This is a genomic window from Thermostichus sp. OS-CIW-30, from assembly GCF_054060215.1.
Genome location: NZ_JBSSCZ010000010.1, coordinates 1 through 107,770, shown reverse-complemented (window position 1 = coordinate 107,770; position 107,770 = coordinate 1). Strand labels below are relative to the sequence as shown.

Below are 107,770 nucleotides of genomic sequence, written 5' to 3'. Positions count from 1 at the left end.
CCAGCAAAGCGGCGCATCTGCCGTTCCTGCTGGCTGTTGGGCAGCAATTCGTACTTGAAGGCTTGAAGTCGTTGCACCGCTCAATCGTATTCTTGACCTATGCGTGATGACAACGATATTCACATGGCCGGCACTGCGTTTTTAAAGGGCGTCGGCTATGGTCGGCGCTATCCTTCCCTGCCCTGAAGGACGGGGCTTGCCGCGCCTTTTGGTCAACTCAAGACAATTGGGCAGCAACGGCTTTCAGCAGGCGTTTCTGGTCAACGGGCTTCGTCAGATAGGCATCGGAGCCAAAACATAGCCCCTGTTCAATCTCTTCGGGAGAGATTTTCGAGGAGAGAAAGACGAAGGGGATGTGAGCTGTAGACTGATCCCATCTCAGGGCATCCAGCACCCCATAGCCGTTCAGCTTGGGCATCACCACATCGCACAACACCAAGTCGGGCATCAGGGTGCGCACCATCTGCAAGCCCTCTTCTCCATCGGTGGCCGCCACCGTGTCGTACCCCGCTCTTTGCAACACCTTCTGCAGGTAGGTACGGATGGAGGGTTCGTCTTCAATCACCAGGATGCGTTTGGACATAACTTTGTAAAAAATTAAACAAAGACCTGGCCCAACCTGTCGGGCCTACTGTCCGCCTTCCCGGAGCCAGAGAGATCCGAGTTGATGCAAGAACAAGTCGAAGAACTACAGCTGCAGCATAGGGAAACTCTGGAAAAAAAAACTCCGCCAAATCGCTCATTCTGGGATCTCCCTGCTCTGCAAAAATCCTGATAGAGTGCGGAACAACTTTCCTCATCCGCAGATTTGCGGTTATGCCAGAAACCCCCCTCCTCCTTTGGGAGAAGTGAAGGCAGCCTATTCCGAAGTCAGTTGACGTTCCATCAGGCGGGTGAGGGCGGCGGTGGGGGTGGTCTGCCCTTGCAACAACAGATGCACTTCCTGGGTGATGGGCACCTGAATGCCGTGCTGGGCAGCGATCTCGACCACGACGGGAGCGGTGTAAACCCCTTCGGCGGTGCCCTCGATCTCCGCCAAAATCTGCGACAAGGGTTGGCCCTGGCCTAGCCCGTAGCCCACTCGGTAGTTGCGGCTCAAGCGGCTGTGGCAGGTGGCCAGCAGATCCCCCAACCCCGACAGGCCGTTGAAGGTTTCTGCCCGTGCCCCCAGCTTGGATCCCACCCGGATCATCTCTGCCAGGCCGCGGGTAACCAGAGCCGCACGGGCATTGGCCCCCAGTTGCAAGCCATCACACACGCCAACAGCGATGGCGATAACATTTTTCAGGGTGCCGCCTAGCTCCACTCCCAGCGGATCGCTGCTGGTATAGAGGCGGAACCGCTCCGAGGAAAGGGCATACTGCACCTGCACAGCGGCCCAGGGATCCCGGCTGGCCACCACTGCCGCTGCCGGCAAGCCTTGGCGGATCTCCGCCGAAAGATTAGGCCCCGAAAGCACTACCAGAGGCTGCTCCGGGAAAGTGGCCCCCCAGATTTGGGTAGGGGTCAGAAGCTGCAGTGGATCCAACCCTTTGGTGGCCGAGACCAAAATTGCCTGCGGTGGGATCCCCACCTGGCGCACCGCTTCCACCACAGGGCGTACCCCCGCCATAGAGACGGCTGAGATGAGGATTTGGGATCCCTGGAGCACTTCTGCCAAATCCAGGCCCTTGCGGCGATTCCAAACCCGCACCCGGTGCCCTTGCCCCTGAGCCAGCATCGCCAGGGTACTTCCCCAAGCCCCGGCTCCCAAAATGGCAACGCTTTGCGGGGATGTTGGGCTTTGGCCTTCTGCGCTAGTGTTCATCTAATCTGTTCACCCGCAGACTTTCTCTTAAGCTTTCTTCGTAGGATGCCTCTCAAAAAGCCTGCGCCGGCAAAGGGAAGACCGGCGACAAAGGTTAGTATGGGTGGATACCAAATCATGGGTTAGCTCGAGAGCAGACGACATGGCAGAAGCAGGGATCCCCCGCCTTCCTCCTGAGGTAGCCGCCAAGATGGGAACCTGGCAGCACGGGTATGCCCTTACCAATGGCATTCAACTGCACTACGTCACCCAAGGGGAAGGGGAGCTGGCGATCTTGTTGCACGGTTTCCCGGAGTTTTGGTACTCCTGGCGGCATCAGATTCCGGTGTTGGCGCAGCGGTTTCGCGTGGTGGCACCCGATATGCGCGGCTACAACGATTCCGACAAACCGGATCACGGCTATGACCTGGATACCCTTACCGAGGATATTCGCGGCTTGCTGAGCCACTTTGGGGCCCGAAGAGCGGTGGTCGTAGCCCACGATTGGGGGGGAGCCATTGCCTGGCACTGGGCGCAATTTTTTCCTGAGGAGATTCGCAAGCTGGCCGTCCTCAATTCTCCCCATCCGGCCTGCTTTCGCCGTGAATTCTTGAGCAACTTGGATCAACTGCGCCGCAGTTGGTACCTGTTCTTTTTTCAATTGCCTTGGCTGCCAGAGTGGGTGCTGCAGTGGGATTTGGGAGATTGGGTGCGCCGCATTTTCCAGGAAACCTCGGTGCGCAAAAGCGCCTTCACCCGCCACGACCTCAAGCTCTACCAAGAGGCCCTCTCCAAACCCAAGGTTCTCACCTCTGCCCTCAACTACTACCGCCAGCTGTTTAACCTGCCCACCTTGCAGAACCTGTTTTTGCAGCCCATGCGGCAGATCCTCGCCCCCACCCTGCTGATTTGGGGAGAAGAAGACTTTGCCCTCAGCCGCGAGCTAACCGAGGGGATGGATCCCTTTTTCCCCAACGGCCTGCGCAAGGAGTACATCCCCGAATGCGGCCATTGGGCGCAGCAGGAAGCTCCGCAAACGGTCAATCGGCTGCTGATGGAGTTTCTCTAGCGGGCCGGGCTTGGGATCCGCTCTTTACCATCTTCAAGGGTTGACCCTAGAATAATCCACTGAGTTTATGGGAGAACCGGCATGGCCCTGGAGTATCCATCCCATCTGCGCTACGTGGACACCCACGAGTACATCCATGTTGAGGATGATATTGCGGTGATTGGGATCACGGCTTATGCCGTCGATCAACTGGGGGATATCGTTTTCGTGGGCTTGCCCGAAGAAGGGACAGAGATTGAAAAAGGGGAAAGCTTTGGCTCGGTGGAATCGGTCAAAGCCGTCGAAGATCTCTATGCCCCTCTTTCTGGAGAGGTGGTGGCCGTGAATACAGCGGTGGTGGAGAGCCCCGAAAGCCTTGCCGACGATCCCTATGGCGATGGCTGGCTGATCAAGGTGCGCATTGCCAACCCCGAAGACTTGGAAGACACCATGAGTGCCGAAGCCTATGCCAGCTTGGTAGAGGGATCCTAAACTCCAGCAGTTGGCCCTGAACTACAGCAAAGTCTCTCGGTTACCCCCCTCAGCTTTGGCTTGGTAGAGGGCCTTGTCGGCAGCAGCCAGCAGACTTTGTGGGTCAGTTCCCTCTCCCAGCTCCAGCAGAGAGGCGATGCCCACACTGCAGCTTAGGGAGATGGTCTCCGTCCCCGCCTGCACCAACAGGGTCTGGACAGCCTGCCGCAAGCGTTCTGCCAGCCCTAGGATCTGCGAGTTCGGGATCCCGCGCACCAGCAGGGCAAACTCATCGCCCCCCAAGCGGGCCACCAGATCGTCTTGGCGAACGTGAGCTTGCAATCGCCGCGCCACCTGGATTAAGGTTTGATCCCCAGCCCAGTGCCCCCAGCGGTCGTTGATTTGCTTAAACCCATCCAAATCCAGATAGAGCACGTGGAGGGGAATGCGATGGCGAAGGGCAAAGGGGATCTCCAGCTCCAGTTGCTTCAGGAAAAAACGTCGGTTATACAGACCGGTTAGCGGGTCATAGAGGGCAGCAGTGGCCATTTGCAAAAAGAAGGCTTCTTCTGCCGCGTCGTAGTAGGCAAACTTGAGGGTGCTGGCCCCCACTTGAATGCGATCTCCATCCTTCAGGAGAACGCGGCTGACGCGCTCGCCGTTAACATATGTGCCGTTGAGGCTCTCCAGGTCGGTGAGGACATAACCCTCACTTTCTCTTTCCAGCCGACAGTGCTGCCGGGAGACGGCGTGATCCAAGAGCTGAATGTCCGCGCGGTGGCTGCGCCCCAAAACTCCACCCCTCGCCAAGGGAAACGTCATGCCCACATTGGCGCCGCTGAGCACCGTTAGAAAGGCCGCAGTTGCCTCAGGCTGGGGTCTGCGCTCGTAAAACTCCAAGGGGATCTGAGTGGTTGGCTCCTCTGGCAACTGAGAGAGAGGGTCGAGAGGCATGGAGAGGCCCAACGAATTGTGCGGGTTAGCAGTAAGCACTCGTTATATCCGTATTATGTCGGTTTTCCCCAGGCCGTGTTTGGGTGAGCGAGGGATGTCTCGCCGGTTCTGATCTGTAAACTTGCGGAACTCTGGAGTTTATCGTATACCATCGCACGCGGTGAGGCCCTCAGTTGAGAGCTACGCGAGGATTCCATCCCGCCTGCGCGGTTGTATCGGCCAGCTGTGGGAAGAAGCTCAATGGCAAACCCCAATTTCCCCAGGATCCCAAGTATTTTTCGGGATAACTCAAAAAACGGGTTCGGTTTGCCCCTCGTTCCCTGATTTCGAGAAGAGGCTCTCTCCTCTATGTCCTACAGATCCTCTGACTTCTGAAGAGTTGCCGAGGCGGCCTAGAATGGGTCTGGGATCCCTGAGAGGAGGAGTGGGGCATGATCAGGCCCAATTCTGCCCATCTATTGACTCCGGATTTTCGCCTCAGCCTGTCGGTGTTGGCTTTGGCGGTGCCGCTGTTCTGGCTTTCGTTTTGGGCGGGGCTAGGGGTGGGCCTGTTTGGCCTGTTTTTGATGGTGCAGACCTCTCTGATCGGTCTGGCCTTTACCAGGACGGCGCTGCAGGTCTACAGCGGCTCCAAGCGCATCCGCGAGTTTCCCTACAGCGAGTGGCAGGATTGGCAAATTTTCTGGCCGCCGCTGCCGGTGTTGTTCTTTTTCCGAGAAACCAAAAGCATTCATTTTTTGCCGATGCTGTTTAACCCTGCCGAGCTAAAGATGTGTTTGGAAGAGCGGGTGGGTCATCTCCACGCCCAACATCGGTCTCAAGGATCCCCGCCGATTGCTGGTCCGGGTAGCTCCCGCCGATGAGTGGCTCCGCCTTGTGGGTTTGGCAGCAGGCAGAGAGATGGCGCTGGCTGGAGTGTCAGCTTTTGGCGGAGTGGCCTCACGCTTTTGGCTCTCGCCAAGGTCATCCCCATCCCCCGTCTCAGTTGGCCGCCCGGCTGCAACTGCCCCCTGAACAGGCCGCGTGGGGCCATCAGGTGCATGGCTGCAACTGGGTTTGGGCAGATGGGATCACCGAAACCTTTGGACACAAACGAGAGCAGGACTGCTCTGTTGGTCAAGAGATCTCTACCCGTTCTCAGGCAGATGCGGTCATTGCCCGCCGCCAAGGAGATTCTGCCTGGGTCTGCACCGCTGACTGTGTGCCGATTTTGGTGGCCAGTCGAGAATGGGTGGCGGCCATTCACGCCGGGTGGAGAGGCACTGCTGCGGGGATCTTGTCCAAGGTGCTGCAGGAGTTTTTACAGGCGGGGATCCCTGCTGCTGGGATCCGCGTGGCCATCGGGCCTTCCATTTCGGGGTCGGTCTATCAGGTGTCAGAAGCGGTGGCGGAGCTGGTGCTGAACAGTTTACCCCCGGGGCTGGATGCCCGCGCCGCCCTGTTGCCCGATCCTCTGCCTGGCAAGGTTCGCCTGGATCTGCGCTGGGTCAACGGTGCCCAAGCCCAAGCCAAAGGGATCCCCCCTGAACACATTGCCGTCAGCCCCCATTGCACCCTCAGCCAACCCCAAGATTTCTTTTCCTACCGCCGCGATGGATCCCTGAAGGATGAGCAGGGCCGTCATTGCGTGCAGTGGTCGGGAATCGGCCTGCGGTCGTAGGCAGACTTGACCCAGTTCTGCCCGGAGGAACGGGAAGTAGTGGCTATAATTGCGCTCAAGACAGGGCTGATACATTTACGCTGAACACTGCTGAACATCACCGTTCAACTATGCAGCGATAGCATTCTGTTTGTTTCCAAACAGAATGGCGGTATCCCGCAAAGCTTTGAGTAGAACACCCAAAGCGCAGTTTCCGTGTCATCTTACTACCAATTTTCTGCTTTGCTTTGGCTACCATGTTGGCAGACTCGAAAGTAAACAGAAAGATCAACTGGTAGTAATCCGTACTGAACATATTATACATTATTTTCAGTATAGTTGAGCTTATTATTGACTAGAGTCATGCTCTATCTAACTACTGGAGATCCCATGGTTTACCGCGCTGTTTTCTGGGGATTAGCTGGGATGGCTTTGGCTTTCTCTCTCGCTTTCCTTGAGGAGGCTAACGCTCAAACCTCGCTGACTGGCATCAACCGTGACAGCGTACTGCAACTGAACCTTGGGTCGGGACGCAGCCTCCCTCGGGTACCTGTGGGCGGTTCAGGTTCTGAGGAGGGCCGGGATCCTGCTGCTCCTTCGGCGCAAATGTGGGCAGAGTGGCATATTCGCGCCAATGTCTGCACCGGAAACCTCTCCACAGAAGAACTGGCGGAGCTGTTTCCATTGGTGAATCAAGCTCTAGTGGATGCCGTTTGCCGGGGAGGAAGTTAAAGGTTGCCCAGGCTGGCGGTAAGGTGAAGAAGGAGCCTCTAGGTCGCTGCTGCATGGATTTTGAGAAACTTTTGGAGGAATGGGTTGCAGCCTTTGCCCAAGTGGCCGAAGAAAGTTTGGCCTCTTTGGAGACTGCCCTGATGGAGCTGGCAGAGCACTTGGCTGTGCCTTTACAGGAAACCCTTAGGCAGTGGGAAGCCCTCTGGAATCTGGAGGAGGAAGTGGAGCTGGAGCCTGAGCCAGAACCCTTTGAGGAAACCCTCAACCCTTCTGGCGAATCTTTCACCACCAGTCGTTTCTTCGTCAGCCCGATAGGATTTGGGGGTGTGGTTGTTTACACTTACGTGGCTTCGCCGCCAGAATACATCGGGGATCCCACCTGCCGCTACAATGCCCATTCTCCAGAGTTGCGCTGCGCCGTCAACCCCTGCGGCCCCTGTGAGGGCTGTCCCCACTACGAGCCTCGGAATGAGCCCCGATGAAGGGTGACCGCCTGATTGTTGCGCTGGATACTCCTTCTCAAGAGCAGGCTTTGGAGTGGGTGGACTCCTTGCCGCAGGTGCTGTGGTGGAAGGTGGGTCTGGAGTTGTTCACTGCTGCGGGTTCTTCCATCCTGCAGGCTCTCAAGGAAAGGGGCAAGCGCATTTTCCTGGATTTGAAGCTGCACGACATTCCCCACACGGTGGGGAGGGCTACGGAGGTGGCCGTCGGCTATGGAGTGGATCTGCTCACCGTCCATGCCGCCGGTGGCAGTGCTATGTTGCGCTCAGCCGTGGCAGCCGCCCAGGGCAGTTCTTGTCGGCTGTTGGCGGTTACCCTCTTAACCAGCATCAGCCCCCCGCAGGTGCGACAGGAACTGGGCATCGAGATGGATCCCGCCGACTATGTGTTGCATTTGGCCCGGCTGGCTCAAGCTCAAGGCTTTACTGGACTGGTTTGCTCTCCTCAGGAGGTCTCGCGGTTGCGCCAAGCTTTGGGGCCGGAGGTTTTGCTGGTTACTCCCGGGATCCGTCTGGGCCAAGCCAAGGCGGGGGATGGAGACGAGGATCAACAGCGCATCTGCACGCCCGACGAAGCTCTGCGGGCAGGAGCCGATTATCTGGTGGTGGGCCGCCCCATCACCGCTTCTCCCGATCCCGTGGCCGCCTTGCGGCGCTTCCAAGCCTTGTGGGATGCTGCTAGCTGAGAGGGTGGGGAGATGGTTTGGCCTGATGTTGTCCTGGTGGTTCTGTGATGCAACGATACCATAGGCTTGTCCGGTGGATCCCTGAAAAAAGGCCGGCTGGATCCGGCAGGAGGCGTTGGCTAGGAGTCGGTTTGTCGGTGGTTTTGGGCCTGGTCAGCACTCCTGGGCGCGTTAGGGGTGCGGAGCATTTCGTTCCGGCAAGAGGGGAAACTTGCCTGGCTGCTCCTCAGGTTTGGGCTGAGGCTCTAACGGAGCAGTTGCCTTTGTTTCTCAATCTGGCCTTGAGCCGCTCCCGCTCTGAGTTTCAGGTTGTGCTGGTGGGGAAGCCGGAGGTTGAAATGCTCTCTCCAGGGTCTCCGGCCCGCTTACGCCAACAGGAGCTGGCTCCGGTTTTGCCGGACACCGCAACTGCTTCTCCAGAAGCTTTTCGGCTGTATTTCACCACGTTGGAGCGCCGCTTGGTCTTGGCAACCCCTGCGGAAAGCAGCGCCAACCCCTTGGCCGGTCGGCGTAGCGAAACTCTGCAACTGGCCTACGAGGCTTATGTCCTGCGGGCTAACCCTGGGGATCCCTGGCGGTTGGTGCGTCTGCAGGTAACCGGATCGGGGATCCCCATTCGCGATGTCACGAATGGACTCACTGCCCAGGCCATCCGCCGCTGGCAACAGTCGGGTTGCCCCTTGACGGGCGATCTAGAGTTGACTAGACCTTCTCTCTAGCGGCGCGGAGCGCTTTGCGTCAGCATGAGTGCGGGAGTATGTCACGCGGGGAGATTCTCTTTTGGAAGTAACGAAGGGGCACTTTTTCTCCCCAACCGGCCAAGAGTAGAGGGCGTCGGATGTTCTGCTGCCGGTCGAGGGCCCACCCCGTGTAGGGATAGTGCTCTGCACTGCTCATGCGAACAGGCTAGGGTGTACCCATGAAGTTTCCCCCCGCCACACCCCGCCCGGGCAGGCGGCTGCCCCGCGGCTCATTTCCCCACCTGGGGTCGTCCAACAGGGACAACCATCGCCGTCGGCGTTTGGTTGGTTTTGGTTTCATGGGCCACTGGCTGCTATGGGGAGGGATGGGCCTTCTTTTGGGGCAGCGACTCCGCTCTTGGGGGCAACCGGCTCCTCTGCAGTGGTGGCGCGTTTTGCCGGTGAGCAGTTCTGAGGGATCCCTGACTTTTGTCCAACCGGAACTGCCTCTCTACCACTCGTTCGCGTCAGTGGTGCGGAGCACTTTTGCAGACGGGCTACTGCCCTGGTTGGCTCAGGGAACCGGGATCTCGGCTGAAGGGATCCTGCACATCTTCTCAGCTATGGCCTGCTTGGCCATTCTGCTGTTGTGCTGGAGCTGGGGCAACTTCTGGAGTGCCGGTCTATGGGGACTCAGCCCCTGGGTGTTGACCCAAGGGTTGGAGCCAGGCAGCGAGATTTTGGGCAGCCTGGTTTTGCTTTGCAGTTGTGGTGTTGGGCCGGGATCCACCTTGCGCTGGTGGGGTCTGGCCTTAGCTTGTGCCCTGTCTTATAAGGTTTGGCCCTTGGCTCTGCTCTGGGCGGGGCTGTGGACGAGCCAGCAGTGGCCACGGCAACCGTTGCGTTCGCGTCAGCGGCTCGGAATATCAGGACTGCTTTTGCTGCTGCTGGTGATGGGGCTTTCCTGGCTGGGACGGTTTAATTTGCCGGCTACCTCTGCTGAGGTGATTCCCCATCCTCTCAGCTCCCAAGGTGGCTTGGCCGTTTTGGCTACTTTGATGCTGCCCTTGGGGTTGAGCTTGGTGCGGCTGGGCTGGCCTTGGGCGGAACGGCAACAAGCCCTGCTCAGCTTGGCCGGCTTGGGCCATGTCCTCTGGGTGGGAGTGCTGGCAGCAGTGTTTTGGGATCCCCAAGTGAACACCCTGCAGCAAAGTGCTCGCTGGGGTTTGGTGGTGCTCCCCTTCCTATGCCTGAGCGCCGGCGGCGTCTTGGCTGAGATCCCCTACCGGAGCTGGCGGCGGGTTTTGGGATCCCTACTCCTGGGCAGTTCTTTCTTGTTATCGTGGCAGGCATTGGCCTAAGGTATTCTTTCTCTTGCTTGCCATGACCCAGACCTCGTCCGCATCGGCACCGCGTAGCACTTCGCGGCCCTTGTTGCAAACCCTTTTTGCCCAACGGGCTCAGGCTGTGATCCCTTCTCCTTTCGGGGCGGAGATCCCAGGGGCGGTGCCAGTGGTTACCAGTTTTACCTTTGGGCTGGCGGATCCGCGCCTGTTTCCCAAGGCCGACTTGGCGCGGGCCACGGCGGAGGTGTTGGCAGAGGATGGGGACAATGCCCTCAATTACGGCGGCACGTTTGCCGGGCTGATCGACGTGGTGCTGCAGTTGATGCGGGATAGAGGGGTAGAGGCCCAGCCGGAAAACCTACTGATCGGCTATGGCTCTGGGCAGATCCTCGGCCTGTTGCCTCAGGTCTTCGTGGAGCCGGGGGATGTAGTCATTGTGGAAGGGCCCACCTTCATGGGGGCTGTCAGCCGTTTTGCGGCGGCAGGAGCGCGTCTGATCTCGATTCCGGTAGATGGGGAAGGCATGGTGGTGGATCGCCTGGAAGAGGTGCTGCGCGATCTGGCTCGCCAAGGGATCCGCCCCCGATTTGTCTATACCATTCCCACCTTCCAAAACCCCAAAGGCTGCACCCTCTCTGGGCCACGGCGGCAGAAATTGGTGCAGTTGGCAGCTGAGTACGGTGTGGTGGTGGTGGAGGACGAGGCCTACTACGACCTGCGCTTTGCCGGGGATCCCTTGCCCAGTTTGGCTGCGCTGGATCGGGAAGGCTGGGTTCTGCACGTGGGCACCTTCTCCAAGATTGTGGTGCCGGGAGTACGGGTGGGCTGGGCCTGTGGTCACCCTGAGATCATCCGCCGCTTGGAGATGTTTCGCAGCGAGGGATCCCTGGGGCCCTTTCTGGGCCGGGTGGTGGCCCGCTATTGCGGGGAGGGCCGTCTGCAAAGCCACATTCAACTCCTCACCCGTCGCTACCGAGAAAAGTGCCAGGTGATGCTGGAGGCCATCGCTCAATATTTTCCGCCCGAAGTCAAGGTGGAGGCCCCTGGGGGTGGATTTTTCGTTTGGTGTGAGCTACCCCCTTTCCTAAGCGCCAGCACCTTGTTGCAGGCTACCCGTGCCCTGGGGGTCACCTTCCTGCCGGGCACCCACTGCTTTGCCGACGGCCAAGGAGACCATGCTCTGCGCCTGGCCTTCAGCTATCAACCCGAGGAGCGCATTGTCAGTGGGATCCAGACCATTGGGGAACAACTGTACAGACTGATACACTCTTGCGCCAGCGGTGCGGAGCAGCAAGGGAAGGAGCTCTCCAAAAGCATGGATCCTTGAAGCCCAGAGCGCAGATTTCCCGCTCACCTGCCCCCCACAGCCTTGGCCACGCGCCGGAAAAATTGCCCAACGCCCTTCACCAGGTTAGGTGCAGCTTCTGGACGAGCCGGGATCCCTGCCATGAGGGTGTAGTAGTCATCCAAGAGGGTGTGCTCTTCTGGAGAGACCGTGTTGTCGGCCATCATCAGGTTGCCGATTGCTCCCAAAAGTTGCATGCGCTCGGTTTCGCTGGCCTGGGCTAGATAATCGGCCATCCAGCGCTCGGTTTGCTCCATCGGGATGGGCTCTTGGATCAGCTAGAAATCGCAGGAGCCCCGCACTGTACCCGTAGGGTCGGTGTCGAGAGGAAAGTCCGCCTCCATGGTTATAATTGTACTGCGGACACCAGAAACGGTTGTTTAAGGCACTGGTAACGGTCGATTGGGGGTGCTGTAAACCACCCCAGAGGCTCGTGGTTGGCTTGCCAACTGCAGGGCTACCGAAAGCCCGCCCTGTACTGCGAAGGTCAGGGTCGGGTAGTTTACTTCTCGCAGCTCGGTATCGTGCTCCAAACCATAGCGGCGCAGCAGGGATCCCAAGTAGGCCAATTCCTGGGGTTCCAAATGCCCATCGGCCCAAGCAGAGCCGGCCACAATTTTGAGCATGAGCTGATGTTGAGTTGTGGGGTTCATGGTGGGATCCCTTGCTGAGAACTGTTGTCGCTACGCGACACTTCTGCGAACGTGTCAGGGGGCCAGAGACCTTAGAGGCTGCAGAGTTGAGGGGATGAACAGCTTAACTATAGCCAGACCTTGGGTGAGCCATCTGCGTTCGCGCCAGCGGTGCGCAGCCCTTTTTGCGGCTAGGATCGTTATCTGTATTCACGGACACTGAGCTACCGCGATAGCGGGACGGAGTCCTTTTTCTCGCCCATTCTTGCAATGCTAAGCGCCTCTCCTTGCCAATTGGATCTTGCCATTCCGGCCCCAGGTCGGCTGTACCGCGGCAGCGGCATTCTGGAAGCTGTGCCCCTTGCGGTACTGGGATCCCGTGTGCTGGTGATCGGGGGGGAACGCTCCTTGGCTGTGGTTGAGTCCCCTCTGCAGCGCAATTTCGCGCGGGATCCCGCCCTCCAAGTTCACTGGACTACCTACGGGGTAGATTGCAGCGAGTCGGAGCTGGCGCGTTTGCAGGCGCTAGCCATGGCGGAGTCCACAACCGGCATCTTGGGGGTAGGCGGGGGCAAGGCTCTGGATACGGCCAAGCTGGTGGCCCACCGGCTGCGGATCCCCGTGGTTACCGTGCCCACCTCTGCTGCCACCTGTGCCGCCTGGAGTGCCCTATCCAATATCTACTCCAACAGCGGCGCTTTTCAGCGGGATGTGGCCTTGGATCAGGCCCCAGCCGCCTTGATCTTGGACTACGACCTCATTCGTCAGGCTCCCCCTCGCACCTTGGTAGCCGGGATCGGAGATGCCTTGGCTAAGTGGTACGAGTCTTCCGTCAGCAGCGGCAGTTCAGAAGATGCCCTGGTGATTGGCGCTGTGCAGCAGGCCCGCGTCCTGCGGGATTTGCTCCTCCAGCAATCGGCGGCGGCCTTGAGGGAGCCGGGCGGAACCGCTTGGAAGCAGGTGGTGGATGCCTGCATCTGCCTGGCGGGGATCGTCGGCGGCATGGGTGGGGCTAAGTGTCGCACCGTGGCCGCCCACGCTGTCCACAACGGGCTAACCCACTTGTCGGGGCACCGGGCCACCCTGCACGGCGAGAAGGTGGCTTTCGGCATTTTGGCCCAGCTCCGCCTAGAAGAGATCCTGCAGGGAAGCCAGTTGGCGCTGGCAGCACGTACCCAGTTGCTGGAGTTCTACCGCCAGGTGGGGCTGCCCCTCAACTTGCGGGATCTCAAGCTAGGTCACTTGGGATCCGCCGACCTGCTGCATGCTGCCCAAGTGGCCTGCCAGCCAGGATCCGACATCCACCACCTGCCCTTCCCCGTCAGTCCAGAAGCCCTGTTGGTGGCCCTTACCACCACAGACCTGACCAGCTCCAGCCCTGTTCTCCCTCGGCTGTAAGTCCTGGCAGAGGATATCTGTCTGCTATCCAACTCCGCCGGTACGGGCCTGGGTCGGCATTGTGGGCAGGCGGGCTTCGCCGTAGGCTCCAGAGGTGGCGCCCACCAAGATCAAGGCTCCGCCCATCCAAGTCCACCCATCCGGGATCTCGGCAAACACCCAAAACCCGATTAGGCTGGCCCAGAGCAGACGGGAGAAATCCAGAGGCAGCAGCATCGTCACCTCAGCCAGCTTGTAGGCCTGGGCGAGGGCCACCTGGCCAATGCTGCCCAGTAGCCCCATGGCCACCATCCACAGCCACTGCTCAGGAGAAGGCCAGGTCCAAACCCAGACGGCAGCCAGAAAGGAAAGGGGGGTCTGCAGCAGGCCCATGTAGGCCGTAATCGTGAGGCTGGACTCGGTGCGGGAGAGGATCTTGAGCACGATGGTCACCCAGGCAAAGAGTGCTGCCGCCCCCAAGGCCAGCCCTGTTCCCAGAGAAAACTCTCGGAAGCCTGGCCTCAACATCACCAAAGCCCCGGCAAACCCCAGGCCCAATCCCAGCCAGCGGGACGAGCGCATCTGCTCGCCCAACACCCATACCGCCATCGTGCCGGCAAACAAAAGTTGAACAAAGCTCAGCGCCGTAGCTTCTGCCAGAGGCAACAGGCTGGCTGCCCAAAAGGAGAGCAACATCCCCACCGTGCTGATCGCCGAGCGCAGGAGGTAAAACTCCATCTTGGCGGTGTGCAGAGACTGGATCCCAGCCCGCAACACCAGCGGCGACAGGGCGAGAAACCCGAATAGGTTGCGCAAAAACACAATCTGAAAGGGGTGAAGGGCGGGAGTGTTGAGCCGGATGATCGCGCCTAAACAGGCAAAGCAAGCAGTGGCCAGCAGCTTCAGGGCAACTCCTTGCCAGAGCCTTATTTTTCCCCACTCTGCAAAGCGGCTCAGCTGGTGGCGATACCACATCTCCAAAGTCACAGCTCACACCCAAATGGTTTAGGCACTAAGTTTTCAGCCTTGAACTCTCAGCTTAAACGGACTTCCAGGGATCCGAACTGCGCCCCTGGGCACTCCTTGCTGCCCACCGGCCCCCCTGATTCCCAGGGGGAAAAAGATGGGGATCCCAAGACATGGCCATTTCAAGTAGCCATGAAACAACTCACCCCGTCGCTCCATAGCTCCCCTCTCTCTTTGGGAGAGGGGCTGGGGGTGAGGGCGTGGAACCTCTAGGTTTGCTTGAGAATCTCTTTCAAGTAGCCGATGACCGTTTCCGGCTTGAGATGGGCCATACAGGGATGACCCTCCACCAGGCAGGTTTCGTTTTTGAACTTGTTCTCTGCGCAGACCCGGCACTTGTAGGCGGTTTGGGTGAGATAGACGTGGGGCAGACGAGGAGCCCACAGTCGCACCGGGCTGGCCCCATCCCCATCGGCATCGTTGCCAAACAGGGCAATGGTGGGACAGCCCACTGCCGCCGCGATGTGCATCGGCCCCGCATCCACGGAGATACACACCCGCGCCCGCTTCAGGGCCCCCGCCAGCTCCATGAGGCTGGTTTTGCCCCGCAGGTCAACCATTCCCGTTTGGGCCAGCAGTTCGTCTTCGCTGCTGCCGCCGTGGTAGAGGGATCGCTGCAGCTCCGGCGCGCTGCCGATTAGCCCCACCTGCAGGCCCTGGCCTTGGCACCACTGGATCACCTGCCGCCAGTACTCCAGAGGCCACATCTTGGCGCGGCGGGTAGTGGTGATGTGCACCAAAACCTCTGGCACCGGAAAACCGGGATCCCGGCTGGGCAGCTCCAGGCGGAAAAAATCCGTCTCCACGTACGCCAGGCGACAGAAGATTTCGGCGATGTAGTTGCTGGTGAGGATCCCTTTGTAGCGCTGCAGAAACTCCAGGCCGTTCCAGTCGTCATCCTGGAGCATGCGCTGTACCGGGTCGGAGCCGGGGTCCAACTTGCGGCGAAAATCCAGAGTCAAGCCGGCCCCGGCAATGTACTGGGGGCGCAGGGCCGTTACCGCCACCAGGTTGAGCTCGCTAAACTCGTCGCAATTGATGGCCAAGTCGTAGGGGCCGGCCTGGGTCACCCGTTCTCGCACAGCAGCGGTCAGGGCCTCGAGGTAATCGGGACGACGGCTGTAGAGAGGAAAGCTGAAGTCGATGTAGGGGCAGTGGAGCTCAAAGTCGCGGGTAATCTCGCTGCCAAAAAAATCCAGCACACAGCCGGGGTATTTTTCCTTGAGGCCCCGCAACAGCGGGATGGTAACCACAAAATTGCCCACCTTGCTGGAGGAAAACACCGCCAGGTGGGGATGTTCCCGCAGAGGTTGGTTGGCAAACCGTTGCATAAGGCTGGGATCCCCAGGAAGATATCAACCCCGCTGGAGGTGGTGCGGGTGGTGCAGACAGAGCACTTTTGCTAGGCTAGCATTCCTCTGTCCTGTGCTTTGATGGCCATGCTGGGATCCCTGGGCCTCAGGGGAGACTGGCTTGGCTGCCATCCCAGATGACCACCACAGCAAAGCGATCCAGAAAGCCATCTGTCGCATTCATCTGGCGCAGACTAAAAGCATCTTCGGCGGAAATCACCAGGTCGTAGCCCAGGGTGCGGATGGCACGAATGCGGTGAGGCCGTTCCCCGATGCGGTTCACCAGTGAGCGGGCCTGCTCTTCCGAGGTGGCATAGGCAGCTGTGCCCTCGCTGCCCACAAAAGCCGCGTTGAGGTCTTGGCCAAGAGTAACGGGGGTATAGACTTGATTGCCATCGGGATCAAACAAGCGCATTGACTGGCTAGGCAAGAAATCCAAGCCTCGTGCATCCACAATCAACCCTGTCACTTGCGGTTCCCGCCGCTGGGATCCCGCCTCCAGACCCGTTCCGCCCCCTGGCCCTTGGCCTGTGCCCACCCCTGAGCCAGGACTGGCTCCGCGCACCCCACTCTGGCCGCTGCCCGGCCCGATCACTTCCCCCTGCCGGGATCCAGAGCCACTGCCGCCAGGGCTGGTGCCGAACTGCCGCAACAGATCCAGATCGAAAACCGGGCCTTCTGCCACTTCTCCATGGCCGGGTTGGGCCGGCTGGACTTTTGGATCGGCTTGATCTGTTTGTGGGAGCGGAACAGAATCCTGGGTTACTGGACGCCAGGGCGTTGCTTCAGAAGCGGGCAGGGTAGGGGATCCCCCTTGCAAGCGGTAAAGGGGAGGAAACAGCGTTTGGGCATCCACAGCTTCCACCGGCAAGACCGGCCCCGCCAGCAGGATCCCCAGTGCTGCCCAGCTCACTTGGATCCGTATGCCTTGAATCCTATACTTCCACCACCTCATGCCCACACCTCTTGGCCTCAAAACCTGCGGCCCGCTCGGCAACCGCTCATCCTCCCTCATGCTACCCAGGCAGGGCCGGTTCGGCAGGGGATCCCGCGCAGTCTTCCCCTTGGCTTGAGAGCAGCTGGGGCTCCTGGCCTCTCCCTAAAGGTGGGTCGGAGAACAAGAGATTGATCCCCAGCGATCCCCAGGGTCTTGACCGACAGGCAAAAATACGCAAACATGGGTTCATCATTCTTGATGATCCCCGTTGATCCCCACCTGTGGTCATCAGCGGCTGGAGAGCCCGAGGCAAGCCGATACATCAGCAGGTTCAAGTTGTCCTCAGAACCACAAGCTGGGATCGGCCCATAGGACAAAAGCTGGAGCATTGCACGAAGCCCGATTTGTCGAAGACAGGAGACCCCGACCATGCCACAAGAGCGGATCCCGTTGGAAGAAATGACCATCCGGCAGTTGCGGGAAGAAGCTGCCCGCTATCAGATCCCCAAGTACAGCCGCATGACCAAAGACCAGCTGATTGAGGCCATTCGAGAGGCCCAAGTCAAAGCTGGCCGCCCTGTCGATGCCATGCCGGAGCCCAAGGGGCAAGAATCGGTCACCCAAACGAAGTTTAGGGGTCAAGAGGTTGCCGGCAAGACGGATCTGGCCGATGTGGACAAAGGGCTGGGGGATCTGCCGGAGGGCTATGGGGAAAGCCGCATCGTTTTGCTGCCGCGGGATCCCCAGTGGGCCTACGCCTATTGGGATGTGCCCAACGAGGCTAAAGAAAGCAAGCGCCGCGAGGGCGGCCAACAGTTGGCGCTGCGCCTCTACGATGTGACGGATATCGATTTCAGCTACCAGCCGGCCCACAGCATGCAGGAGTACCCCTGTGACGAGTTGGCGCGGGAGTGGTATTTGCCGATCCCGGTGAGCGATCGTTCCTACATTGTGGAAATTGGCTACCGGACGGCAGATGGCCGCTGGCTGATGTTGGCCCGCTCGGCGGCGGTGATGGTGCCGCCAGTCTTTCCCTCCGACTGGTTTGAAGAGCACTTCCTGACAGTGCCCTTCGACATGGCTCTGCAGGGCCGCACCCTTTACCAGCTCAGCGAGCCCTACAAGCGCAGCGCCACCGGCATGGGCGTGGTGGACTACAAAGGCGATGAGCCGCAGCAGGGTGCCACGGTCGATCCCTTCCTGGAAATGGTGGGTGGCTTTGAGGCGATGCGGGTGGCGGGATCCCTGTTTGGCAGCCACCAGATGGGCAGCCGCCAATTGGTGCCCGAGCAGGCCATCAGCTCGTTTATCATCCCCTCGGGTGTGGGCATGATGGGGATGGCCATGGCGGAGGTGCCCGCTGCTCCCTGGATGGCTTCAGGATCCGGCCTGGGCCTGTTCTCGGGGGCTTCCGAAGTGCTGCCGCAGCGCTCTCGCAAGTTCTGGTTGGTGGCCGATGCCGAGCTGATTGTCTATGGGGCCACAGAGCCGGATGCCACCGTTACCATTGGCGGGCGCAAGATCCAGCTCAACCCCGATGGCACCTTCCGCTTCCACATGGCTTTCCCAGACGGCAACATCGACTTCCCCATCTTTGCGGTGGCTGCCGATGGCGAGCAAAACCGGGAGATCCACATGACCTTCGACCGCCGCACCCTCTCCCGCCGCACCAACACCAAAGAAGAGGCCATCGAAGAGTTGTTGCCCTGAAGGATCCAACCTTTCCCTTCTTGCCCCCTGGAGCTGGCCGGGGGGCTTTTTTCCCTGGGCTGGAGAGCTTGACTCCAGCCATCAAAACAGGGGATGCCAGTCCTAGGAGAGCATGACTCTAGTCAATAATAAGCTCAACTATACTGAAAATAATGTATAATATGTTCAGTACGGATTACTACCAGTTGATCTTTCTGTTTACTTTCGAGTCTGCCAACATGGTAGCCAAAGCAAAGCAGAAAATTGGTAGTAAGACGACACGGAAACTGCGCTTTGGGTATTCTACTCAAAGCTTTGCGGGATACCGCCATTCTGTTTGGAAACAAACAGAATGCTATCGCTGCATAGTTGAACAGTGATGTTCAGCAGTGTTCAGCGTAAATGTATCAGGTCGATCACCCGGATCAGTTGTTTCAGCTTCTCCATCACCCGTCCAGAGCGAAGCAGGTCTTCCGCCTGTTGGATCCCTTCTGGCAAGGATGGGGCGTGGCCGAGGAGCCACAGATAGCTACCCCCATTCCAGAGAACGGCTGGGGTGAGTTCACAGGGATCCCCGCTGAGCACCTGCTGCATCTGTTGGAGCAGCTCTTTCTCGCCGGAGAAGGGAATCTCCGGGCCTGCCAAGTGGCAATCTCTGGCCTTCAAGAGCAGCCGTTTCCCGCCCTGGTTGAGAATGGCCGCCCGTTCCCGCGGCAGGTCGCAACTGCCTTCCAAACCTTTGACGGTGGTAAATTGCCGGATCTCCCGCAGGGCAAACAGCTCCAGCATCGTGGCCTCGGTGGGAGGATGCACATAGCCGGCCACCAGGTGAAAGGGGCCTTGGTAGGGCGTCCAGACCAGTTCCAAGGTGGCCAAGGGGGGGCGCTTGCCGATTTGATCCCGGTAGTCCATCAGAGCCTGAGCCTGGGGAAAACAGGTGGGCAAATACAAAAATCCCAGCCCGGTTTGTTCCAGCAGTTGCCCCACCCGCTCCAGGGATAGCCCTCGCCAATCCACCCCCAAGCTCCGCCACACCGCTTCCAAGGGCAGCCCATACTTGGTGGGACAGAAGCCAGAGCCATGCAGCAAAACGGCTGACCCTGCCGCCGCCAGCAGCAAAGCCACCAGCACCCCCAGCGGCGCAGTCCGCGAGCGGCCATCGTAGGGATGGCCAAAGATGATCAAGGGATGGGGCAAATCCCGTTGGGGCAGAAGAGGGCCGTCTTCTGCGTAGGCATCCAACATACCGGCCAGCTCTTCGGCAGTGGGGCGCTTGATGCGGTGGGCAATTAAAAAAGCCCCGATCTGGGCGGGAGTGGCCTCCCCCCGCAGGAGCATTCGAGCAGCGCTGGCGGCCTCTGCCCGGCTGAGATCCTGGTGGGTGTGGGTGCCGCTGCCGATTTTTTTCAACAGCTCGCGAAACTCTTGGCTCATAGCATCGGCGGTCGGGAGCGCTGGGCTACCCAAGTAGGGGGAGATAACGGCGGAACACTTGCAACTACCGATACAGGTATTTGACAACTTACAGAAATTTCTACAAAAAATCCCTACAGAACTGACAACAGCCCGGCAGAGGGCTGAGGGAAATGGGGATCTGTACCGGAAGCAGGCTCAACCTCAGACTGCCTGATAAGCTGGGCGGCCAACTGCAAAAACCGGCGAATGGGAGGGATCCGATAGCGATCGCTGGTGGTAACCATAACCACCTGTCGCCTCAAGAGGGGGGGCTCGGTGGGTCGCACCTGCAAATCCGGATCGGCGCAGCAGTCCACCAGGGCCGACTCCGGCAGGAGGGCAATGAGCTGCCCCTGTCGCACCACCCCCCGAAAGGCATCCAAGGTGTTCAGTTCCAGGGCTGCTTTCAGGGGAAGCCCCTGCCGGGCCAGATGGGATCCCACCAAGGAGCGCATGGCATAGCCATCCTTGAACACAGCCTGGGGATACTCCGCCAGCACCTTCCAGGGGATCCGCTCGTAGCGGCTGAGGGGATGGGTGGCGGGCATCAATACTTGAATTGGCTCGGAGTACAGTGGCTCCACCACCAGCTCTGCCCCCCGCGTCATCAGGGGGTTCTCCATCACCAGGGCCACATCCACCAGCCCATCCCTGAGCACCTTTAAGGCGCGGTCGCTGCCCAGAGCGGTAACCCGCAACTGCACCTCTGGATACTCCCGGCAAAACTGTTGCAGCACCGGCGGCAGTTGATGGGCGATCAGAGAATGGATCCCAGCAATGCAGAGCTCGGTTTGCTGGCCCTGCAGCCATTCTCGAATGCTTTCCTGAGCCCGCTGCCATTCTTGACAGATGCGACGGGCATGGGGCAAAAGCCGTTCCCCAGCTACGGTTAGAGCCACCGGGCTTTTGCGATGCAACAGCGGAGCGCCCACCGCTTCTTCCAGGGCCTGGATCTGGCGGCTAATAGCCGATTGGGTCAGACCGCTGAGGCGAGCAGCGGCCAAAAAGCTGCCCGTTTCCACCACGTTCAAAAAGGCTTGCAACAACTCCAGCCGCACCTGGGATCCCTTGATGATGTAGCCTGCCGTGGTGGCATCCTAGCTGGGGAAGCGGTAGGCTTTTGTAAACACCGTTACAAGTTGTTTGTTGGACTGGGGATCCCCAAGCCAGGAGGAGAAGCAGATGGGTTGGGATCCAGCCTTGCTGGAGGGGCTGCTCAACTCCGCCATTCCCCACCTTTTCCCCGCTGCCCAGGTGGTCATCCGCCACAAGGGAAGGTGTATCTACTCAAGGGCGGCAGGCCATCTCGACCCTGAGACCCGGCGCCAACCGACAACCTCGGCCACCCGTTTTGACCTGGCCTCGCTGACCAAGCTGTACACCGCCACCGCCTGCATGGCCCTGGTGGAAGCCGGAGCGTTGCTGCTGGATCAACCGGTCAGTCTCCTGTTGCCGGAGTTTCAGGGATCCCGCCCCATTGCCCCCTATGAAGATCCTCTGCAGCCGGGGAAATGGATTGCTGTGGAACCGGAATCCTTAGGCCAGCTTGTTGCAACAGAACAGGTGACGGTGCGACAGTTGCTGGCCCACACCGCCGGTTTGCCCGCCTGGCGGCCCCTGTTTCGACAGCCCGATGCCGAATCGGCCCGGCACATGGCCCTGCACACCTTTTTGGCCTACAGGCCGGGATCCCGCAGAGTCTACAGCGATCTTGGATTGATCCTGCTGGGGCTGGCTTTGGAACGTCTGAGCGGAACCCCTCTGGATCAGATCTTGCATGCCCGGATCTTGCGGCCTCTGGGCCTGAGCCAAACTCAGTTTTATCCAGGGGATCCCTTTGACCCATCCTCTGTCTCTGGCTCTTGTGCCCCCACCGAGCTGTGTCCTTGGCGAAAGCGCCGCCTGCAGGGGCAGGTTCACGACGAAAATGCCGCCCGCCTGGGCGGGATCGCCGGCCATGCCGGACTGTTTGCCACGGCAGAGGAAGTAGCCGCTTTCGGAGAGAGTTTTTTGACGGGATCCCTGTTGCAGCCGCAGACGGTGAGGGAAATGACCCGCGAGCAGTTGCCTCAGCAAGGGGATGCCCACCGCTGTCACGAGCGCCGGGGTTTGGGGTTTGCCTTGCGCTCTCCGGATCCCTTGGCCAGCAGCTCCCCGTTCAGCCCCAGCGCCTTCGGCCACACCGGCTTCACCGGAACCTCTCTGTGGATCGATCCAGAGCGGGAGCTGGTGGTGACGCTGCTCACCAACGCCGTCTACCACGGTCGGCAGGAGAACGGGTTCCAGGCTTTCCGGGTTGCCTTCCATCAGGCCATCCTAGAGGGGCTTTCTTGATCATTGAGTCCCTGACCGTTCCCGCTAGGGTGCCGTAGGCATAACCGAGGCTGAGGTGGACGAGACCTTTTACCGACAGTTGGCAGACATGCTCTCCCGCGGGCCGCTGGTGGTGGCCACGGTGGTCCGCACCCAGGGATCTGTGCCTCACCAGGCGGGGGCAAAACTGGCCGTGGGATCTGATGGCACCCTGTTGGGCACCATTGGCGGTGGAGCTGCCGAAGCGGAAGTCATTGCCCGAGCGCAAACCCTTTTGCAGACCGCTGTTCCCGTTGGCGATGGCGATGGGGAGTCCTCGCCGGCTGGGATGCAAGTTTCCCTTGACCTCAACAGCCCTCCCCTGGGCGTTTGCGGGGGACGGATGCACATTTGGCTACAGCGATGGCAGGGATCCCTTGCCCAAACGTTGGTGGCCCAGATCCTCCAGGCTCTGACCCAAGGGCCAAGGGCTTGGCTGATCACCCCCCTCGATCCCCAGGGGTTCCCCTACCTCAGGCTTGGCGACAGCAATGTGGAGCACTTTGCCTCCCTGCCATCCCGCCCACAGCTCCTCGCGGGATCCTGGGTCGAGCCCCTCCTCCCTTCCCCCACCCTGCTGATCGTCGGAGCGGGCCACTGCGGCCTGTCCCTGGCCCAGATCGCCCATTTGGCCGGCTTTCGCATTTGGGTTCAGGACGATCGCCCGGACTGGGTAACCCCTCAGCGCTTTCCCGTTGCCGAGCGGCTGTGCTCAGAACCCTTTGCCCAACTTATCCCCCATCTGCACAGGATCCCGCAGCTCTACATCGCTCTTGTGACCCGCAGCTACAGCCTCGATTGCCAAATCCTGCGGGCCATCTACCACTCCGGCCTGACCCCCCACTACCTGGGGATGATCGGCAGCCGCAAGCGGGTGCAAACCGTACTGCGAACCCTGGCCCAGGAAGGGATCCCGGAGACCGCCGTCAGCTAGAAATCGCAGGAGCCCCGCACTGTACCCGTAGGGTCAGTGTCGGGAGGAATGCGGAAGTTATGATAGAACCATGACCCAAGTCCTGACCGTCTCCTGCAAGCTCAAGGTGTCCCCGTCGCAAGCCGCAAAGTTGGATGCGACAATGGATGCCTTTGTGCAGGCGTTGAACTGGGTCAACCAAAACACACCAGAAAAAGTAGTCAACGCAGTCAAACTCCAGTCCCTTTGCTATTACCAGATTCGCGCTCGGTTTGGCTTGTCCAGTAACTTGGCTCAGCAGGTCTGCAGACGGCTGGCCGGTGCCCGTAAAGTTGCCCGACAGAAAAACCGTCCGGTCAAAGCGTTCAAGAGAGGCTTTGCGACCTACGATGCCCGTATCTTTTCGTTTCGCGAGAAAGACTGGACGGTGTCGCTGACCACGGTTGGGGGTCGAGAGCGCTTTGAGCTGGCGATTGGCCGTTACCAGAGAGAACAGTTGGCAGGCTCCAATCCCAAATCTGCCACTCTGGTCAAGCGCAAAGATGGCTCCTACTCCATTCAAATCTGTGTGGAAACGGAGCCATCCCCACCGCAAGGCACGGATAGAGTGCTGGACGTGGATTTGGGAAGGACGGATATTGCTCATACATCGGAAGGAGATAACTGGAATGGACAGCAGTTGAACAAAGTCCGAGACCATCACTCGCGGTTGAGGGCGGCACTCCAACGCAAAGCCAGTAAGGGCACCCGCAGTTCGCGGCGCAGATGCAGAGAACTGTTGCAACGGCTGTCTGGCAAGGAGAGGCGCTTTCAGGCGTGGGTCAATCATCGCATCTCCAAAGCTATTGTCTCTAGGGCAAAGACCACAAACAGCGCTATTGCTCTGGAAGACTTGACAGGGATCCGGGAAAGGGTCAATCAACAGCCACGCAGCAAAGCTGAGCGCCGCAGAACCAATAACTGGGCATTCTACCAGCTTAGGATGTTCGTGGTCTACAAGGCTGCCATTGCCGGAGTACCTGTGGTGCTGGCTCCGCCTGCCTACACGTCGCAGACCTGCCACCGGTGTTTGCACATCCATCCCGATCCTACGCAATCCTATCGCAGTGGAAAGAAGTTTAAGTGTGGACACTGTGGATGGGAAGGGGATGCGGATTTGAATGGTGCGAATGTGATTGCGCTTTTGGGGGCTGCTGTAAAGCAGCCTAGAGGTTCGTGGTTGGCTTGCCAACTGCAGGGCTACCGAAAGCTCGCCCTGTACTGCGAAGCAGTCAGGGTCGGGTAGTTTACTCGGCTCTTTGCCCCCATTGGCCTGGAGATCCACGCCGAAACCCCCGCCGAGATTGCCATCAGCATCACCGCCCAGCTCATCCAGGTGCGACGGGGATCCCCGAAGAGAATGCCCGGCGAAACTCAAGGTGTAGGCTTGCCGGTTAGCCGGAGGACAAGCTAGGCTAGAAAAGCGCCGCGGGGTAGAGCAGCCTGGTAGCTCGTCGGGCTCATAACCCGAAGGTCACTGGTTCAAATCCAGTCCCCGCTATGCCTGAGAGACGGTTGGTTAAAGCAGTGTCCGCACATCCACCACCTTGCCGCTGACTGCCGCTGCTGCCACCATGGCCGGGCTCATGAGCAGAGTGCGCCCGCTGGGGGATCCCTGGCGGCCCTTGAAGTTGCGGTTGGAAGAAGAGGCGCTGATCTGGCGCCCCACCAGCCGATCCGGGTTCATCGCCAAACACATGGAGCAACCGGGATCCCGCCACTCAAACCCTGCCGCCTCGAAGATCTCCCGCAAGCCCTCCTGTTCTGCCTCCTGCTTTACCCGTTCTGAGCCGGGCACCACAAACGCCTTCACCCCTGGGGCCACCCGCCGCCCCTTGGCAATCTTGGCTGCCTCCCGCAGGTCGCTCAAGCGGCCATTGGTGCAACTGCCGATGAAGCAGACATCCACCGGTGTCCCTACAATGGGATCCCCCGGCTGCAAGTCCATGTAGGCATAGGCCTCTTTGGCCAGTTCCCGCTCGCTTTCCGGCAGATCTTCTGGGGCAGGGATCCGCTCATCCACCCCAATCCCTTGGCCGGGGGTGATCCCCCAAGTAACCGTCGGCGCAATGTCTGCGGCTTGGAATACCACCACGTCGTCGTAGCGGGCATTGCCGTCGCTGGCCAGACTTTTCCACCAGGCTACCGCCTCTTCCCAATCGGATCCCTGGGGGGCAAACTCTCGCCCCCGCAAATACTCAAAGGTCACCGCATCGGGGTTGACGTAGCCGCAGCGGGCCCCTCCCTCGATGGACATGTTGCAGAGGGTCATGCGCTCTTCCATGCTCATGGCTTCAATGGCGCTGCCCCCATACTCGTAGGCGTAGCCCACCCCGCCTTTGACCCCCAGCTTGCGGATGATGTGCAGAATTACATCCTTAGCGTAAACTCCCGGCCCCAACTTGCCGTGGATCTCAATGCGGCGCACCTTGAGCTTGGACAAAGCCAAAGTTTGGGTGGCCAATACGTCTCGCACCTGGCTGGTGCCGATCCCAAAAGCAATGGCCCCAAAGGCCCCGTGGGTAGAGGTGTGGCTGTCCCCACAGGCGATGGTCATCCCCGGCAGAGTTAACCCTTGCTCCGGGGCAATCACATGCACGATCCCCTGCCGACCGGAGCCGCTGTTGTAGAAGCGGATGCCGTATTGCCGGCAATTGCGCTCCAATTCCTGGATCATCTCCTCTGCCAAGGGATCCGCAAAAGGCCGTGCCCGGTTGTCGGTGGGAATGATGTGATCCACGGTGGCCACCGTCCGCTCGGGAAACAGAACCGGCAGATGACGCTCCCGCAGCATGGCAAAAGCCTGCGGGCTGGTCACCTCGTGAATTAGGTGCAGGCCGATGAACAACTGCGTCTGCCCAGAGGGCAAAATCCGCACCGTATGGGCATCCCACACCTTATCGAATAATGTCCTCTCGCTCATCTTCCTCGGCCCGCAGCCAAGTCCTGTAAACTTTCAATGTGCTACTTGGGGAAAAGCTTGTCAAGGCACAGGCCTCCGTTATCTCTGGGCAACGCTGCTGAGCTGAGCGAGATGCAGCCCTTCTTTGAACATCCCCAGCCGGCAAAGGCGGGTCGGAGTCCTCAAGCCAGAAAACCTGTTGCCAGCCCTTCAAACGGGATCCCTGATGGCCGGCCAGGGCAAAAAGCGATAGCCCGCCCCTTCAATGGCGGCGACGATATCCGGCAGGGCCTCTGCAGTGTGGGGCCAGCGATCGTGCAGCAGCAAAACCAGGGGCCGCTCGGAAGCTTGGATCGCCGGCAACTGGGCTCGAATGCGCTCCAAAAGTTGGGCTGCGCTTTGGCCGGCGTAGGCATCTTCTGCGCTCATGTTCCAGTAAAGAACGCGATACCCTGCCTGCTCTAAAGAATGGCGCAAAGCAGAGTCTAGGCGAAAACCTCCCGGTGGGCGAACAACCAGTTGGGGATCCAAGTTCAGCGTTTTGAGCAGTTGGGTTGTCTGATCCACCTCAGCATAAAACAGCTCGTTGCTTCCGTAGAGACGTTGATAATCGTGGGTAAAAGTGTGATTGGCTATGGTGTGGTGATGGGCCTGGATCAATTGAGCCAATTCAGGAAATCGGGAAACGTGGGTGCCGATAACAAAGAAAGTGGCCGGGATCTGAAGATCATCCAAAACCTGTAAAAGTCGGGGGGTAGACTGAGGCCAGGGGCCATCGTCAATGGTCAGAAAGGCAGAACGAGGCGGCACCTCCAGTAAAGGCCCCAGCATTTCTTCCAAGGGCAGTTGCAAAGGTTGAGTATTTTCTGCCGGATCGAGAAAGTCGGGATCCGGGATCCAGCTATGCTGCAGAAACACCTCCACACGAGGGGGAGCAGGGGTAATCAACAGTCGCCCCGTCTGCTCATTTTGGTTGCCCCAGCTCAGTCGATAGGGCAGATCCGAGGCAATCTCGACGGTTGTTGTACGGGTAATGACTCCGTAGGGGATGTCAATCAAATAGTGCCCGTTCACCTCTTCTTGATGGATCCAGGCTGCAGAAGGAGCTGATAGATAAATGAGCAAATCTTGGGGATTGGCGCCGCGCACCACCCGAATGCTTTCGATGGGGAGAATGAGGTTGTATTCCGAGGTGGCCGTCAGGTTCAGCTCAAAAAGAGGCTGGGCCTCTACCGTGCAGTAGTAGATCAGTCCAACCAGTAGGAAGGCTAGGCAAAATATCAACGCTTTCAACGCTTTCAGAGAGTGCATAGGAATGGCTTAAGCCTTCGCAACCAATTTTATAGGACAGAAGCTACCTGAGCTCGATAGAGCCCATCAATTTAACCGGAAGGCCCTGCTGGGCTTCTGGGTGCCGAGAGCAGCCGCTCTTCCCATTTACGTGCAGGCGAGGCCCGTCGGATGTCCCGCCAAATGGCTGTGGCAGCTAAGGTACCATCGGCAACCGCAATCGACACTTGGTTCAGGCCCTGCTTCAAATCGCCCAGCGCAAACAGCCGCGGATGATCAGTGCGACACCACTCGTCGGTTAGCAGGTTTTCCCCTTGCCATTTCAAGCCGGGGATCCCTTTCAAATAGGCATTGTGGTATCTGGCGCCCATCGCCACCAAGCCGGTAGTTGCTTCGATGTAAGTGCCATCTTCCAACTCCACACCCTGCAATTGATGGTTTTCTCCAAGAAAGCGGCGAATAGGAGATTCGTAGAGGGGGTAGCCATGATCCGCCAGTTTTTTGCGCATGTCGGGGCCGACCGAGCAGAGGCCGTGGGTCAACACCGAGATATAGGGTGTAAACCAGTTGAGGACAAAAGCTGTATTGATCCGATCTTCCGAATTGACGATCAACACTGACTTTTGATCCCGCATTTCATAGCCGTCGCAGATCATACAGACATGCAGTGAATAGCCCGCGTAGTCGTAAACATTCTGCATATCCGACAACTGAGGCAGCTCGTCCATAATGCCGGTTGCCGCGATCAAATATTTGCTCCGAAAAACGGGGTAGAGGCTGTTCATTTTTCCCACCTTGACTTTGACCGCAAAGAGGTCTCCCTCATCGGTGGCATCTTCCACAAAACCGCGCAGGTAATCTACCCCCAAGCTGAGGGCATGCTCTGTTCCCTGTCGCAACAGCTCTCGTCCGGGAGTGGTCGGAGGCAATCCCAGATAATTGCGCAAATCCTGCATCCAAAAAGAGCGGCCTCTGCCCTTCTCCACCACCAGGCAACTCAGTCCGTAACGGGCCAGATAGATTGCCGCCGACAACCCCCCTGCTCCCCCTCCGGCCACAATCACGTCATAGATTTTGTTCAAAGCAACTTCTAGATTCCTGCTGCTCAGTTTCATAGACGGGATCCCCTCACCAGACTTCTGCTGGGTGGCCTCAAGTTGTCGGTTGCGGCCCGAAAAATCTTAAGAAGCTCCAGACGTTCCGCAGAGCTGCAGATCATACTTGGTCCATCGCGTTTCTGTTGAGATGTGATCGAGCTAAGGGAGCAGTCCCAGCAACCGTCTAGAATGGGGACTGAACTCCCCCTTAGGAGAAAAGCCCTATGCCAGGTATCTTAGCGGCCATTGCCCTGATCTTTGTCGGCTACCTGTTCAACTCGGTCAAAATCATCAGCCAGGGGTATGAGGCATTGGTGGAGCGTTTGGGCAGGTTTCATCGCAAGCTGACCCCAGGATTGCACCTTATTCTTCCCCCTATCGATAGGATTGTGTTCCAGGAAACCATCCGCGAGAAGGTGTTGGACGTGCCTCCTCAGCAGTGCATCACCAGCGACAACGTCTCTTTGATGGCCGATGCGGTGGTCTATTGGCGCATCACCGACATGATCAAGGCCCGCTATGCGGTGGAGGACGTGCAGCGGGCTTTGGTTAACCTGGTGCTGACGGCTCTGCGGGCAGAAATTGGCCGCATGGATTTGGATCAAACCTTTTCCTCCCGCGCCGAGATCAACGCCCGCCTTTTGACAGAGCTGGACGAGGCCACAGATCCCTGGGGGATCAAGATCACCCGCGTGGAAGTCAGGGACATTCAACCCTCTAAGACTGTGCAAGACTCGATGGAAAAGCAGATGGCTGCCGAGCGGGAGAAGCGGGCCGCCATTCTGAAATCAGAAGGGGAGCAGCAGGCCAGCATCAACCAAGCGGCTGGGGCCGCCAAGGCGCAGCTATTGCGGGCAGAAGCGGAGAAACGGGAGCGGCTGCTGTTGGCTGAGGGCACGGCTGAAGCCATCAAGACCATCGCCGCCACTTTGCAAGAGAATCCAGAGGCAGCCAATGCGTTGCAATACCTGATGGCGCAAAACTATATCGACATGGGCTTCAAGGTAGGCAGCAGTCCCAGCGCCAAGGTAATCTTCATGGATCCCAATTCGATCCCTGGCACCCTGCAAGGGCTGCTCTCCATGGTGGACGTGGCCAAGGGTGGGGAAGGATCTCGCGCGGCGGCCTCTCAGAAGCTGCGTACCCCGGCTTCTTTCCCAACCGAAGTGGACTTTCCGCGGCTCGACTGAGTTTGACCGACCATGATGGCCCGGGATCCCGATTGGCTGCTGGTGGGACAGGTGGTGGCGGCCCACGGCTTGCGGGGCTGGCTGCGGGTTAGGTGCTGGTCGGATTTTCCAGAGCGCTTCACAGAGCCTGGACCACGCTGGTTGCAGCGGGATACGGATCCCGAGCCCCTGCTGCACCCCTTGATCGAGGGGCAGTTTTTCCCGGCTAAGGGTCTTTATTTGGTGCGACTGGAAGGGATCCCCAATCGAACGGTGGCTGAGACCTGGGTGGGGGCTAGGCTGCTGGTACCGGCTTCCCACCGCTTGCCCTTGCAGCCGGAAGAGTACCACTACCGCGATCTCATCGGCTTGGCCGTCTATCACCAAGGGGAGCTGCTGGGACATGTTTCGGGGATTTTGGCAGCCGGCCAGGATGTGCTGGAGATAACAACCCCTGATCACCGGCAGGTGTTGATCCCCTTTGTGAAAGCCCTGGTGCCCGTCGTGGATTTGGAAAAAGGCGCACTGCACGTGCAGCCGCCGCCGGGGCTGGTGGAGAGCTTTCTGGGTTAGAGTTCGGCAAGACGGCCTGACTTCCGTACCTGCATCCCATCCTGAACTTGGCCCTCAGAAGCGCCTGTGTGGCCGTTCTAGCCTTTTGTGCTATCATGGGGACAGTTTTTTGATGATAAGCTGATTCCTGGCCTTTAAGGTCAATTTTTCTGGGTTTCTGTTGATCTTGGCCGGGAGCCTTCCTCGGGATTGGAGTTGGGAATGACGGAAAACTACGGTGCAGAGCAGATCCAAGTTTTGGAAGGCTTGGAGGCTGTGCGCAAGCGGCCTGGCATGTATATTGGCTCCACTGGGCCGAAGGGGTTGCACCATTTGGTGTACGAGGTGGTGGACAACTCTGTGGATGAGGCCCTGGCCGGCTATTGCAATGATATTCAGATCAGCCTGCATCCCGACGGCTCGGTATCCGTTTTGGACAATGGCCGCGGCATTCCGGTGGACATCCACCCCAAAACCGGGCAGTCGGCTCTGGTTACGGTGCTGACGGTGCTGCACGCGGGGGGCAAGTTTGGCGGTGGCGGCTACAAAGTCTCCGGCGGGCTGCACGGGGTGGGCGTGTCGGTGGTGAATGCCCTCTCCGAATGGGTGGAGGTGACGGTTTGGCGAGAGGGCAAGGTTTACTTTCAACGTTTCGAGCGCGGGGCGGTGGTGGGATCCCTGAAATCTGAACCCCAACCCAAGGGATCCAATCGGCGGGGTACAGAGGTGCGCTTCAAGCCGGATGGGCTGATCTTTCCCGAGCGAGAGTTCGACTATGCCCTGCTGGCGGCCCGCTTTCGCGAATTGGCCTACCTCAATGCCGGCTTGAAAATTACCTTTAGCGATCTGCGGCGGGATCCGCCTCACTGCGAAACCTATCAATATGCAGGCGGCATCAAGGAATATGTGGCCTTTATCAACCACGAAAAAACGCCCATCCACTCCGACATCATCTACATCCAAGGGGAGCGGGATGGGGTGGAGGTGGAAGTGGCGCTGCAGTGGTGCTCGGATGTGTACACCGACACTTTGATTGGCTTTGCCAACAACATCCGCACCAACGAAGGGGGTACCCACCTGGAGGGCTTGAAAACCTCTCTTACCCTCACCATCAACAGTCAAGCCCGCAAGCTCAACAAGCTGAAAGATTCCGACAGCAACCTGGCTGGGGAAAATGTGCGCGAGGGGTTGACGGCCATCGTCTCGGTCAAGGTGCCCAACCCCGAGTTTGAGGGGCAAACCAAAACCAAGTTGGGCAACACCGAGGTGCGGGGCATTGTGCAAACCCTCGTCTCCGAGGCGCTCACGGAGTACTTGGAATTCAACCCCAACGTGGCCAGGGGGATCGTCGATAAGGCCATCCAGTCCTTCAATGCTGCCGAGGCAGCCCGGCGGGCCAGAGAATTGGTGCGGCGCAAATCTGCCCTGGAATCTTCCACGCTGCCGGGGAAGTTGGCCGATTGCAGTTGCCGCGACCCGGCGGAGTCTGAGGTGTATTTGGTGGAAGGCGACTCTGCAGGGGGCAGCGCCAAACAAGGTCGGGATCGGCAGTTTCAGGCGGTGTTGCCCTTGCGCGGCAAGATCCTCAACATTGAAAAGGCGGATCCCGCCAAGATCTACAAAAACGCCGAAATTCAGGCGATGATCACAGCGCTGGGTTTGGGAGTTAAAGGCGATGAATTTGATCCCAGCCAACTGCGCTACCACCGCATCATCCTCATGACCGATGCCGATGTGGACGGTAGCCACATTCGCACCCTGTTGCTGACCTTTTTCTACCGCTATCAAAAGGCGCTTCTGGAACAGGGCTATGTCTATATCGCCTGTCCGCCGCTCTACAAAATCGAGTGGGGCCGCAACAATGTTCGCTATTGCTACAGCGACGCCGAGAAAGACCAGATCCTGCGGGGGCTGCCTGCCAACGCCAAGTACACCATCCAACGGTTCAAGGGTCTGGGGGAAATGATGCCTGAACAACTTTGGGAGACCACCATGAACCCGGCAACGCGCACCCTCAAACAAATCACCATCGAAGATGCGGTGGAGGCGGATCGCATTTTCACCATCTTGATGGGAGATGCTGTTGGTCCCCGACGGGAGTTTATTGAGGCCCACAGTGCCCATTTGGATCTGGCGGCTCTCGATATTTAGCGACTCTCGATATTTAGCGACTCTCGATATTGGGTGGAGAGAACTCTGTCCCGCCTCTTCGGGGCCCACGGCAGGGGGAAAGTGCTCCGCACCGCTGGCGCGAACGTAACGGTGTTGCAGACGAGGCCGCGAGCAGCCAAAAGCTCCCGGACGGGGCAAGATCCCAGTTGCAGCCCAGACCCTGTGGCAAAGTGAGGGAAGAGCGTTCCAGATCCTGCTATGCCTGCATTGCTTACGGCTCTTCTTGCGGTGCTGGGGGGCTATCTCCTGGGATCCATCCCGACCGGCTATTGGGTAGGCCGTTGGTGGGGGGGGATCGATATTCGTCAACAGGGATCCGGCTCTACCGGAGCAACCAATGTGTTGCGGACGTTGGGCAAGGGGCCCGCCCTGCTGGTGTTGCTGGTGGATGCTGCCAAGGGGGCAGCAGCAGTGGCTCTGGGATCGGCCTTGGGATCCGCGTGGTGGGTGGTTTTGGCGGCATTGTTCGCAGTGATCGGCCATAGCCGTTCCTGCTGGCTGGGCTTCAGGGGGGGCAAATCGGTGGCCACCAGCCTGGGGATCTTGTTGGCTATGGCTTGGCCGGTAGCCCTGACAACTTTCGGCGTCTGGCTGCTGGGGCTCGCCCTCACCCGCATCGTTTCCTTCAGCTCCCTGCTGGCGGCAGTGGCGGCTCCGGTGGTGATGTGGGCAACAGCTCAACCTTTGCCGTATTTGTTGTTTGCGTTGGCGGGCGGGGTGTATGTGATCGGTGCTCATCGGCGCAACATCGAGCGCCTACTGGCCGGGTCGGAGCCGCGCATTGGCCAAAAATGGACGCAATCTCCCTAATTTTCAAGGCACTGTGAAGCAGCTGTATTACTCCGCAACGCTATGCAACCGACCACAGTGGTTTTTGTCTACGGATCCCTGCTGCGGGGCGGCCAATACCACAGCTTGCTGCAGGGGGCAGAATTTTTGGGGACAGACAGCCTCAACCACATTGATCTTTACAGTCTCGGCCCCTACCCGATGGCAGTTCGTGGCCGAAACCGGCTCTACGGCGAGTGCTACCGCATCCCCTTGAGTCTATTGCCCCGATTGGACGAGCTGGAAGACCACCCGCGGGTGTACGAACGGCAGTGGGTGCAACTGGATAGCGGCACCTTTGCTTGGGTTTATCTGGGTCGGCCTGAGCAGGTGCAAGGGTGCTCGCTCATCCCCAGTGGCCGCTGGCTGGCTAGAGATCAAAGTGGAGCTTGACGCCCTCAACATACTGGGGCAGCACCAAAGACTCTATCCCACTGTTGTGCTCCGCACCGCTGTCGCGAACGCGAACGGCTGCCGACGGATCCCATTCTTGGGAATCAGACTCTTTGGCGGAGAGAGCACCGGCATCCACAGGGCTGGAAACGCGCTCCAGGTAGTAGATGCGATCCCCGCGTCGCCAAATGTCTGGCTCAGGCAGGTAGAAGAGCCGACCCGGTCGAGATGAGCCGCTCCTCAGCCGCTGCGGGCGCACCAACAACAAGGGCAGGCATAGATCGGCTTTGATTCGATAGGCAAACTGATCCCGCAGCCGTTCAAGGGTAGGATCCTCCAGCCCCACCTGGGCAAAGAAGGGATTGGGCAGCGCTGTCGGGAGCGACTCTTGAGCTGCTAAGACAAAGGACTCCGTCCTGCTGTCGCGAACAGCCTTGTTGCTTGCCTCTGGCAGGGCCGAAGCCGAGAAGGGGAGGGGTAGGCCCAAGTCCGCCAACGTGGGTAGGGTGATCGAGCGCAGCTCGGCCCGATTGGCCTCCAGATAGCCGACCCAGCGCTGCAGTTGGGAGAAGGAAGGCTGCAAGGTGCGGATCCCTTCTGAGATAGGCATATCCGGCAGCAACACCGTCCAGATGGTGGCAGAAACCGAGAGCTTAACCATCAACTCGGCAATGGCCCAGTTCACCTGCGGATCCAGAGTGAGGATCAACAGGGTTTCCGCATGGTCGATATCAGCCTTCAACAGAGCAGACTCGTTCAGCACGGCCTCCTGCAGGGATCCGGGGGCAGCCTCTGGCTTCAGGTCAGGTTTGTGGGTGCCATTGCCATGTTGCTCTGCACCACTGTTGCTCCGCATCCCTGACGCGATGGCGGCACGACGCTTCTGCGAAACGGGGTCTTTGGCGTCCGCTGAATGGGAAGCTTCGTAGCTGCCATACCCATTTTTGGAAGCCCCAGAAAGCAGTGGGATCACCTCGACTGTCTGGTTCAGCGAGCGCATCAACTGGGCCAATTGGTTGGTGAGGGGATGATCGCCGATGATTACGGTGGAACTGCCCTGATCCAGACCCAGCCAGCGGGCCACCCAGGCTGCCGTCAACCCCTGTACCGTCACCGTCACCGAGATCGTCAAAAACACCAGCGCCTTGAGGGCATCTCCCCCGGTAATGCCGCGTTCTGTCAGCAAAATGGCAAACAAGGAGGCCACCGAAGCCGCCACAATGCCCCGAGGAGCCAGCCAAGCCACAAACAGCTTCTGCCGCCAATTCAGGTCGCTGCGCCAGGTACACAGCCACACGCTCAAGGGGCGGATGACCAGCATCAAGCACAGCACTGTGGCCAGGGATCCCCAGCCCAGGGCAAACACCGCCTTGAGGGAGAGCGTGGCAGTCAGCAGGATAAAGATCACAGAGATGGCCAACACCACCAACTGGCCGTGAAACTGCCGCACACCCCGCTCGGCAATGGCCGCCTTCTGCCGCACCACCAGGCCCGCCATCACCACCGCCATCAGCCCCGCCTCCGATCGCAGCGACTGGGCCAAGGCAAACACCCCCAGCGCCCCTGCCAGCACCACCGAGTTGCGCAACTCCTCGGTTAAAAACTGCCGCGACCAGAGCAGGAAGGATCCCATCAGCCAGCCCCCCAGCGCTCCCACCGCCGACCCGATGGCCAGACGGCTGGACAACTGTTCCAGGGCCATGAGAAAACTGGGATGGCCAGAGAGCACCACCTGCAGCACCACCACCGCCAAAATGGCCCCGATGGGATCGATCAGCACCCCTTCTCCCTCCAGGAGCGTGCTGACTGCCGGATCGACCCGTACCCGCTTCAAGATGGGGTTGATCACCGTCGGCCCTGTTACCACCACCAGGGATCCAAACAAAAAAGCCAGCCGCCAGGGAAACTCCCCCAGATAGTGAGCTGCTGCCGCTCCCCCCACCAAGGTCAGCAGGGATCCCAACAAAACCAAATTGCGCAGGCTATCGGATACCTGATTGAGACGTTGCAGCCGCAGGTTCAGTCCCCCCTCAAACAAGATCAGAGCCACCGCCAACGACACCAGCGCTTCCAGCCCGGATCCCATGACTTGGGGATGAACCCAGCCCAAACCATCTGGCCCCAGCAACAGGCCAAACAGCAGCAGGAATACAATGCTGGGCACTTTGACAAAATTGGCCAGCACCTGAGCAGCGATCCCAGCCACCAGGGCTAGCGTAAACAGGATCGTCAGCTCAAATGAATCTTGCATATTAAGGCTTAACCGAACGCAATAGCGGGACGGAGCCCTTACCTTTCCAGCTACTGAACGCCAACCCTCTCATTGTTTCCATCGTTTTGTTTCCATCGTTAACGTCGTTATTACTCCGCAACGCTAACGCCAATACAGACTGCTGGAAAGTCTCCAATCGTCAAGGTGGCTCTGCCCATCACGTCAGCAGTTCATGAGCTCGAACATGCAGAGTTAACCGAACATGCAGAGTTAACATTTAGTTAACCTCTGTGTGCTGGCTCCATAAAGTTGCAAAAGCTACACCCAGCTCCACTCTTTCTACAGTACACACGACTTACCTCAACGTATCACAGAGCGGGCTTGACGACCACTCTGGCGTTGGGCAGCTCTGTTGGGAATTGAAAGCAAATCGACATGCTGCCAAAAATCTCCCCTTCTAGGCTTTCTCGCCTTCCGGGTGGCTGAGACCCGTCTCTAAGGGCTTAACGCGACGGATGGGCAGATTGGCAATAAGAGCAGTCGTTCCCCCTTCCGTAGCCAAATGAAACTGCATTCCCTCTGAATCTAGCTCCACATAGCGGGACACCACCCCCAAAATCTCCAGGCGCATTGATTCCAGCGCCGCCGGGGTGAGGTCAGCGCGGTCATGGGCCAAGATCAGCTTCAACCGTTGCTTGGCTTGCTGGCGGCTGTTGCCGGAGTGCCGAGAAAAAAGCTGATCCAAAAAATCGAGGAGCATAGGTTTTGCCGGCCTTGTTACTCAGTTGTGAAAGTTGTGAACAGGTCAAAATTGCCATTCCAATCTGGATAAAGTGGGGAAAAACGACAAAACAGTTGTCAGAGCACCTTTTGGTTTAAAAACCGTTTGGCCCGCTCCCAAAAAGACTCGCTCAAGCTGGCCAGCTTGGGAAACTCCACCGCTTCCCCTTCTAGCCGTCTGGCAATGCGCTGGATGGCCTGAGCAGCCAGAGTTGGATTGGCGGAGAGAACCAGGGGCTCCCCTTTGTTGGTGGAGACGATCACCTCGCGGTCTTCTGGAATAATACCCACCAACGGGATGGCCAGCACCTCGACCACATCTTCCACCGACATCATCTGGCCGGCTGCCACCATGTCCGGGCGCAGGCGGTTGACAATCAGCTGAGTCGATGAAATCTGTGCAGCTTCCAGCAGGCCCACCACGCGATCTGCATCCCGCACCGCTGCCACTTCTGGGGTGGTGATGATGATGGCCTCGTTGGCCCCGGCAATGGCATTGCGAAACCCCTGCTCGATCCCAGCAGGACAATCGATCAGCACATAGTCATGGCTGCTGGCCAGCTTCTCGATTAACTGGCGCATCTGATCCGGATGCACCGACGTTTTGTTGCGGGTTTGGGCTGCCGGCAACAGCGAGAGATTGGGGGTGCGCTTGTCTTTCACCAAAGCTTGCTCGAGGCGACATTCCCCGGCGATCACCTCTAGGGCTGTGTACACCACCCGATTCTCCAGCCCCAGCAGCAAATCCAGGTTGCGCAGGCCAAAGTCTGCATCCACCACCACCACCGAGCGACCCAAGCGCGCCAAGGCAGTGCCCAGGTTGGCCGTCACGGTGGTTTTGCCGACTCCACCTTTACCAGAGGTTATGACAATGACTCGGCTCATACTCCTCTCCGCAGAAAATCCTGAAGGCTGGCGACGCAGATGACATCCTCCTGCAGGTAAACCACTTCAGGGGTGTTGGGCAGGGATCCACCTTCTGGCGGACGGGCCACTTGATCGGCAATGCGCAACTGAGTGGGCTCCAACTGCAAAGCCAAAATTACAGCTCCCTTGTCGCCGTCGGCCCCCGCGTGAACCAGGCCCCGCAAGCGTCCCCAAACCCAAATATCTCCTCCAGCAATGATCTCGCCGCCGGGGTTGAGATCCCCTAACAGGAATACCGAGCCCCTGTGACGCACGGACATGCCAGAGCGCACTGTCGAACGTAGGTACAGAGGTGTGGTGTCTGGGGGAGCAAGGGGAACTGCCTCCAAAAGGGAAGATTGCTCCACAGAATACCCCAACGTCGCTGCTGCAATCGCTGTCGAGCGGGATCGGGTTTGGACGCACCACAGTTGCAGTCCATGCTGGGACAATAGGGTAGCAAGAACTTGTAAGGTAGACACATCCAACTCTCGCTGTTGGCTCCAGAGGGTGAGGGGAGCGACTCCGGCCCAGTAGGGTTTGCGGCTGCGCAACTGCCAAACCAGGTTTTCCCAAAGCTCCTCCCAAGGCAAGGTGCTGGGCAAGTGCAGATGGATCCCCTGGGCATCCGACCGAAAGTAAACGCTGCCCGTGGCCCAGGAGTCTGGAGATGGGGAGATTTCAGGGTTCCATGTAGGGGATCCCGTCATGACCGCCCTTAAACGTCTGCCTGAATATAGAGCCCTATCCTATTCCATTCCCCCAAGCCAGGGGAAACTCTCTCGGCGGTTGCCCTTGATAGCAAAGCGGTTTCGCTTGGGTGGCAGGACAATCTTGCTTCGGGATCGCTAACTTGAGGGTACTTGATGGAGCCAATTCCTGATGTTGAAACCTCGCCACACCCTCAGGCTGCTCGCGCCAGCAGGACAGGATCCTCTCCTCTCCAAGGGGTGGAGTTCTCGCGCGGTGAGACCGGTCGCCATTGCCCTACTCAGCATTCTTGCGGCATCTGGGATGGGATCCCCTGCCCATGCCCAAGATCTGGGCCGTTTGCTGATTCATGGCCTTCAGTGGCTGCAGGTGAGCCAGTTGAACGATGCCCAAGAGGTGAGCTTAGGCCGCCAGATCGATCGACAAGTAAACTACCCGACTCTGACCGCTAAGCGGTACAGGGCGGGCTTTCAGTAGCCCTGCAGTTGGCAAGCCAACCACGGACCTCTAGGCTGGTTTACAGCAGCCCCAAAAAGCGCAATTACGCTTGCACCATTAAGGTCCATTATACTTCATCAAAGCGCATTCCTCCCAACACTGAACCTACGGGTACAGTGCGGGGCTCCTGCGATTTCTAGCTGAAAGCGCGGGGACAACTTCGCCTCAGTTCGGATCCCTACTGGGTCGAGCGGGTGAACCGCATTGGCCAACGGGTGGCCGCCCACAGCGAACGGCCCCATCTGCCCTACACCTTTCAAGTGGTGGAAGATCCCGACATCAACGCCTTTGCCACACTGGGAGGCTTTGTCTACATCACCACTGGTGCCCTTGCAGCCGCCGACAACGACGACCAGATTGCCGCCGTGCTGGCCCACGAGGTGGCCCACATCGGCGAACGCCACGGCCTGCAACAACTGCAGCAGGCTGCCACTGCCCAGTTTGGGGCTCAATTGTTGGGGCTCAACGACAGTACCCTGGCCGCTCTGGCCCTGGAATTGGGAGTACGGCGCCCGCAGAGCCGTGAAAACGAGTTTATCGCCGATGAAAAAGGTTTGGGGGCAGCCTATCGCGCCGGGTTTGACCCGCAGGGCATGCCGCAATTTTTGGCCAAGTTGCAATCCCGCGGATCTGTGCCAGAGTTCCTGCGCACCCATCCCCCTGTCTCGGAGCGCATTGCCCGCCTCAACCAGCTCATCACTCAGCACGGCATGGCCAGCCCAGCCGGTCAGACCGTTCCACTCCACGGCTCCGGCGGCTCCATTTGGCCCTCCGGATCCCCCGAACAAACCCAACGCACCGAGATTGAGATCCTGCCGCTACTCCCTGTCCTGCCCTAACTCGGCACAGAGGGATCCCTTCTGCCCAAGGCCGGCTGAAATGGCTCTCGCTCCCAATCTTTGGCCTTGATGACTTCCTGTGTTTCTTGGTCGGGGATGGCTACTGGTGGAGCTATGCTTCACAGCAAAGGCAGGCCACGCAGTCTCCGCAACTGGTTGAGGTGGGCCGGGCAATCACAGCCGAATAGGGCAATAGCTGCGTTGCTTTCTTCAAGGGTGAACTCCAGAAAGGGATGCTCTGTCACCTCGACCTCAACCCAGGACTCCGTCCCGCTAACGCGAGTGGCTGGGATGGGATCCTTCTGCTCGGGAACAAGGAGAGGATGTCTCCACGGCAAAGAACGGGAGCGGACGACACCCAAGTCAAATGGGGGCGCATCCGGGGCAGAAGCCCAAGCCGCAGGAGCAGACAAAAGCAGCAACGCCCACAGAGCCGGTGTAGCCCACCTTGCCCAGCGCCAATAGGAATAGGGGATCCCTGCCATAGACTTTGCTAACTCACTAGTGTACCGTCCGCTTTGGATTTTGCCAGGGAGTGGCTGAAGCGAAGAGGACGTCATAGCTGCGCAACGCTAACGCGACTGGCCGGCATCGTCTCAGGAACCGTTGGGTCACAGCCGGCGGATCCCATGCCAAACTTTGGTTTAGAATATTTTTAGATTCGAGATTCAGTCTCACTCATTTGAACTTGGGGAGGCCAACCTTTAGCCCTGCCAAGGATATCCCTCTTCTGCAGCGCTCCACTGGGATCTAGCTTCCTGCCCTTTCCCGTCCTGTTTTGTTCATTATCTCTACCAACTCAGGAGTTTCTTATGGCCGTTCCAAATGGTCATTCCGGCACGCTTCCAGAGCAAGAGGCTTCTTCTATGGGAAAGGACGCCCTCCCGCTAACGCAAACGGGTAACGCTCTAAACCTGGCTCCCCTGCCTGCTGATGGGGCCTCTGCGGCTGCTCAGATGCCGGTACTGCTGGGGGAGAAATCCGGCCCGCCCGTGTTTCCCAGCCCTGTCAAGTTCAGCGAAATTGAGATTGACCACCGTCCGGTTGGGGCTTCGACCCTGAAAGTGGTGGATTACTATGCCGACGGACGTCCAGTTGCTGCTGCAACTCTCAAAGTCGTGGACACTTGGGGGGAGGGACGCCCAACGGTTGCCTCTGGCGCCAAATTCATCCATGACCCCGCGCTCAATCGGCCGATAATGGCCGATGGCCTGAAAATTGCCAAAACCTTTATGGGCAACCGACCCATTGAGGCCAGCCCCCTCAAGGTGCTGCGCTAGCCCAGATCCCCAAGGGGGGCCAGGGATCCCCTTGCTAACCTAGGTTAGGGCACAGCAGGGCAGTGAGCATGGAGATCCTGGCGGTTCTCTTGGGGCTGTTGGCGGGCTTGGGAGGAGGAGCGGGCTATCTGGCGGATCAGACGGCGCGGCAGCTTCTGTTGGATCAGTTGGATCGGGCAGAGGTTTTGGAGGTGCGCATCCAAAGCCAGCCCAATTACCGGCTGCTGAATGGCCAAGCGGATCGCCTGCTGATCGCCGGTCGCGGGCTCTATCGAGCGCCCTTTCCCCGCATCGAGCTTCTGGAGCTGGAAACTGATCCGGTGGCAATTGACCCCTCTTTTTTCCAGGGGGCTCCCTTGCGCCTGGCGCGACCTCTGCAAGCGGCGGTACGGGTGTTGGTGCGGGAAGAGGACTTGAATGCTGCCCTCAACAAGCCGGAGGTGCTCCGCCAGTTTCAGGATATCCGCGCCGATCTGCCTTTTGGGGGAGCTGGAAGGGAAGCTCGCCGTTTTGATCTGCGTCAGCCCCGCGTCGAGTTTTTGGATCCCAGCCGCATTCAGCTCTCTGCCCTCTTGGTGGAGAAAGACGGCGGTACTGAGCAAAAGGACTCCGTCCCGCTAACGCGAGCGGTGGAGGTGGTGTTTAACACCGGGATCCGCGTGGAAGAAGGGCGCAGCCTAAAGCTGGAGAATCCGGAGTTTGTGATCGGTTCTGTGCGGGTTCCCGATGAGATCTCAGCAGCGTTTTTGGGCGGGCTCAATGAGGTGCTTGACCTGCAAGAGCTGGAAGAGATTGGGATCCTGATGCGGGTGCTCAGCCTAGAGATAGAGCCTGACCAGTTGCAGGTGATTGGGTTTGTGCGGGTGGAAGGGTTGGAAAGGACCTCGTCCCGCTAACGGGGATCCCCATTGAGCAGGGATGAGCTCCCCAGGGCTGCGCTCTAGCAGGAGAGCTGCTCTGTCAAACTGGATAAAGATCAGCCAGGCTGGAGATGGGATTATGGCCTTCGATTGGTTTCGCCGCCGCTATACCGACTCTACCGACTCTTCTGGTGAAGCAGAGCCTTCGCCACCGGCCCCGGAACCGGCGGAGATCTCCCCGGAAGACTATTTGGCCTTCGCCAAAGCCGCCTATGCCAACCTGAAGGCCCGTACCGCTGCCCAAGCCCCACCGGCAACCCAGGACTCTGTCCCACCTGCGCCAGCGGAAGGGATCCCTGCAGAATCCGTCCAGCCACAGCCACCGGCCTCGACTGAGGACTCCGGCCCACTTGCCCAAGCAGAACCCCGTGAACCCGTCCAGTCCTCCACTCCAACACAAGAACCAGCATCTCCAGAATCGCCCCCTGTGCAGCCGGCGGCAGCTCCCTCGTTTTTCGATCTGGCTCCCCGTGCTGCTGAGCGTCTCCAAGCCCTGCAAGCCAGCGCCGTGGATGAGCCCAAACCCGAGCCGGTGACTCCAGCCGTTGCTCCTTCTCCAGAGACTGGGCCGGAAGAGCTGGTCTTCGATGAGGGCTTCCGCTGGTCAGCCGAGATCCTGGCGGCCCAAGGGCGCAAACCGGAAGAGATTTCCGTTGAGGAAATCTCCTGGCTGCAAAAGCTGCGGCGAGGCTTGGGCAAAACTCGCCTTAACCTGATCAACCAGTTGAAAGCCCTGGTAGGCCGCGGCCCCCTGGATCAGAAGGCTGTGGAAGAAATTGAGGCCCTGTTGCTGCAGGCCGATGTGGGGATCGACGCCACCGAGCAGATCATCCAAGCCCTACAAAAGCGCATGCGAGAGGAGGTGGTGCCCCCAGAGGAGGCCGTCAAATACCTCAAGCAGCAGATGCGGCAGATGTTGACGGTGGGGAATCCCACCTTTGCCCCACAACGGGACACGCTCAACATTTGGCTGATTGTCGGGGTGAATGGGGCGGGCAAAACCACCACCATTGGCAAAATTGCCCATGTCGCCCGCAAGTCTGGATACCGCTGTCTGATTGCTGCTGCTGATACTTTCCGGGCTGCTGCTGTGGAGCAGCTCAAGGTTTGGGCAGAGCGAGCAGGGGTAGAGGTAATCGCCAATCCCTCTCCCAATGCCGATCCGGCAGCGGTGGTTTTTGACGCCATCACAGCCGCCAAGGCCAGGGGCACCGAGTTGCTGTTGGTGGACACGGCAGGCCGTCTGCAAAACAAGAAAAACCTGATGGACGAGCTAGCCAAGATCCGCCGCATCGTTGACAAAAAAGCTCCCGAAGCCAAAGTAGAAAGCCTTCTGGTGCTGGATGCCACCCAAGGGCAAAACGGGTTGCGCCAAGCCGAGGTGTTTGCCGAGGCTGCCAAGTTGAGCGGTGTGATCCTGACTAAGCTGGATAGCACCGCCAAGGGGGGGATTGCCCTGGCCATTACGCAGCAGATGAACCTGCCCATCCGCTTTATCGGCGCCGGCGAGGGGCTAGAAGATCTGCGGCCTTTTTCCAGCTACGAGTTTGTGGAAGCTCTTCTAAGCGAGTATTGAGGCACCCCCTCTCTGAGAAGGGCCATTGTGAAAGAGAGACACACAGATCCAGGCTTTGTTGGGCGTCGCCCCCGCTTTCTGCCCTGGAGTGCTGCAGTGGTGGGGGCAGGTTTGCTTTGGGCTTGGGGTGGGCACCGCTGGATCCAGAGCGGGTTGAACCTGGTTCGGGCGGGATCCACGCAGGATACAGAAGCTTTGCAGGAATTTGTAACCACCTTGGCTCAGGTGTTGTCGGGGGTGCTGGGCTTTACCCTCTCGGTGGTGGCCATTGTGGTGCAGTTGAGCGCGGATCGCTTCACGCCAAAGGTCACGGAGCTGTTTTTGCGCGAGAAAGTCAATTTCTACCTCTTCTTTTTCCTGATTCTGGCCAATGTGGTCAGTTTGTGGAGTTCGGCAGCCCTGAGCCTTTACGTTCGCGTCGGCGGTGTGGAGCAACAACGTCTGGGGCTGCTCATCGGTCTGAATTTGCTGCTGGGCACAGCCTCGTTTTTGGTGCTGATCCCCTACTTTCGCTTCGTGTTTCACTTCTTGCAACCGGCCTCGATTATCCATCGCATTGAGCAGCAGGTGCGGCAGGCCGTTTTGGGATCCCTTGCTTCCAGGAGATCAGGATCGGACTCCGGATCCAAGAGGGGCTATTTCTCCCGTTGTTCACTGCAACTGCGGCCTCGTCACGACAACGTTGTGCAGCAACAGCGATGCGCAGGAATACAGGGTGCCGTAGGCATAGCAACAGAGCAGCACTCTCCAATGGGCGAATGCTCGCCAGCTCATCAGCGCTGCCTCTCGGCTCTGGATGAAATCAAAAGCATCGCCACCAGTGCTCTCCGTCAGCAGGAGGGGAGCATTCTCCTGGAAGCCTTGGACAGCTTGAAGTCTCTGTGGGTCTTCTATGCTGCTCACAAAGCACAACTGCCCCCTGCCTGGTTTCTCTTTACCCCGGCTCTGCGGCGGGATCCGGACTTTGCTTCGGTGGATAGGGGCCTGCTGGGCCGGATCGAGGCAGAGGGATCCTGGCTGGAGCTGAAGATACTGCGGCAGTATCAAGCCTTGTTTGCCGAGGGGCTAAACGGCATGCGCCAGGCGAGCACCCTGGTGGCCATTCACAGCCGGGAGCTGGGGATCCGCGCCCTGGAAGCCCAACAACTCACGGTAGCGGGGTGGGTGATCAAGTTTTTCAACACCTATCTGCGGGCCGTCATCAACGCGCGAGACATCCGCAGCGGCTACAACCTGCTCAAGCAGTACCGCTTGTTGGCCGAGGCAGCCCTACAACACCGCCAGTCGGCTCTGGTCTTGCAGATTGTTGGCTACTTTCGCTACTACAGCTTAATTGCCTACAAAGCTGGCCTCTTTTTCCTATCTGAAACCTTTGGCTTTGATCTGGGAATGTTGGCCCAGTCGAGCTGTGCTCTGGGCTCTGAAACAACGGAAGCCATTGTGCAAGCCTTGTTACGTCTGGATCAGGATCCCGAAAGCGAGCAACAGGAAACCACCCTGCGTGGGATCCGCAAAACCCAAGTCCGCTTGGCAGCCTATTTCCTCAGTCGTGGCCGGGAGGACTGGGCCAGGCTGATCTATCAGGATATGCAGCACGAGCCCCTGGCGCGCCTGCAGAGCATCCACCAAGAGCTGCTCTCTACGGCTGCAGAGTTTTGGGAGTTTACCGACCGGGGGGAGAACTTCTACTACTTGGAGCCCGCTCTTTGGCCCTATGCCGATCGCGTAAGCGGGACGGAGTCCTTTCGCGTCAGCGGGACGGAGTCCTTGCAGTTTTTTAGCTGGTTTCAGGGCTTAACCTTGCCGGCAGATAAGCTGAAGAGCATGACTCTAGTCAATAATAAGCTCAACTATACTGAAAATAATGTATAATATGTTCAGTACGGATTACTACCAGTTGATCTTTCTGTTTACTTTCGAGTCTGCCAACATGGTAGCCAAAGCAAAGCAGAAAATTGGTAGTAAGACGACACGGAAACTGCGCTTTGGGTATTCTACTCAAAGCTTTGCGGGATACCGCCATTCTGGTTGGAAACAAACAGAATGCTATCGCTGCATAGTTGAACAGTGATGTTCAGCAGTGTTCAGCGTAAATGTATCAGCTCCTCTGGATCTCTGGAGCTTCCCTAAAAAATTCTGCCGCTCGCGTAAGCGGGACGGAGTCCTTGTCTAGTCTGGTTAGAGCCGCCCCTTGCTGACTTGTCCCATCGCGTTAGCGGGACGGAGTCCCATGCGTCCTTTCGGCAACCCCAACCGTCTGGGCAGTTCTCCTAGCCGCAGATCCCTGCCGGGATCCAGCTCCTTCGTTCAGTTTCGCCGCGACCCGCACCTAGTGCCCTTTTGGGGCCTAAGCCTACTAGTCATGGGCCTGGCAGTGCCTCTGTTTGTGCTTTCGGGGGCGGATCCCAGTTTGGCCGGCTGCGACGAGAGCTTTTATGCCCAAATGGCCCGCGAGCTGCTGCGGGGAGGGCATTGGCTGGGGCCCACTTTTTTGGGGGAGCCTTTTTTCGAGAAACCCCCTCTGCTCACCTGGAGCGTGGCCCTCAGTTTTGCCCTGTACGGGGTAAACGAGTGGGCAGCGCGGCTGCCAGGGATCCTCGCTGCTTTGCTCTCCATTCCCCTGGTGGGTTGGATTGGGTGGTTTTTTTTGCCGATGCGGGCGGCCTTTTTGGGGATGGCGGTTTTGCCCCTGTGCTACCTCTGGGTGCAGCAGGGGCGGCTGGTGGGGCAGGATGTGCCCTTGACCTTTCTGGAGCTGCTGGGGATCCTGGGGCTGGTCAACGGTATCCGCGGCCACAGGGTTTGGTTTTGGCTAACCGGAGTGGCCTTCGGGCTGGGCCTGCTGATGAAAAGTGCCATGATCCTGCTGCCGGGGGCGGCTTTGATCCCCTATCTCGTGCAGCAACGGCGCCGCTGGATGGGATCCGCCCCATTTTGGCTGGCGCTTGGGCTGGGCTTGGGGATTTTTGGCCTCTGGCTGGGTCTGGCCATGCAGGTGTATGGCCCACAGGTGCTGACCACCCTGGTGGGGAAGGTGTGGGATCTGGGGCAAGAGCCCTTCCATGCGGATGCCACCGGCTGGTACTACTTTTGGCACATTCCCGTTCATGGCTTCCCGTGGACGGTTTTGGCTTTGGTGGGTGGCTTTCTCCTGGTGCGCCAGCAGCCGGGATCCACGCTGCTAATCTGGTCTTTCCCCCTGCTGCTGCTGTTGTTGTTGCAGCTTTATCCCACCAAAACCCCCTACTACACCGTGCAGCTTTACCCTTGGCTGGCTCTCTTGGCCGGGGTAGCCTTGGATCAAGCGTTGGCTATGCGGGGTCGCGTCAGCGGTGCGGATCGCGTTAGCGGGACGGAGTCCTTGCACTTAAAGCCCCGTCTGGCCCAGGTGCTCTCTTGGGGACTGGCAGCGGTGGGGCTGTTGCTGTTGGGTTTGGGGGTGGCCGTCCGGCTAGGTGTAGACGGTCTGGAGCTCCTACAGCCTCATGCTTGGCCGCTGGTGGCGATGGGTCTTTTGTACCTCTTGCTGCCGGGGATCTGGAGTTGGCGGCGGGTGTTGCGCTGCGCCGGCGAGCTGTGGGTGGGAATCCTCTTGTTGGTCGGGATCCTCGCCATGATCACCATCGTCTTGCGGCCTGATTTCGGCAACTTCAGCCCTGCTTTTGCCCAAATGGATTGGAACCAAATGCTGCCCCCGTCCGTTCGCGCTATTCGGACGGAGTCCTCGACAGAGTCTGGGGAGACGGTGGTGGATATTGGCCGCAGCGGCTTGCCGGATGTCTGTCAGGCCCAGGCCATCGCTTTTTATACCCCTAATCCGGGGAGATGGGTGGATGATCAGGCTCTGCGACGAGGGGAGCATGGAGACTACCTTTGGGTATCTCCGGTGCAGGCAGAACAGGTGGAGATCCGGGATTTGGGGTTACAACCTCTGGCGGAGGTGGAGGGCTGGCAACTGGTGCGCCGTTTGGATCCCCTCTTGGAGCAGGGCAGCGGGGAGCCTCTTTGAGTTTAAAAATCTTAAGTTTAAGAATCCTAGGAAGTGTTAAAGCATGGCGGGAATAGCGGAATCGGGCCGGTCGTGGGTGTCTCTAGAGCGTACCTGGGTAATCCAGGGATTGGCTTGGCTGGCAGCGCTGCTATTTGTGGCGGGGGTGATCCTGCTGGCGGGGGCTTCACCTCTCCAGGTGGCGGCCAGCATGTGGCAGGGGGCCTTCGGCACTGAAGCTCAGTTTGGCCGGGTTTTGGCAACGCTGGCTCCCCTTGTCCTCTGCTGCTGTGGGCTGGTGTTTACGTTTGTTGCCGGTCTCTACAACTTGGGCATCGAAGGGCAAATGGTGGTCGGGGCAATTGCGGCCACGTTTCTGGTGCGTCTGGAAGCGGGATGGTTGCCGCCGCCACTGGCCATTACCTTGGCGCTTTTGGCCGGGATCCTGGGGGGGGCGGGCTGGGGCCTGTTGGCTGGGATCCTGAATGTGTGGGGGCGGGTCAACGAGATCTTCGCTGGGCTGGGGCTGAATTTTGTTGCCCAAGGTTGGGTGCTCTACCTGATCTTCGGCCCTTGGAAAAGGCCGGGGGTGGCTTCCATGAGCGGGACGGAAGTGTTGGATCCCCGTCTGTGGTTGCCCACCTGGGGGCGGTCAGAGGCCAGTCCGGTGGCGTTGCTGCTGGCCCTGTTGGCTTTGGCCCTGACGGTGCTGGTGGTGGGCAACACTCGCTTCGGCCTGCAGTTGCGGGCGGTGGGGAAAAACCCTGTAGCTGCTTTCCGGTTGGGGATCCCGGCTACCCGCAGGTTGCTCATGGCATTTGCCTGCTGTGGGGGCTTAGCAGGGCTGGCGGGCGCCTTGCAGGTGTTGGCTCTGTTCCATCGCCTCATCCCCAATATCTCCAGCAATTTGGGCTTTCTGGCCTTGTTGGTGGTGATGCTGGCAGGCTTTAACCCCCTGCTGATTTTGCCGATTGCCTTTTTCTTCAGCAGTCTTAACATCGGCAGCTTGCAACTGCCTCTCTCTTTGCAATTGGAGTCTTCTTTGGCCGGTGTGATTCAGGGATCCCTGGTGTTGTTCGTCTTGCTGGCCCAAGGGATCAGCCGCCGCTACTTCCTTGGGAAAGGTTAATGGCTTCGGCGATTTCTGGGATCCCTTTGCGTTAGCGTTGCGCAACAACGAGATTTAACTCCTATCGCGGGGGAAAACTTTGGATTTTTCTGCTCAGGACAGTGGTGCGGTTCCTCTGCCGTAGGCATAGCACCATCAACATCGGGAAATAAGGTTATCGTAGAAGGATGAATCGGACATCCCCTTTTTCAAATCGACCGCTCATCGGCGTTACCACCCGCAACCGCAATGACGAGGGAGACTTTGTAGCGCCAGGCCGCTATGTGGATGCCATTCGTGCTGCCGGAGGGATCCCTGTTCTTTTTCCCCCAGGCGAAAGCGAGCCCCAGGTTTTGCTGTCTTGGGTGGATGGCCTGGTGTTGACCGGTGGCGGCGACCTCTGCCCCAGCACCTACGGAGAAGATCCGCAACATCCCCAGGTGCGCTATGTCAACTCGGAGCGAGATCGATTTGAGGTGGCCTTGGCTCAGGCCGTGCTGGCCCAGGGGATCCCTGTTTTGGGCATTTGCCGGGGGATGCAATTGTTAAATGTGGTCAGTGGCGGCAAGCTGTTCGCGGTAGCGGGACGGAGTCCTTTCGCGTCAGCGGGACGGAGTCCTTGCACTTCCGTCTGTTTCAAGCCTTTGTGCAGGCAGCACTGCGTTTTTCCCCGCGCCTAGCTGGCCTGCTGCCCAACCCTGAGCCCGTACCCCAAGTCGCCTAAAGGAAGGTTCCCAGCCAGAGGACAGTCCTGCCGTTGGAGAATCATCCAACAGTTATCCCGTCAGTTATCCCGTGCTAACTTCTAGGCGGTACCCCCTTGTCAGGAAGCGCCGATCGCGGTAGCGGGACGGAGTCCTTTCCCGTCAGGGTGCCGTACGCATATGAACAGGAAGCGACCGCTGGAGAGGGTTGTCTCTCTAGGGCTGGCTTTTGCCAGCTCGGCTCTTTTGGGTGCCTGCGGCGAGGATCCTGCTCCTTGGCTCCGCCAGTTTGGAACCCCTAGCTCCGACGAGGCCCACTCCATCGCTGTAGATGAGAGGGGAAACGCCTGGGTGGTGGGAGTTACCCACGGAACTCTTCCCAAGCAGGCCGGGGCAGGTGGGGGAGATGCCTTTGTGCGCAAGTACAACGCCCAAGGTAAGGAACTCTGGACCCGCCAGTTTGGAACTTCCAGTCTTGACGAAGCGCTAGCCGTAGCGGTGGACAGGTGGGGAAACGCCTGGGTGGCAGGGGTTACCTACAGGACTTTCCCCCACCAGGTCAGTGCCGGGGGGAAGGAAGCTTTCGTGCGCAGGTACAATCCCCAGGGCAGGGAACTCTGGACTCGTCGGTTCGGCAGTGGGGAGTTGGACGGGGTCACGGCTCTTGCCGTGAATGCAGAGGGCAACGTCTGGGTGGCGGGGGATGCCGTTCGCGGTAGCGGGACGGAGTCCTTAGCCCCTTCCGGCCAATCCAGGGGTAAAAGCTTTGTGCACAAGTATGACTCCAATGGCAACCTGCTCTGGACTCGAGAGCTCGAGCTCCATCGGCGGGCCGGTGCCCTGGCTGCCGACGAGGAGGGAAATGTCTGGGTGGTGGGATCCATTCAAGAAAGCCTTCCGGGACAGTCGGTCGCGTCAGCGGGACGGAGTCCCAGAGCGGGAGGCTTTGTGCGCAAATATGATCCCGAGGGCAACCAGCTCTGGCTTCGCCAGTTTTCAGGCGGGAGGGGTGACGGGGCTTTTTCCATCGCTGTAGGTGAGATGGGGAATGTCTGGATAGCGGGATTCATCCAAGAAGCTCCCACCGGCCAGGCAGGGGAGTACAGCGTTCTTGTGCAGCAGTACGATGCCTACGGCAACCAACTCTGGAACCGCCAATTCCCAGGCAAACGGAGGGAACGAGTCCTGGCCATCGCTGTGGATGGAATCGGGAACATTTGGGTGGCAGGACATACCCAGGGAACCCCAGCGGGTCAGTTGCCTAGCGATGCCTTTGTGTGCCTTTACGACGTCAACGGCAATGAACTCTGGAGCCACCAGTTTGGAACCCCTGACTTTGAATGGATCGGTTCTCTTGCTTCGGATAGAAGGGGAAATCTTTGGGTGGCGGGGGTAACTTGGGGAGCCTTTCCTGACCAACCCCGAGCCGGCATGAAAGATGCCTTTGTACTCAAATACGCTCGTTAGGCTGAGGCTTTGCCAGGGCGGGATCCCTCTGCGGCAGCTCAACACCCCAGTAGCCAGCAGAAAGCTGCCCCATGCTAGGCTCTAGGCGGTGCTGCCCTAGTCGGCAAGGGGGGACTTGAAGGATATGAAAAAAAGGGTGGGCAGGGTAGTTTTCGCAAGTGCTTTAACTTTTTTTGCCAGTTCAATTCTTCTGAGAGCCTACGGTTCGCATTCAATCGAGTGGGCTCGCCAGTTCGGAACTCCTGCGAATGAGGTGGCTGACTCTATTGCTGTCGATCGCGCCAGCGGTGCGGAGCACTTTCGCGCCAGCGGTGCGGAGCACTTTGGACAGGGCAATGCTTGGGTAGCGGGAACCACTACGGGAGCCCTTCCTGACCAGTTGAGCGCTGGGAGCTGGGGTGCTTCTGTGCTTCAAGTACAGTCGCTAAGCCTGAGCTTCCTTCCCTTGGGAGAGCGGCCATGCACCGAATAGCTGCTTTGCCAGGGGGATGGGATCCTTCCCAATCCGGCGTCATTTTCTTGGAGCAGGATCCCGCTCCCATCGTTATCCTTTCGGCAGCCGATACGGATCTCACGGCCTTGAGCGCAGCCCTGCGCCTGTTGCCCGGCGATTTTCCGGCGGTGCGGGCGGCCAATTTGTTGCAGTTGCAACAGCCCCTAAGCCTGGATGACTATGCCGAGAGGGTGCTGCGGCGGGCGCAGGTGGTGCTCCTTCGCCTGTTGGGGGGAAGGGCCTACTGGAGCTATGGCCTGGAGGTAGCCAAGCAGGTGGCCGCCGAGGAGGGATCCACCCTGATCGTCATTCCTGGGGACGATCGCCCCGACTGGGATTTGGTGAGCCATTCCACTGTGCCCCTGGCGGTGGCGGATCGGGTGTGGCGGTACTGGCTGGAGGGGGGAGCGGAGAATGTGGCTGCCTGTCTGCTGTTGCTGGCTAGGGAGTTCCTAGGGGGCCAATATTCGGCGCCGGATCCACAAGGGTTGCCTCGTCTTGGGATCTACCAACCTCCCGTAGCCTCGCCGACGGATCCCCAAGCTCCCAAGGTGGGGATTTTGCTCTACCGAGCCCATGTTCTGGCGGGGAACATAGAGCCGGTGGATCAATTGGCAAAAGCCTTGGTGGAGCGGGGGCTGCAGCCTCTGTGCCTTTACACCTACAGCCTTCAAGATCCCGACTTGCCCCAGGCCATTCGGGATCACTTTGGCAGCCAGATTGACCTGTTGCTCAACACCACCAGTTTTTCGCTGGCGCGGTTGGACAGCCACCAGCCCGATGTAAGCCTGTGGCAGGAATTGGATGTGCCCGTTTTGCAGGTAATCCTTAGCAGCGGATCCCGCCAGAGCTGGGAGGACTCCACGCGAGGACTGGGAGCGCGGGATCTGGCCATGAATGTGGCTTTGCCGGAGGTGGATGGGCGCATCATCAGCCGCGCCGTTTCCTTCAAGGCGGTTCAACAGCGGGATCCCCACTTGCAAACGGAGGTGGTGGCCTATGCGGCTGTGCCGGATCGGGTGGAGTTTGTAGCCGATTTGGCGGCCAACTGGGTGAAACTGCGGCGCACCCCTGCCAACCAGCGCCGTCTGGCTCTGATTTTGGCCAACTACCCCAGCCGGGACGGGCGGCTGGCCAATGGGGTAGGGTTGGATACACCGGCAAGCTGCGTGGAGATTCTCAAGGTCCTGGCGGAATCCAGCTACCGGGTGGGGCCCCTGCCGCAGACAGGAGATGAGCTCATCCGCTGGCTCACCCAGGGCCAAACCTATGACCCGCTGGGATCCCTGCGCCCCGCTCGCCAATGGCTTTCTGCTGCCCTTTATCGAGAGTGGTTTGCCCGCTTGCCTGAGCCCATCCAGACCGACCTCGTCCGGCAGTGGGGGGATCCGCCCTCTCGAGATATTCCCGTGGTGGGACTGCAGTTAGGGCAGGTGTTTGTAGGCATTCAGCCCCCGCGAGGCTATGACCGGGATCCGTCCTTGAACTACCACGCCCCGGATCTGGTGCCCCCCCACGAGTACCTGGCTTTTTACCTGTGGCTGCGGCAGGTCTTCGCCGTTCAAGCGGTGGTGCATGTGGGCAAGCACGGCAACCTGGAATGGCTGCCCGGCAAGGGATCCGCCCTTTCCGCCACCTGCTACCCGGAGATGGCCCTGGGGCCGCTGCCCCACTTCTACCCCTTCATTGTCAACGATCCGGGAGAGGGATCCCAGGCCAAGCGGCGAGCCCAGGCAGTGATTATCGACCACCTCACCCCGCCCCTTACTCGTGCTGAGCTGTACGGCCCCCTGGCGGACTTGGAACGGTTGATGGATGAGTACGTGCAGGCCCAACAGTTGGATCCCAGTCGTTGTCCCCTGATTCGCGCCCAGATTCAGGAGCTGGTTCGAGCCGAGCATCTAGACCAGCAGTTCAACTTGGAAAAAGAAGAAGATTGGAATCGCCTGGATGGCTATCTCTGCGAGCTAAAAGAATCTCAGATTCGCGATGGGCTGCACATCTTTGGTCGAATCCCTGCCGGTGAGCAGCTTGTTGATCTGGTGGTAGCCCTGGCCCGCTACCCTGGCCACGGGCAACTGGGGATTACTCAGGCCATTGCCCGCGATTGGGGATGGGACTGGGATCCCTTGACCGCCGACCTGACAGATCCTTGGCCAGAGGGATCCCCGAACTCGCCGTAACCCAAGCCAAGCGTTTTATTTTCCTCTCTCAGGGAGCAAGGAAGAATCTTAAGAGTAAGTTGATCGGGATCCCTCATCAACTCCTCTGTTGGAACAATGGAAGCAGGCTAGAGAAACAGCTGGATCCTGGTGCTGCGCTTCAAAACAAGCTCAACTGAGAATCCCTTGCCCAGCACCGGGAAGCCTCAGCAGGCGTTTCAATAGCGAGATTGAAAACTCCGCCGCCGCTCGCCGCCACTGTTCGCGTTACCAGAGCGGAAACCTGAGGTGGGGCGTTCTTCCCGGGGACGAGCTTTGTTCACCTTGAGGTCGCGCCCCATCCATTCCGCCCCATCCAGCGCAGCAATGGCAGCTTGCTCCTCTGCTTCAGAGCTCATTTCCACAAACCCGAAGCCCCGAATGCGGCCTGTCTCGCGGTCAGTGGGGATTTGCACCCGCTTGACAGAACCGTACTCAGCAAAAACAGCGGTCAAATCCGCTTCTGTCACCTTAAAGGAAAGGTTGCCAACATAAATCGACATAGACGATCTCCGAAAGAGAGAGTAACAAAGGGTGAGATGTTCGGAGAGCCGTCTGCCAATACAAAACGTGAAAATCCGTCAAGACCAGAAGAAACGAGCACTACAACCGATAACAATCTCAGCTTCTATCCTAACACAGAAGCAGGGGTTCACCACTTCGATTTCGCGAAATTCTGGGGACATTGCCTTCACACCCCAACTGGCCCGGCCCAAACACTCCGCTGCCCTACCTGCGCTGACGCCACCTCAGCCCAGCTTCTCCAGCCTGGATCCCAGTAACCTCATCTGGGCTTCCAGCTCCGCCAGTTGCTCCTGACTGGCTTGCACCACTTCAGGGTTGGCCCGGTTGAGAAAATTGGGGTTCTCTAGGCGAGCGCGGATCCCTTGGGCCTCTTTTTCCAGCTTGGCCAGGTCTTTTTGCAGCTTGGCCCGCAGCGCTTCCACATCCACCAGTCCTGCCAAGGGCATCAGCACCTGCACCGTGCCCACCACTGCAGCCGCCACCTGTTTGGGCTCCGTGGCCAGGGATCCCGTAATCTCCAAAGCCTCGGCCTTGACCAGATCCCAGATATAAGCTTGGGCAGCCGTCAGGATCCGCTGCTCGGCGGGATCGGTAGTGAGCAAAAGGGCCCTGATGGTCTGATGGGGCTTGAGGCCGGCTTCTGCCCGCAGGTTGCGCAGGCTGGTAATGGTTTGGATCACCAAGCCAAACTCCCGCTCCAGTTGAGGGTCGATCCAACTGGGATCCGGGGTGGGATAGGGCTGCACAGAGATGGAAGTGGTTTGATTGACCTGGGTGAGAAGCTGCCAGATCTCCTCGGTGATGTGGGGCATCCAGGGGTGCAGCAGCTTGAGAATGGTTTCCAAAACGGTGGCCAGCACCTGCTGCGCTGCGCGTTTGGAAGCCAGGTCTTCTCCCCGCAGCCGGGGCTTGACCAGCTCGATGTACCAGTCACAAAAGTCATCCCAAATGAGAGAGTAGAGCAGGCGTGCCCCCTCTCCCAGGCCATAGGCTTCCAGCTCGGCAATGACTTGGGTGGCTGTGGAGTGCAGCCGCGACAGGATCCAGCGATCGGCCAATTCCAGCGCTTCAGGAACAGGGGATCCCAGTTGGGCAGGGGTTTGCCCCTCCAAGTTCATCAACACAAAGCGGGAGGCGTTCCAGATCTTATTGGCAAAGTTGCGGGCGGCCTCTACGCTGGCGCTCTCGCCGGTCTTGCGGTCATAGGCCAGGCGGATGTCTTGCCCTGCCCCCACCACCTCCTTGACCAGGGCATAGCGCAGGGCATCGGTGCCGTATTTGTCCAGCAGCTCCAGGGGATCGATGCCATTTCCCTTGGTTTTGGACATTTTCGCCCCGTGCTCATCCCGCACCAGGCCATTGATGTACACATCTTTGAAGGGGATCTGGCCGGTAAATTGGGATCCCATCATGGCCATGCGGGCCACCCAGAAGAAAATGATGTCAAAGCCCGTGGACATCAGGGAGTTGGGATAGTAGCGTTTGAAATCCTCGGTCTCTTCCGGCCAGCCCAGGGTTGAAAAGGGCCACAGAGCAGAGCTAAACCAGGTATCCAGCACATCGGGATCCTGTTCCACCCGCTCAACTTCTGGGCCAAACTTTTCCCGTGCCTTGAGCAGCGCTTCCTCGCCGTTGCGGGCCACCACAAAAGCTTGGGGATCCTCGAGAAGCTGGCCATTGAGGACTGGATACCAAGCTGGGATCTGATGGCCCCACCACAACTGCCGAGAAATGCACCAGGGGCGCAGCTTTTCCAGCCAGCCCGTGTAGACTTTGGTCCAGCGCTCAGGGATAAAGCGGGGGCTATTTCGTTGGTATTCCTCTTCCAAACAGCGAGCCCCCATCCCCGAGACATCGCAAAACCACTGAATGGAAAGCAAAGGCTCGATGGGCACGCCGCCGCGGTCGCTGTGGGGAACGGTGTGGGTGTAGTCCTCCACCTTCTCCAGCAGGCCATGTTCGGCAAACCACTGCACCACCTTTTCTCGGGCCACAAAGCGATCTAGGCCGGTGAAAGGATCCCCGTTTTCGTTGAGGGTGCCGTCTTTATTGAGGATGTTGATGAAGGGCAATTGGTGCCGTTTGCCGATTTCAAAGTCGTTGGGGTCGTGGGCCGGGGTAATTTTCACACACCCGGAGCCAAAGGAGGGATCCACATACTCATCCGCAATGATGGGGATGAGGCGATTTTTAATGGGCAGGCGAATGAACTGGCCGATGAGATGGCAATAGCGCTCGTCTTGGGGGTTCACCGCCACCGCCGTATCCCCCAGCATGGTCTCGGGCCGAGTGGTGGCCACCACCAGATACTGGCTGGGATCCTCGGCCAAGGGATAGCGAAAATGCCACAGGTGGCCCTTGACCTCTTTGTCGTCTAGCTCAATGTCTGACACCGCCGACTGGGTGGCCGGGCACCAGTTCACCAGATATTCCCCCCGGTAAATTAGCCCCGCCTCGTACAGCCGCACAAACGCCTCGGTTACCGCCCGGCTCAACCCCTCGTCGAGGGTAAAGCGATCCCGCGTCCAGTCCAGCGAGAGACCCAGCCGCCGCAATTGGCTCTTGATAGCTCCCTGCGACTGCTCCTTCCAAGCCCAAGCTCGCTCCAGAAAAGCCTCGCGGCCCAGATCGAAGCGGGTCTTGCCCTCTTGGCGCAGTTGGTTTTCCAGGATGGTGTGCACGGCGATGCTGGCATGGTCTGTGCCGGGCAGCCAGAGCACGTTGTAGCCGCGCATGCGCTTGTAGCGCGTCACCACATCCGGCAGGGTAAAGGCAAAAGCATGGCCCATGTGCAGGTTGCCCGTCACATTGGGCGGGGGCAGCACCATGCTAAAAGCCTCTCCTGGTGCCTTGGGATCCGCCACATAAAAGCCCTTCTCTTCCCAAAAGCGCTGCCACTTCGGCTCGGTCTCGAAGGGGTTGTACTGGCTGGGCAGGTTGGCGGAGGAAATTGCAGCAGTCATGGGGAGAACAGGCCAACGGCTGAGAAGGATAAATCACTTTATAGAGTAGCAGTCTAACCCCTTGCCCTTCGGGGTAGAGTGGCCCGTTGGTCTTGACCCCGATCACACAGCCAGAGAGGGATTTCGAGCTAGGGTACTGCTGTCCTCAGCGTTTGGGTACTGCGTTATGTCCAGATCATTGACGGCAACGGTACTGATGGCCCTGATGGCTCTATCCCCTGGGATCCCTGCCTTGGCGCAACAGGACTGGAAGAGATCAGAGAGAGACATCCTACTTTGTCGTGGGGAGCCTTTTGAACCAGGCTCTCTGGCAGGTTATGAAGCTTGCTTCAGTGCTCGCCTTCATCCGGATGAACAATCCTGGCCGCCTCTACTACCCCTGATAGGCCTGTATTTTACCCCGCACTCTGACTACTTTTTTTGCTTTGTAGGTGCAGGAAAGCCCGGTAGCCTGGAGGCAATTCTCGTCGGTCGAAGTGGAGAGTTCGTGTTTGGCCTAGATCGCCCTCTGGCCCCTTCTGAACTAGAAGGGGAGACCCCTTGGATTATCCAGCGAAAAGCCCGCATTCTCGAGGTGGAGGGGGATCCTGTTGCCAGTTTCAGGCAACTGGTGGTTTACGACGAAACCGAGTTGGATCTGAAGGGGTTTGCCATAGTGAGTGCACCTCCAGGGCACTTCGGGGATTCCATTTTGCCAGAAGTGTTTTTGGAGCGGCCCGAATGCCAGGCAATTTTGAATTGAGGGCCTTCCGCACCTTCGGCTAGTGGGCGCTCCTGGGTTTGGCAAACTTGCAAGCTGGCTCTACAGCCCAGAGTAAGCGTTGAGCCATTCCATAAAATAAAACACCAGCGGCCCGGTGAATACGTAGCTATCCCCCCGATCCAAAATGCCGCCGTGGCCCGGGATCAGATCCCCGGAATCTTTGACGCCGGCATCCCGTTTCATCAGAGATTCTGTGAGATCTCCCAGCAGGCTGGTTAACCCAATCAAAAACCCCAGAATGCCCCCACTCAACCAGCTCCACGGCCAGCCCAGGTAATAGGCTCCAACCACCGCAAGGGTCATGCTGGCGGCAATGCCGGCTACTGCCCCTTCCACCGTCTTTTTCGGGCTGAGGATGGAGAGCTTGGTGCGCCCAAAGGCCCGACCACACAGGTAGGCCCCCACATCGGCAGCGATCACGCAGCCAATGGCCAGCAGCGTAATCCATAGCCCTTCGCCCAGCCCTTGCGCAAAAGACAAGGCCCTGACCCGAATCCAGAAGCTGGGCAGCAACGCACAGTAGAACAACCCCAAAATCGAGGTGGCAATATCGGCAATGGTGGCCACCTTGGGCTTAAAGAGCAAATAAAAACAGATGATGGATCCCGCCACGATAAAGGCAGGGCTGGTCCACTCCGGCCTCACCTGCTGCAAAATCACCAGCACCTGGCTGGAAAACATGGTGGTGCGCATGGCCGGCGCATTGCCTTTGGCTTGCACCAAGCGAAAAAACTCCAACTGGGCCAAAAAAATGATCAGCCCAATGGCTGCAGTAAAATACCAGCCCCCTAGCAGGGTGACCGCCAACGCAAACAACACCGCCGCAAAACCGCTAACCCAACGGGCTCCCATGGGCGCACCCCGTCACGTTGGCTGGCCAAATACCTCTTGCCCCCGGCTCCAGCAGATCGACGTCCAAGCCGAGAGCAGAAGAAACCCCCCCTCTGGTGTTCAAGATTCGCGTTTGCGGGACGGAGTCCTGATGCGGCTGCTGCAATGGAAACGCCTCTTGCCCTAGCCTTTCAGTTTAACTCCCTTGGCCTCGAAACAACCGCTTTCGGCCCTGCAGGATGGGATTTCCAGGTAAGGTGGCAGACAGACTGGAGCATGAGATAATGGGCAAACCGCAAAGCTCACTGCTGACCGCCTAAGATACCTCTGATTCGTTGCACCGCAGCATGGTTCAAGAACTTACTTCGCGCTCCACAACTGCTCGCATTTCTGCCGAAGAGGCTCGTCTTCTTTATGAAGACATGGTGCTGGGCCGCCTGTTTGAAGACAAGTGCGCCGAAATGTACTACAAGGGCAAGATGTTCGGCTTTGTGCATCTGTACAACGGCCAAGAGGCCGTCTCTACGGGGGTGATCAAGGCGCTCAAGCCCACCGACTACGTGTGCAGCACCTACCGCGATCATGTGCATGCCCTCAGCACCGGGATCCCGCCGCGGGCGGTCATGGCAGAGTTGTTCGGCAAGGCCACCGGCTGCAGCAAGGGTCGGGGTGGTTCCATGCACCTCTTCTCGGCGGAGCACAATTTCTTGGGGGGCTATGCCTTTGTGGCCGAAGGGATCCCAGTGGCGACGGGGGCTGCTTTTTCTGCCAAATATCGGGGCACCGACCAGGTAACCGCCTGCTTCTTCGGGGATGGAGCCTGCAACAACGGCCAGTTTTACGAGTGCCTCAACATGGCTGCCCTCTGGAAGTTGCCCATCATCTATGTGGTGGAAAATAACTTCTGGGCTATTGGCATGGCCCATGAACGCGCCACTTCCGACACCGATATTTACCGCAAAGGCCCGGCTTTTGGCATGCCCGGCTACCAGGTGGATGGGATGGATGTGCTAGCAGTGCGAGAGGCCGCCCAACAGGCCATCGCCCGCGCCCGTGCCGGAGAAGGCCCCACCTTGCTGGAGTGCATCACCTATCGTTTCCGGGGCCATTCTCTGGCCGACCCTGACGAGCTGCGCAGTCCTGAGGAAAAAGAGTTCTGGCGGCAGCGGGATCCCATCAAGCAACTGGAACGCTATGCCCTGGAGCACAACCTAATGACCGAGGCAGACTTCCAAGCCATCCACGCGGAGGTCAGCGCCGTGATTGAGGACGCGGTTCTTTTTGCTCTGGAAAGCCCAGAGCCAACCCTGGACGAGCTGCACCGTTTTGTCTTTGCCGAAGACGAGTAGACCCCCCCAGGTACCGGGGGAGTTCAGGAGCCGAGATCTTGCTTGGCCGGAGGATCCCTGGCCAACTCGGGTGGCCCATCCACCTGGCGGAGCGCTATCGCGCCGGATCCCTTGAGGATCCTCGAGGATCGGCATCAGAGAAACTTTCTCGAGATCTGCGCTATTGCGCAGATTTTTTTGTAAATATCGCTTCCCATTTGTTTACACAGCTTCATATCATTGAGGTATCGAGCATGAGTATTTATTCCCGGTCATGAGCAATCCTCTTGAGTTTCCCTGGCTGTCGGTGCTGGTGCTCTTGCCTCTGCTGGCAGCCTTTGGGATCCCCTTGATCCCCCAGAGCCGTTGGGTGCGTTGGTATGCCCTCGCTGTGGGGGCTTTTGATTTGGGCCTGATGGCCTATGTCTTTGCGCGGCACTATGACCTGCAGGACTTTTCTCTGCAACTGGCGGAGCGCTACGCCTGGGTGCCCCAAATTGGATTCCACTGGTCGCTGGCGGTGGACGGCCTGTCCTTGCCGCTGGTATTGCTGTCCGGTTTGATCACAACCCTGTCGATTGTGGCGGCTTGGAATCTCTCCCACAAGCCGCGTTTGTTTTTCTTCCTGCTGCTGCTGATGTACGGCGCCCAGGTGGGCGTATTTCTGGCGCAGGACATGCTTCTATTCTTCCTGATGTGGGAGATTGAGCTGGTGCCGGTCTATCTGCTCATCTCCATTTGGGGTGGGCCGAAGCGCCAGTACGCCGCCACCAAGTTCATCCTCTACACCGCCGCCGCCTCCATTTTTATCTTGGTGGGATCCCTGGCGATGGCCTTCTACGGCGAGGGCTTCAGCCTGGAGATGGCAGAGCTGAGCGCTAAGTCTTACCCACTGGCCTTGGAGCTGTTGGCCTATGCGGCTTTGCTGATTGCCTTTGGGGTGAAGCTGCCGATTTTCCCGCTGCACACCTGGCTGCCGGATGCCCACAGCGAAGCCTCTGCTCCCATTTCCATGATCTTGGCGGGAGTTCTGCTCAAGATGGGGGGCTATGGCCTGATCCGCATGAATGTGGGCATGTTGTCGGAAGCCCACGTGTACTTCGCCCCTGTGCTGGCGGTGTTGGGTGTGGTGAACATCATTTACGGGGCGTTGGCGGCCTTTGGTCAGAACCATCTCAAGCGGCGCTTGGCCTATTCGTCCATTGCCCACATGGGCTTTGTGTTGATCGGGATCTCCGCCTTCACGGAGCTGGGCATCAATGGGGCAGTGCTGCAGATGATCTCCCACGGTCTGATTGCCGCGGTTCTGTTCTTCCTGACGGGGATCACCTACGAGCGCACCCACACCCTTGCCCTCGACAAGTTGGGAGGGTTGGCCAAGCAGATGCCGAAGGCTTTTGCCCTGTTTACAGCGGGATCCCTGGCCTCTCTGGCGCTGCCGGGGATGAGCGGATTTGTGGGTGAGCTGACGGTGTTCTTGGGCTTGACCACCAGCGATGCCTATGCGCCGACCTTCAAAGCTGGAATTGCCCTGCTGGCGGCAGTGGGTATCATTTTGACGCCCATTTACTTGCTCTCCATGCTGCGTCAGGTGTTCTACGGGGCTCAGGATCCCGGCTTGGTTTTGGAAGACTACCTGGGGGATGTGCGTCCGCGGGAAATGGCGGTGGCCCTCTGTCTGCTGTTGCCGATTCTCGGCATTGGCTTCTACCCGCGCCTGGCTACCCAAACCTACGATGTCACGACGGTGGCGGTAGCTGCCCAGTTGCGCAGTGTGTTGGCAACTGAAATCGTGCAGCGGCCTTTCTTCCCCTCGCCAGTGCAATCGGCTCAGGTGGCGGCTTTGCCTCTGGAGGATTAAAGGGGGGTCGAGACTCGGTTCTTCTTTATCTCTATTCCTTACTCTGTCCAGAAGAGCTGGTGTTCGAGGTGCAACCCGACTCAACTTTCAGCTCTTCTTTTGTTTTTTTTAAGTTTTAAGATTGGATTTAGGATCCGGGATGTTCCTGGGCTGGGATTTTCGTGCAGCCGATTGTTCTTGTGCCGTCCATCCTATCGGTGATCGGTGTGGATAGAGTTTTGTTCCATCAGGTTGAGTTGCACCACCAACCACCAGAGGGTTACATCGGAGTAGGTCGCCCGACGCTTGAGCCGAGAAATGGAGTGTACTGGGTTTTGGCTGTCGATCATCCACTCAGAAGCGATGATTTGGCCGCGTTGCTGAGCATTCATTGTTTCTCCCTCCGCTCGCCAACTGCTCAATACTTAGAATGGCTAATATTTAGGATGGCGAATTTGCACGGGAGCGTGTGAAAAAATATATTACGCAGGGATCCCCAAAATCGGCTAACTTTCTTAGCAATGAGGATCTCATAGGCTGTTGAGTTGCCGATTTGCCGTTCGGGGATCGGACAAAACGTTGCAAAAGGGGCAAAATGTTGGGCAAGGGGATGCCCCTATCTTCACAAGTCTTAAAACCTGGAAAAATTCCATTTTCTCCTGACTCCTCTGTCTCCCTCCGTCGGCCTTTGCAGCAGCAACCCTTGAGAAGTCTGAGATCCCGATGAGAGCCCCCCAGCCTGCCTCTGCTTTTGGAGAAGTGGTGGAGGCCGACACCACAACCTTTGTGGCCCAGTGCTTCGAGCCGGAACGCCTGACCTTCCCGCCCATGCCTGCTCTCGGCAGTTGGACGCGCTCCCAAGACGAAGAGACCGGCAACCTGATCTATGGCGTGGTTTGCTATGCCGCCATCGCCCCCATCGACACCGTCCATCGCGCCAGGGCTTTGGGCCTCTCCCCTCAGGAGCTGCGGGAGCAACAGCCCCAGATTTTTGCCATGTTGCGCACCGATTTTCGCGCGGCCATTGTCGGCTTTGTCAGCGGGGGACGGGTCTATCAGTACTTGCCGCCACGCCCTCCCCAGATTCACCAGCCGGTTTATCTCTGCTCCGATACGGAAGTAAGGGAGTTCTGCCGCTCTTTCGAGTTTTTGCGCACCCTGCTACGGGTCAACGGGATCCCAACCGATGAGCTGGTGGCTGCCGTGATCCGCCAGACTTACCGAATCCTGAACCGAGATCGCAACTGGCTTTTACAGGCAGGTCGGCAGTTGAGCTCTCTGTTGCGGGATGATTATGAGCATCTCAGCGCAATTTTACGAAAGATTGAAGCCTAAGCGAAGAAATATTGAGAATGGCCTTGGATCCCTCTGGAATCGAGTCGGGGGGTGATAACCTGAGGCCGTTTCCTATGGAATTGATTCCCTTTGAATCCTCTTTCTGCTGTAAAAATGTTTAACAAATTCAATCCTTCTGACAAACCCTCCAAAGGCAATTGGGCAGGTCGTACCTTTTCTGCAGCTGCGGGCGCTTCGGTGGCAGCCGGTGTTTGCATTGCCCACGGTCAGCCGGCTTATGTGTCGCTGTTGGTGGCCTGTTGCGCGACGGTGTTTACCCTCGTTTTGGATGAAATGGGCTGGATCTAGGCTCGGTTTCAACTTCAGCTTTGGTTTTGCTGCATAAGAAGCCGCTCTAAAGCAGAGACTAACCAATCCAATAGGGATCCCTGGCCCTCTGGGTTTGCTGCTTGCGTGAAAGGATCCCTTTGCTGGGTTGGCAACATGCAGCCTTACTTTACCCTGCTTCGCGGGCTGCCCGCACCAACAATCCTGCTGTGATCAGCCCTGCCAGAATAGAGCTGCCGCCATGACTGAACAAAGGCAGGGGCACACCTGTGGTGGGCAAAATCCCAGTGACCACGCCGATGTTCATCAGCGACTGCCCCACCAGAAACATCAGGCAGCCGCAGGCTACTAAGCGAATGGTCAACTCCCGACAGCGCCCCATCACCCGCCAGCCCAGCAGAGTGTAGAAGGTCAGCAACCCCAGAAAGAACAGGGATCCGGCCAAGCCAAACTCCTCTGCGTACACCGAGAAGATAAAGTCGGTGTATTGGATGGGCAGGTAGAACAGCTTTTGCTGGGAGAGGCCATATCCCTTGCCCCACAGGCCGCCAGAGCCAATGGCCAACAGACTTTGCACCAGCTGGTAGCCATCCCCTTGGGCATTGCCCCAGGGATCCAAAAAAGCCAAGATGCGCCGCCGTTGGTAATCTTTGCTGAGAATGCTCACCACAGCCGCCAGAATCCCCAGCCCCGCTGTGGCCAAAAGGGTGAAAGCTGGGATCCCGGCGGTCCAAGCCATGACCCAGAGGGTGAGGCCGCAGATGGCCGTGGTGCCCAGGTTGGGCTGGGCGAGGATCCCCAAGAGCGCAAAGGCGAAGATGCCCGCCCAGAGGACGCGGAACCAGAGGGGATGGTGAAACCAGCGGCCAAAAACCCAGGATCCCTGCAAGACCAACAGGGGCTTGAGCAATTCCGAGGGCTGGATAACAGGGATCACCTTCAAATCCAGCCAGCGGCTGGCCTCCAGGCGGGAAACCCCCAATCCCGGCACCTGGGTGGCCCACACCAAGCCAACTCCCAGCAAGCAGAGGATCCCGGCCCAGGGGAACCAGCGCCGCAGCGGGATCTGCACCAGAGCCCAGAAACAGCCCAGACCCAGCCCGGCCCAGAGCAATTGGCGCTTGAAAAAGTAGAGGCCATCGCCAGTGATCCGCTGAGCCACCGGGTAGGAAGCGGAAAACAGCATCATCAGCCCCAGCACCAGCCAGATCAAGGTGAGCCAGCGCAGCCAGCGAGCCTCAGCATTCCAGGGATCCCTGAAGGGCTTGGCAGCAGGCTCGGAAATGGTTGCCACGGTGTTCAAAGCTGGAGTACTGGTCAAAACTGGCACAGGCGGGAGACAGCAAAACGGTGATGGGCTGAGCGGGCTTCCCCAACCTCTGAGCTTGACGGGAAAGGGAACAAGCCGCTGCAAAGGCTCTTTCCACCGCTACATCTAGGGTTGGCACGAGCTCAACGTCAGTATAGTGGATCCCCTGGAGGGCCTCTGCCAGCACTGGGGCAGACTCCCCCATCAGCAACACGCGGGCCACCTTGGCCCGAATCAACCGCAACCAGGCGCCGGGATCCCCCTGCTTAGCCCTTCCTCCGGCAATCAGAATAATGGGTGGGGAGAGGGCGTTGAGTGCCACCCAGCCGGCTTCGTAGTTGGTGGCCTTGCTGTCGTTGACAAAGCGGATGGGGGTGGCTCCCACCTGGATTTGCGCCACCCGCTCCAGCCGATGGGGCATGCCGGCAAAAGATCGGATGGCTTTTTGAATGGCAACGTTGGGGAGCCCAGCTAGACGTGCTGCTGCTGCCGCCAAGAGCAGGTTTTGCAGGTTGTGTTGGCCAGGGCAGCGTTCTGCAAAGTCCTCCAGCTCCGCCACCATCTCCCCCTGGATGTAGAGGCGGTTTTCCCGCAGGTCAAGGGTTGCGGTGGGATCCTGATCGCAACAGAGTTGCGGGGCAGCAAGGGAGATCCAATAGGTCTTTTCCCAATCCTGCCGGCGGCGGCACAGGTAGGGATCCTCGCCGTTGAGCACCCGCCACTGGGCCCGATCCAAAAGGCGAGCCTTAAAGCTGGCATAGCGCTCCAGCGTCCCATGCCGTTCTAGGTGATCGGGAGTGAAGGTGGTCCACACCCCAATGCGCGGCGGCCCTCCAGGAGTGCTGCTCATGAGGCGGCTACTGGCCTCCAACTGGTAGCTGCTCAGCTCCGCCACGATCCAGTCCGGCTTGAGCTTTCCCTGGAGCGTTGCCAAAGCCACCTGCGACAGGGGCAGGCCGATGTTGCCGCAGGGGATCCCTTGCAGCCCCGCCGCCTTGAACATCTCCGCCACCAGAGCTGTGGTGGTGCTTTTGCCGTTGGTGCCGGTGATCCCCACCCAGGGTAGGTGGTCAAGATAGATCCAGGCCAGCTCCGCCTCCCCCACCACCGGGATTCCCTGTTGACGCACCGCCTGCAGCAGCGGGTGATCCCAAGCAATGCCTGGACTGACCACCACCTGCTTCACCCCTTCGGCCAGTTGAAAAGGCTGCCCCAGCCGAACCGGGATCCCTTCTTGATTGAGCTCAGCCTGCCGCTGTCTGAGAAGAGGGGAATCTTGCTCATCCCAAACCAGCACTTCATAGCCCTGGGCCCGCAACAGCCGCGCTGCCGCCAGCCCCGCAATGCCTAACCCCAAAACTTGATGTTGCACGTTGGTTTCTACTTCTTTCTTTATTTGGGGATCCCTGCTTGGATCTTACCGGTCACGTCCTTGACCCGCATGTTTTTGTTCGACACTCCCCTTGCTTACGGGGGTGGCCAGTTGGTGGCGTGGATGGAGTTTTCCTAGCCGCCTGGATGGCTAACTTGGGAATAGGTTGGAAACCAGTCCGCCGGCCACCCTCTACAACCCGTGCAGATTTGTCTTTGGCGTAGAAAAGATTCCACCTAGCCTGCCAGCCTCACTTTGTGGATGCTGTAGGAAATTTTCTTCCCTATGCATCATCTACTCAATCTTCCAAGGGATCCAACTTGGGATCCAGACTCTTGGCCGTTAGACGCAGAGCCTCCGCCTGATCCATCACCCGTGGAGCTTGCACTGCCGTTTCAAGGCCCTGGCGATAGCTCTCCCACAGGGGCATTTCTGGGTAGGTCTGCTGCAACTCGCTGATCTGATCCAGAAGGGCCTCCAGCCAGCCGGCCGTGCTCCAGGTGAGCAAAAACTGGAAGGGGTTCCAGAGGTTGAGCTGCCGCCCCAATTCATTTAGGCTCTCGTTGCGAATGGGCGGATCGAAGATGTCCGCCACGGTCATCAACTGGCGGGCCAGCAGAGGTCTGAGGAGTTTCTCGGCAGCTTCCACCACAGCAGGGATGGCAGCCTGGATCTGGTTGGGTCTGGGAATGTTCCGCGCTTGGGGCAAGGCTTGCAGCACCAACTCCAGTCGCCGCCCTGCCTCTGCCGATTCCAAAGCCGATTCCAGGGTGGTGCCCACGCTGAGAAACACTTCTCCCGTCAGTAGCCGCACTGCATCGATGACCAGGTGATACAAGGGGGGGATCACGAGCTTAATCCACTCACTCTGGAAAAACTCCCGCAGCCGCCGTGCCGCATAGTCCCCCACTTGGGTGGTCTGGATCCCCACTTGGGTCAGATTGAGATACCAGTCGGGGGGGGATCCCTTGGGATCCAGCCAACGGCGCAGCGTTTGCCATTCTTCTTCTGTGAGGGCAGTTCGTCCCTGTTTTAAGCCAGTTCGCCGCAGCTTGCCCTCGGCATTCAAGAGCTTGCGCAGCTCCGGTGTGCCCAGCAAGGACAAGGCACCTGCCGAACCCACACTGCCGATCTCGATGGCGATCAAGGCGGCCAACAAGGCGGCTGAGGCCTTTACTTGAATCTGGCCGCTTTTGTCCATCACCAAAGGCAGGCGGCTGTTGCCATAGGCACGGGCACTCATCGCCTCCAGAGCAGAGCGTTGGTCAGAGGTCAGCGTCCGAGCCCAAGAAGGGATCCCGTGGCTTTCCGCCTCTGGATAGGCCGCTTCCTGCAAGCCGTGATACAGCAAGCTGGCCACCCAAGCTCGATCTGCAGCCCGCCGCAAAGAGCCGATGACCACTTCCCATTGGCAGGGGTTGAGCAGGGGCAAGAGCGCTTGCAGCTCTCGGTGGACGGGCTCTGGGGATCCCGCCGTTCTCGACTGTTCCAGAGCGCTTTGCAGCCGATCCCGCGCCTCTCGGCACAGCCCGCCCCACTCCAGTTGCAGGCGAGCCAGGGTCTGTTGCACCGTCTCTTCGGAGCGACGGGGTAGATCCTGCCAGCCCGCTTCCAGCTGCCGCCACAGCTCCTCCCAGTTCAGGCCCTCAGCAGCGCCATTGACGGCATCTGAGGCAACCTTTGAGCTGGGCGAGGCGTTTTGGGGCTCGGAATGGAAAGGGGGATTCAGGGGTTCAGACATGGACAGAATCCGCTTCAAGGGGATTACCGGCATTATAGCTAGGGGTAAAACGCCAGCCGAGGCAAACCCAACGTTTCCGGCCATCCCATCATCAGGTTGAGACACTGCACTGCCTGCCCGGCTTGCCCTTTCATCAGGTTATCGATCACCGACAGGACGATAACGCGGTTGGTGCGGCTGTCCACCTCCACCCCGATCATGCAGGTGTTGGTGCCGGAGACCCATTTGGTTTGCGGGTAGACCCCCCGCGGCAGCACCTTCACCCAGGGAGATTGGCGATAGAAAGCGTTGTAAATGGTGAGCAAATCTTCCCCCACAAAGCCGGGATCCCGCAGGGTGGCATACAAGGTGACGTGGATCCCCCGCACCATGGGCACCAGATGGGGCGTAAATTGCACGGTGATGGGGGTGTGGGTCAGGTCGGTGCAAGCTTGCTCGATCTCGGGCGTATGGCGGTGCTGGGCCACTCCATAGGCTGCCAGAGAGCCGTCCACTTCGGCAAACAGGGATCCCACCTTGGGGGTACGACCTGCCCCCGAAACGCCGGATTTGGCATCGAAAATGAGGCTGTCCAGCTCCACCAACCCCTGCCGCAGCAGAGGAGCAACCGCCAACAATGAAGCAGTGGGATAACAGCCGGGACAGCCCACCAGTTGGGCTTGGGCAATCGCCTCGCGATAAAGTTCCGGCAACCCATAGACCGCCTGCTCATTGGCCTGGCGATAGGCAGGGCTGGGCCAGTTGGGATCCGTCTGACCCATGCGGTACCAAGATTGGTAGGTGGCCAGGTTGCGAAAGCGGTAATCCGCCGACAGATCTAAGACTTTGCACCCTTTGGCCAGCAAGGGCGGGGCCAGCTCGGCAGCCAGCCCATTGGGGAGAGACAAAAACACCACATCGCTGTTGGCGGCAATACGATCCACCTCTACCGGCTGAACGGTCAGATCCACGGCCTGGGCCAACTGGGGATAGAGATCCCCGTAGCGCTTGCCGGCACTGTCTTGCCCGGCCAGGTAGGTGATCTGCACGCCGGGATGCTCGCTCAGTAACCGCACCAACTGTACCCCTCCGTAGCCGGAAGCGCCGACAATGCCAATGCGGACAGGCTCTGTGGGGTGGGGTGGGCGGGGCGCCATGTTGGCCATGGGGGGTTGCCTGTGCAAGAGGGTTACATGAGGGTCTGCCCTAAGTTCTATCGCATTTTCTTACCCCATTTGACGCTGCATCTTGTCCATTCGCGTTGGCGTTGCCTAGCAATCCAAGAGGATTTGTTATGCTGAGTTAACTTGAGCTGCTTGGGCCTTGGCAGCGGTTTCCATCCTTACCTTAAGTCTGTCTGTGTTCTGTGGAGCTTTCTAGCCGATCTACGGTCTATGCACTATGAGCGATTGATCAACATTGTCTTGCGGGCCTACGGCCAAAGCAGCCGCCATGGCCTGGATCAGGAAACTCTGACCCTCTACTCAGAAGGCCCCTACACCCTCTACAAACTCACTTCCCATTTCGATCGCCGCTCCATTTTTGTGTTGGCCCAGAATCAGCGGGATATGTTTGTTTCTGGCGATGCGTTTAACAACAAGCTGATCCCAGGGGAATGGCAGGCGTGGCTGCACCAGAAAGCGCTGGGCATCGCTCCCGACACGGCACAAGCGGGTTAGCTGCAGACCAGCTCTGCCGGGGAAGGATCCCCAAGCCCGCACCCGGCCTGTTGCTGAGAATGGCTGCTCACTTCCAACTGGCGGGATCCATCTATCCAGAATCTACCCGCCACTGGCCAAAACCCCAGGCTGAACCTGTCGGGGCACCACTGAGAGACGATCCAGATCGGCACAGTAGGCCAGATCCTGATCGTTTTCCGGCCCCAGACCCAACAACCGTTGCCCGTGGCTAGAGCGTCTCAACAAACCCAGCAGATCGTCCTGCCAAGTTTGGTAGAGGGCCAAGGCCGCCAAGGTCTCGTCGTTGCCCAACTGGTTCAAAGAGCAGCCCAGGCGATGCAAGATGGCTCCGGCACAGGCAGTATCTTCCAGCGAAAAGGCCCCTTCCCACCCGGATCCCACCAGCCACACCTCGGCAAAGGAGCCCCGTCTGAGAAAATCCACCACGGCTCCCAAGTTCACCAGGGCTGCTGTGATCACCACCGGGATCCCTTCCAGGCGCTGTAGGCTGCGCGTGCCGTTGGTGGTGCTCAGGAAGATGCGCTTGTCCCGCACGCGGTCGGGAGTGTAGTCGAGGGGGGAGTTGCCCAGATCAAACCCCGCCACCGCTTTGCCCCCCCGTTCCCCGGCCAAAAGCCGCTGGGAAGCCGGCCAGTTTTGGCTTGCCTCTTGGAGCTGCTGCAGGTGGGCAAACACCTGTACCGCTTCTGCTCCTGCTGCCAGCGCTGTGGCAATGGTGGTGGTGGCCCGCAGCACATCAATGGCCACCGCACACTCCGGGATCCCAGATGAAGGCACCTGTTCGGGCGTATAGAAGTGGAAAAAACGCATGGGGGAAGAGGTAACGTCAGAACTCACGCCGGGCGAACACCAACACTGCCAGAATCAGCAGCAAAAGGGTGTAAACCAAGCCGTACAGTGCATCTCCGAGAAGTTCTGCTGGGGGCGGAACTTGGCCGTAAACCGCAGCATCTCTCAAATTGAGGCGCTCCAAATCCGGCAGGATCAAATAAATCACCTCAAACAGTTTGCCAAATCCGGCATCTTTCACCAGCTTGCTCAGTTGCAGCAGGGCGCGGCTGGCATGGCCCATCAGGAACAGGGCAATGGTGTAGAGGGTGGCCAGAATCGAGGAAGTGAAAACCCCGAACAGCAGGGCCGCGGCAACAATCAGCACCAGCTCTAAGAAAGTGAAGACTGTTGCCCAGAGAATGGCCAAAAGGGGGATCGGGGCCTGCACCAGCAGCAAGCTCAGCAGAAACACAACCGTCATCAGCAGCACCAGCACCGACAGCAGCGCCGATAGGCCCAGATGCTTGCCGACAATGAACTCTGCCCGGCTCATGGGTTTGGCGATCAGCACATACACCGTGCGTCTTTCAATCTCCTTATTCACCAGCCCTGTGCCCACGAAAATGGCCACGATCAGGCCGAAGAAGTGAATGGCTGCCAACCCCAGGTCGGCAATGATTTTGTTGTGGGCCTGGTTGGCCACCTGCGGGATCAAAACAGTGGCTCCCAGCATGGCCACCGCAAATACCATCACCAGGTAGAGAATCCGATCCCGAATCGTTTCCCGGAAAACGTTGTGGGCAATGGCCACCACGCGCGACGCATCCATGACTGAACCCAAAGCTGTGATGATCCGACTGATACACTGGTAACAGATCCAGCCTTTATTCTATGCAGTTCCAGGCCCAGATTCAGATTCACCTACGCCCCTCTGTTCTCGATCCCGCCGGGGCTGCGGTTCAGTCCAGCTTGCATCAGCTGGGGCATACCCAGGTACAGCAGGTGCGCATTGGCAAGCATATCCAACTGCAGCTAGAGGCCCCCGACGCCGAGACCGCCCACCGCCAGGTGGATGAGCTGTGCCATCAACTGCTGGCCAACCCGGTGATTGAGACTTATCAAATCCAAGTGGCTGCCATCGGTGGTTAATTTGATGGGTTCACGCGATTTGGGGTTGATCTGATGGCCATTCCAAAAATACCCCCAACCCCTCTTCCATCCCTCTAATCTGACCATCTTCTTTCCTCTCACTTAAGGGATCCCAATGGCTGGCGTGAGGTTTGGCGTTGTTGTTTTTCCGGGTTCCAACTGCGACCGAGATGTAGCCTGGGTAACCCGCGGCCTCTTGGGCTGCCCAACGCGGCTGATCTGGCACCGAGAGACGGATTTGTCGGAGCTGGATGTGGTGGTGCTGCCGGGGGGCTTCAGCTATGGGGATTATTTGCGTTGTGGGGCCATCGCTCGTTTTGCTCCGGTGATGGGATCCCTGAAGGAGCACGCGGCGCGAGGGGGCTATGTGCTGGGCATTTGCAATGGCTTTCAGATCTTGACAGAGGCGGGCCTGCTGCCGGGGGCGCTGGTGCGCAATGCCAACCTGCACTTTATCTGCGACCGAGTGGGGATCCGTGTAGAACGGCAGGATCTTCCCTGGACAAGCGCGTATCCCCAGGGATCCACCTTAACCCTGCCCATCGCCCATGGGGAAGGCCGCTACACCTGTGATCCGGATACCCTCAAGCAGTTGCAGGATCGAGGGCAGATCGTCTTTCGCTATGCTCCGGTTGCGCCCAACGGCTCTGTGGACAACATCGCCGGCATTTGCGATCCCAGCGGTCGGATTCTGGGTTTAATGCCCCACCCTGAGCGGGCAGCAGATCCCGATTTGCCAGGGCAGGATGGGATCCCCTTCTGGCAGTCGATTTTGCGCAGCTTCGCCGCCTAACTCTTCTCCAGGAGAACTCACCCCTGCCTCGGCCCTTGAGACAACACCTGGCGAACTTGATTCACCATCTCCTCGTGATCCACCACTGGCTTGGCGATATAACCATCCGCCCCGCTCTGGGCCAAGAATGCCTCGCGGTCGCCCCGCATGGCGTGGGCCGTCACCAAAATAATGGGGATGGAGCGGCTTTTTGGATCCGCCTTCAACAGTTGGGCAATGCGGATCCCGTCCACCGCCTCGCCGCGAAAGGTGCTCTGGGACAGGGAAACATCCAACAAAATGACATCCACCTCGTGCCCCTGGGCCAGCTTCAAAATCTGCTCCACATCCTGGCTGTGAAAGACCTCAAAACCTCCCCGCCGTCGCAACACCTTCTCAAAAACACGGGCGTTGATCGGATCATCTTCCACCAGCAGCACTGTTGCCATCGTTAACCCAATCTTGAATCTGAACCCAAGCTAAGCTGTCTCTGGGATCCCAAAAGCCATCCTAAGGCATCCTTAGCGAGTTCAATTTGAGCAGTAGGACAAGCGTTCTCCTACAGAGTACTGAAGAGTACCGAAAAGGGTCTCAGTAGCTCTGAGAACTCCCCCCTCCTCTCCCAAAAGGAAGGATCCTCAGGTTGCCGCTACTTGACTATTTATTTTGGAATCTTATTTTGGAATCACTCCATTCCGAGTTGCCGCTACCCAACCGCAAATAGGAAAGCCGGAGAGAGCTCCGGCCCCATCCAGAACTAAGCCTAAACCACAAATCTCAAAAGAGACTGACCTTCCCTCTGCCTTGCTTGAGCCCGGCACAGCAGGAACGGCAGCCACTACCCTGGGTTACTTCTTGGTAATTCTCGGAGTTTCCCGAAAGGCGACCGCGAAAAACAGAAGGCCCAACGTCAAAAACAGGATAAAGGTGTAGGTGATGGCTTCCATACAAAACCTCCATTTCTAAGGGGGCTTGATTCCAGATTAACTCGGAGCCGCCAGCACCCCATCTCCAAAGTGAAGCAGAGTGCCGACGGCATCGCCGAAAAGGGCTCTAGGCTTCCTGAACCTTGCGAGTGGTGGGATCCCCTACTTTCTGGAAGACGCCGAACTCCACCATTTCCTCGCTCATATTGGGGTCAATACCGGCGAACACATCGCGGAAGAGAGTGCGAGCGCCGTGCCAGATGTGGCCAAAGAAGAACAGCAGGGCAAAGACCGCGTGAGCAAAGGTAAACCAACCGCGGGGGCTGGTGTGGAAGGTGCCGTCCGCCTTGGGGGTTTCTCGGTCGAACTCAAACAACTGACCCAACTGGGCCTGGCGGGCATATTTCTTAACCGTTGCCGGGTCGGTAAACACCTGACCGTCCAGCTTGCCGCCGTAAAACTCCACCGTCACGCCCACCTGCTCAAAGCTATAGCGAGACTCTGCCCGACGGAAGGGAATGTCTGCCCGCACCACCCCATCGGCATCCCGCAGGATAACCGGGAAGGTCTCGAAGAAGTTGGGCATCCGCTGCACCGTCAGCTCGCGCCCTTCGCGGTCACGGAACACTGGGTAGCCCAGCCACTCGATGGCAATGCCATCCCCTTTGTTCATGGGGCCAGCTCGGAACAGACCCCCCTTGGCCGGGCTGTTGCCCACGTAGTCGTAGAAGAGCAAAGATTTGGGCAGGGAGTTGTAGGCCTCGCTGCGGGTCATCCCGGCTTCCATGGCCGCATTTACCCGGCGGTTAATCTCCTGGTTGAAATAGCCAGAATCCCATTGGTAGCGGGTGGGACCAAACAGCTCCACAGGGGTAGTGGCGCTGCCGTACCACATGGTTCCGGCCACCACAAAACCGGCAAAAAACACCGCCGCGATCGAGCTGGAAAGCACCGTCTCGATGTTCCCCATTCGCAGAGCGCGATAGAGGCGCTGGGGTGGGCGTACCGTGATGTGAAATAGACCTGCAATGATGCCCACGATGCCTGCAGCAATGTGGTGGGCCACCACCCCTCCGGCGTTGTAGGGGTTAAAACCGGCTGGCCCCCATTCCGGTGCTACCGGCTGGACGTGTCCCGTCGTCGCATAGGGATCGCTCACCCACATCCCTGGGCCAAACACCCCCGTCAGGTGAAAGGCGCCAAACCCAAAGCAGAGGATCCCGGCCAACAGCAGGTGGATCCCAAATATTTTCGGCAGATCCAAAGCCGGCTCGCCGGTGCGGGGATCCCGGAACAGCTCCAGATCCCAGTACACCCAGTGCCAGCAGGCCGCCAAGAAGAGCAATCCGGACAAAACGATATGAGCAGTAGCTACCCCTTCAAACGTCCAGAAGCCCGCATTGGCTACGCTCTCGCCGTAGATATTCCAACCGCCCCAGGAGTTGACCACCCCCAGGCGAACCATAAATGGCATGACAAACATGCCCTGACGCCACATCGGATTTAGGACAGGATCCGACGGATCGAAAATGGCCGTCTCATAAAGCGCCATTGATCCGGCCCAACCTGCTACCAGAGCAGTATGCATCAGGTGAACCGCGATTAGGCGACCTGGGTCATTCAGTACAACCGTATGGACCCGATACCACGGTAGTCCCATAAAGCTCGGTCCTCCACGTTCTCCAACACTTGCGCGATATCCAGTCAAAATTAAGCCGACATCTTACCTGGGATCCTGACCTGAGCAGTTTCTTCAGAGTCGAGGGGTGCCGCACCCGCTTGAACCCCTGAGCGCACCCAAGAGGATATCGCTCTCAGAATTTCCATCACGGGCATCAAACAGTATAACGAAACGCTACCGACCTGAGTGGCTTCAGGCAGGATGCCGTCTCACTTTAGGCATCATCATCCCAGATCTCTCGCCAGAGATTAAAAATATGACTTAAAATGTTACAATACTTAGCAACTGTGAGCGCTCTCCTGGCTCAGTCTGAAAGGTGTCGTGGTTTCTGGCAGGGGTATGGCAACGATTCGCTTCGTCAACGAGAACCGAGAGATCTTCGTCGCTGAAGGCGCTAACCTGCGCCTGAAGGCTCTGGAAAACCAGATCGATCTCTACAAAATGATGGCCAAGCTGCTCAACTGCGGCGGCAACGGCCAATGTGGCACCTGTGTGGTGGAGATTGTTGAGGGATCCGAGAACCTCTCCCCTCGCACCGAGGCGGAAAACCGCAAGCTCAAGCGCAAGCCCGACAGCTACCGCCTTGCTTGCCAGACCAAGGTGTTGGGGGATGTTTCGGTCAAAACCAAGCCCTAGCCTTGGCCCGCCCGTTTTCCCTTTGGGCAAGTCGTACTCAAGAGTGGTATGCTGACTGCCAGTTGGGCTTGTGGCATTTGGAGTTATGGAGACGAACTACCTGGGCATCTTGGCCACTCTCTTAGTCGTTCTGGTGCCCGCCATCTTCCTGGTGATTTTGTACGTGCAAACCTCCAGCAGATCTGGTGACTGAGTGGGCAGCTCCTGCCGATTCAAATTGGGCAAGGGGTATTCCTAAAGCCGGTCAAAAAGGGGATCCCCTGTGTACAAGAGGATCCCTTTGCGTTGGACAAACTGAGAGTACTTGGGGGAGCGCCCTCAAGGTGCTAAGTCAAGCTGTGGCTTGGGCTGCCTTGGCTTGGTCGAAGGTTCCCGCAGGTTCATACAAAAACTCAAACAGGTTGCCGTCGGGATCCTTGCCATAGAAAGAGGCAGTGCCATCCCGGTGGCTGTGGATTTCCCCCACCAGGATCCCTTGGGATTTCAGGCGTTGGTGTTCTTGCTGGAGCTCCTCTATGCTGTCGAAGACAAAGCCAAAGTGGGGCCCTGCTGCGCGATAGCCCGGCCCCAGCAGTGCCAGCCCATCCTCTCCCGCCTTCATGTAGGCCCAGTCGGGATCCTGCCAGACGTTGACCATGCCCAGCTTTTGGTAGAACTCCACCGCCTTGGGGATGTCTTCTACCCGGATGGCGACATGCCCGAGTTGTCTAAGTGCCATGTCATCCTCTGTGCTCAAGTGAGCCAACTGCAACGGTTCTCCTCCAGATCAGCTTGACACACTCCCCACCCCGAAGGGTAGGGATCCCCGCAGCAAGACAGGGCTCTAGACCTGACTTCTTGAGAACTTGAGACAGGGATCCCAACCCAGTCCATAGGCGAGACAGACGATGGCCTTTTTCAAGCCTTCAGGGCAGGGATGGGCCAAGGCTTACCCTGTTGGCTGCGCGGCCAAGAACTGCTCCAGCTCACTCAAAGCCTCTGCATCCATTTTGGTTTGCATGGGGCAAAACTTTGGCCCACACATGGAGCAGAACTCTGCCGTTTTGTAGATATCTGCCGGCAAGGTTTCGTCGTGATATTCTCTGGCGCGTTCTGGATCCAAAGACAATTCAAACTGCCGGTTCCAGTCGAAGTTATAGCGGGCCCTCGACATCTCATCATCGCGATCCCTGGCACCGGGGCGATGACGGGCAATATCGGCAGCATGGGCGGCAATTTTATAGGCAATTAAGCCGTTGCGCACGTCCTCTGCATTGGGCAAACCCAGGTGCTCTTTGGGGGTGACATAGCAAAGCATGGCTGCCCCGTACCAACCGGCTAAGGCTGCTCCAATGGCGGAGCTGATGTGGTCATAGCCTGCCGCAATATCGGTTACCAGAGGTCCCAAAACATAGAAGGGAGCCTCATCGCACTCTTCCATTTGCTTGCGCACGTTGAATTCAATTTGATCCATCGGCACATGCCCCGGCCCTTCCACCATCACCTGCACATCGTGCTCCCAAGCCATGCGGGTCAACTGGCCCAGGGTTTTCAACTCCGCCAGTTGTGCTTCATCAGAGGCATCGTGCAAACATCCCGGTCGCAAAGAATCTCCCAGACTAAAAGAAACATCGTATTTCTTGAAAATCTCGATAATGTCGCGGAAGTGGGTATAAAGCGGGTTTTGTTTGTGGTGGGCCAACATCCAACGGGCCAGGATCCCACCCCCACGAGAAACAATTCCCGTCAGGCGGTGGCGTACCAACGGAAGATATTCGATCAGGATCCCGGCATGGATGGTCATGTAGTCCACCCCCTGCTGGGCCTGTTTTTCGATAACATGCAAGATGTCTTCTGCAGAAAGTTTTTCGACGTTGCCGTGCACGCTTTCTAGGGCCTGGTAGATGGGCACCGTGCCAATGGGCACTGGAGAAGCTTGGATAATGGCTGTGCGAATTTCATCCAAATCGCCCCCGCCGGTGGACAGATCCATAACGGTATCGGCGCCGTATTTGATGGCCAATTTCAGCTTTTCCAGCTCTTCGGCCAAGCCGGAAGAAGTAGGGGAAGCGCCAATGTTGGCATTGACTTTGCACCGGGAAGCGATCCCAATGCACATCGGCTCGAGGTTGGTGTGATTGATGTTGGCAGGGATGATCATGCGACCCCGGGCCACTTCCGAGCGGATCAGTTCCGGCGGCAGGTTTTCCCGCTGGGCCACATACTCCATCTCTTCGGTAATCACGCCCTGACGGGCAAAGTGCATCTGCGTTACATTTGCTTGCCCACGGCGACGGGCAACCCATTCGCTGCGCATGTTGTCAACTCCAGTGCTCGCTTTCCTACGCTGGTATGAACCAGATCAGGTTCTGAGGATGTAATCTCAGCCTGGGGATAATCCCCAGACACTCCTAGCGTGGTGTGATCATATCACCGAAATAGAGATGAGGCGGGGAGCTTTATAGTCTTTATTAAAAGAGTTTGAGATAGTACTAACCCTCACCCCTGGCCTCTCTCCCCATGAGATCCTGACCCTCACAGGGATCCCAGCCAGCGCCGCCAGCTCCACCAGGGATCCTTTCCCTTGCTGGCCCTGAACAGTTCGGCCACTTCCTCGCCGGTGGGCTGGGCAATAAAAGTCTTCAAGACGCTGTAGAGGCCGGGCTCTTCCTGCTGCCACACGCTCCAGGGATCCGGATAGGCCCGAAACAGGGCTCCCTCCACCAGGGAGCGCAGGTAGTAGCTGGTCTCAAAGGTGCTCAGGAACCGCTGACGCAGTCGGCGACCGGCCAGACCCACACCCACGGTGGCGGCATCCTGCAATTGGGGGTTGAGCAGCACGACGGGTTTGGGATCCCGTCCTTTGGAAGCCAGCCCAGAGGGATCCCCGCCGCTGACCGCTTGGCAAACCCGCTCCACCTGATCCAAGCTGTAAACCGCGGGCATCACCAGCAGGATGCTCTGTTCTGGGGTAGGTTGAGTCCGGGAAGTCAAGCTCTGTAATTCAATCCCTTCTGGCAGGGATCCCCACTCCCGCTGGGCCAGGGCTGCTCCGCCGGCATCGCTGAATAGCACCAAAGCCGGTGGCTGCACAAGTTCCAAAAAAGGGCGAGCCAAAACCTCCGGCTTCAGGTCGGGGGCGAGGATCTCGATCAGCAGGCGGCGATACCCCGCTTGCATGGCCAAGCAAGTTGCCCCAATGGCTTGTTCGCAGGCTTGGGCCAGATCGACGGGCAAGTTGGGAAATTGGGTTAGTTGCAGTTGCTCGGCCACAGTCTAGTCCAATTATGATTCAGCCAGTAACCAGGGATGCTCAGCCAGAAGCTTCTTCCCAAGCCTTGTGGGTGAGCAATTCCTCCAGCACCCGCACCCCCCGCAGTTGGTTGGAAAGGGGCAGGTGGCCCTTGGGGGCGGAGAGATCCCAGATGAACTCGTCAGGGTAGCGAGTCCAGTGGTAGCCCTGCTTCCAGCCAATGAGCGGCCAGAGGCGCTCCCAGTTGCGGTTCACCCCCAGCCACAGTTGCCGCTGCACCGAGTAGCCAAAGCGATCCCCGGAGGCCGCCCGCCACAGGCGATCGATCGTGCGCAGATCCTCGACCGGGATCCGGCTCACCTCGGAAAAATACAGCCAGCCCCGCCGCGCCGCCCCCTCTCCTGCCGCCCGACATAGCAGTTGTAGGCTCAGCCGATCCGCCTCCAGCCAGGCTCCCGCCGATAACAGCTCCTGCAGAGGACGATAGTCGATATTCAGGGCTGAAGTCAGAGGGACGGTCACCATTGCCAAGTTGCAAAAGGTCTCCCTTGATTTTAGTCCCTGCTGTCCGTCCCCTCAGGTTTCAGGCGGGTACTTGGGCGGATCCCCGAAGATGATGCGATAGCCGATGTACGCCACCCCCAACAGCCCTGCCAGGATCCACAAGAAAGCCGAAAAGGGCATGTAGGAAAAAAAGACAAGATAAACCCGGCGACTGAGCCAAGAAAAAATAAGATAGACTGCCGCCAAAATGCCGATCCCTTGCAAGGTGCGAAAAGCCGGCACCCGCGAGAGAGGCATGCGCTGCCGCGCCACCCAGATGGAGCTAAGAAAAGTCCAGGGAGGCACCAGCAGCAAGAACATATCCGCCTGCTTCACCACCGCCTGCCAGCCGGCGGTGTTGGTGGCATAGGCCAAGTAGCCCGCCCAGAGGACAAGAGTTACCGCTCCCAAGCCGATACTTAAGCTGAGCAAAAAAGGCTCCTCCCATTGGCCTGGGATCCAGTCGCAGAGAACCCAAACCACCCAAGGGGTGGCAAAGAGCAAAAGCGCAATGGCTAAGCCATTGGCGTTGAGCTGGGTAAAAAACGTCTCCAGAGTCATGAACAACAAAAGGAGCGGACGTCACCCTTGATGGTAATGATTCCTCCTTGAGGAAGCAACTCAATCCGTATACAAATCCACCTATTGTGGGCAATGCCCGCAAGGTTTACAGCCCGCCTGGGCACCCCGGTAAACGTTGCCAAGTAACACCAGCAGGGATAGGAGTAGGAAAAAGAAAAGGGATCCTTGACACTGGCCAGGGATCCCTTCCTGTAGTCTTTCCTAAAAAGCTCAAGACATTTTCTATGGCGTTGCTGAGGGAATTAACCCAAGCCACTCTCCCCTTTTGCAAGAAGTGAGTCTGGCATCGGAATCCCTACTCCTCCGGATCCATCCGCCTCAGTCCATTAACCCAATCTACAGCCCTTGCAGCACCGTATCGGGGCGGGCCGACAGATTCTGGATGCGGGTATCCTGGGCAGGCGGGGTGTCTGCTTGGGTGAACACGCCGATCTGCCGCAAATACCGAGCCAAGGCATCTTGCTCGCTGCCGGGGGTATCGAAGGTGATGCCGGAACTGGGGGCCAAGTTCACCCGGTTGGGGTTGGACAGGCGAGGGAAGGGATAGTCATCCCCACCGTTGGCCAAGAAGTCCAGGGTCACCAGGCGGAAGGTGCGTCTGGGATCCCCTTGCACTTGGCCGTTGCGCACCACCACATCCCGACCTGTGGGCGTATCCACCCGCAAGGAGAGGACGCGGGATCCCGGTGGCCGCGAGGGATCAAAGCTAAAGGCAAAGCCGCCAATTTGGGGGAAGCGGCCCGGCGTAGCTCCCGGCTGGGTTTGCGCCACCCCGTGTTCCACTATCTGCTTCAGTTCCTCAGCGGTGACGGTCAACAGAGAGAGGCCGTTGTTAAAAGCAAGGGCCGTTTCGATGTCCAGCTGAGAGATTTGACCGGACTGCTTGCCGGCTTCAGGGTTAGCCACCGGTGGGATGCGCCGCACCGGCTCACCGCCGCCGCCGCCGGTGGTAGCCCCAATGGGAGCGCGAATGCCACCGCCATTTTTCAGGGAGATAACCGTAGAAGGATCGACCGTTCTGGCGTAGGCCAAGTTGGCATCGGCAGTGAGGTTGCCCAGGTTGGTTTCCTCGGTGCGCACCTCTGCCCGCAGGCCGTTGAGAAATTGGGTGGTGGAGCCGAAGGTGCGGCCATCCTTGGTGCGGATGATGTTGCCGATCTCATTGGCCACCCGAACCACGTCAGGATTGGGGGTGCCCCTGACAGCTGCTACCCCTTGGTCGTCGGTGGCATAGGCACCGCTCACCGGGTCAATGCGGGCAATAACCCCGTTGGCGTCAAAGCTGACCACCAGGCGGCCCACGTAGCGATAGTTGGAGCCGGTGTTGACCACCGCCACCGGTTGACCACTGGCAGAGGAGCGCAAGATGGGGTAGTCACCCGTGCGGGTATCCGGCAAATCGGTGCGCAGGCGGTCGGTGGGCTTGGCAATCACCCGGTGGGATCCCCCGGCAATGATGATGTCCACATTTCGCAATTGGCTGGCTAGGCTCACCTCGTTTTGCAACTGTTGCAGATGGGCTAGGAGGATAATTTTGTTGATGCCCTGAGCGGTGAGTTGATCGACGAAGCCCTGGATTAGAGCGGCACTCACCTGGTCAGTATCGTCCACCCTGCCTTCTACCCTCACCTCGGGGCCGGGGCTAGAGATGGCCGCCAAACGGGTGGTGGTGGCTCCCACCAGACCGATCCGCTGCCCTCCTACCGTGATCACCGCCGTCTTGGCGATCTTGCCGCGGATAGAGCTGGCCTCTTGGCCATCGGCGGCAAAGTCAGCGCTGGCCAATTCGCCGGTGCCGCTGAAGCTGAGGTTGGCGCTCAGATAGGGAAAACGAGCCCCAGCGTAGCCGCGGCCCGTGTCGGGCCGAATTAGATCGCGAATCTGGCGCGTGCCTTGGTCGAACTCGTGGTTGCCGAAGGCAGCCGCCTCAAAGCCAATGGCGTTGATGATCTCGATATCGGCTTTGCCAGGGGTGAGGTTGTAACGGCCTTGCAGAGACCGATCCGTGCTGGCGTTGTAGAAGGGGCTGGGGATATAGTTGTCCCCACTGGAGAGCACCACCGTGTTGGGAAATTGGGGGCGCAGAGCATTCACCACCGCCGAGAAGCGCGGCGCATCTTGTACGGCAGCTATCGAGGCTTCCAAGTCGCTGGCGTGTAGGATTTGTAGGGTAAAAGCGGGCGGCTGAGTCGAGAGAGCCACATTGGGATCCGAGGCGATAAACCCAGCCCCTCCGCCGGTTGGGGGAACCGAGCTGCTGCTACCGCAGGCGCTGGCCAGGCTCAGCACCAAACACCACAACCCGACCCACAGGGACCTGGCCAGAGGGTTCAGCCAATCCGGGAGCCATCTCTTGGCAGGGGCAGACCCTCGAGCACGGCAAGCTGGTTTCATGACAATTCCTTCACTCCATCCACAAGAGAGGACGCATCCGCGTTCACGTTACCAAGGCTGGGATTGGGGTTTCGCTATGACCTGTTTAAGGTTAGGTCAAGCCTAGGTTAAACTTCCCCTGGATCCCAGCCAAATTGTTGCAAGTCCACCTGGCCCTCGGCGTCGAAGTGGATCCCTTCGGCTTGCAGCAGTGCCTTTTGCAGGTCGTCGTAGCCCAGGCGAAAGGGGGAGTAGGAAATGCGTCCCTGGGCGTTAATCACCCGTTGCCAGGGGATATCGGTATTTTGGCCTTGCAGGCGAAACAAAGCATAGCCCACCTGGCGAGCATAGCCGGGGTAACCGGCAACCCGCGCCACCTGCCCATAGGTGGCCACTCGGCCCGGCGGGATCCGCCGCACCACTTCGTAAAAGCGCTGGTAGAGGCTAGTAGATGGAGCGCTAGTGGAGCCAGACTGGGTCACAGGGATCCTCGCTCAAACTTGGCAGACAATAAGATGTGGAACGGATTGGATCCCCGGGTCCATGAGCTATTTAATCGCGGTACTGCCGGATCGCATAGCCGCTGAGGCGGCCTACAGCGCCCTGGAACAAGCCGGCTTTTCCCTGGAGCGATTGCATCTGCTGGGGCGGGGCTACAAGAGTGCCGACGAGTTTGGGCTGATTGACCCGGCCCAAGCGGCCCGCCGTCAGATGCGGCGCCTGGCCATTTGGTTGGTGCCCTTTGGCTTTTTGGCCGGGGTGGGGTTCAGCGTTTTGAGTGGTTTGGATACCTTTGCCTGGGCGGGACCTATAGGCAACCACCTGATCGGCGGCCTATTGGGCGCGATGGGCGGGGCCATGGGCAGCTTTTTCGTCGGCGGCGGAGTGGGCTTGTCTGGTGGCTCCGGCGATGCTTTGGCTTACCGCAACCGCCTCGCTGCGGGCAAGTACGTGCTCATTGTGGAAGAAGAGAACGAAACCCGCCTCCGCGAAGCCACGCGGATTTTGCGCCAGTTTGAGCCGGAAAATCTGCAAGGGTACAGAGAGCGCCCCTAGACTGGGAGATCTGGGCAGCTATTGAGAGAACTCAGGGAGGTCCAAAAGCATGTCTTGGCTGTGGCAGCAAGTCCCATCGCCGCTTGGGCGGTGGCGGAAGGAAGGGATCCCCAGCTTTGCCGCTGCTGGGGGTGCACTGGCAGTTACGGGGTTTTTTTCGCCGGCTTTTGCCCACCACGCCCTGGGAGGGAAACTGCCTGCAACGGCCTGGGAGGGATTTCTCTCCGGGCTGGCTCACCCTGTCATTGGCTTGGATCACCTGGCCTTCGTCGTGGCCATCGGTCTTGTGGCGGCGGGGCAGCCCTGGCGCTACGGGATCCCTTTGGGCTTTGTGTTGGCAGGTTTGGTGGGCACTGGGATCCACCTGGCCGGCTGGGATCCCCTGGGACTGACGGAGCTGGCCATTGCCTCTTCCGTGGTTCTCTTCGGCTTGCTGCTGGTGCAACCGCGGCAGATCCCAAGTTGGCTCTTGCTAATAGGGGGATCCCTGGCGGGGCTATTCCATGGCTATGCCTACGCCGAAACCATTATCGGCGCCCAACCCATGCCTTGGGTGGGATATCTACTGGGGTTGAGCACCGTCCAGTATGGGGTAGCTCTCCTGGCCCTTTGGGCAGCAGAACGCTGGGGGTTGCGGATCCCTGGCTTAACCCGCTGGGCCGGCTGGGCGATTACAGTGGTGGGGGCTGCCTTCCTGACCTTGGCAGTGGTGGGCGCGTAAAAAGCGCTAATTTTGCTCCCTTGCGCTCGGGATCCCCGATCCGGTACAAGGATAGCGGTGAAGATCTGTAAAACGAGGGGAGATCCCATGGAGCGCACCTTTATTGCCATCAAGCCAGACGGCGTGCAGCGGGGGCTGGTGGGCACCATCATCCAGCGCCTGGAGAGCCGGGGCTACCAATTGGTGGGCCTAAAGCTGGTGCAAGTGAGCCAAGAGCTGGCGGAAGCCCATTACGCCGAACACAAGGAGCGCCCCTTCTTCCACAGTTTGGTGAAGTTCATTACCTCGGGGCCGGTGGTGGCTATGGTCTGGCAGGGCAAAGGGGTGATTGCTGCCGCCCGTAAGCTCATCGGCAAGACCAACCCCCTGGAGGCAGAACCGGGCACCATTCGCGGCGATTTTGGCATCGACATTGGCCGCAACCTCATTCACGGCTCCGATGGAGTTGAAACCGCGCAGCGGGAGATCGCCCTTTGGTTCGATGAGTCGGAATTGGTGAGCTGGACACCGGTTGCCCAAAGCTGGATTTATGAGTAGGTACTTGCTGCAGGCAAGGGGTAGTCGTGTTCGCAGGTTCCAGACCGGAAGTAGTGCAGAGCGCTAGGGCCGTGTTTCGAACTGGCTTCGGCTGGCCGCAAGCGGCTCTGTTGGAAGTGCCTTGAACCACCCCTTCTCTGCCAAAACTCGAGCGGCAAGCAGGATCTGTTTGCTACTGAATTGTTGTTTTCTATCTCCCCAGGCGTAGAAGCTTTCCACCAACTCTGCCGTCGTAGAAGGGTGCCCACGAGTCACGATCCAGTGGACAGTAGCCAGCAATTCTAGACCATAGGGCGACTCAAAGCCCTCCACGAGGTCGCTGACACGCTCAAAGCGTTCTCTCGTCTCTGGCTGTCCAGCGAGATATCTATGGGCTTCCTCGACAGCACCGGGCACCAGTTCCAGCTTCTTGTCTGGTCGATCACCGCCCGAGCCGTACCCAGAGATGTAATATCCCTCGATTTCTTTGAGAACATGCCGCAAGTTCTCGGCGTAGGGTCCATGAACGCCCTTTGTAAATCGCAGGCGAAGCGGCTCCCCGGCTTCCTGCAGGAAGTACATCAGCTTGTGCAGCTCAAGCAAAGAGACAAACGGAACAAGTAGACCGTTTACATAGCGCTCCATAAGGCCCACCAGCACCGCTCTTCCCGGCGTCAAGGAAGGGATCTGGCCGCGGCGCATGCTCTTCGGTAAAGGCTGAGGCCCGGTGGGCTCAAAGACAAGGATGTGGACGTCGGGAAGTTCTGCTAGCGCCTGCTCGATGCGGGAGCGCACATCGGGCCAATGAAGACCCCCGAGGCCGCAGCCTAGGGGTGGCAAAGCGACTGAGCGCAGACCAAGATGCCTGATCTCCTCGGCAAGGGACTTCAGCCCAGCTTCTATATCCTCGATCCGCGACTTCCCCCGCCAGTGGCGTTTTGTGGGGAAATTGATGATGTAGCGCGGATTGGTCAGGTTTCCGGTCTCGAAAACGAACATTTTGCCCGGTTGGACTTCCCCCCGCCGGCAGGCTGCGGCATAGGCCTTGAAGTTCCCAGGCCATGATTTCAAGTGCTGTCGCAGAACCAGTAACAAGAATCCCCTGCCTAAAAGCGGGGGGGTATGCCAAAATCCCTTGCAAGTTGTCTACATGAGTAATGTGGTAGATTTTGGGACTTTCTGGAATTGGCGCCATACCTCCGCTCTACGATGCAGCTTTGAAAAAGGCAGAGCCAGATGCGCTTCAGTCGGAACGAGAGTTGAGACCGACAGGCTTTTGAGCAGTGGAGCTCTCGCTTGGCTCGGGCAGATAGAGACGTTCTTCCGAGGCGTCATACTCAAATAGCTCCGCATAGCGTCCCCAGTCAATGGCGGTGGCAAACTGCCGTTCGGCTTCAGCGTGGGGGAAGTGTTCGTCCCAAAGATCCAAGAAGAAGTCCGCTCGCATGGAGCGGCTGCCTTTTTCTTCCAGAGTCTGCAAGATGCTGCGGAACACGGGAACCCGTGCCAATAGCTGTTGTCGGAAGAGATCCTTGCTGCGCAGGATGGTGGTGTTGGCAAAGTCCTGGCCAATTTCGGTCAGTTGCACCACCCCGCTGGCCACCTCGGCAAAGCCCAACAGCACCGCCGCATCCAAAATCGGCAGCAGATCGTCCACGGCCAGTTGCAGCCGCTCGGCCAAATCGGCAATCTCCGCCCGCCCTTGCGGCCACTCCACGATCAACTCCAGCAGACCGCTGATCCCGCCCACCCGCGCATGGGGCAGAGGCAGGGCATAGGGGGAAGTGGCCTTATCACCAGCCAGCGCAGGCAGAGCCACCTCTCCGGTAACAGCAATTTCGGGGTTGGTCATGATCTCGTAGATGTAGTCCACCAAGGACTTAAAGCGGGGATCCGTGCGCTCGTGGGGCCGCGGCAGGTCAATTCTCACCTCCCCCCGGATCCGCCCCGGGTTGGATCCCAGAATCACCACCCGATCCGCTAAAAACACCGCCTCTTCGATGTTGTGGGTAACGATGAGAATGCTTTGGGAAGGGAAGGCTTGGGCGTTCCACAGCTCATCAATTTCCCCCCGCAGGTTTTCCGCCGTCAGCACATCCAAGGCGCTGAAGGGCTCATCCATAAACAGCACCTTGGGCTCTAGGACAAAGGCGCGGGCAAAGCCCACCCGCTGCTTCATCCCCCCCGAAAGCTCCTTGGGGTAAGCGTTCTCAAACCCATCCAAGCCCACCAAGTCAATGGCCTTCAGGGCCCTTTGCCGGCGGATCTCGCGGGGGATCCCTCGGGCTTGCAGCCCCAGCTCCACATTTTCTTGCACCGTCAGCCAAGGCAGAAGGGCAAAACTTTGAAACACCATCGCCACATCTGGGTTAGGCCCACGTAGAGGCTGGCCGTTGCTCAGCACCCGCCCTTGACTGGGGGGGATCAGGCCCGCCATGATGCGCAGAAGGGTGCTTTTGCCGCTGCCGCTACGGCCCAGCAGAGCCAAGACTTCCCCAGCCCGCACCTGCAGGTCAATCTGGCTTAAAACGGTAAACTCCCCCTTGCCCTCTGGCAAAGGAAAGCGCTTGTAGACTTTCTCGACCTCGATCAAAACGGGGGAAGCTGCAGAGCTCATATTGCCTCAGAAATTGAAAAGACTAAAGGTGATACTTTTCTTCCGCCAACTGATACAGCCGTCGCCAGAACAGACGGTTAATGCCCACCACAAACAAGCTCATCATGCCAATGCCCAAGGTAATGCGGGGCCAGTCCCCCACCGCCGTTGCCTCGGCAATGTAGGTGCCCAATCCTGTAGCCTTGAGGGTGGTGGATCCCCAGGCCACAATCTCCGAGACAATGCTGGCGTTCCAAGCGCCGCCGCTGGCCGTGACTCCCCCGGTGACCCAGGCGGAAAAGATCCCTGGAATGATCAGCTTTCGCCAGCGCTGCCATCCTCGTAAGCCCACATCCACAGCCATTTCTCGCAAGTCCGTGGGGATGCTCTGGGCGCCGGCAATGGAGTTGAAAAGGATGTACCACTGTGCCCCCAACGACATGAGCAAAATGCTGCCCCACTCAATGCTGATCTGGGCGCGGATAAAAAACAACGTGGCAAAGGGAAAAAGGAAATTGGCCGGGAAAGCTGCCAGGAATTGCACCACCGGCTGCAGCAGTTTCGCCAGTTTTGGATTAAAGCCAATGGCCACCCCAATGGGAGTCCAGATCACCGTGGCGAACACCAGCAACACGCTAACCCGCAGCAGGGTGAGGATCCCTAGCCCGAAGGTCAGCATCACCTCTCCAAAGCCCACAGTGGTAGCCACAAAATAAACAATCCAAATCCCAATGCCGCCAATAGCTGCCCAGGAAAGCTGGGTTAGCAGCCGCTCGCGGCGTCGCTCGGCCTCAGGACTGAGGGGATCCACCCAACGGGGGCGAGTTAAGTGGGACAACAGCCGATCCACCAACTCTGCCAAGGGGGACAGCCAACTGCCGATCAGCCGCGGGATCCGCGCCGTGGTCAGCAGATCGTACAGCCAGGATTCGGGGGCAGCAGCCCCGCTGCTCTGTTCCAGGCGAAACTTATCCGACCAAGCCACCAAAGGCCGCCAGAAGAGCTGATCCACCAGCAGGATCACCCCAGCCATGGTCAGGAGCGCCCAGCCCAGCTTGGGCAGATCCTCCGCCTGGACGGCCGCTTCCACATAGGATCCCAGGCCCGGCAGCGTGTATTCCTGGTTGAGCACGCTGATGGCTTCGCTGGCTGCCACAAAGAACCACCCTCCGCCAAAGCTCATCATGGCGTTCCAGATGAGGCCCACCATTGCCGCCGGCACTTCCAACTGGGTAAAGCGCTGCCACCCCGACAGGCGATACAAGGTAGCCGCTTCCACCAACTCTTGAGGCAGCGTGCGCAGGGATTGGTAGAAGGAAAAGGTCATGTTCCAGACTTGGCTGGTGAAGATGGCAAAGATAGAAGCCGCCTCCAGCCCCAGCAAGCTGCCGGGAAAAAGGGCAATAAAGCCGGTGACGGTAATGGAGAGAAACCCCAACACCGGCACCGATTGCAAGATATCCAACAGAGGGATCAAAATGCGCTCGGCCCAGCGACTTTTGGCAGCAATGTAGCCATAGATCAAGGTAAAAAGGGTGGAAAAGGCCAAGGCAATGAACATGCGCAAGGTGGAGCGGGCCGCATAGTAGGGCAGGTTGCGCGGATCCAAGTCGATCCGGGGCACCACCGCCGGAGGCTGAAACCGCTCAAAAGCCCCTACCCCCACCTGCGCCACCAAGGCCAGGAGAACCAACGTGCCCAGAATGATGGCCCCATCCGCAGCCCCCGCTGGCAGCCGACGCAGCGCCTCCGGCGAAGGAAAAGTCCTCATCTTCCCTGACCAAGCCCGGCATCCGCGCCCAGTGTACACCGTTTGCGGTTAGCCAGGATCCAGCCGGCTACTCTTCTGGCAACTCAGGGGGAGATTCCTTCCACTGGGGATCGTCCAAGATGGCTTTTTTGGTCTGCTTGAGTTGTTTCCACAGCTCTTTGATTTGCCGGTAGGCTTCTTCCGGGGTAATTTTGCCCCCGGTTTCCAAGCTACAAATCAAGGACACTTTATTGCTAAATTCCTGCAGGTTGGCATCAAAAACTAGGTTCTGCGGCTTCACTTCGCCCCAGTAGGGATAGCGAGGCGAAATGAATTCATCTTTGTTGGGAGGAGTTGGTTCTGCCACGGCCTAACCAGGGTAAAAGAATGGTTCACAACAAGAAGGTCAACATGAAAAGCTCCATTAAAGCAGGATCTACTAGCCCAGTTTATGGGCGTTTTCTCTTAACCGGCTTGGGTACTTTTGTGGGATCTCGCAGAGGATAAAACGGCTCTTGAATAGACGCTTCCCCACGTGTCGAGGGGGTGGAACTCTTCCTGGCTTTGGGTTGGGGGGGGGAACGCTTCAGGCGTGGGCGCGGCGGCGTTTTGAGTACTGGGCCGATGGGAGTGCCCGCCTCCACATAGAGCAGGGATCCACGGCGGCGCACCTGCAGATCCCAGAAATTGCCTACCCCTTTGCCCGGCAGGGATCCGATCAGGCGCAATTTAAAGGCTTGGGGCTTGGAGGCTGCAGTTCCATCCTTCTGGACTCGCTGAGCGGGGGAGTTGGCAGAAGCTTTTTTGCCCGATTGACGGATCTTGACGATGATGAACCCTTTCTCCTGGGATTGAAAAACGACCTCGCCCCGGATGGAAAACCAATCCGGCACCACTGTTGGACGGGATCCCTCGGGGAGAGTTCGCCCCATTTCTTCTGGGGCCCACACCCCCAGCAACTGCACGTGCAGATCTTCGGTTTTGTCGCGGGTGCGAGGATAAACCACCCACAGATAGTTGCGTTCCGGCCGTAGATGCTTCCGTACCAGGCTCATCACCCGGCCCAGCAATACGGCATTCAGATCCAAGCCATCCGAGGTGCGCAAAATCCCGCGGGTAAAGTGCTCTGGGGAGGGGATGTATTGCCCTTCGATGAGGCCGATGGCTCGGTATTGCATCTTCTCCCCAGGCGGGGGGATGGGTTCCAAACAGACTCGCTCTTTCTTTTCTTCCAAGCTAGCAGTGGTACTGACAACAGGCTGCAAGGACTCCGTCCCGCTGTCGCGAACAGCACCAGGAGCTGCCGCAGGATCCTGAGCTTTCGCTGATGACAGGGATCCCTTGGCCTCACCCGTTGAGCTGGGTCTGGGGGGCCGTACAGGTCGAAAGGGAGGTCTCAGATCGGAGGACATTGTGACGGTTCCGTTGCTGTCAATTCAGAATGCTCGGCGGCAGACATTTACCGTTGCAAAAACAGGCCATAACTTTGCTCTTGACCCAAGACCTGCTCAACACACCATTCACTAGCCTAACAACGCCCAACAGCGTCTTTCCATCCTGCTTCCATTGACAAACTCCCAGCAGGTGCCCTCGTCGGGAACTGGGGAGCCAGCAGTTGTCAACACTGTAGCCGACGTGTAGCCAATACTAGCAACTGTTCCAAGGGAATGGTTCTCAGGCCGCAGAATGTTTATCCCCCAGACAGAACCATTTCATCTTTATGGTCATTTCGATTCGAACTAGGACATTATACTCACACCCAAAACATTGAAGGTGCAGAGCCAGAAGGCTTTTCTCAGTAGCCCAGGCGTCTCACCCTAAGCTGAAACGAATAGAGTACCTGTAGTTTTTTCCGGCAACGCTGACTGGAGGTGTTTCTGCACAGCCGGGATCCGACTGACCGATCCCCAGGGCTCCCGCAAAGGCTGGGGCGCATGATCTTTCCCGAGCCGATGGGATCCATTCAGCCATCTTGAAGCTCATCGCTTAGGCAGGCGTTACCCACACCTGGGGAGTAAAACTGCCGTGTAGGCCATAGGGAATGTGGTGCCGCAATGGGATCCGCGCAACCGGGCCGGCTGTCAGGTCGGCTGCTTCTAGGATCACCACTTGAGAGCGCTGGCTGGCCGCATCAAAAACCACCGTCACGATCCACCCTGCCTCTTCGCCCTGGTCTTCTGGATTGGGGATGAACACCGGTTCTCCAACAAAGCCGCGGGGGGCAAAGCTGTACTGCTGTGTGCGGCCTGTGGCGGTATCCAGCTTGAGGATGGCCTGTAGGGGAGCATTGGGGCCGGGGGCATGGGTGGCCCCGATGTAGATGTAGCGGTGGGATCCCCCCATTCGAGCCGGGTGGATGGCCGGAAACTCCACCGAGCGATCCAGCAGCAGTTCCCGCTTCACGCTGCCCCCCTTGGGATCCAGATAAAACCGCCACAGCTTGCCCGCTGGAATTTGGGCAAAGTCAATCTGCAGGTAATCGGCATCCGGCTCCAGGGCAGGGTAGCTCTCATAGAGGACGGCATCCACCACAACCCGATCCCCGACTTCGTAGCCGTTGACAAAATGGAAAACAAACCCCGGCTCCGTTTCCAGTTGCAGCGGCTCGTCGCCCTGGGGAAAGAGCCAGATGCGGGTCGGCTCCCCCGGTTTCAAGGTCAGACAGGTGCCCGCCGGTTGCCAGCCCAACACAAACGGCAGGGGATTGAAAGCCAAGGGATTTTGGAAAAAGATGCGGTAGCGGGGTGTCCAGACAAAATCATGCAGAAAGGCAAAACCGGGCAGGCGGTAATCCCGCTTTTCCACCAAGCGCCCGCGCGAGTCCAGACGGTAAAACAGCAACGTGGAGTTCTGGGCAGCCCGCACCCCAAAGGCGATGAGATCTCCCGTGTGGGGATCCCGCCGGGGATGGGCAGTGAAAGGCTGGCTGGCCGAGATCCCTCCTGCAAACGTTTCGATCCCCTCGGTGGCCAAGGTGGCCGGGTTCAGCCGGTAAGGGGCACTGGCCTCCCACAGGGCCAGCAGCTTATCTCCCTGGTAGATGACGTTGGTGTTGGCGGGATTTTTAAACCGCAAGTCGAGAAAGTTGCTCCACCAGCCGCCCGGCTTTTGGGTGCCAAACACCCCTCGGTAAAGCACCCGACCGGCTTTTTCCTCTGCTTCAAACTCGCGGGTGCGCACAAACCGGTTGCGAAAATGAACCTTCCCCTCCACAAAGGTGATGGCGCAGACCATGCCATCGCCATCGAACGGGTGCCCGTAGCGCTGGGATCCCGCCTCCAGCTTGCCCGGGCCGTTGCGAAACAGGGTTCCCCGCAACCCTGCCGGGATCCGTCCTTCGATCTCCGTAATCCAATAGTCGTACTCCTGGGATAGGGAGCGATAGCCCAATTGCCAGTCGGTGGTGCTGTAGGGAAGGGAAGCGACGCTGACCATGGAAGATCTGCATGCAACGCCCTCTATTGTTGCTTAAACTTTTGTGAAGTCGCCAGTTTTTCTGGGCCGGGATGGTCTCCTGGGTGGGGATCCCCAAGATGGAGTCGCCCCGATTCGACTATGGTAGGAAATGCCCCCAAAGCGCCTGACAGGATCCACAGTACCCATGTTTGATGCCCTCTCCGAGAAGTTGGAATTGGCCTGGAGAAAGCTGCGCGGCCAGGACAAGATCACCGAAACCAACATTCAAGAAGCTCTGCGGGAGGTGCGGCGAGCCCTGCTGGATGCGGATGTCAACTTGCAGGTGGTGAAGCAGTTCATCGAGGATGTGCGGGAAGCTGCCCTGGGATCCGAGGTCATCCTGGGGGTGACGCCGGATCAGCAGTTCATCAAGATTGTCCACGACGAGCTGGTGAAGGTGATGGGAGAAGCCAACGTGCCCATTGCCCAAGCGGAGCAGCCTCCCACCATTGTCCTCATGGCCGGTTTGCAGGGATCCGGGAAAACCACCACCTGCGCCAAGTTGGCTTTGTACTTGCGCAAGCAGGGCAAGAAGTCCCTGATGGTGGCCGGAGACATCTACCGTCCGGCGGCCATCGACCAGCTCAAGACGCTGGGCCAGCAAATTCAGATCCCCGTTTTCGACCTGGGCAAAGCAGATCCCGTCGAGATTGCCCGGCAGGGGGTGGAGACGGCCCGGCAGCAGGGCTACGACTACGTGATTTTGGACACTGCCGGTCGTTTGCAGATTGACCTGGAGATGATGGCGGAGCTGGAGCGGATCAAGGCGGCGGTGCAGCCCCACGAGATCCTGCTGGTGGTGGATGCCATGATCGGCCAAGAGGCAGCCAGCCTTACCCGAGCCTTCCACGAGCGCTTGGGCATCACTGGGGCCATTCTCACCAAGCTGGATGGGGACACCCGCGGTGGGGCCGCCCTTTCCATTCGCCAAGTGTCCGGTCAGCCCATCAAGTTCATCGGTGTTGGCGAAAAGGTGGAAGCGCTGGATCCCTTCTACCCGGATCGCATGGCCTCCCGCATTCTGGGGATGGGGGATATCCTCAGCTTGGTGGAAAAAGCTCAAGAGGAAATCGACCTGGGAGATGCCGCCAGCATGGCGGAGAAGATGATGACTGCCCAGTTTGATTTCACCGATTTCCTCAAGCAGATGCGCCTAATTAAACGCATGGGATCCTTGGCAGGGCTGCTGAGACTGATGCCGGGGATGGGCAAAATCAGCGAGGAACAACTGCAAAAGGGACAAGACCAACTGGCCCGCGCCGAAGCCATGATCAACTCCATGACCCCCGAAGAGCGGCGCAACCCGGATCTGTTGGCCCGCAGCGTCAGCCGCAAACGACGGGTGGCCCGCGGATCTGGCCACAAGCTGGAGGATGTCAGCCGACTGGTCAGTGATTTTCAACGCATGCGCGACATGATGCGCAACATGGGCATGGGTGGCGGTTTTCCCGGTATGGGTTGGGGGGGTGGGCGTACCTCTCTTCCCGGCGGGGATCCCAGTTGGCGCGGACGTTCAACGGCCTCTCCCTCTCGGCAACAGCCCAGCCGCAAGCCGGGCAAAGGTGGGGGTAAAAAAGGGGGCGGCAACCGCGGATTTGGGGGCAAGTAGGATAGGACTATGCCCTTCCACGTTGTTTTGGTTGCCCCAGAGATCCCGGCCAATACGGGGAATATCGCCCGCACCTGTGCAGCCACCGATACGCCTCTCCATCTGGTGGATCCTCTGGGGTTTCGCCTTTCGGATCGCTACCTCAAGCGGGCGGGGCTGGACTACTGGCAGCATGTCCAACTGTATCGCTACCCCTCTTGGTCTGCTCTGGTGCAGGCCCACCCTGAGGCCCGGTTCTGGTGTTTTAGTGTGCGCGGCAAAGCCCTCTATACGGAAGTAACCTATCAGCCGGGAGACTGGTTGGTGTTCGGCAGCGAAAGCCGGGGGTTGGATCCTCTCTTCTTGGAAACCTATCCCAGCGTGCGCATCCCACTGCGGGGGCCGGTGCGCAGCCTGAACCTCAGCAATGCCGTAGCGATTGCCCTTTTTGAGGCGCTACGTCAGCAGGGATCCCTGACCAAAGAATAGGGGGTCGGGTTGACCCTGTTATGATAGGTGTTTCGCCCCGTCAGGAAGATGTGTGCCTTGCAGTATCTGCGCCCCGACTTGCTCTACCTCAAGCCCTACGACGCTGTGCCAGCCCCGGCTGCCGACAAGCTGGATGCCAATGAGTTCCCCCTCGATTGGCCGGCGGGCTTCAAGCAGAAGCTCTCCCTCCTTTGGGAAAAGGGGATCCCCAGCAACCGCTATCCCGATGCCCACCACCGGGGCCTGAAGCAGGCCATCGCCGCCTATGCCGGAGCGGAGCCAGAGCAGATCAGCCTGGGCAATGGGTCGGATGAGCTGATTCGCTCGCTGCTGATTGCCACTTGTTTGGGCGGGCGGGGCGGTATTTTGGTGGCAGAGCCCACCTTCTCCATGTACGCCATCCTGGCCCAGAGCCTGGGGATCCCAGTGGTGCGGGTTCCCCGCGACCCGGAGACGTTTGCTCTGGATCTAGAGCGATGTCAACAGGCTTTGAGGGAGCATCCGATTCGGGTGGTGTGCCTGGTGGATCCCAACTCGCCGACGGGGAATGGCCTGACGGCTGCAGAGTGGGAGTGGGTGGAAGGGCTGCCCGAAGAGATTCTGGTGATTTTGGATGAGGCCTATTTTGAGTTCAGCCGGCACACAGCCCTGCCCAAATTGGCGGAGCATCCCAACTGGGTAATCTTGCGCACCTTCTCCAAAGCCTTTCGCCTGGCGGCCCACCGGGTGGGCTATGCTGTGGGTCATCCACAGCTTATGCAAGTGCTGGATGGGATCCGCCTGCCCTACAACCTCACGGCCCTTTCTCAGTGGGCGGTTCAGATGGCTTTGGAGCATGCCGAGGAGCTTTTGGCCGACGTGACGCTAATTTGTCAGGAGCGGGAAGCCCTTTACCAAGCTCTGCAGGAGCTGCCGGGGGTGCGGGTGTGGCCCAGCCAAGCCAACTTCCTCTACTTCCGGGTGGCCGGCTGGGATCCCCAAGAGCTGCAGCGGGCCTGGCAGGAGCTGGGGACTGGTGTGCGCTACACGGGTGGGGGGCTGCGTCTGACGGTGGGCACCCCTGAAGAGAACCGACGGGCCTTGGAGCGCCTGCGCCAAATCCTGCAATAGGCCTCCCGGCCTGCGTTCGGAGCCAGCCTAGGTGGATGGGTCGGCGCGCGAAAAGCGCTGGATCAAGCTGTGCACCTGCTGCAAGTGTCGTTCGTCCAGATGCTCCAGCGCCTGGGCGATTTCCGCTCTGAGTCGGCTCTGGGTGTCGGTTTGGGCCCGCTGCAGCAGCCAACTTTGGACAGGGCTGGGGTGCTCCACAAAGTCAAGCGCCCAGGGATCCCGTTCGTCCAGCTCAGGTTCTGCCTGGGGCAGCTGCTCCCTCCAACGCTCTTGAGCCTGTCGAAACTCCTCCGCCAAACGATCTGTTGGGCGCCCCTCCGCTTGGAGAACCTCTTGATACCTTTGGTGGGTCACCAGCCAGCGCTGCCGAATTTGAGAGCGTTGCTGCCTGGTCAGCCTGCCGGTTCTGCTTTCGGTGAAGCGCTCGTAAAACCTGAGCGTGTCTCGGTAGTGGCCCAATCGCTCACAAGCCAAGCCTACCTCCAGGGGCTGTAGCCACCAGGCCCGCTCCATCTGTGTGCTGGTAACCACTTCCTGCAGAAAATCTCGCAGCCCAGGGGATTTGCGCCTTAAGTCTTCCCAGTTGGTCCGGATATCCCGGGCCATGGCAGCCACCAGCTCGTAGTCATGTCCCCGCTGCCACGCCTGAGGATGGGCCTGCACCGTTTTCCAGAGCTTCTCCCACTCTCGGCACTGGATCAGAACTCGCAGCATCAGCGGCCAGTCTTTCAAGCGCTCCAGACTGGTGACGACGTCGCCGATGTACTCTGCCCACTCGCCTGTGAGGGGACGTCCTGCCTCTTGCCATCGGTCCAGCACCACCGAGTCTTGGCGGTCTTTGGATAGCCACCTCACCTTGCCGGGAAGGGGTTCCAGGTGGATCTTGGCCCGGTAGTAGGGGGAATGCTCCGTTTGGCCCCCCTGATCCCAAACCTCTACCGCCCGCTCAAATTCCTGCCGATAGAAGTGACAGATACCCCAAATCTTGTAGTACTGATTCGCGAACGGCTGCCGCTGGCCGAGAAAGGCCAGACGTCCCTTCAAAGCCTCAAGGGTCTCTTGCAAAAACCGGCTGCGGGCCTCTTCCTGGGGGCAGAAAGTTCCCAAGTTGTTGAGAACTTGCTCAAGCTCTGCCAAAAATTGCTGTACACACTCTTTCCAGGTGGAATCCGTTCGTGTAAGCGGGACGAAGTCCCTATCTTTGGGGCTGACTTCAACGCTCAGCCAATCTCGCACCCGCACCACCTGTCGGAAGCGCTCCATAGACTTGACAGAGGTTCTTTGGGTCGCCACCATCAAGTCCACCAAGGGGCTGTAGTCTGGGATCCCAGGACATCCAGCAAAGTAGGCGGCGTTACGCTGCAGCTCCAACCAGGCCTTCCCTCTCCAAAAGCACTCCCAGGCTTCTCGTTTAAGATTTTTGTTGGGCAAAGCAGACTGCTCCAGGCTCAGGAACTTTTGCCCTGCGGAAACGTAATCCCTCTGGAGCTTGAGGAGCCAGGCCTGACATTCCTGTTCTAGAGGTGGTTTTTTTGCCTTCCGCGCCAGAGTTTGAACATCCTCCAGAAGTTTAGGGTTGCCCTCCTCGATGCCGCGCCTGAGAAGCTCAAGAGCTGCCTCCTGCAGATCTTCCAAGCTTGTATTGGTCCAGTACTGGATATTGATGCCTTTGACAGGGTAACCCAATACCGGTGGGTCGGTCTCCCATTCCGACCGATCCGGTTGCAGAGAAGGATGATCGAGCCAAGAGTTGGATTCTAAGCTTGGATCCCAGAACTCCCGCCAACCGGCAGAGGTGTCCACAATGGCCAGGGCCTCGATGGGGCGGGTAATGCCGACATACAATTGGTTGAGAAAATAATGGAGTTGCAGGGATATCGCCTCCCCAGCTCCTCGGGCGTAATAATTAAGCTGCCGGTTAAAGTTTTGTCGATAGGCGTTTCCAAACTTGTAGAGGATAACTTTTTTGAACTCCATTCCCTTAACAGACGTAGCAGTTTGCAGGAGCGGTGGTTTAAGATTCTGCTTCAATTCCTCGGCAAAGATCTTCTGGAGTTCGGGATCCTGACGCACGTAGTTCAGCTCCTCTCCCACAGGACAGGGTAAGATACAGACTGTTCCTGTGAGATCACTAAGCATTTTTCTAAGCTCATCTTCGATTAAGTTTCTTTCCTGACCATCCAGCACAAACCTTTGAACCGGCATGCCCTGCTCATGGGGACGCCAGGGCTGTTGGGGATAGATTTCTCGACTCTTGCTGAGAACTCGCCGCCACAGGTTGACTACATTGCTAAAACGAGTAACTTGTGGATTGCTGCGATAGTTGTTTCTCAGCTCCTGCGGGCCTGCAATCTCAAAGGGATGGCTCGGCAACAAGTAGGCGCGGATATGCTCGTAGAGATATTTTTTCAGAGCAGCCCAACGAAATCCCGTTGGGTTAATGGTTTGCAAGGGATCCCCGGCAAAGGCATAGGGCAGGTGCTCAATAGCCCAATCCAACTTGTATTTTCCCCAAGGAGATAAGCAAAAAATGATATTCAGCTCAAGTTGGGTAAAGTCCTGAACCTCATCGCAAAAAATGACTGGATGAATAGGATTAAGAGTGCCATTTTGCAGCACATCTCTGGCCAAATCTTGGTCATCCCAGTAGCCCTCATGGGTGGTTCGATCCCGGTAACCCGGCCAAATCTCTTCGTAAATCCGCTCGAAGGCTTCTTCATCCACACTGCGGTCGGCCTCAGGCAATTCTCGGTAGCTATCGGGATCCAAATAGTCACTGACCTCATAGCCTTTGATCAGCGTGCGAATGGTGTGCCAAGCCAGCTCTACATCGCGGCGACCACAATACCAGCTCTGAAATCGATAAAAATTGACATACCGATCCGGTTGGTAGCGTTCTTGCCGCTCGGCAGGAAGGCAGTTCAGCAGGTAATCCTGAAAAGTGCTAAAAAAAGTTTGACATTGCTGAATTTCCTCCGTGGAGAAGCTGCACCCCTTCTCCCGATAGCGGTGGCTGATGCGCAAAATTGAACTTACCCTGTCGCGGGCTTGCTGCACCAAGCTTGGGCTGTAGGTCAAAAAGAGAGGGCGGTACTCAAGAGGTCTCTGTTTTGAAGTTTTGAGGTAGTGGCTGCAATAGTCGGCAAAGCGGTAGTACAACATCAGAGATTTGCCACTCCCGGCCCTTCCGTTGATCAGTAGGGGCATGGATGTACTCTGCAGGATTTCTTCCTCCTCCATGGACAAAGCCAAATTTCCCTCTGTGATCTCCTGCATTTCCAACCAAATGGTCTCATCCATCACCATGTAGTCGGGGTAGGCGCGACGGGCGTACCGCTTCCACACCTCCAAAGGTTGCGGGTGCTGGAGAATGTCTGGCTGCTTGGCTTTCATCCCAAAGAGGCAGGTTTGGCATCCCAGCTCAAACCGTTCCTTTTGCTCTGGGGCGTGGTCGTAAACTCCAATGAGAAATGGAAACAATCTCCCCGGCTGCTCGCACGCTTGTACCAAGCTGACGGCCAGATACAGGGATTCCTCCTGCCAGCATTTGACCTCTGCCTCCAGATAAAACGGCGGGAGCTGCCGGTAGAGCCTGCCTTCAATTACCAAGCGGGATACTGCTTGGTAAGCCTGGCGCCGCTGCTCTGGAGAAAGGGCCCGTACTTGCCGAACCCATTCCCCGCTTTCCAACACCAGCCGCTCCTGCGGATTGGGAGCATTCAAGAACTGTGTCCATTCATACAGCTCGTCGGGCAGAGGGGGGAGATGGTTTGGCGGATCCCCTGGTTCGTGCCGCTGCGCCAGCCACGCCTGCAAACGGTCATCGGGCACCCAGCTCCGCACCCGTTCTTGATAATCCGGATCTCGCCGTCGGTCTAAGAACTCCCGGTATTCGTGACTGCCTCTCGGCCAGAGGCCAAACAAAACCAGAACGGGTACCTCGCCTACATAGCGCAGCTCCCCCACCAAGCGAATGTTGTTGCGGAGATTACGCTTCCAGTAAGGGTAACGAACGTCAAACAACTGGCTCAAAAGGGTGCGACCCCCCTCTTCCAGCCGTTCTATCAATGCTTCTAGGTTGCACTGGGTTTTGCTTCCCAGAAATTCCTCCGGGCAATATACATACATGGGATCTCGCTGGGTATACTTGGAAGCTATCCTAGTGCCGGACTACTGGCGAAAATTGCCGCTGTGCCAAAAGTCTTAATTTTTTTCATAATCCCCACGTAGCCCACAACTACCTATGTAGCCATTTGCAAACTCACAAAACATCTCGATTCAAGCTTTTGTAAACTACCCGACACCCGCGCTATGCGCAGGGTGCGAGCTTTATCCCAATCCCTAGCGGCCCCAGAGGACAGCTAAGTTTCGGAATTTCAGGCGAGTTTACAGTCGCCCCAAGGAGAGAGATTACTTGAGCAGCGTTATGGTCAGCATCCCCTTCCCACCCGCAGTGCCCACACTTGAACGACTTACCATTGCGGTAGGACTTACCCCGCTCAGGATGGATGTGCAGGCATTTGTGGCAGGTCTGACTGGTGTAGGCAGGCGGCACCAGTACCACAGGCACTCCAGCAATAGCAGCCTTGTAGGCCACCAACGTCCTGAGCTGGTAGAACGCCCAGTTGTTAGTCCTGCGCCGCTCAGCCTTACTTCGAGGCTTCTGATTCAGGCAATCTCTGATGCCTGTCAAGTCTTCAAAAGCCAGTGCCGCACCAATAGCCTGGGCATCCCTGACCAAGGTTTTACTGATGTTATGGTTCAGCCATGTCTGGTAGCGCCGTTCTCTCCCAGAGAGCCTTCTCAGCAGCCTCCTAGAGCTGCGAGTGCGTTTGGATTGAACCTTGGCGCGTACACGGCTGAACCGGTCACGGACGGCCTGGATGTGCTCTCCACTCCAAGAGCGTCCGTTGCTAGCGGTGGCGATATCCCGCCTGCCCAAGTCAACTCCGATTACCTTTGGAGTTTTGCCGGTCGGGGGAGTGTCCAGCTCAACAGCAATGTTGATGTAGTAGTCCCCCTGCTTGGTCTTGGACAGGGTTGCGCTGGTGGGCGTTTGCCCCCGCAGGAGCGCTATCTGGTAGCCACCGATCTTGAGCTTGAGCCAAACCCGTCCGCTCATCAGGGTCACGCCCACGGCTTGGTCGGACTCTCGGTACTTAAAAGTACGAGCGTCCAAAGTCAGACTGGTGGGGCGGAACTTGTGGACTTGCTTCACCGCCTTGGCATTGCTAATCACCCGACGGAGCGCCTGACAGACGTGGTTGGCTTTCAGCCCCGTTGCTGCCCTTACCGGCCGATAGACCAAGTGGTGCAGCTTGGCGGTGTTCCAGCAGTTCTTTTGTTTGGCGGTGTCGAGAATCTGGTTGCAAGCATTCGCAAAGCCCTGCAAAGTGCGGTCAATTTCTTGACGCAACTCTTGTGGGACTATCAGCTTGCAACGTACAGAGATAGTCTGGCTCATGGGCTTATTGTAGTTTATCCAGACTTTTGACCAGCAAACCTATATGGAGGAGGGCTTTCCTCCCGACACCAAGCCTGCGGCTATGGTGCGGGCCTCCAGCCCGAAAATTTGGTGAAATGCAAGGACTCCGTCCCGCTTACGCGTTCGCGTTAGCGTCGCGTAGCGACAAAGGACTCCGTCCCGCTTACGCGATCAGCAGCTCAATCTGGCCGGTTTCCATATCCACTGCCAATTCCACCCCCGCCACGGCAAAGGAGACGGAAGATTCGTCGGCGGCATGGTGCAGCTCCACCTCGATGGGATCCGAAGCCCTTTGGGCCAGCTCCGGCAAAGTCAGGGATCCCTGGGGAGCCGAAAAACGCCCCTGCGCCGGCGTACCCCCACCCAGCCCAGCTCCCGCAACAAGCTCAGCAGAGTGATCCCCGGCGGAACCACCTGCCCATAGGGTTGGCCGTTCACCTGAAATCGGATGGGAATGGGAGTGGGATCCATAACGGTCTTCTTTTTTCACTCACATCTACCCCATTCTGTTTTGAGCAAAATGTTTCGAGTGAACCATTGGATTGCCCTGTTTGTTTTCATCCCTCTTCCCCATGAGGTGAGGGGATCCTGCCTATCGCAGATCGGTTTGCCCTCCCTCGCTGGGATGGCTTTCTTGGATGATCAGAGCAGGATTTTGTGAATTCAAATCCCAAGTGCAGGCCAAGCCTTCTTTGCCGAGATCTCTTCGCTTCCCTCAACTCCATTGATGACTTAGCCTATTTACCCTAGGAGACACTATGGCAACTCTTTACTTCAGCCCGCTTTTCGAGGTACAAGCTCTGCAAGCGGAGCCCAACCGGGGACGCTCTCGCTCCTTCCTGCCCACTCCTCTGCAGGTTTGGGAGAGCGGCGAAGCCTACACCGTCCAGTTGTGGGTGCCCGGTGCCAATCGGGAACGCTTCCACATCGAGGCCACGGCTCAACAGCTCTCCATCAGCGGCGAGATCCAGGTTCACGGCCCTGAAGGTGCTGAATTGCGCTACCAAGAAGTGGAGCCCCAACCTTTTCAACGCATCCTCAAGCTGGCCCGCCGCATCCAGCCGGAGAAAGTCTCGGCCACCTATCGCGACGGCATCCTCACCCTCACTCTGCCCAAAGCCGACGCAGCGCGGGTGATCAAAGTCCAAGTGGGCGCCTCAAACCCCACTACTCCGACGGAAGCCGTGACGGTGGAAAGCCAACCTGCCTAGGATCCCCAGTCTCTCCCTCTCTTTTCAGGCGAGGGGATCTAGCCGCTCCACTGCACGCGCACCTCATCTCCCACTTTGAAACCCAAGGCACGGCTGGCATTGCCTCGGTTTTGCACGATCTCCACCCAGCCGGAGCTGCCCACCAGGGCCAGCACTTCCCCAACTTCTCCCTCAGCAAAGGTGGCCACGGAGCGGACGGGGATCCCTTTGATCCAGGCGCTCCAGCTTCGACCTTCCACCCAATGTCCGGGCAGGTTGGTGATGCCGTTGCCGAAGTGGTCGATGGCCTGGACCAGGCCGCGACAGCCGTTGGTCTCCATCTGGGGTGGCGGCCACTCCCAGCGGGTTAGTTCTGCTACGTCTAGGGGATCCCCCAGCTCCGCCAAAGGGATCCCGTTGGCCAGATGAGCGGCAACCGGGGCAAAAATATCCCGCCCATGAAAGGTGCGGCTGGGAGAGGGGGTGCGCCAATAGCGGGGCCGGTTGAGTTCCACAGCAGCCAGCGCCGGAGTTTGGGCCAAAACGCCGCTGAACAGGCCATTGTCAGGGCCAACCAAAAAGCCCGTCTCGGTTTGGATGGCTACCGCCCGGCGGCTACTCCCCACCCCTGGATCCACAACGGCCAGGTGAATGGTGCCCGACGGCAGATAGGGGTAGGCCGTCATCAGGGCAAAGCGAGCCGCCGCCACATCCTGAGGCGGGATCCCATGGCTGAGGTCGATGAGTTGAGCCTGTGGGGAAAGGGTATGAATCACCCCTTTCATAATGCCCACATAGGGATCCTGCAGGCCAAAATCCGTCAACAGGCTAATAAAAGGCATACCCTTTTGAGGCTTGAGGATCCCAGTTTAAGGATCCCAAAAGATAACAGCGCTTATGGATGGGGTGGCTAGCGGGCAGCAAGAGCAGGTTGCGGGCGCTCATACACCTGCCCCAAACGCGCCAACTGCTGCACCAACAAACTCAAGAACAGGCCCACATCGGTAACAATCCCCACCGACTCCAGGGATCCCCGATCGGCCAGCTTGGTCACCACTGCCGGGTTAATGTCCACGCAGATCAGCTTGACCCCGGCAGGCGTCATGTTCCCGGCTCCAATGGAGTGCAACATGCTGGAGAGCATCAACACCATGTCGGCCCCCTGTAGCAGCCGCGCGTAATCCTGCTGGGCCTTGATCAAATCCATCTCCGTATCCGGCAGCGGCCCATCGTCACGGATGGATCCCGCCAGGGAGAAGGGCACCTGAGCGCGAATACACTCGTAGAACACCCCGCCGGTAATCACGCCCGCTTCCACCGCAGCTCGGATACTGCCATACTTGCGGATGAGGTTGATGGTTTTGAGGTGATGCTTGTGGCCGCCCTTGACCGGGGTGCCCCGCGACAGATCCACCCCCAGCGAGGTGCCGTAGAGATTCTGCTCCAAATCGTGAACGGCAATGGCATTGCCCCCCAACAGCGCCTGCACATAGCCCTCCCGAATCAGGGTAGCCAAGTGGGATCCGCCGCCTGTGTGGATGACCACCGGCCCTGCCACCACCACCGTTTTGCCGCCCCGCTCCTTGATTTGCCGCAGCTCCCAGGCAATCTGCTCCACCAGGATCTCCACCCGCCGCTCGCTGGAGACCCCCGATCCCATAAAGGTAAACTCCTGGGAAGAGCGCTCTTTGCTGGCCTGGCGCACGGTGCGGATCCCTTCCACCCCACACACCACGGCATCCCCCACCTGCAAATCTCGAATCAGGGTGCAATAGGCTGAAAACTCCGTCTTGCCATTGCAATCGGATCCCTTGACCACGATCACCCCATCCATGCGCTGACGCTGCACCGGGATCCACTGGCCGGCCACCCGCACCTGCGTGGGATAGATGGTGGTGACATAAAAATCGTCGGGCGCTACCCCTGCTTTCTCTACCCGCTCCAGACGGGCATCTTGCTGGGTTTCCTCCGAGAGACGGGCCCCCTGCTCGATCAAGGCGCTGAGAATGGTATCCAGGGTCTCTTCGGTGGGAGCGGAAACGGCCAGTTCCACCGTGGAAGTGCTCTGCCGTTTTTCCCCAAGCTGAAACTTGAGGATCTGGAAGCTGCCGCCATTGTCGACAATGCAATCGACGGCTCTGGTGAGCAGGTCGCTGTCCACCAAGTGTCCCTGGAGGGTCACCGTCCGGCTGAGCACCGTGGCCACCGGATCGGTTTGGGGAGCCACCGTCTCGTCGAGGCGCAATGTCAAGCACTTGGCCGCCCCACCGGCTTTCAGGAACTCCGTCAGCTCCGTCTGCACCACCGCAAATCCCCGCTCCTGTAGGGTGGCTTCCAGCTCTGGGCTGACCCGATTCACCAAGATCGTGCCGTTCACATCCACGGCATTGCAGGCAAAGTGAATGGCATCCGCCTCCTGAACCGGGATCCGCTTTTCGGGGGGCACCCGCATCTCGATCAGGCGGTTGGAATAAGCATCAAAAGCCGGTGGATAGTAAAGCAAATAGCCTTCGGAGAGGGGGCAGAAGCAGGTGTCCAGGTGGTAGAACCGCTCGTCCACCAGCCGCAAAGACAACACCTCGATCCCCAGCCACTTGGCCAAGTAGGGGTGAGACTCCAACATGGAGCGAAAGCCGTAGCCCGCCCACAGCCAGCGCCCTGCCCGATCCAACAGAGCATCTCCTGCCCCCTCAAAAGCCAGGGCCGGCGGCAGCTCATAGACGGTATAGCCCTGTTCCTCAAACCAAGCCTTGAAATGGGGCTGTTCCCCCTGCCGCTCTGGGTGATAAAAACGGCTCAGCACCACCTTGGATCCCAGGATGAGCCCAGCATTTGCCGTAAACACCATATCCGGCCATCCCGGCACCGGCTGGATCAGCTTCACCTCCGCCCGTTGCGAGAGATGCGAATAGAGAGCCTGCCACTGCTGCAGCGCCCGTTCTCGCGAAGAGCGGTGAACATTCCCCACCATCCAGGGGTTGATCACATAGTCCACCTCGTAGTGATCGGGTGGGCACATCAAATACCGAATGGCACCAGGCATAGATCTCAGAGCGCAATCTGCAGCAGGGCATCCCCTAGATTAGCAGTTGCGTGAGCAGCATCCTCAAGAATCATGAAAGAATCATTATTTGTGGGAATCTTTCGCCAGCTCTGGCTGCGGTGGGACGGGATCGGCGATGTTGGGCAATTCCAGACAGTAGCCCGCCCCATAGACGGTTTTGATGTACTGGGGGTGGCGGGGATCCGGCTCCAGCTTGGTGCGCAGGTGGCGGATGTGAACGCGGATGGTCTCGATGTCGTCGTCGGGCTCGTAGCCCCACACCTCCTGCAGGATTTCGCTGGGGGAAACGGTCTGCCCGTGTCGCTGCATCAGACAGTGGAGCAGGTCAAACTCCAGGTGGGTGAGCTTGATCGTTTTGCCGAACCACAACGCCTCAAAGCGCTCCGGCACCAGCGTGAGAGGGCCATAGGTGAGGATCTCCCCATGCTTGGCCGCCTGTGGGATCCGGTCTGAGCGACGCAGCAGGGCCCGCACCCGCACCAGCAGCTCCTGCACCTCAAAAGGCTTGGTCAGGTAGTCGTCGGCACCGGCATTAAAGCCCTCGATCTTGTCCTGGGTTTGGCCGAGGGCGGTGAGCATCAAAATCGGGATCTCGCTGGTGCGCTCCTCCCGCCGCAAGCGCTGACAAACGGTCAGGCCATCTACCTGGGGCAGCATCAGGTCGAGGATGATCAGATCGGGGAGAACTTGCAGAGCCAGTGCTTGTCCGCGCACCCCATCGGTGGCCTTCACAACCTCGTAGCCCGCCAACTCCAGATTGATGCGCAGGATATCCAGAATCGAAGGATCGTCCTCAATAATGAGTATGCGAGCCATAGCCGGTTGCAGCCCAAACTGCGGATAAAACGTTTTGTTAAATGTGCTAACAAAGAGCCGAAGCTTTACGACTGGAAGTTTACTTAATTTTAGCCTCATTGCAAATCTTACTGCGAAGTTAACCCGCAGGGTTGCCCAGCCCGGAGCCGGATGCAGGGGAAACTTTTCAACCCGTTTGGGGCAAATGGGTGCGTTTTTAAGGCCTACGGCCCGCTATCGCGAACGGATCTCCCTTTGGGGGAAGTGCTCCGCACCGCTGGCGCGAACGCGGCGATGAGGCGGCGGGTGTAGTCCTGCTGCGGCTGCTGGTAGATCTGGGAGGCGGGGCCAAGCTCTTCGATGCGGCCCCGGTTCATGACCATGATGCGGTCGCTCATGAACTTGACCACGCTCAGGTCGTGGGAGATGAACAGGTAGGCCAACCCCAGTTCCTCCTGCAGATCCTTGAGCAAGTTCAGCACCTGGGCCTGCACGGAGACATCCAGGGAAGACACTGCCTCATCGCAGACGATCAGGCGGGGCTCCGAGGCCAGGGCGCGGGCAATACAGATCCGCTGCCGCTGTCCTCCGGAAAACTGGTGGGGCAGGCGATCCAGCGCTTCCGGATCCAACCCTACCCGTTCAAACAGGCGTTGGGCCCGTGCTCGTCGCTCAGCAGCATTTCTCCCAATCCCGTGCAGGGCCATTGGCTCTATGACGCTGGCTCCCACACTCATGCGCGGATCCAGTGAGGCTGCCGGATCCTGAAAGATCAGCTGAATCTCGCGGCGGAGACGACGTAAGCGTTGGGGCGGCAAGCGGAGCAGCTCCTCGCCGTCGTAGATCACCTGGCCAGAGCTGGCACGGACCAGGCGCAACAGGGTTCGCCCCAGGGTGGTTTTGCCGCAGCCGGACTCTCCCACCAGCCCCAAGGTCTCTCCGGGGTAGAGGTCAAAGCTGATCCCATCCACAGCTCGGATCTCGCCCACCTGGCGGCCAAATGGCCCTCGACGGACGGCGTAGTGGGTTCGCAGATCCCGCACCTGCAGTAGGGGGGGCTGACTGTACAGCCGGCGCAGCCGTTCTTCCTCTAAGGACTCCGTCCCGCTTACGCGAACGGCAGCCGGGATCTCCACCTGCTGCCACTGCTCCTCTGGGGATCCCCCTTTTTCCAGAAAATCCTGGACGGTGGGCAACCGCCGCAACCGCCGCTCCAACACCGGGCGACAGGCCAACAGGCCGCGGGTGTAGGGATGCTGGGGATCCCGAAAGATCTGCTCCACCGATCCCTGTTCCACAGCTTGGCCCCGGCGCATCACCACCACCTGATCTGCCAGTTCGGCCACCAAATTGAGATCGTGGGTGATGAAGAGGATGGCCATCTGCCGGTGCTGCTGCAGCTCCCAGAGCAGGCGCAGGATTTCCGCTTGCACCGTAACATCTAGAGCGGTGGTCGGCTCATCGGCAATCAACAGTTGGGGATTGGAGGCGATGGCACAGGCAATGGCCGCCCGCTGGATTTGGCCGCCGGAGAGCTGATGAGGATAGCGCTCCAGCATCTGGGGAGAAAGCTGCACCTCCTCAAACAGGCGAATGGCTTGGGCGCGGATCTCCGCCGGGCTCAGGGAGGTGTTGGCCCTCAAGGTTTCCTGTAACTGCTGGCCACAGGTGTAGAGGGGGTTGAGGGCGGTGCTCGGCTCCTGGAAAATCATGGCGATCTGGGATCCGCGATAGCGCCGCCGTTGCCGGGGATCCAACTGCAGCCAGTCCACCGTTCCGTCAGGGCCCTTGAAGAGGATTTTGCCCTCCACCCGGGCCGAGCTGGGCAGCAGATCAATCAGCGTCAGGGCGGTCATGGTTTTGCCGGATCCCGACTCCCCCACCAGGCCTAAGGTCTGGCCGATCCCGATCTGGAAAGACAGCCCGTCCACCACCGGGGATCCCGAGGGCTCGCCAGCTGCACGGCTGGGCAAGAAAACCCGCAGCCCTTGTACGGTCAGCAAGGCAGAATCGGCAGTAGAGACAGCCTCAGTCATGGCGACGAAAGTGCTCCGCACCGCTGGCGCGAACGCATTAGGGGAATTGGCAGGATTATAGACTACCGCCCCCGCCTTGGCCTCCAAAGTGCTCCGCACCGCTGACCAAAAGGCGCGGCAAGCCCCGTCCTTCAGGGCAGGGAAGGATAGCGCCGACCGTAGCCGACGCCCTTTAAAAACGCAGTGTCGGCCATGTGAATATCGTTGTCATCACGCATAGGCCAAGAATACGAT

General features: G+C 58.7%; 99 protein-coding genes, 1 tRNA gene, 3 pseudogenes and 1 riboswitch. Of the genes and pseudogenes, 49 read left to right on the top strand and 54 right to left on the bottom strand.

Annotated elements, in window-relative coordinates; genetic code table 11:
- The 3 genes from ACVWZF_RS06125 to ACVWZF_RS06115 form a co-directional block, all read right to left on the bottom strand.
- Window positions 1-77, bottom strand: a 77-nt coding sequence (locus ACVWZF_RS06125; protein WP_414381514.1) for a helix-turn-helix domain-containing protein, incomplete at its 3' end; no start/stop codon positions are given.
- Window positions 78-217: 140 nt separating this feature from the next.
- Complete coding sequence (locus ACVWZF_RS06120; RefSeq protein ID WP_011432017.1) at window positions 218-583, bottom strand: response regulator; 366 nt, start codon at window positions 581-583, stop codon at window positions 218-220.
- A 276-nt stretch (window positions 584-859) separates the two neighbouring features.
- A complete protein-coding gene (locus ACVWZF_RS06115) occupies window positions 860-1,807 on the bottom strand; it encodes an NAD(P)H-dependent glycerol-3-phosphate dehydrogenase (protein WP_011432015.1) in 948 nt (315 codons plus the stop codon).
- 142 nt (window positions 1,808-1,949) lie between these two features.
- Between ACVWZF_RS06115 and ACVWZF_RS06110 the strand changes: the two genes are divergently transcribed.
- Together ACVWZF_RS06110 and gcvH are read left to right on the top strand one after the other, a co-directional pair.
- Window positions 1,950-2,855 carry an alpha/beta fold hydrolase gene (locus ACVWZF_RS06110; protein ID WP_011432014.1) on the top strand — a complete coding sequence of 302 codons (906 nt, stop codon included), beginning with the start codon at window positions 1,950-1,952 and terminating at the stop codon, window positions 2,853-2,855.
- Window positions 2,856-2,936: 81 nt separating this feature from the next.
- Entirely contained in the window at window positions 2,937-3,326 is a 390-nt protein-coding gene (gcvH, locus tag ACVWZF_RS06105; RefSeq protein WP_011432013.1) for a glycine cleavage system protein GcvH, read from the top strand.
- A 21-nt stretch (window positions 3,327-3,347) separates the two neighbouring features.
- Here the strand turns inward: gcvH and ACVWZF_RS06100 are convergent, their stop codons facing one another.
- Entirely contained in the window at window positions 3,348-4,259 is a 912-nt protein-coding gene (locus tag ACVWZF_RS06100; RefSeq protein WP_148202676.1) for a diguanylate cyclase, read from the bottom strand.
- Between the two features lie 431 nt (window positions 4,260-4,690).
- Here ACVWZF_RS06100 and ACVWZF_RS06095 point away from each other — a divergent pair, with 431 nt between their 5' ends.
- Window positions 4,691-5,122, top strand: a complete 432-nt coding sequence (locus ACVWZF_RS06095; protein ID WP_011432011.1) for a DUF3119 family protein — start codon at window positions 4,691-4,693, stop codon at window positions 5,120-5,122.
- Entirely contained in the window at window positions 5,119-5,919 is an 801-nt protein-coding gene (pgeF, locus tag ACVWZF_RS06090; RefSeq protein WP_011432010.1) for a peptidoglycan editing factor PgeF, read from the top strand. Before ACVWZF_RS06095 ends, pgeF begins: the two co-directional genes overlap by 4 nt.
- A gap of 108 nt (window positions 5,920-6,027) precedes the next feature.
- On the opposite strand, the pseudogene ACVWZF_RS06085 reads toward pgeF, so the two are convergent.
- A pseudogene (locus tag ACVWZF_RS06085) lies at window positions 6,028-6,211 on the bottom strand (hypothetical protein); the annotation flags it as partial.
- Between the two features lie 472 nt (window positions 6,212-6,683).
- Here ACVWZF_RS06085 and ACVWZF_RS06080 point away from each other — a divergent pair.
- The 5 genes from ACVWZF_RS06080 to ACVWZF_RS06060 all read left to right on the top strand — a co-directional run bounded on the left by ACVWZF_RS06080 (window position 6,684) and on the right by ACVWZF_RS06060 (window position 11,169).
- Window positions 6,684-7,112, top strand: a complete 429-nt coding sequence (locus ACVWZF_RS06080; protein WP_369791761.1) for a DUF6464 family protein — start codon at window positions 6,684-6,686, stop codon at window positions 7,110-7,112.
- Window positions 7,109-7,816 carry an orotidine-5'-phosphate decarboxylase gene (gene pyrF, locus ACVWZF_RS06075; RefSeq protein WP_011432008.1) on the top strand — a complete coding sequence of 236 codons (708 nt, stop codon included), beginning with the start codon at window positions 7,109-7,111 and terminating at the stop codon, window positions 7,814-7,816. The genes ACVWZF_RS06080 and pyrF overlap by 4 nt, the downstream gene beginning before the upstream one ends.
- A gap of 137 nt (window positions 7,817-7,953) precedes the next feature.
- Window positions 7,954-8,535 (top strand): hypothetical protein, encoded by a 582-nt coding sequence (locus ACVWZF_RS06070; RefSeq protein ID WP_238376960.1) that lies wholly within the window; start codon window positions 7,954-7,956, stop codon window positions 8,533-8,535.
- 347 nt (window positions 8,536-8,882) lie between these two features.
- Window positions 8,883-9,857, top strand: coding sequence for a hypothetical protein (locus ACVWZF_RS06065; RefSeq protein ID WP_011432006.1), 975 nt, complete (start codon window positions 8,883-8,885; stop codon window positions 9,855-9,857).
- A gap of 22 nt (window positions 9,858-9,879) precedes the next feature.
- Window positions 9,880-11,169, top strand: coding sequence for an aminotransferase-like domain-containing protein (locus ACVWZF_RS06060; RefSeq protein WP_011432005.1), 1,290 nt, complete (start codon window positions 9,880-9,882; stop codon window positions 11,167-11,169).
- Between the two features lie 23 nt (window positions 11,170-11,192).
- Here the strand turns inward: ACVWZF_RS06060 and ACVWZF_RS06055 are convergent, their stop codons facing one another.
- Window positions 11,193-11,444 (bottom strand): hypothetical protein, encoded by a 252-nt coding sequence (locus tag ACVWZF_RS06055; RefSeq protein WP_187147256.1) that lies wholly within the window; start codon window positions 11,442-11,444, stop codon window positions 11,193-11,195.
- A 123-nt stretch (window positions 11,445-11,567) separates the two neighbouring features.
- Window positions 11,568-11,840 (bottom strand): tellurite resistance TerB family protein, encoded by a 273-nt coding sequence (locus ACVWZF_RS06050; protein WP_041436116.1) that lies wholly within the window; start codon window positions 11,838-11,840, stop codon window positions 11,568-11,570.
- A 249-nt stretch (window positions 11,841-12,089) separates the two neighbouring features.
- Here ACVWZF_RS06050 and ACVWZF_RS06045 point away from each other — a divergent pair, with 249 nt between their 5' ends.
- Window positions 12,090-13,217, top strand: a complete 1,128-nt coding sequence (locus tag ACVWZF_RS06045; RefSeq protein WP_011432004.1) for an iron-containing alcohol dehydrogenase family protein — start codon at window positions 12,090-12,092, stop codon at window positions 13,215-13,217.
- Between the two features lie 24 nt (window positions 13,218-13,241).
- On the opposite strand, the gene ACVWZF_RS06040 is transcribed toward ACVWZF_RS06045, so the two are convergent.
- From ACVWZF_RS06040 to ACVWZF_RS06030, 3 genes are all read right to left on the bottom strand, one after another.
- The gene (locus ACVWZF_RS06040) at window positions 13,242-14,183 is read right to left on the bottom strand and encodes a DMT family transporter (protein ID WP_238376852.1); all 942 of its coding nucleotides are present in this window, start codon (window positions 14,181-14,183) and stop codon (window positions 13,242-13,244) included.
- 248 nt (window positions 14,184-14,431) lie between these two features.
- Entirely contained in the window at window positions 14,432-15,553 is a 1,122-nt protein-coding gene (locus ACVWZF_RS06035; RefSeq protein ID WP_011432002.1) for a glycosyltransferase family 9 protein, read from the bottom strand.
- Window positions 15,554-15,680: 127 nt separating this feature from the next.
- Window positions 15,681-16,487, bottom strand: coding sequence for a hypothetical protein (locus tag ACVWZF_RS06030; RefSeq protein WP_148202674.1), 807 nt, complete (start codon window positions 16,485-16,487; stop codon window positions 15,681-15,683).
- A 453-nt stretch (window positions 16,488-16,940) separates the two neighbouring features.
- Here ACVWZF_RS06030 and ACVWZF_RS06025 point away from each other — a divergent pair, with 453 nt between their 5' ends.
- Window positions 16,941-18,221, top strand: a complete 1,281-nt coding sequence (locus tag ACVWZF_RS06025; protein ID WP_011432000.1) for a DUF4912 domain-containing protein — start codon at window positions 16,941-16,943, stop codon at window positions 18,219-18,221.
- Window positions 18,222-18,593: 372 nt separating this feature from the next.
- Here ACVWZF_RS06025 and ACVWZF_RS06020 read toward each other — a convergent pair whose 3' ends face one another.
- Window positions 18,594-19,634 carry an anthranilate phosphoribosyltransferase family protein gene (locus ACVWZF_RS06020; protein WP_011431999.1) on the bottom strand — a complete coding sequence of 347 codons (1,041 nt, stop codon included), beginning with the start codon at window positions 19,632-19,634 and terminating at the stop codon, window positions 18,594-18,596.
- 113 nt (window positions 19,635-19,747) lie between these two features.
- Window positions 19,748-20,713: a LysR family transcriptional regulator gene (locus ACVWZF_RS06015; RefSeq protein ID WP_011431998.1), complete on the bottom strand. Its 966-nt coding sequence runs from the start codon at window positions 20,711-20,713 to the stop codon at window positions 19,748-19,750.
- A 124-nt stretch (window positions 20,714-20,837) separates the two neighbouring features.
- Here ACVWZF_RS06015 and ACVWZF_RS06010 point away from each other — a divergent pair, with 124 nt between their 5' ends.
- From ACVWZF_RS06010 to ACVWZF_RS05990, 5 genes and pseudogenes are all read left to right on the top strand, one after another.
- Window positions 20,838-21,989 carry a serine hydrolase domain-containing protein gene (locus ACVWZF_RS06010; protein WP_457395882.1) on the top strand — a complete coding sequence of 384 codons (1,152 nt, stop codon included), beginning with the start codon at window positions 20,838-20,840 and terminating at the stop codon, window positions 21,987-21,989.
- 55 nt (window positions 21,990-22,044) lie between these two features.
- Window positions 22,045-22,941 (top strand): XdhC family protein, encoded by an 897-nt coding sequence (locus ACVWZF_RS06005; RefSeq protein ID WP_049749550.1) that lies wholly within the window; start codon window positions 22,045-22,047, stop codon window positions 22,939-22,941.
- 70 nt (window positions 22,942-23,011) lie between these two features.
- Window positions 23,012-24,205 (top strand): RNA-guided endonuclease InsQ/TnpB family protein, encoded by a 1,194-nt coding sequence (locus ACVWZF_RS06000; protein ID WP_457411089.1) that lies wholly within the window; start codon window positions 23,012-23,014, stop codon window positions 24,203-24,205.
- 6 nt (window positions 24,206-24,211) lie between these two features.
- Window positions 24,212-24,373 (top strand): annotated as a pseudogene (locus ACVWZF_RS05995) (XdhC family protein); the annotation flags it as partial.
- A gap of 13 nt (window positions 24,374-24,386) precedes the next feature.
- Window positions 24,387-24,460 (top strand) — tRNA-Met (locus ACVWZF_RS05990).
- An 18-nt stretch (window positions 24,461-24,478) separates the two neighbouring features.
- Here the strand turns inward: ACVWZF_RS05990 and leuC are convergent.
- The 3 genes from leuC to ACVWZF_RS05975 form a co-directional block, all read right to left on the bottom strand.
- Window positions 24,479-25,882 (bottom strand): 3-isopropylmalate dehydratase large subunit, encoded by a 1,404-nt coding sequence (gene leuC / locus ACVWZF_RS05985; protein WP_011431994.1) that lies wholly within the window; start codon window positions 25,880-25,882, stop codon window positions 24,479-24,481.
- 189 nt (window positions 25,883-26,071) lie between these two features.
- On the bottom strand, window positions 26,072-27,172 hold the full coding sequence (locus ACVWZF_RS05980) for a polysaccharide deacetylase family protein (protein ID WP_457411088.1): 1,101 nt from the start codon (window positions 27,170-27,172) through the stop codon (window positions 26,072-26,074).
- 71 nt (window positions 27,173-27,243) lie between these two features.
- On the bottom strand, window positions 27,244-28,266 hold the full coding sequence (locus ACVWZF_RS05975) for an NAD(P)/FAD-dependent oxidoreductase (protein WP_011431992.1): 1,023 nt from the start codon (window positions 28,264-28,266) through the stop codon (window positions 27,244-27,246).
- 206 nt (window positions 28,267-28,472) lie between these two features.
- On the opposite strand from ACVWZF_RS05975, the gene ACVWZF_RS05970 reads away from it, so the two are divergent.
- The 5 genes from ACVWZF_RS05970 (at window position 28,473) to ACVWZF_RS05950 (ending at window position 33,362) form a co-directional block, all read left to right on the top strand.
- Window positions 28,473-29,438, top strand: a complete 966-nt coding sequence (locus tag ACVWZF_RS05970; protein WP_457411087.1) for an SPFH domain-containing protein — start codon at window positions 28,473-28,475, stop codon at window positions 29,436-29,438.
- Window positions 29,439-29,450: 12 nt separating this feature from the next.
- Window positions 29,451-29,990, top strand: coding sequence for a ribosome maturation factor RimM (rimM, locus tag ACVWZF_RS05965; protein WP_457411086.1), 540 nt, complete (start codon window positions 29,451-29,453; stop codon window positions 29,988-29,990).
- 201 nt (window positions 29,991-30,191) lie between these two features.
- Window positions 30,192-32,120 (top strand): DNA topoisomerase (ATP-hydrolyzing) subunit B, encoded by a 1,929-nt coding sequence (gene gyrB, locus ACVWZF_RS05960; RefSeq protein WP_457411084.1) that lies wholly within the window; start codon window positions 30,192-30,194, stop codon window positions 32,118-32,120.
- A gap of 219 nt (window positions 32,121-32,339) precedes the next feature.
- Window positions 32,340-32,951: a glycerol-3-phosphate 1-O-acyltransferase PlsY gene (plsY, locus tag ACVWZF_RS05955; protein ID WP_041436109.1), complete on the top strand. Its 612-nt coding sequence runs from the start codon at window positions 32,340-32,342 to the stop codon at window positions 32,949-32,951.
- 42 nt (window positions 32,952-32,993) lie between these two features.
- Window positions 32,994-33,362: a gamma-glutamylcyclotransferase family protein gene (locus ACVWZF_RS05950; protein WP_414329655.1), complete on the top strand. Its 369-nt coding sequence runs from the start codon at window positions 32,994-32,996 to the stop codon at window positions 33,360-33,362.
- Here ACVWZF_RS05950 and ACVWZF_RS05945 read toward each other — a convergent pair.
- The 4 genes from ACVWZF_RS05945 to minC form a co-directional block, all read right to left on the bottom strand.
- On the bottom strand, window positions 33,340-35,613 hold the full coding sequence (locus ACVWZF_RS05945) for a cation:proton antiporter (RefSeq protein WP_457411082.1): 2,274 nt from the start codon (window positions 35,611-35,613) through the stop codon (window positions 33,340-33,342). The two genes, ACVWZF_RS05950 and ACVWZF_RS05945, sit on opposite strands and share 23 nt — an antisense overlap.
- A 418-nt stretch (window positions 35,614-36,031) precedes the next feature.
- Window positions 36,032-36,334, bottom strand: a complete 303-nt coding sequence (minE, locus tag ACVWZF_RS05940; RefSeq protein ID WP_414412932.1) for a cell division topological specificity factor MinE — start codon at window positions 36,332-36,334, stop codon at window positions 36,032-36,034.
- Window positions 36,335-36,432: 98 nt separating this feature from the next.
- The gene (gene minD / locus ACVWZF_RS05935; RefSeq protein ID WP_457411080.1) at window positions 36,433-37,239 is read right to left on the bottom strand and encodes a septum site-determining protein MinD; all 807 of its coding nucleotides are present in this window, start codon (window positions 37,237-37,239) and stop codon (window positions 36,433-36,435) included.
- Window positions 37,236-37,970 carry a septum site-determining protein MinC gene (gene minC / locus ACVWZF_RS05930; RefSeq protein WP_457411079.1) on the bottom strand — a complete coding sequence of 245 codons (735 nt, stop codon included), beginning with the start codon at window positions 37,968-37,970 and terminating at the stop codon, window positions 37,236-37,238. The genes minD and minC overlap by 4 nt, the downstream gene beginning before the upstream one ends.
- A 172-nt stretch (window positions 37,971-38,142) precedes the next feature.
- On the opposite strand from minC, the gene ACVWZF_RS05925 reads away from it, so the two are divergent.
- Together ACVWZF_RS05925 and ACVWZF_RS05920 are read left to right on the top strand one after the other, a co-directional pair.
- Window positions 38,143-38,448 (top strand): hypothetical protein, encoded by a 306-nt coding sequence (locus ACVWZF_RS05925; protein ID WP_414343871.1) that lies wholly within the window; start codon window positions 38,143-38,145, stop codon window positions 38,446-38,448.
- Window positions 38,449-38,663: 215 nt separating this feature from the next.
- Complete coding sequence (locus ACVWZF_RS05920; protein WP_457411077.1) at window positions 38,664-39,308, top strand: M48 family metallopeptidase; 645 nt, start codon at window positions 38,664-38,666, stop codon at window positions 39,306-39,308.
- 119 nt (window positions 39,309-39,427) lie between these two features.
- Here the strand turns inward: ACVWZF_RS05920 and ACVWZF_RS05915 are convergent, their stop codons facing one another.
- On the bottom strand, window positions 39,428-39,793 hold the full coding sequence (locus ACVWZF_RS05915) for a hypothetical protein (RefSeq protein ID WP_041436106.1): 366 nt from the start codon (window positions 39,791-39,793) through the stop codon (window positions 39,428-39,430).
- A gap of 381 nt (window positions 39,794-40,174) precedes the next feature.
- On the opposite strand from ACVWZF_RS05915, the gene ACVWZF_RS05910 reads away from it, so the two are divergent.
- From ACVWZF_RS05910 to cobN, 10 genes and pseudogenes are all read left to right on the top strand, one after another.
- A complete protein-coding gene (locus ACVWZF_RS05910) occupies window positions 40,175-40,588 on the top strand; it encodes a hypothetical protein (protein WP_457388252.1) in 414 nt (137 codons plus the stop codon).
- Window positions 40,589-40,656: 68 nt separating this feature from the next.
- On the top strand, window positions 40,657-41,484 hold the full coding sequence (locus ACVWZF_RS05905) for an LmeA family phospholipid-binding protein (RefSeq protein ID WP_011431980.1): 828 nt from the start codon (window positions 40,657-40,659) through the stop codon (window positions 41,482-41,484).
- Window positions 41,485-41,587: 103 nt separating this feature from the next.
- Entirely contained in the window at window positions 41,588-43,084 is a 1,497-nt protein-coding gene (gene ftsY / locus ACVWZF_RS05900) for a signal recognition particle-docking protein FtsY (protein ID WP_011431979.1), read from the top strand.
- A 27-nt stretch (window positions 43,085-43,111) separates the two neighbouring features.
- Window positions 43,112-44,956 carry a DUF2254 family protein gene (locus ACVWZF_RS05895; protein ID WP_049749549.1) on the top strand — a complete coding sequence of 615 codons (1,845 nt, stop codon included), beginning with the start codon at window positions 43,112-43,114 and terminating at the stop codon, window positions 44,954-44,956.
- A 4-nt stretch (window positions 44,957-44,960) separates the two neighbouring features.
- A pseudogene (locus ACVWZF_RS05890) lies at window positions 44,961-45,144 on the top strand (hypothetical protein); the annotation flags it as partial.
- Between the two features lie 170 nt (window positions 45,145-45,314).
- A complete protein-coding gene (locus ACVWZF_RS05885) occupies window positions 45,315-47,093 on the top strand; it encodes an ArnT family glycosyltransferase (RefSeq protein ID WP_457411075.1) in 1,779 nt (592 codons plus the stop codon).
- 43 nt (window positions 47,094-47,136) lie between these two features.
- Window positions 47,137-48,201 carry an ABC transporter permease gene (locus tag ACVWZF_RS05880; protein WP_011431976.1) on the top strand — a complete coding sequence of 355 codons (1,065 nt, stop codon included), beginning with the start codon at window positions 47,137-47,139 and terminating at the stop codon, window positions 48,199-48,201.
- 167 nt (window positions 48,202-48,368) lie between these two features.
- Window positions 48,369-48,860, top strand: a complete 492-nt coding sequence (locus ACVWZF_RS05875) for a gamma-glutamyl-gamma-aminobutyrate hydrolase family protein (protein ID WP_457411073.1) — start codon at window positions 48,369-48,371, stop codon at window positions 48,858-48,860.
- 204 nt (window positions 48,861-49,064) lie between these two features.
- Window positions 49,065-50,351 (top strand): SBBP repeat-containing protein, encoded by a 1,287-nt coding sequence (locus ACVWZF_RS05870; protein ID WP_011431973.1) that lies wholly within the window; start codon window positions 49,065-49,067, stop codon window positions 50,349-50,351.
- A gap of 459 nt (window positions 50,352-50,810) precedes the next feature.
- Window positions 50,811-53,027: a cobaltochelatase subunit CobN gene (cobN, locus tag ACVWZF_RS05865; RefSeq protein ID WP_011431971.1), complete on the top strand. Its 2,217-nt coding sequence runs from the start codon at window positions 50,811-50,813 to the stop codon at window positions 53,025-53,027.
- A gap of 197 nt (window positions 53,028-53,224) precedes the next feature.
- Here cobN and ACVWZF_RS05860 read toward each other — a convergent pair whose 3' ends face one another.
- Entirely contained in the window at window positions 53,225-53,548 is a 324-nt protein-coding gene (locus ACVWZF_RS05860; protein WP_011431969.1) for an RNA recognition motif domain-containing protein, read from the bottom strand.
- A gap of 246 nt (window positions 53,549-53,794) precedes the next feature.
- On the bottom strand, window positions 53,795-56,533 hold the full coding sequence (locus tag ACVWZF_RS05855; protein WP_457411071.1) for a valine--tRNA ligase: 2,739 nt from the start codon (window positions 56,531-56,533) through the stop codon (window positions 53,795-53,797).
- A 487-nt stretch (window positions 56,534-57,020) separates the two neighbouring features.
- Here ACVWZF_RS05855 and ACVWZF_RS05850 point away from each other — a divergent pair, with 487 nt between their 5' ends.
- Window positions 57,021-57,275 (top strand): hypothetical protein, encoded by a 255-nt coding sequence (locus tag ACVWZF_RS05850; protein ID WP_457411069.1) that lies wholly within the window; start codon window positions 57,021-57,023, stop codon window positions 57,273-57,275.
- A 60-nt stretch (window positions 57,276-57,335) separates the two neighbouring features.
- On the opposite strand, the gene ACVWZF_RS05845 is transcribed toward ACVWZF_RS05850, so the two are convergent.
- Window positions 57,336-58,148, bottom strand: a complete 813-nt coding sequence (locus ACVWZF_RS05845; protein ID WP_011431967.1) for a phosphatidate cytidylyltransferase — start codon at window positions 58,146-58,148, stop codon at window positions 57,336-57,338.
- A gap of 326 nt (window positions 58,149-58,474) precedes the next feature.
- On the opposite strand from ACVWZF_RS05845, the gene pdhA reads away from it, so the two are divergent.
- Window positions 58,475-59,476, top strand: coding sequence for a pyruvate dehydrogenase (acetyl-transferring) E1 component subunit alpha (gene pdhA, locus ACVWZF_RS05840; protein WP_011431966.1), 1,002 nt, complete (start codon window positions 58,475-58,477; stop codon window positions 59,474-59,476).
- 253 nt (window positions 59,477-59,729) lie between these two features.
- Window positions 59,730-61,316 carry an NAD(P)H-quinone oxidoreductase subunit 4 gene (locus ACVWZF_RS05835; RefSeq protein ID WP_011431965.1) on the top strand — a complete coding sequence of 529 codons (1,587 nt, stop codon included), beginning with the start codon at window positions 59,730-59,732 and terminating at the stop codon, window positions 61,314-61,316.
- Window positions 61,317-61,507: 191 nt separating this feature from the next.
- Here the strand turns inward: ACVWZF_RS05835 and ACVWZF_RS05830 are convergent, their stop codons facing one another.
- The gene (locus tag ACVWZF_RS05830) at window positions 61,508-61,687 is read right to left on the bottom strand and encodes a hypothetical protein (RefSeq protein WP_011431964.1); all 180 of its coding nucleotides are present in this window, start codon (window positions 61,685-61,687) and stop codon (window positions 61,508-61,510) included.
- 331 nt (window positions 61,688-62,018) lie between these two features.
- Here ACVWZF_RS05830 and ACVWZF_RS05825 point away from each other — a divergent pair, with 331 nt between their 5' ends.
- Window positions 62,019-62,630 (top strand): hypothetical protein, encoded by a 612-nt coding sequence (locus ACVWZF_RS05825; RefSeq protein ID WP_011431963.1) that lies wholly within the window; start codon window positions 62,019-62,021, stop codon window positions 62,628-62,630.
- A 457-nt stretch (window positions 62,631-63,087) separates the two neighbouring features.
- On the opposite strand, the gene ACVWZF_RS05820 is transcribed toward ACVWZF_RS05825, so the two are convergent.
- From ACVWZF_RS05820 to argC, 4 genes are all read right to left on the bottom strand, one after another.
- Window positions 63,088-64,212 carry an FtsW/RodA/SpoVE family cell cycle protein gene (locus tag ACVWZF_RS05820; protein WP_238376850.1) on the bottom strand — a complete coding sequence of 375 codons (1,125 nt, stop codon included), beginning with the start codon at window positions 64,210-64,212 and terminating at the stop codon, window positions 63,088-63,090.
- Window positions 64,157-65,599: a UDP-N-acetylmuramoyl-L-alanine--D-glutamate ligase gene (murD, locus tag ACVWZF_RS05815; protein ID WP_011431959.1), complete on the bottom strand. Its 1,443-nt coding sequence runs from the start codon at window positions 65,597-65,599 to the stop codon at window positions 64,157-64,159. Before murD ends, ACVWZF_RS05820 begins: the two co-directional genes overlap by 56 nt.
- A gap of 298 nt (window positions 65,600-65,897) precedes the next feature.
- Window positions 65,898-67,340 carry a hypothetical protein gene (locus ACVWZF_RS05810; RefSeq protein WP_238376849.1) on the bottom strand — a complete coding sequence of 481 codons (1,443 nt, stop codon included), beginning with the start codon at window positions 67,338-67,340 and terminating at the stop codon, window positions 65,898-65,900.
- A gap of 38 nt (window positions 67,341-67,378) precedes the next feature.
- Window positions 67,379-68,485, bottom strand: a complete 1,107-nt coding sequence (argC, locus tag ACVWZF_RS05805) for an N-acetyl-gamma-glutamyl-phosphate reductase (RefSeq protein WP_011431956.1) — start codon at window positions 68,483-68,485, stop codon at window positions 67,379-67,381.
- Between the two features lie 228 nt (window positions 68,486-68,713).
- On the opposite strand from argC, the gene ACVWZF_RS05800 reads away from it, so the two are divergent.
- Window positions 68,714-68,998: a hypothetical protein gene (locus tag ACVWZF_RS05800; RefSeq protein ID WP_414355344.1), complete on the top strand. Its 285-nt coding sequence runs from the start codon at window positions 68,714-68,716 to the stop codon at window positions 68,996-68,998.
- 102 nt (window positions 68,999-69,100) lie between these two features.
- Here ACVWZF_RS05800 and ACVWZF_RS05795 read toward each other — a convergent pair whose 3' ends face one another.
- Entirely contained in the window at window positions 69,101-69,829 is a 729-nt protein-coding gene (locus ACVWZF_RS05795; RefSeq protein WP_011431954.1) for a 2-phosphosulfolactate phosphatase family protein, read from the bottom strand.
- Between the two features lie 16 nt (window positions 69,830-69,845).
- The gene (locus ACVWZF_RS05790) at window positions 69,846-70,619 is read right to left on the bottom strand and encodes an ABC transporter permease (protein ID WP_011431953.1); all 774 of its coding nucleotides are present in this window, start codon (window positions 70,617-70,619) and stop codon (window positions 69,846-69,848) included.
- A gap of 62 nt (window positions 70,620-70,681) precedes the next feature.
- Here ACVWZF_RS05790 and purS point away from each other — a divergent pair, with 62 nt between their 5' ends.
- Window positions 70,682-70,939 (top strand): phosphoribosylformylglycinamidine synthase subunit PurS, encoded by a 258-nt coding sequence (gene purS, locus ACVWZF_RS05785; RefSeq protein WP_011431952.1) that lies wholly within the window; start codon window positions 70,682-70,684, stop codon window positions 70,937-70,939.
- 115 nt (window positions 70,940-71,054) lie between these two features.
- Window positions 71,055-71,732 carry a phosphoribosylformylglycinamidine synthase subunit PurQ gene (gene purQ / locus ACVWZF_RS05780; protein WP_011431951.1) on the top strand — a complete coding sequence of 226 codons (678 nt, stop codon included), beginning with the start codon at window positions 71,055-71,057 and terminating at the stop codon, window positions 71,730-71,732.
- Between the two features lie 17 nt (window positions 71,733-71,749).
- Here the strand turns inward: purQ and ACVWZF_RS05775 are convergent, their stop codons facing one another.
- The 3 genes from ACVWZF_RS05775 to psbB form a co-directional block, all read right to left on the bottom strand.
- The gene (locus ACVWZF_RS05775; protein ID WP_011431950.1) at window positions 71,750-72,160 is read right to left on the bottom strand and encodes a response regulator; all 411 of its coding nucleotides are present in this window, start codon (window positions 72,158-72,160) and stop codon (window positions 71,750-71,752) included.
- A gap of 399 nt (window positions 72,161-72,559) precedes the next feature.
- Window positions 72,560-72,658 (bottom strand): photosystem II reaction center protein T, encoded by a 99-nt coding sequence (locus ACVWZF_RS05770; protein WP_011431949.1) that lies wholly within the window; start codon window positions 72,656-72,658, stop codon window positions 72,560-72,562.
- A gap of 106 nt (window positions 72,659-72,764) precedes the next feature.
- Window positions 72,765-74,297 carry a photosystem II chlorophyll-binding protein CP47 gene (gene psbB, locus ACVWZF_RS05765; RefSeq protein WP_011431948.1) on the bottom strand — a complete coding sequence of 511 codons (1,533 nt, stop codon included), beginning with the start codon at window positions 74,295-74,297 and terminating at the stop codon, window positions 72,765-72,767.
- Between the two features lie 360 nt (window positions 74,298-74,657).
- On the opposite strand from psbB, the gene ACVWZF_RS05760 reads away from it, so the two are divergent.
- Window positions 74,658-74,954: a 2Fe-2S iron-sulfur cluster-binding protein gene (locus ACVWZF_RS05760; RefSeq protein ID WP_011431947.1), complete on the top strand. Its 297-nt coding sequence runs from the start codon at window positions 74,658-74,660 to the stop codon at window positions 74,952-74,954.
- An 85-nt stretch (window positions 74,955-75,039) separates the two neighbouring features.
- Entirely contained in the window at window positions 75,040-75,147 is a 108-nt protein-coding gene (psbM, locus tag ACVWZF_RS05755) for a photosystem II reaction center protein PsbM (RefSeq protein ID WP_071818137.1), read from the top strand.
- A gap of 138 nt (window positions 75,148-75,285) precedes the next feature.
- Here the strand turns inward: psbM and ACVWZF_RS05750 are convergent, their stop codons facing one another.
- From ACVWZF_RS05750 to ACVWZF_RS05720, 7 genes are all read right to left on the bottom strand, one after another.
- Entirely contained in the window at window positions 75,286-75,672 is a 387-nt protein-coding gene (locus tag ACVWZF_RS05750) for a VOC family protein (protein WP_011431946.1), read from the bottom strand.
- A 210-nt stretch (window positions 75,673-75,882) separates the two neighbouring features.
- Window positions 75,883-77,250 (bottom strand): phosphomethylpyrimidine synthase ThiC, encoded by a 1,368-nt coding sequence (gene thiC, locus ACVWZF_RS05745; protein ID WP_457411067.1) that lies wholly within the window; start codon window positions 77,248-77,250, stop codon window positions 75,883-75,885.
- Window positions 77,251-77,255: 5 nt separating this feature from the next.
- Window positions 77,256-77,356: riboswitch (TPP riboswitch) on the bottom strand.
- A 112-nt stretch (window positions 77,357-77,468) separates the two neighbouring features.
- On the bottom strand, window positions 77,469-78,206 hold the full coding sequence (locus ACVWZF_RS05740; protein WP_457411065.1) for a DUF1995 family protein: 738 nt from the start codon (window positions 78,204-78,206) through the stop codon (window positions 77,469-77,471).
- A gap of 40 nt (window positions 78,207-78,246) precedes the next feature.
- The gene (locus ACVWZF_RS05735; protein WP_011431943.1) at window positions 78,247-78,711 is read right to left on the bottom strand and encodes a GUN4 domain-containing protein; all 465 of its coding nucleotides are present in this window, start codon (window positions 78,709-78,711) and stop codon (window positions 78,247-78,249) included.
- Window positions 78,712-78,762: 51 nt separating this feature from the next.
- On the bottom strand, window positions 78,763-79,290 hold the full coding sequence (locus tag ACVWZF_RS05730; protein ID WP_011431942.1) for a hypothetical protein: 528 nt from the start codon (window positions 79,288-79,290) through the stop codon (window positions 78,763-78,765).
- A gap of 357 nt (window positions 79,291-79,647) precedes the next feature.
- Window positions 79,648-81,600: a bifunctional metallophosphatase/5'-nucleotidase gene (locus tag ACVWZF_RS05725; protein ID WP_457411091.1), complete on the bottom strand. Its 1,953-nt coding sequence runs from the start codon at window positions 81,598-81,600 to the stop codon at window positions 79,648-79,650.
- 212 nt (window positions 81,601-81,812) lie between these two features.
- Window positions 81,813-82,166, bottom strand: coding sequence for an MGMT family protein (locus ACVWZF_RS05720; RefSeq protein WP_457411064.1), 354 nt, complete (start codon window positions 82,164-82,166; stop codon window positions 81,813-81,815).
- A gap of 61 nt (window positions 82,167-82,227) precedes the next feature.
- Between ACVWZF_RS05720 and ACVWZF_RS05715 the strand changes: the two genes are divergently transcribed.
- From ACVWZF_RS05715 to ndk, 3 genes are all read left to right on the top strand, one after another.
- Entirely contained in the window at window positions 82,228-82,740 is a 513-nt protein-coding gene (locus ACVWZF_RS05715) for a hypothetical protein (RefSeq protein ID WP_011431939.1), read from the top strand.
- Window positions 82,741-82,789: 49 nt separating this feature from the next.
- Window positions 82,790-83,461 (top strand): HupE/UreJ family protein, encoded by a 672-nt coding sequence (locus ACVWZF_RS05710; protein ID WP_011431938.1) that lies wholly within the window; start codon window positions 82,790-82,792, stop codon window positions 83,459-83,461.
- Window positions 83,462-83,548: 87 nt separating this feature from the next.
- Window positions 83,549-83,998, top strand: a complete 450-nt coding sequence (gene ndk, locus ACVWZF_RS05705) for a nucleoside-diphosphate kinase (RefSeq protein WP_011431937.1) — start codon at window positions 83,549-83,551, stop codon at window positions 83,996-83,998.
- A 63-nt stretch (window positions 83,999-84,061) separates the two neighbouring features.
- On the opposite strand, the gene darG is transcribed toward ndk, so the two are convergent.
- The 6 genes from darG to ACVWZF_RS05675 form a co-directional block, all read right to left on the bottom strand.
- Window positions 84,062-85,072: a type II toxin-antitoxin system antitoxin DNA ADP-ribosyl glycohydrolase DarG gene (darG, locus tag ACVWZF_RS05700; RefSeq protein WP_457385648.1), complete on the bottom strand. Its 1,011-nt coding sequence runs from the start codon at window positions 85,070-85,072 to the stop codon at window positions 84,062-84,064.
- Window positions 85,073-85,220: 148 nt separating this feature from the next.
- Window positions 85,221-86,594 (bottom strand): ABC transporter ATP-binding protein, encoded by a 1,374-nt coding sequence (locus ACVWZF_RS05695; RefSeq protein ID WP_414428318.1) that lies wholly within the window; start codon window positions 86,592-86,594, stop codon window positions 85,221-85,223.
- Between the two features lie 22 nt (window positions 86,595-86,616).
- Window positions 86,617-88,344 (bottom strand): ABC transporter permease, encoded by a 1,728-nt coding sequence (locus tag ACVWZF_RS05690; protein ID WP_457411063.1) that lies wholly within the window; start codon window positions 88,342-88,344, stop codon window positions 86,617-86,619.
- Window positions 88,345-88,411: 67 nt separating this feature from the next.
- Window positions 88,412-88,690 (bottom strand): DUF7219 family protein, encoded by a 279-nt coding sequence (locus ACVWZF_RS05685; RefSeq protein ID WP_011431933.1) that lies wholly within the window; start codon window positions 88,688-88,690, stop codon window positions 88,412-88,414.
- Window positions 88,691-88,772: 82 nt separating this feature from the next.
- Window positions 88,773-89,501, bottom strand: a complete 729-nt coding sequence (locus tag ACVWZF_RS05680; protein WP_238376848.1) for a PDDEXK family nuclease — start codon at window positions 89,499-89,501, stop codon at window positions 88,773-88,775.
- 808 nt (window positions 89,502-90,309) lie between these two features.
- Complete coding sequence (locus ACVWZF_RS05675; protein ID WP_457411062.1) at window positions 90,310-91,758, bottom strand: carotenoid oxygenase family protein; 1,449 nt, start codon at window positions 91,756-91,758, stop codon at window positions 90,310-90,312.
- 166 nt (window positions 91,759-91,924) lie between these two features.
- Between ACVWZF_RS05675 and ffh the strand changes: the two genes are divergently transcribed.
- From ffh to ACVWZF_RS05660, 3 genes are read left to right on the top strand one after another with little or no spacing between them, the layout of a single operon-like run.
- The gene (ffh, locus tag ACVWZF_RS05670) at window positions 91,925-93,388 is read left to right on the top strand and encodes a signal recognition particle protein (protein ID WP_011431929.1); all 1,464 of its coding nucleotides are present in this window, start codon (window positions 91,925-91,927) and stop codon (window positions 93,386-93,388) included.
- Window positions 93,389-93,397: 9 nt separating this feature from the next.
- A complete protein-coding gene (locus ACVWZF_RS05665) occupies window positions 93,398-93,856 on the top strand; it encodes a tRNA (cytidine(34)-2'-O)-methyltransferase (RefSeq protein ID WP_011431928.1) in 459 nt (152 codons plus the stop codon).
- A gap of 48 nt (window positions 93,857-93,904) precedes the next feature.
- Window positions 93,905-94,966: a histidinol-phosphate transaminase gene (locus tag ACVWZF_RS05660; RefSeq protein WP_011431927.1), complete on the top strand. Its 1,062-nt coding sequence runs from the start codon at window positions 93,905-93,907 to the stop codon at window positions 94,964-94,966.
- 27 nt (window positions 94,967-94,993) lie between these two features.
- Here the strand turns inward: ACVWZF_RS05660 and ACVWZF_RS05655 are convergent, their stop codons facing one another.
- The 4 genes from ACVWZF_RS05655 to ACVWZF_RS05640 form a co-directional block, all read right to left on the bottom strand.
- Window positions 94,994-99,094, bottom strand: a complete 4,101-nt coding sequence (locus ACVWZF_RS05655) for a helicase domain-containing protein (protein ID WP_011431926.1) — start codon at window positions 99,092-99,094, stop codon at window positions 94,994-94,996.
- Between the two features lie 181 nt (window positions 99,095-99,275).
- Window positions 99,276-100,430 carry an RNA-guided endonuclease InsQ/TnpB family protein gene (locus ACVWZF_RS05650; protein WP_457395678.1) on the bottom strand — a complete coding sequence of 385 codons (1,155 nt, stop codon included), beginning with the start codon at window positions 100,428-100,430 and terminating at the stop codon, window positions 99,276-99,278.
- 184 nt (window positions 100,431-100,614) lie between these two features.
- Complete coding sequence (locus ACVWZF_RS05645) at window positions 100,615-100,761, bottom strand: hypothetical protein (protein WP_011431924.1); 147 nt, start codon at window positions 100,759-100,761, stop codon at window positions 100,615-100,617.
- A gap of 2 nt (window positions 100,762-100,763) precedes the next feature.
- Window positions 100,764-100,922 (bottom strand): hypothetical protein, encoded by a 159-nt coding sequence (locus tag ACVWZF_RS05640; protein ID WP_011431923.1) that lies wholly within the window; start codon window positions 100,920-100,922, stop codon window positions 100,764-100,766.
- 287 nt (window positions 100,923-101,209) lie between these two features.
- Between ACVWZF_RS05640 and ACVWZF_RS05635 the strand changes: the two genes are divergently transcribed.
- Window positions 101,210-101,662 (top strand): Hsp20/alpha crystallin family protein, encoded by a 453-nt coding sequence (locus ACVWZF_RS05635; RefSeq protein WP_011431920.1) that lies wholly within the window; start codon window positions 101,210-101,212, stop codon window positions 101,660-101,662.
- 38 nt (window positions 101,663-101,700) lie between these two features.
- On the opposite strand, the gene ACVWZF_RS05630 is transcribed toward ACVWZF_RS05635, so the two are convergent.
- From ACVWZF_RS05630 to ACVWZF_RS05615, 4 genes are all read right to left on the bottom strand, one after another.
- Window positions 101,701-102,483 carry an SAM hydrolase/SAM-dependent halogenase family protein gene (locus tag ACVWZF_RS05630; protein ID WP_011431919.1) on the bottom strand — a complete coding sequence of 261 codons (783 nt, stop codon included), beginning with the start codon at window positions 102,481-102,483 and terminating at the stop codon, window positions 101,701-101,703.
- A gap of 68 nt (window positions 102,484-102,551) precedes the next feature.
- On the bottom strand, window positions 102,552-104,684 hold the full coding sequence (argZ, locus tag ACVWZF_RS05625) for a bifunctional arginine dihydrolase/ornithine cyclodeaminase (protein WP_457389018.1): 2,133 nt from the start codon (window positions 104,682-104,684) through the stop codon (window positions 102,552-102,554).
- 84 nt (window positions 104,685-104,768) lie between these two features.
- Window positions 104,769-105,521 (bottom strand): response regulator transcription factor, encoded by a 753-nt coding sequence (locus ACVWZF_RS05620; RefSeq protein ID WP_011431916.1) that lies wholly within the window; start codon window positions 105,519-105,521, stop codon window positions 104,769-104,771.
- Window positions 105,522-105,724: 203 nt separating this feature from the next.
- Entirely contained in the window at window positions 105,725-107,536 is a 1,812-nt protein-coding gene (locus tag ACVWZF_RS05615; protein ID WP_011431915.1) for an ABC transporter ATP-binding protein, read from the bottom strand.
- Window positions 107,537-107,770: the final 234 nt, after the last annotated feature.

Coding starts and splice junctions, on each gene's coding strand:
- ACVWZF_RS06120 (WP_011432017.1), bottom strand. CDS start 583: ATGTCCAAACGCATCCTGGTGATTGAAGACGAACCCTCCATCCGTACC.
- ACVWZF_RS06115 (WP_011432015.1), bottom strand. CDS start 1,807: ATGAACACTAGCGCAGAAGGCCAAAGCCCAACATCCCCGCAAAGCGTT.
- ACVWZF_RS06110 (WP_011432014.1), top strand. CDS start 1,950: ATGGCAGAAGCAGGGATCCCCCGCCTTCCTCCTGAGGTAGCCGCCAAG.
- gcvH (WP_011432013.1), top strand. CDS start 2,937: ATGGCCCTGGAGTATCCATCCCATCTGCGCTACGTGGACACCCACGAG.
- ACVWZF_RS06100 (WP_148202676.1), bottom strand. CDS start 4,259: ATGCCTCTCGACCCTCTCTCTCAGTTGCCAGAGGAGCCAACCACTCAG.
- ACVWZF_RS06095 (WP_011432011.1), top strand. CDS start 4,691: ATGATCAGGCCCAATTCTGCCCATCTATTGACTCCGGATTTTCGCCTC.
- pgeF (WP_011432010.1), top strand. CDS start 5,119: ATGAGTGGCTCCGCCTTGTGGGTTTGGCAGCAGGCAGAGAGATGGCGC.
- ACVWZF_RS06080 (WP_369791761.1), top strand. CDS start 6,684: ATGGATTTTGAGAAACTTTTGGAGGAATGGGTTGCAGCCTTTGCCCAA.
- pyrF (WP_011432008.1), top strand. CDS start 7,109: ATGAAGGGTGACCGCCTGATTGTTGCGCTGGATACTCCTTCTCAAGAG.
- ACVWZF_RS06065 (WP_011432006.1), top strand. CDS start 8,883: ATGGGCCTTCTTTTGGGGCAGCGACTCCGCTCTTGGGGGCAACCGGCT.
- ACVWZF_RS06060 (WP_011432005.1), top strand. CDS start 9,880: ATGACCCAGACCTCGTCCGCATCGGCACCGCGTAGCACTTCGCGGCCC.
- ACVWZF_RS06055 (WP_187147256.1), bottom strand. CDS start 11,444: ATGGAGCAAACCGAGCGCTGGATGGCCGATTATCTAGCCCAGGCCAGC.
- ACVWZF_RS06050 (WP_041436116.1), bottom strand. CDS start 11,840: ATGAACCCCACAACTCAACATCAGCTCATGCTCAAAATTGTGGCCGGC.
- ACVWZF_RS06045 (WP_011432004.1), top strand. CDS start 12,090: ATGCTAAGCGCCTCTCCTTGCCAATTGGATCTTGCCATTCCGGCCCCA.
- ACVWZF_RS06035 (WP_011432002.1), bottom strand. CDS start 15,553: ATGCAACGGTTTGCCAACCAACCTCTGCGGGAACATCCCCACCTGGCG.
- ACVWZF_RS06025 (WP_011432000.1), top strand. CDS start 16,941: ATGCCACAAGAGCGGATCCCGTTGGAAGAAATGACCATCCGGCAGTTG.
- ACVWZF_RS06020 (WP_011431999.1), bottom strand. CDS start 19,634: ATGAGCCAAGAGTTTCGCGAGCTGTTGAAAAAAATCGGCAGCGGCACC.
- ACVWZF_RS06010 (WP_457395882.1), top strand. CDS start 20,838: ATGGGTTGGGATCCAGCCTTGCTGGAGGGGCTGCTCAACTCCGCCATT.
- ACVWZF_RS06000 (WP_457411089.1), top strand. CDS start 23,012: ATGACCCAAGTCCTGACCGTCTCCTGCAAGCTCAAGGTGTCCCCGTCG.
- leuC (WP_011431994.1), bottom strand. CDS start 25,882: ATGAGCGAGAGGACATTATTCGATAAGGTGTGGGATGCCCATACGGTG.
- ACVWZF_RS05980 (WP_457411088.1), bottom strand. CDS start 27,172: ATGCACTCTCTGAAAGCGTTGAAAGCGTTGATATTTTGCCTAGCCTTC.
- ACVWZF_RS05975 (WP_011431992.1), bottom strand. CDS start 28,266: ATGAAACTGAGCAGCAGGAATCTAGAAGTTGCTTTGAACAAAATCTAT.
- ACVWZF_RS05970 (WP_457411087.1), top strand. CDS start 28,473: ATGCCAGGTATCTTAGCGGCCATTGCCCTGATCTTTGTCGGCTACCTG.
- rimM (WP_457411086.1), top strand. CDS start 29,451: ATGATGGCCCGGGATCCCGATTGGCTGCTGGTGGGACAGGTGGTGGCG.
- gyrB (WP_457411084.1), top strand. CDS start 30,192: ATGACGGAAAACTACGGTGCAGAGCAGATCCAAGTTTTGGAAGGCTTG.
- plsY (WP_041436109.1), top strand. CDS start 32,340: ATGCCTGCATTGCTTACGGCTCTTCTTGCGGTGCTGGGGGGCTATCTC.
- ACVWZF_RS05950 (WP_414329655.1), top strand. CDS start 32,994: ATGCAACCGACCACAGTGGTTTTTGTCTACGGATCCCTGCTGCGGGGC.
- ACVWZF_RS05945 (WP_457411082.1), bottom strand. CDS start 35,613: ATGCAAGATTCATTTGAGCTGACGATCCTGTTTACGCTAGCCCTGGTG.
- minE (WP_414412932.1), bottom strand. CDS start 36,334: ATGCTCCTCGATTTTTTGGATCAGCTTTTTTCTCGGCACTCCGGCAAC.
- minD (WP_457411080.1), bottom strand. CDS start 37,239: ATGAGCCGAGTCATTGTCATAACCTCTGGTAAAGGTGGAGTCGGCAAA.
- minC (WP_457411079.1), bottom strand. CDS start 37,970: ATGACGGGATCCCCTACATGGAACCCTGAAATCTCCCCATCTCCAGAC.
- ACVWZF_RS05925 (WP_414343871.1), top strand. CDS start 38,143: ATGTTGAAACCTCGCCACACCCTCAGGCTGCTCGCGCCAGCAGGACAG.
- ACVWZF_RS05915 (WP_041436106.1), bottom strand. CDS start 39,793: ATGGCAGGGATCCCCTATTCCTATTGGCGCTGGGCAAGGTGGGCTACA.
- ACVWZF_RS05910 (WP_457388252.1), top strand. CDS start 40,175: ATGGGAAAGGACGCCCTCCCGCTAACGCAAACGGGTAACGCTCTAAAC.
- ACVWZF_RS05905 (WP_011431980.1), top strand. CDS start 40,657: ATGGAGATCCTGGCGGTTCTCTTGGGGCTGTTGGCGGGCTTGGGAGGA.
- ftsY (WP_011431979.1), top strand. CDS start 41,588: ATGGCCTTCGATTGGTTTCGCCGCCGCTATACCGACTCTACCGACTCT.
- ACVWZF_RS05885 (WP_457411075.1), top strand. CDS start 45,315: ATGCGTCCTTTCGGCAACCCCAACCGTCTGGGCAGTTCTCCTAGCCGC.
- ACVWZF_RS05880 (WP_011431976.1), top strand. CDS start 47,137: ATGGCGGGAATAGCGGAATCGGGCCGGTCGTGGGTGTCTCTAGAGCGT.
- ACVWZF_RS05875 (WP_457411073.1), top strand. CDS start 48,369: ATGAATCGGACATCCCCTTTTTCAAATCGACCGCTCATCGGCGTTACC.
- ACVWZF_RS05870 (WP_011431973.1), top strand. CDS start 49,065: ATGAACAGGAAGCGACCGCTGGAGAGGGTTGTCTCTCTAGGGCTGGCT.
- cobN (WP_011431971.1), top strand. CDS start 50,811: ATGCACCGAATAGCTGCTTTGCCAGGGGGATGGGATCCTTCCCAATCC.
- ACVWZF_RS05860 (WP_011431969.1), bottom strand. CDS start 53,548: ATGTCGATTTATGTTGGCAACCTTTCCTTTAAGGTGACAGAAGCGGAT.
- ACVWZF_RS05855 (WP_457411071.1), bottom strand. CDS start 56,533: ATGACTGCTGCAATTTCCTCCGCCAACCTGCCCAGCCAGTACAACCCC.
- ACVWZF_RS05845 (WP_011431967.1), bottom strand. CDS start 58,148: ATGGGAGCCCGTTGGGTTAGCGGTTTTGCGGCGGTGTTGTTTGCGTTG.
- pdhA (WP_011431966.1), top strand. CDS start 58,475: ATGGTTCAAGAACTTACTTCGCGCTCCACAACTGCTCGCATTTCTGCC.
- ACVWZF_RS05835 (WP_011431965.1), top strand. CDS start 59,730: ATGAGCAATCCTCTTGAGTTTCCCTGGCTGTCGGTGCTGGTGCTCTTG.
- ACVWZF_RS05830 (WP_011431964.1), bottom strand. CDS start 61,687: ATGAATGCTCAGCAACGCGGCCAAATCATCGCTTCTGAGTGGATGATC.
- ACVWZF_RS05825 (WP_011431963.1), top strand. CDS start 62,019: ATGAGAGCCCCCCAGCCTGCCTCTGCTTTTGGAGAAGTGGTGGAGGCC.
- ACVWZF_RS05810 (WP_238376849.1), bottom strand. CDS start 67,340: ATGTCTGAACCCCTGAATCCCCCTTTCCATTCCGAGCCCCAAAACGCC.
- argC (WP_011431956.1), bottom strand. CDS start 68,485: ATGGCCAACATGGCGCCCCGCCCACCCCACCCCACAGAGCCTGTCCGC.
- ACVWZF_RS05800 (WP_414355344.1), top strand. CDS start 68,714: ATGCACTATGAGCGATTGATCAACATTGTCTTGCGGGCCTACGGCCAA.
- ACVWZF_RS05795 (WP_011431954.1), bottom strand. CDS start 69,829: ATGCGTTTTTTCCACTTCTATACGCCCGAACAGGTGCCTTCATCTGGG.
- ACVWZF_RS05790 (WP_011431953.1), bottom strand. CDS start 70,619: ATGGATGCGTCGCGCGTGGTGGCCATTGCCCACAACGTTTTCCGGGAA.
- purS (WP_011431952.1), top strand. CDS start 70,682: ATGCAGTTCCAGGCCCAGATTCAGATTCACCTACGCCCCTCTGTTCTC.
- purQ (WP_011431951.1), top strand. CDS start 71,055: ATGGCTGGCGTGAGGTTTGGCGTTGTTGTTTTTCCGGGTTCCAACTGC.
- ACVWZF_RS05775 (WP_011431950.1), bottom strand. CDS start 72,160: ATGGCAACAGTGCTGCTGGTGGAAGATGATCCGATCAACGCCCGTGTT.
- ACVWZF_RS05770 (WP_011431949.1), bottom strand. CDS start 72,658: ATGGAAGCCATCACCTACACCTTTATCCTGTTTTTGACGTTGGGCCTT.
- psbB (WP_011431948.1), bottom strand. CDS start 74,297: ATGGGACTACCGTGGTATCGGGTCCATACGGTTGTACTGAATGACCCA.
- ACVWZF_RS05760 (WP_011431947.1), top strand. CDS start 74,658: ATGGCAACGATTCGCTTCGTCAACGAGAACCGAGAGATCTTCGTCGCT.
- psbM (WP_071818137.1), top strand. CDS start 75,040: ATGGAGACGAACTACCTGGGCATCTTGGCCACTCTCTTAGTCGTTCTG.
- ACVWZF_RS05750 (WP_011431946.1), bottom strand. CDS start 75,672: ATGGCACTTAGACAACTCGGGCATGTCGCCATCCGGGTAGAAGACATC.
- thiC (WP_457411067.1), bottom strand. CDS start 77,250: ATGCGCAGCGAATGGGTTGCCCGTCGCCGTGGGCAAGCAAATGTAACG.
- ACVWZF_RS05735 (WP_011431943.1), bottom strand. CDS start 78,711: ATGGTGACCGTCCCTCTGACTTCAGCCCTGAATATCGACTATCGTCCT.
- ACVWZF_RS05730 (WP_011431942.1), bottom strand. CDS start 79,290: ATGACTCTGGAGACGTTTTTTACCCAGCTCAACGCCAATGGCTTAGCC.
- ACVWZF_RS05715 (WP_011431939.1), top strand. CDS start 82,228: ATGAGCTATTTAATCGCGGTACTGCCGGATCGCATAGCCGCTGAGGCG.
- ACVWZF_RS05710 (WP_011431938.1), top strand. CDS start 82,790: ATGTCTTGGCTGTGGCAGCAAGTCCCATCGCCGCTTGGGCGGTGGCGG.
- ndk (WP_011431937.1), top strand. CDS start 83,549: ATGGAGCGCACCTTTATTGCCATCAAGCCAGACGGCGTGCAGCGGGGG.
- ACVWZF_RS05695 (WP_414428318.1), bottom strand. CDS start 86,594: ATGAGCTCTGCAGCTTCCCCCGTTTTGATCGAGGTCGAGAAAGTCTAC.
- ACVWZF_RS05690 (WP_457411063.1), bottom strand. CDS start 88,344: ATGAGGACTTTTCCTTCGCCGGAGGCGCTGCGTCGGCTGCCAGCGGGG.
- ACVWZF_RS05680 (WP_238376848.1), bottom strand. CDS start 89,501: ATGCAATACCGAGCCATCGGCCTCATCGAAGGGCAATACATCCCCTCC.
- ACVWZF_RS05675 (WP_457411062.1), bottom strand. CDS start 91,758: ATGGTCAGCGTCGCTTCCCTTCCCTACAGCACCACCGACTGGCAATTG.
- ffh (WP_011431929.1), top strand. CDS start 91,925: ATGTTTGATGCCCTCTCCGAGAAGTTGGAATTGGCCTGGAGAAAGCTG.
- ACVWZF_RS05665 (WP_011431928.1), top strand. CDS start 93,398: ATGCCCTTCCACGTTGTTTTGGTTGCCCCAGAGATCCCGGCCAATACG.
- ACVWZF_RS05660 (WP_011431927.1), top strand. CDS start 93,905: ATGTGTGCCTTGCAGTATCTGCGCCCCGACTTGCTCTACCTCAAGCCC.
- ACVWZF_RS05655 (WP_011431926.1), bottom strand. CDS start 99,094: ATGTATGTATATTGCCCGGAGGAATTTCTGGGAAGCAAAACCCAGTGC.
- ACVWZF_RS05650 (WP_457395678.1), bottom strand. CDS start 100,430: ATGAGCCAGACTATCTCTGTACGTTGCAAGCTGATAGTCCCACAAGAG.
- ACVWZF_RS05640 (WP_011431923.1), bottom strand. CDS start 100,922: ATGGATCCCACTCCCATTCCCATCCGATTTCAGGTGAACGGCCAACCC.
- ACVWZF_RS05635 (WP_011431920.1), top strand. CDS start 101,210: ATGGCAACTCTTTACTTCAGCCCGCTTTTCGAGGTACAAGCTCTGCAA.
- ACVWZF_RS05630 (WP_011431919.1), bottom strand. CDS start 102,483: ATGCCTTTTATTAGCCTGTTGACGGATTTTGGCCTGCAGGATCCCTAT.
- argZ (WP_457389018.1), bottom strand. CDS start 104,684: ATGCCTGGTGCCATTCGGTATTTGATGTGCCCACCCGATCACTACGAG.
- ACVWZF_RS05620 (WP_011431916.1), bottom strand. CDS start 105,521: ATGGCTCGCATACTCATTATTGAGGACGATCCTTCGATTCTGGATATC.
- ACVWZF_RS05615 (WP_011431915.1), bottom strand. CDS start 107,536: ATGACTGAGGCTGTCTCTACTGCCGATTCTGCCTTGCTGACCGTACAA.